This window comes from Kitasatospora sp. NPDC052868 (genome assembly GCF_044547105.1).
GTDB lineage: Bacteria > Actinomycetota > Actinomycetes > Streptomycetales > Streptomycetaceae > Kitasatospora.
Map to the genome: position 1 here is coordinate 169812 of NZ_JBITZW010000011.1, position 113465 is coordinate 283276.

103 protein-coding genes and 1 riboswitch (1 of these 104 only partly in view) are annotated in these 113465 nt (G+C 74.0%); of the genes, 56 read left to right on the plus strand and 47 right to left on the minus strand.

Annotated elements, in window-relative coordinates; genetic code table 11:
* On the minus strand, positions 1-331 hold the beginning of the coding sequence (locus tag ACIGZJ_RS20600) for a M56 family metallopeptidase (protein ID WP_396458545.1). It extends 767 nt beyond the left edge of the window; the window shows 331 of its 1098 coding nt (coding positions 1-331); its start codon is at positions 329-331; the stop codon falls past the left edge of the window.
* Entirely contained in the window at positions 328-801 is a 474-nt protein-coding gene (locus ACIGZJ_RS20605; protein ID WP_396458546.1) for a BlaI/MecI/CopY family transcriptional regulator, read from the minus strand. Before ACIGZJ_RS20605 ends, ACIGZJ_RS20600 begins: the two co-directional genes overlap by 4 nt.
* A gap of 150 nt (positions 802-951) precedes the next feature.
* Here ACIGZJ_RS20605 and ACIGZJ_RS20610 point away from each other — a divergent pair, with 150 nt between their 5' ends.
* The 5 genes from ACIGZJ_RS20610 to ACIGZJ_RS20630 all read left to right on the plus strand — a co-directional run bounded on the left by ACIGZJ_RS20610 (position 952) and on the right by ACIGZJ_RS20630 (position 4928).
* Complete coding sequence (locus tag ACIGZJ_RS20610; RefSeq protein WP_396458650.1) at positions 952-1617, plus strand: DedA family protein; 666 nt, start codon at positions 952-954, stop codon at positions 1615-1617.
* On the plus strand, positions 1617-2285 hold the full coding sequence (locus tag ACIGZJ_RS20615) for a phosphatase PAP2 family protein (protein ID WP_396458547.1): 669 nt from the start codon (positions 1617-1619) through the stop codon (positions 2283-2285). Before ACIGZJ_RS20610 ends, ACIGZJ_RS20615 begins: the two co-directional genes overlap by 1 nt.
* Before the next feature lie 185 nt (positions 2286-2470).
* Positions 2471-2983 carry a pyridoxamine 5'-phosphate oxidase family protein gene (locus ACIGZJ_RS20620; protein ID WP_396458548.1) on the plus strand — a complete coding sequence of 171 codons (513 nt, stop codon included), beginning with the start codon at positions 2471-2473 and terminating at the stop codon, positions 2981-2983.
* Between the two features lie 134 nt (positions 2984-3117).
* Complete coding sequence (locus ACIGZJ_RS20625; protein ID WP_396458549.1) at positions 3118-4239, plus strand: TIGR03364 family FAD-dependent oxidoreductase; 1122 nt, start codon at positions 3118-3120, stop codon at positions 4237-4239.
* A gap of 11 nt (positions 4240-4250) precedes the next feature.
* The gene (locus ACIGZJ_RS20630; protein WP_396458550.1) at positions 4251-4928 is read left to right on the plus strand and encodes a phosphonatase-like hydrolase; all 678 of its coding nucleotides are present in this window, start codon (positions 4251-4253) and stop codon (positions 4926-4928) included.
* Between the two features lie 55 nt (positions 4929-4983).
* Here the strand turns inward: ACIGZJ_RS20630 and ACIGZJ_RS20635 are convergent, their stop codons facing one another.
* From ACIGZJ_RS20635 to ACIGZJ_RS20670, 8 genes are all read right to left on the minus strand, one after another.
* Positions 4984-6930, minus strand: coding sequence for a phosphocholine-specific phospholipase C (locus ACIGZJ_RS20635; RefSeq protein WP_396458551.1), 1947 nt, complete (start codon positions 6928-6930; stop codon positions 4984-4986).
* 13 nt (positions 6931-6943) lie between these two features.
* On the minus strand, positions 6944-8362 hold the full coding sequence (locus ACIGZJ_RS20640) for a hypothetical protein (RefSeq protein ID WP_396458552.1): 1419 nt from the start codon (positions 8360-8362) through the stop codon (positions 6944-6946).
* A gap of 227 nt (positions 8363-8589) precedes the next feature.
* On the minus strand, positions 8590-8910 hold the full coding sequence (locus tag ACIGZJ_RS20645) for a DMT family transporter (RefSeq protein ID WP_396458553.1): 321 nt from the start codon (positions 8908-8910) through the stop codon (positions 8590-8592).
* A 6-nt stretch (positions 8911-8916) separates the two neighbouring features.
* Positions 8917-9606: an HAD family hydrolase gene (locus ACIGZJ_RS20650; protein ID WP_396458554.1), complete on the minus strand. Its 690-nt coding sequence runs from the start codon at positions 9604-9606 to the stop codon at positions 8917-8919.
* A 40-nt stretch (positions 9607-9646) separates the two neighbouring features.
* Entirely contained in the window at positions 9647-10732 is a 1086-nt protein-coding gene (locus ACIGZJ_RS20655) for an ABC transporter ATP-binding protein (protein ID WP_396458555.1), read from the minus strand.
* A 20-nt stretch (positions 10733-10752) separates the two neighbouring features.
* Positions 10753-11601, minus strand: a complete 849-nt coding sequence (locus ACIGZJ_RS20660; protein ID WP_396458556.1) for an ABC transporter permease — start codon at positions 11599-11601, stop codon at positions 10753-10755.
* Positions 11589-12548, minus strand: coding sequence for an ABC transporter permease (locus tag ACIGZJ_RS20665; RefSeq protein ID WP_392936011.1), 960 nt, complete (start codon positions 12546-12548; stop codon positions 11589-11591). Before ACIGZJ_RS20665 ends, ACIGZJ_RS20660 begins: the two co-directional genes overlap by 13 nt.
* 34 nt (positions 12549-12582) lie before the next feature.
* The gene (locus tag ACIGZJ_RS20670) at positions 12583-13749 is read right to left on the minus strand and encodes an ABC transporter substrate-binding protein (RefSeq protein WP_392936012.1); all 1167 of its coding nucleotides are present in this window, start codon (positions 13747-13749) and stop codon (positions 12583-12585) included.
* Positions 13750-14077: 328 nt separating this feature from the next.
* On the opposite strand from ACIGZJ_RS20670, the gene ACIGZJ_RS20675 reads away from it, so the two are divergent.
* Positions 14078-14887 carry a GntR family transcriptional regulator gene (locus ACIGZJ_RS20675; protein WP_392936349.1) on the plus strand — a complete coding sequence of 270 codons (810 nt, stop codon included), beginning with the start codon at positions 14078-14080 and terminating at the stop codon, positions 14885-14887.
* Between the two features lie 72 nt (positions 14888-14959).
* Here the strand turns inward: ACIGZJ_RS20675 and ACIGZJ_RS20680 are convergent, their stop codons facing one another.
* Positions 14960-16540: a phosphonate degradation HD-domain oxygenase gene (locus tag ACIGZJ_RS20680; protein ID WP_396458557.1), complete on the minus strand. Its 1581-nt coding sequence runs from the start codon at positions 16538-16540 to the stop codon at positions 14960-14962.
* Between the two features lie 200 nt (positions 16541-16740).
* A complete protein-coding gene (locus ACIGZJ_RS20685) occupies positions 16741-17835 on the minus strand; it encodes a pyridoxal-phosphate-dependent aminotransferase family protein (RefSeq protein ID WP_396458558.1) in 1095 nt (364 codons plus the stop codon).
* A 113-nt stretch (positions 17836-17948) separates the two neighbouring features.
* Here ACIGZJ_RS20685 and ACIGZJ_RS20690 point away from each other — a divergent pair, with 113 nt between their 5' ends.
* From ACIGZJ_RS20690 to ACIGZJ_RS20715, 6 genes are all read left to right on the plus strand, one after another.
* Positions 17949-19040 carry an amidohydrolase family protein gene (locus ACIGZJ_RS20690; protein ID WP_396458559.1) on the plus strand — a complete coding sequence of 364 codons (1092 nt, stop codon included), beginning with the start codon at positions 17949-17951 and terminating at the stop codon, positions 19038-19040.
* A 60-nt stretch (positions 19041-19100) separates the two neighbouring features.
* The gene (locus tag ACIGZJ_RS20695; RefSeq protein ID WP_396458560.1) at positions 19101-19778 is read left to right on the plus strand and encodes a uracil-DNA glycosylase; all 678 of its coding nucleotides are present in this window, start codon (positions 19101-19103) and stop codon (positions 19776-19778) included.
* Between the two features lie 230 nt (positions 19779-20008).
* The gene (locus tag ACIGZJ_RS20700) at positions 20009-21025 is read left to right on the plus strand and encodes an SCO1860 family LAETG-anchored protein (protein WP_396458561.1); all 1017 of its coding nucleotides are present in this window, start codon (positions 20009-20011) and stop codon (positions 21023-21025) included.
* Positions 21026-21211: 186 nt separating this feature from the next.
* Positions 21212-22234 (plus strand): glutamine synthetase, encoded by a 1023-nt coding sequence (glnII, locus tag ACIGZJ_RS20705; RefSeq protein ID WP_392936027.1) that lies wholly within the window; start codon positions 21212-21214, stop codon positions 22232-22234.
* 362 nt (positions 22235-22596) lie between these two features.
* Positions 22597-23694: an LLM class flavin-dependent oxidoreductase gene (locus tag ACIGZJ_RS20710; protein ID WP_396458562.1), complete on the plus strand. Its 1098-nt coding sequence runs from the start codon at positions 22597-22599 to the stop codon at positions 23692-23694.
* A complete protein-coding gene (locus ACIGZJ_RS20715) occupies positions 23679-24110 on the plus strand; it encodes a cupin domain-containing protein (RefSeq protein WP_396458651.1) in 432 nt (143 codons plus the stop codon). Before ACIGZJ_RS20710 ends, ACIGZJ_RS20715 begins: the two co-directional genes overlap by 16 nt.
* A 52-nt stretch (positions 24111-24162) precedes the next feature.
* Here ACIGZJ_RS20715 and ACIGZJ_RS20720 read toward each other — a convergent pair whose 3' ends face one another.
* The gene (locus ACIGZJ_RS20720; RefSeq protein ID WP_396458563.1) at positions 24163-24903 is read right to left on the minus strand and encodes a DUF4232 domain-containing protein; all 741 of its coding nucleotides are present in this window, start codon (positions 24901-24903) and stop codon (positions 24163-24165) included.
* A gap of 202 nt (positions 24904-25105) precedes the next feature.
* On the minus strand, positions 25106-25969 hold the full coding sequence (locus tag ACIGZJ_RS20725) for a helix-turn-helix domain-containing protein (protein ID WP_396458564.1): 864 nt from the start codon (positions 25967-25969) through the stop codon (positions 25106-25108).
* 174 nt (positions 25970-26143) lie between these two features.
* Between ACIGZJ_RS20725 and ACIGZJ_RS20730 the strand changes: the two genes are divergently transcribed.
* The 4 genes from ACIGZJ_RS20730 (at position 26144) to ACIGZJ_RS20745 (ending at position 28831) form a co-directional block, all read left to right on the plus strand.
* Positions 26144-26287 (plus strand): hypothetical protein, encoded by a 144-nt coding sequence (locus ACIGZJ_RS20730; protein ID WP_396458565.1) that lies wholly within the window; start codon positions 26144-26146, stop codon positions 26285-26287.
* 4 nt (positions 26288-26291) lie between these two features.
* Entirely contained in the window at positions 26292-26552 is a 261-nt protein-coding gene (locus ACIGZJ_RS20735; protein ID WP_396458566.1) for a hypothetical protein, read from the plus strand.
* Positions 26553-26614: 62 nt separating this feature from the next.
* Positions 26615-27853, plus strand: a complete 1239-nt coding sequence (locus ACIGZJ_RS20740; protein ID WP_396458567.1) for a serine hydrolase domain-containing protein — start codon at positions 26615-26617, stop codon at positions 27851-27853.
* A gap of 186 nt (positions 27854-28039) precedes the next feature.
* Positions 28040-28831 carry an MOSC domain-containing protein gene (locus ACIGZJ_RS20745; protein WP_396458568.1) on the plus strand — a complete coding sequence of 264 codons (792 nt, stop codon included), beginning with the start codon at positions 28040-28042 and terminating at the stop codon, positions 28829-28831.
* On the opposite strand, the gene ACIGZJ_RS20750 is transcribed toward ACIGZJ_RS20745, so the two are convergent.
* From ACIGZJ_RS20750 to ACIGZJ_RS20765, 4 genes are all read right to left on the minus strand, one after another.
* Positions 28832-29017, minus strand: coding sequence for a hypothetical protein (locus ACIGZJ_RS20750; RefSeq protein WP_396458569.1), 186 nt, complete (start codon positions 29015-29017; stop codon positions 28832-28834).
* A 94-nt stretch (positions 29018-29111) separates the two neighbouring features.
* A complete protein-coding gene (locus ACIGZJ_RS20755; protein WP_396458570.1) occupies positions 29112-29762 on the minus strand; it encodes a hypothetical protein in 651 nt (216 codons plus the stop codon).
* Positions 29763-29869: 107 nt separating this feature from the next.
* Positions 29870-30946, minus strand: a complete 1077-nt coding sequence (gene cobC / locus ACIGZJ_RS20760; protein ID WP_396458571.1) for an Rv2231c family pyridoxal phosphate-dependent protein CobC — start codon at positions 30944-30946, stop codon at positions 29870-29872.
* Positions 30943-32196 (minus strand): cobalamin biosynthesis protein, encoded by a 1254-nt coding sequence (locus ACIGZJ_RS20765; RefSeq protein WP_396458572.1) that lies wholly within the window; start codon positions 32194-32196, stop codon positions 30943-30945. Before ACIGZJ_RS20765 ends, cobC begins: the two co-directional genes overlap by 4 nt.
* A gap of 244 nt (positions 32197-32440) precedes the next feature.
* On the opposite strand from ACIGZJ_RS20765, the gene ACIGZJ_RS20770 reads away from it, so the two are divergent.
* The 5 genes from ACIGZJ_RS20770 to ACIGZJ_RS20790 all read left to right on the plus strand — a co-directional run bounded on the left by ACIGZJ_RS20770 (position 32441) and on the right by ACIGZJ_RS20790 (position 39534).
* A complete protein-coding gene (locus ACIGZJ_RS20770; protein WP_392936081.1) occupies positions 32441-33343 on the plus strand; it encodes an alkaline phosphatase family protein in 903 nt (300 codons plus the stop codon).
* A 5-nt stretch (positions 33344-33348) separates the two neighbouring features.
* Positions 33349-34647: an MFS transporter gene (locus tag ACIGZJ_RS20775; protein WP_396458573.1), complete on the plus strand. Its 1299-nt coding sequence runs from the start codon at positions 33349-33351 to the stop codon at positions 34645-34647.
* On the plus strand, positions 34644-35681 hold the full coding sequence (locus tag ACIGZJ_RS20780; RefSeq protein WP_396458574.1) for a TolB family protein: 1038 nt from the start codon (positions 34644-34646) through the stop codon (positions 35679-35681). Before ACIGZJ_RS20775 ends, ACIGZJ_RS20780 begins: the two co-directional genes overlap by 4 nt.
* A 151-nt stretch (positions 35682-35832) precedes the next feature.
* Positions 35833-36951, plus strand: a complete 1119-nt coding sequence (locus ACIGZJ_RS20785; protein WP_396458575.1) for a hypothetical protein — start codon at positions 35833-35835, stop codon at positions 36949-36951.
* A 252-nt stretch (positions 36952-37203) separates the two neighbouring features.
* A complete protein-coding gene (locus tag ACIGZJ_RS20790) occupies positions 37204-39534 on the plus strand; it encodes a collagenase (protein ID WP_396458576.1) in 2331 nt (776 codons plus the stop codon).
* A gap of 174 nt (positions 39535-39708) precedes the next feature.
* On the opposite strand, the gene ACIGZJ_RS20795 is transcribed toward ACIGZJ_RS20790, so the two are convergent.
* The 9 genes from ACIGZJ_RS20795 to ACIGZJ_RS20835 all read right to left on the minus strand — a co-directional run bounded on the left by ACIGZJ_RS20795 (position 39709) and on the right by ACIGZJ_RS20835 (position 51876).
* Positions 39709-40668 carry a hypothetical protein gene (locus ACIGZJ_RS20795; protein ID WP_396458577.1) on the minus strand — a complete coding sequence of 320 codons (960 nt, stop codon included), beginning with the start codon at positions 40666-40668 and terminating at the stop codon, positions 39709-39711.
* Between the two features lie 20 nt (positions 40669-40688).
* Complete coding sequence (locus tag ACIGZJ_RS20800) at positions 40689-41495, minus strand: serine hydrolase (protein ID WP_396458578.1); 807 nt, start codon at positions 41493-41495, stop codon at positions 40689-40691.
* A 240-nt stretch (positions 41496-41735) separates the two neighbouring features.
* Positions 41736-43331, minus strand: coding sequence for a D-alanyl-D-alanine carboxypeptidase/D-alanyl-D-alanine-endopeptidase (dacB, locus tag ACIGZJ_RS20805; protein WP_396458579.1), 1596 nt, complete (start codon positions 43329-43331; stop codon positions 41736-41738).
* A 202-nt stretch (positions 43332-43533) separates the two neighbouring features.
* Complete coding sequence (locus ACIGZJ_RS20810; protein WP_396458580.1) at positions 43534-45021, minus strand: M6 family metalloprotease domain-containing protein; 1488 nt, start codon at positions 45019-45021, stop codon at positions 43534-43536.
* A 198-nt stretch (positions 45022-45219) separates the two neighbouring features.
* Positions 45220-46593, minus strand: coding sequence for a cobyrinate a,c-diamide synthase (locus ACIGZJ_RS20815; protein ID WP_396458581.1), 1374 nt, complete (start codon positions 46591-46593; stop codon positions 45220-45222).
* Positions 46594-46603: 10 nt separating this feature from the next.
* Positions 46604-47209, minus strand: a complete 606-nt coding sequence (gene cobO, locus ACIGZJ_RS20820) for a cob(I)yrinic acid a,c-diamide adenosyltransferase (protein WP_387941478.1) — start codon at positions 47207-47209, stop codon at positions 46604-46606.
* 5 nt (positions 47210-47214) lie between these two features.
* Complete coding sequence (locus tag ACIGZJ_RS20825) at positions 47215-49326, minus strand: putative cobaltochelatase (RefSeq protein ID WP_396458582.1); 2112 nt, start codon at positions 49324-49326, stop codon at positions 47215-47217.
* The gene (locus ACIGZJ_RS20830) at positions 49319-50836 is read right to left on the minus strand and encodes a cobyric acid synthase (RefSeq protein WP_396458583.1); all 1518 of its coding nucleotides are present in this window, start codon (positions 50834-50836) and stop codon (positions 49319-49321) included. Before ACIGZJ_RS20830 ends, ACIGZJ_RS20825 begins: the two co-directional genes overlap by 8 nt.
* Positions 50833-51876, minus strand: a complete 1044-nt coding sequence (locus ACIGZJ_RS20835; RefSeq protein ID WP_396458584.1) for a cobalamin biosynthesis protein — start codon at positions 51874-51876, stop codon at positions 50833-50835. Before ACIGZJ_RS20835 ends, ACIGZJ_RS20830 begins: the two co-directional genes overlap by 4 nt.
* A gap of 98 nt (positions 51877-51974) precedes the next feature.
* Positions 51975-52140: riboswitch (cobalamin riboswitch) on the minus strand.
* 272 nt (positions 52141-52412) lie between these two features.
* On the opposite strand from ACIGZJ_RS20835, the gene ACIGZJ_RS20840 reads away from it, so the two are divergent.
* From ACIGZJ_RS20840 to ACIGZJ_RS20850, 3 genes are all read left to right on the plus strand, one after another.
* Positions 52413-53126 carry an XRE family transcriptional regulator gene (locus ACIGZJ_RS20840; RefSeq protein WP_396458585.1) on the plus strand — a complete coding sequence of 238 codons (714 nt, stop codon included), beginning with the start codon at positions 52413-52415 and terminating at the stop codon, positions 53124-53126.
* Between the two features lie 178 nt (positions 53127-53304).
* Positions 53305-54417 carry an alpha/beta hydrolase family protein gene (locus ACIGZJ_RS20845; protein ID WP_396458586.1) on the plus strand — a complete coding sequence of 371 codons (1113 nt, stop codon included), beginning with the start codon at positions 53305-53307 and terminating at the stop codon, positions 54415-54417.
* 214 nt (positions 54418-54631) lie between these two features.
* A complete protein-coding gene (locus ACIGZJ_RS20850) occupies positions 54632-56134 on the plus strand; it encodes a hypothetical protein (protein WP_392936125.1) in 1503 nt (500 codons plus the stop codon).
* A 91-nt stretch (positions 56135-56225) separates the two neighbouring features.
* On the opposite strand, the gene ACIGZJ_RS20855 is transcribed toward ACIGZJ_RS20850, so the two are convergent.
* The 9 genes from ACIGZJ_RS20855 to ACIGZJ_RS20895 form a co-directional block, all read right to left on the minus strand.
* On the minus strand, positions 56226-57104 hold the full coding sequence (locus ACIGZJ_RS20855; RefSeq protein ID WP_387941466.1) for a CDP-alcohol phosphatidyltransferase family protein: 879 nt from the start codon (positions 57102-57104) through the stop codon (positions 56226-56228).
* Complete coding sequence (locus tag ACIGZJ_RS20860; protein WP_387941464.1) at positions 57091-57783, minus strand: phosphatidylserine decarboxylase; 693 nt, start codon at positions 57781-57783, stop codon at positions 57091-57093. Before ACIGZJ_RS20860 ends, ACIGZJ_RS20855 begins: the two co-directional genes overlap by 14 nt.
* A gap of 455 nt (positions 57784-58238) precedes the next feature.
* On the minus strand, positions 58239-59441 hold the full coding sequence (locus tag ACIGZJ_RS20865; protein WP_392936130.1) for an acyl-CoA dehydrogenase family protein: 1203 nt from the start codon (positions 59439-59441) through the stop codon (positions 58239-58241).
* A gap of 168 nt (positions 59442-59609) precedes the next feature.
* Complete coding sequence (locus ACIGZJ_RS20870; protein WP_396458587.1) at positions 59610-60113, minus strand: MaoC family dehydratase; 504 nt, start codon at positions 60111-60113, stop codon at positions 59610-59612.
* A gap of 21 nt (positions 60114-60134) precedes the next feature.
* Complete coding sequence (locus ACIGZJ_RS20875) at positions 60135-61097, minus strand: HpcH/HpaI aldolase/citrate lyase family protein (protein WP_396458588.1); 963 nt, start codon at positions 61095-61097, stop codon at positions 60135-60137.
* Between the two features lie 24 nt (positions 61098-61121).
* Positions 61122-63170: a protein meaA gene (locus tag ACIGZJ_RS20880; RefSeq protein ID WP_396458589.1), complete on the minus strand. Its 2049-nt coding sequence runs from the start codon at positions 63168-63170 to the stop codon at positions 61122-61124.
* Positions 63171-63179: 9 nt separating this feature from the next.
* Positions 63180-64550: a crotonyl-CoA carboxylase/reductase gene (gene ccrA, locus ACIGZJ_RS20885; RefSeq protein WP_396458590.1), complete on the minus strand. Its 1371-nt coding sequence runs from the start codon at positions 64548-64550 to the stop codon at positions 63180-63182.
* 368 nt (positions 64551-64918) lie between these two features.
* Entirely contained in the window at positions 64919-65836 is a 918-nt protein-coding gene (locus tag ACIGZJ_RS20890) for a TetR family transcriptional regulator (protein WP_396458591.1), read from the minus strand.
* Positions 65837-66075: 239 nt separating this feature from the next.
* A complete protein-coding gene (locus ACIGZJ_RS20895) occupies positions 66076-67851 on the minus strand; it encodes a 3-hydroxyacyl-CoA dehydrogenase family protein (RefSeq protein WP_396458592.1) in 1776 nt (591 codons plus the stop codon).
* Positions 67852-68413: 562 nt separating this feature from the next.
* On the opposite strand from ACIGZJ_RS20895, the gene ACIGZJ_RS20900 reads away from it, so the two are divergent.
* The 5 genes from ACIGZJ_RS20900 to ACIGZJ_RS20920 all read left to right on the plus strand — a co-directional run bounded on the left by ACIGZJ_RS20900 (position 68414) and on the right by ACIGZJ_RS20920 (position 76175).
* On the plus strand, positions 68414-71092 hold the full coding sequence (locus ACIGZJ_RS20900) for an MXAN_6230/SCO0854 family RING domain-containing protein (protein WP_396458593.1): 2679 nt from the start codon (positions 68414-68416) through the stop codon (positions 71090-71092).
* A 76-nt stretch (positions 71093-71168) separates the two neighbouring features.
* Complete coding sequence (locus ACIGZJ_RS20905) at positions 71169-72641, plus strand: glutamine synthetase (protein ID WP_396458594.1); 1473 nt, start codon at positions 71169-71171, stop codon at positions 72639-72641.
* Between the two features lie 3 nt (positions 72642-72644).
* Complete coding sequence (locus ACIGZJ_RS20910) at positions 72645-73763, plus strand: amidohydrolase family protein (RefSeq protein WP_396458595.1); 1119 nt, start codon at positions 72645-72647, stop codon at positions 73761-73763.
* 350 nt (positions 73764-74113) lie between these two features.
* Positions 74114-75619, plus strand: a complete 1506-nt coding sequence (locus ACIGZJ_RS20915) for a S8 family peptidase (RefSeq protein ID WP_396458596.1) — start codon at positions 74114-74116, stop codon at positions 75617-75619.
* 190 nt (positions 75620-75809) lie between these two features.
* Positions 75810-76175, plus strand: coding sequence for a hypothetical protein (locus ACIGZJ_RS20920; protein WP_396458597.1), 366 nt, complete (start codon positions 75810-75812; stop codon positions 76173-76175).
* 43 nt (positions 76176-76218) lie between these two features.
* Here ACIGZJ_RS20920 and ACIGZJ_RS20925 read toward each other — a convergent pair whose 3' ends face one another.
* Positions 76219-77112, minus strand: coding sequence for a HipA family kinase (locus tag ACIGZJ_RS20925; protein WP_396458598.1), 894 nt, complete (start codon positions 77110-77112; stop codon positions 76219-76221).
* Between the two features lie 24 nt (positions 77113-77136).
* Entirely contained in the window at positions 77137-78024 is an 888-nt protein-coding gene (locus ACIGZJ_RS20930) for a winged helix-turn-helix transcriptional regulator (protein ID WP_396458599.1), read from the minus strand.
* 111 nt (positions 78025-78135) lie between these two features.
* On the opposite strand from ACIGZJ_RS20930, the gene ACIGZJ_RS20935 reads away from it, so the two are divergent.
* From ACIGZJ_RS20935 to ACIGZJ_RS20990, 12 genes are all read left to right on the plus strand, one after another.
* Positions 78136-78939 carry an ABC transporter permease gene (locus ACIGZJ_RS20935; protein ID WP_396458600.1) on the plus strand — a complete coding sequence of 268 codons (804 nt, stop codon included), beginning with the start codon at positions 78136-78138 and terminating at the stop codon, positions 78937-78939.
* Between the two features lie 37 nt (positions 78940-78976).
* Positions 78977-79963 (plus strand): ABC transporter ATP-binding protein, encoded by a 987-nt coding sequence (locus tag ACIGZJ_RS20940; protein WP_396458601.1) that lies wholly within the window; start codon positions 78977-78979, stop codon positions 79961-79963.
* On the plus strand, positions 79960-80922 hold the full coding sequence (locus ACIGZJ_RS20945) for an ABC transporter permease (protein WP_396458602.1): 963 nt from the start codon (positions 79960-79962) through the stop codon (positions 80920-80922). The genes ACIGZJ_RS20940 and ACIGZJ_RS20945 overlap by 4 nt, the downstream gene beginning before the upstream one ends.
* Before the next feature lie 59 nt (positions 80923-80981).
* Positions 80982-81422: an SRPBCC family protein gene (locus ACIGZJ_RS20950; protein WP_396458603.1), complete on the plus strand. Its 441-nt coding sequence runs from the start codon at positions 80982-80984 to the stop codon at positions 81420-81422.
* A gap of 152 nt (positions 81423-81574) precedes the next feature.
* Positions 81575-82729 (plus strand): glycosyltransferase, encoded by a 1155-nt coding sequence (locus ACIGZJ_RS20955; RefSeq protein WP_396458604.1) that lies wholly within the window; start codon positions 81575-81577, stop codon positions 82727-82729.
* A 332-nt stretch (positions 82730-83061) separates the two neighbouring features.
* Positions 83062-84585, plus strand: coding sequence for an exopolysaccharide biosynthesis polyprenyl glycosylphosphotransferase (locus ACIGZJ_RS20960; RefSeq protein WP_396458605.1), 1524 nt, complete (start codon positions 83062-83064; stop codon positions 84583-84585).
* Positions 84586-84592: 7 nt separating this feature from the next.
* Entirely contained in the window at positions 84593-85918 is a 1326-nt protein-coding gene (locus ACIGZJ_RS20965) for an O-antigen ligase family protein (RefSeq protein ID WP_396458606.1), read from the plus strand.
* Positions 85915-87675, plus strand: coding sequence for a lipid II flippase MurJ (locus tag ACIGZJ_RS20970; RefSeq protein ID WP_396458607.1), 1761 nt, complete (start codon positions 85915-85917; stop codon positions 87673-87675). Before ACIGZJ_RS20965 ends, ACIGZJ_RS20970 begins: the two co-directional genes overlap by 4 nt.
* 133 nt (positions 87676-87808) lie before the next feature.
* A complete protein-coding gene (locus ACIGZJ_RS20975) occupies positions 87809-88708 on the plus strand; it encodes a polysaccharide deacetylase family protein (protein WP_396458608.1) in 900 nt (299 codons plus the stop codon).
* Positions 88705-89820: a glycosyltransferase gene (locus ACIGZJ_RS20980; RefSeq protein WP_396458609.1), complete on the plus strand. Its 1116-nt coding sequence runs from the start codon at positions 88705-88707 to the stop codon at positions 89818-89820. Before ACIGZJ_RS20975 ends, ACIGZJ_RS20980 begins: the two co-directional genes overlap by 4 nt.
* Before the next feature lie 65 nt (positions 89821-89885).
* Positions 89886-90686 carry a YveK family protein gene (locus tag ACIGZJ_RS20985; protein ID WP_396458610.1) on the plus strand — a complete coding sequence of 267 codons (801 nt, stop codon included), beginning with the start codon at positions 89886-89888 and terminating at the stop codon, positions 90684-90686.
* Positions 90683-91855: a GNAT family N-acetyltransferase gene (locus ACIGZJ_RS20990; protein ID WP_396458611.1), complete on the plus strand. Its 1173-nt coding sequence runs from the start codon at positions 90683-90685 to the stop codon at positions 91853-91855. Before ACIGZJ_RS20985 ends, ACIGZJ_RS20990 begins: the two co-directional genes overlap by 4 nt.
* Here the strand turns inward: ACIGZJ_RS20990 and ACIGZJ_RS20995 are convergent.
* Positions 91832-93121, minus strand: coding sequence for a glycosyl hydrolase (locus tag ACIGZJ_RS20995; protein ID WP_396458612.1), 1290 nt, complete (start codon positions 93119-93121; stop codon positions 91832-91834). The two genes, ACIGZJ_RS20990 and ACIGZJ_RS20995, sit on opposite strands and share 24 nt — an antisense overlap.
* 360 nt (positions 93122-93481) lie before the next feature.
* Here ACIGZJ_RS20995 and ACIGZJ_RS21000 point away from each other — a divergent pair, with 360 nt between their 5' ends.
* The 9 genes from ACIGZJ_RS21000 to ACIGZJ_RS21040 all read left to right on the plus strand — a co-directional run bounded on the left by ACIGZJ_RS21000 (position 93482) and on the right by ACIGZJ_RS21040 (position 100649).
* Complete coding sequence (locus ACIGZJ_RS21000) at positions 93482-94411, plus strand: hypothetical protein (RefSeq protein ID WP_392936202.1); 930 nt, start codon at positions 93482-93484, stop codon at positions 94409-94411.
* A gap of 231 nt (positions 94412-94642) precedes the next feature.
* Positions 94643-96241, plus strand: a complete 1599-nt coding sequence (locus ACIGZJ_RS21005; RefSeq protein WP_396458613.1) for an ABC-F family ATP-binding cassette domain-containing protein — start codon at positions 94643-94645, stop codon at positions 96239-96241.
* Between the two features lie 352 nt (positions 96242-96593).
* The gene (locus ACIGZJ_RS21010) at positions 96594-96827 is read left to right on the plus strand and encodes a helix-turn-helix domain-containing protein (protein ID WP_387941908.1); all 234 of its coding nucleotides are present in this window, start codon (positions 96594-96596) and stop codon (positions 96825-96827) included.
* 242 nt (positions 96828-97069) lie between these two features.
* A complete protein-coding gene (locus ACIGZJ_RS21015) occupies positions 97070-97876 on the plus strand; it encodes an enoyl-CoA hydratase/isomerase family protein (protein WP_396458614.1) in 807 nt (268 codons plus the stop codon).
* Positions 97877-98055: 179 nt separating this feature from the next.
* A complete protein-coding gene (locus tag ACIGZJ_RS21020) occupies positions 98056-98571 on the plus strand; it encodes an Asp23/Gls24 family envelope stress response protein (protein ID WP_396458615.1) in 516 nt (171 codons plus the stop codon).
* Between the two features lie 66 nt (positions 98572-98637).
* Positions 98638-98829 (plus strand): hypothetical protein, encoded by a 192-nt coding sequence (locus ACIGZJ_RS21025; RefSeq protein ID WP_392936213.1) that lies wholly within the window; start codon positions 98638-98640, stop codon positions 98827-98829.
* Positions 98829-99173, plus strand: coding sequence for a hypothetical protein (locus ACIGZJ_RS21030; RefSeq protein ID WP_396458616.1), 345 nt, complete (start codon positions 98829-98831; stop codon positions 99171-99173). The genes ACIGZJ_RS21025 and ACIGZJ_RS21030 overlap by 1 nt, the downstream gene beginning before the upstream one ends.
* Entirely contained in the window at positions 99170-99940 is a 771-nt protein-coding gene (locus ACIGZJ_RS21035; RefSeq protein WP_396458617.1) for a DUF6286 domain-containing protein, read from the plus strand. The genes ACIGZJ_RS21030 and ACIGZJ_RS21035 overlap by 4 nt, the downstream gene beginning before the upstream one ends.
* A gap of 70 nt (positions 99941-100010) precedes the next feature.
* A complete protein-coding gene (locus ACIGZJ_RS21040; RefSeq protein WP_396458618.1) occupies positions 100011-100649 on the plus strand; it encodes an alkaline shock response membrane anchor protein AmaP in 639 nt (212 codons plus the stop codon).
* 47 nt (positions 100650-100696) lie between these two features.
* On the opposite strand, the gene ACIGZJ_RS21045 is transcribed toward ACIGZJ_RS21040, so the two are convergent.
* Positions 100697-101467, minus strand: coding sequence for an SDR family oxidoreductase (locus ACIGZJ_RS21045; protein WP_396458619.1), 771 nt, complete (start codon positions 101465-101467; stop codon positions 100697-100699).
* A 176-nt stretch (positions 101468-101643) separates the two neighbouring features.
* Between ACIGZJ_RS21045 and ACIGZJ_RS21050 the strand changes: the two genes are divergently transcribed.
* Positions 101644-102069 (plus strand): MerR family transcriptional regulator, encoded by a 426-nt coding sequence (locus ACIGZJ_RS21050; protein ID WP_392936227.1) that lies wholly within the window; start codon positions 101644-101646, stop codon positions 102067-102069.
* A 3-nt stretch (positions 102070-102072) separates the two neighbouring features.
* On the plus strand, positions 102073-102405 hold the full coding sequence (trxA, locus tag ACIGZJ_RS21055) for a thioredoxin (protein ID WP_392936230.1): 333 nt from the start codon (positions 102073-102075) through the stop codon (positions 102403-102405).
* Between the two features lie 37 nt (positions 102406-102442).
* On the opposite strand, the gene ACIGZJ_RS21060 is transcribed toward trxA, so the two are convergent.
* Positions 102443-103249 (minus strand): SURF1 family protein, encoded by an 807-nt coding sequence (locus tag ACIGZJ_RS21060; protein ID WP_396458620.1) that lies wholly within the window; start codon positions 103247-103249, stop codon positions 102443-102445.
* A 31-nt stretch (positions 103250-103280) separates the two neighbouring features.
* Positions 103281-104276 (minus strand): DEDDh family exonuclease, encoded by a 996-nt coding sequence (locus ACIGZJ_RS21065; protein WP_392936235.1) that lies wholly within the window; start codon positions 104274-104276, stop codon positions 103281-103283.
* Positions 104277-104433: 157 nt separating this feature from the next.
* On the opposite strand from ACIGZJ_RS21065, the gene ACIGZJ_RS21070 reads away from it, so the two are divergent.
* The 4 genes from ACIGZJ_RS21070 to moaA all read left to right on the plus strand — a co-directional run bounded on the left by ACIGZJ_RS21070 (position 104434) and on the right by moaA (position 108938).
* A complete protein-coding gene (locus tag ACIGZJ_RS21070; RefSeq protein WP_396458621.1) occupies positions 104434-105477 on the plus strand; it encodes a zinc-dependent alcohol dehydrogenase family protein in 1044 nt (347 codons plus the stop codon).
* A 465-nt stretch (positions 105478-105942) separates the two neighbouring features.
* Entirely contained in the window at positions 105943-106263 is a 321-nt protein-coding gene (locus ACIGZJ_RS21075) for a DUF485 domain-containing protein (protein WP_396458622.1), read from the plus strand.
* Positions 106260-107870 (plus strand): cation acetate symporter, encoded by a 1611-nt coding sequence (locus ACIGZJ_RS21080; RefSeq protein WP_396458623.1) that lies wholly within the window; start codon positions 106260-106262, stop codon positions 107868-107870. The genes ACIGZJ_RS21075 and ACIGZJ_RS21080 overlap by 4 nt, the downstream gene beginning before the upstream one ends.
* Before the next feature lie 78 nt (positions 107871-107948).
* Positions 107949-108938: a GTP 3',8-cyclase MoaA gene (moaA, locus tag ACIGZJ_RS21085; protein ID WP_392936243.1), complete on the plus strand. Its 990-nt coding sequence runs from the start codon at positions 107949-107951 to the stop codon at positions 108936-108938.
* 3 nt (positions 108939-108941) lie between these two features.
* On the opposite strand, the gene ACIGZJ_RS21090 is transcribed toward moaA, so the two are convergent.
* The 5 genes from ACIGZJ_RS21090 to ACIGZJ_RS21110 all read right to left on the minus strand — a co-directional run bounded on the left by ACIGZJ_RS21090 (position 108942) and on the right by ACIGZJ_RS21110 (position 113437).
* On the minus strand, positions 108942-109160 hold the full coding sequence (locus ACIGZJ_RS21090; RefSeq protein WP_396458652.1) for a hypothetical protein: 219 nt from the start codon (positions 109158-109160) through the stop codon (positions 108942-108944).
* A 264-nt stretch (positions 109161-109424) separates the two neighbouring features.
* The gene (locus tag ACIGZJ_RS21095; RefSeq protein WP_396458624.1) at positions 109425-109808 is read right to left on the minus strand and encodes a DUF3099 domain-containing protein; all 384 of its coding nucleotides are present in this window, start codon (positions 109806-109808) and stop codon (positions 109425-109427) included.
* A 103-nt stretch (positions 109809-109911) separates the two neighbouring features.
* The gene (locus ACIGZJ_RS21100; RefSeq protein WP_396458625.1) at positions 109912-110457 is read right to left on the minus strand and encodes an RNA 2'-phosphotransferase; all 546 of its coding nucleotides are present in this window, start codon (positions 110455-110457) and stop codon (positions 109912-109914) included.
* Positions 110458-110486: 29 nt separating this feature from the next.
* Positions 110487-111884 carry a metallopeptidase TldD-related protein gene (locus ACIGZJ_RS21105; RefSeq protein ID WP_396458626.1) on the minus strand — a complete coding sequence of 466 codons (1398 nt, stop codon included), beginning with the start codon at positions 111882-111884 and terminating at the stop codon, positions 110487-110489.
* Complete coding sequence (locus ACIGZJ_RS21110) at positions 111884-113437, minus strand: TldD/PmbA family protein (protein ID WP_396458653.1); 1554 nt, start codon at positions 113435-113437, stop codon at positions 111884-111886. Before ACIGZJ_RS21110 ends, ACIGZJ_RS21105 begins: the two co-directional genes overlap by 1 nt.
* Positions 113438-113465 lie beyond the last annotated feature (28 nt).

Here is a 113465-nt window from a genome sequence, read left to right on the forward strand (position 1 = left end):
GTTCGCGCCGGTGCCGGCGGGCGGTGCGCGCGGTGAGGGCGGCCAGGGCGGCGAGGACCGGGCCGGCCAGCGCCGCGGACAGTGCGGCCCGGGGTGCGGCGGCGGAGAGCCAGTGGGGCGGGAGGTGGCCGAGGGCGGCGACCGGGGGGAGCTGGAGGAGGCCGGCGGCCGTGAGCAGGCCGAGTGAGCAGAGGGTGCCGCAGGCCAGGGCCGCGGCGGAGACGGCCAGGCTCCAGGCGGCGGCCCGGGGGGTGAGCGCGTCGGCGAGGCGGCGGGCGAGCGGGGCGGCGAGGAAGGGCAGCAGCAGCGGCGCCCAGACGGCGATGATCACGAGGCGGCGGGGTGGTCGCGGCCGTCGCCGAGGAGGTCGCGCAGCAGCCGCTCGTCCTCGCTGGAGAGGTCCGAGACGAAGCGGGCCAGCACGGTGGGGCGGTCCGGCTCGCGGCCCAGCTCGGTGTGCATCCGGCGGGCGGCCAGGCCGGCCGGGTCCTGGACGGTCGGGGTGTAGGCGTAGGCGCGGCCCGCCCGGGTGCGTTCCACGGTGCCCTTGTCGTGCAGCCGGGCGAGGATCGTGGCCACGGTGGTCCGGGCGAGGCCGCCGCCGAGGGCCGCCTGGACGTCCTGCGGGGTCAGCGGGTGGCGTGCGGTCCAGAGGGCGGCCAGCACCTCCGTCTCCAGTTCGCCGGCGGGGCGGCGGGCGGAGGACGGGTCGGGCGCCGCCTCGGGCGCCGTATCGGGCGTCGGGTGCGGCCTCGGGGCGGGCGTCGGATCAGACGTCGGATCGGACGGCAGGTCGAGCATGGCGGCGATTCCTCCCGGTTTGGTCTACAGTCACGTAGACCGTCTACATCACTGTAGACGGTCGAGGGTGTGCTCCGCTGGTGCCGCCCTCCCACGTACGGAGGTCCGCCAGCCTTGCTCCAGTCGCCCGCCGCTCCAACCGTGCACGCCCTGGCCTCCGATGCCCTGGCCTCCGGTGTCCTGGCCGTGAACCCGTTGGACGCCTCCTCGCTGATCGCGGCCTTCGGCGCGATCGGCATCGGTGTCGTGCTGTTCGCCGAGACCGGCCTGCTGGTCGGGTTCTTCCTGCCCGGCGACTCGCTGCTGTTCACCGCCGGCCTGCTCTGCGTGCCCGGCGCCACCCGCGGCCCGCAGCTGGAGCTGTACCAGGTGCTGCCGTCGGCCCTCGCCGGGGCGCTGCTCGGCGCCCAGACCGGGTACGTGATCGGGCGGCGGGGAGGGCGGACGCTGCTGCGGCGCTCGAAGCGCAGGAGCCTCCAGGAGGGCGTGGAGCGGGCCGAGGTGCTGCTCGCCAGGTACGGCCACGGCAAGGCGATCGTCCTGGCGCGGTTCATCCCGATCGTCCGAACGGTGCTGAACCCGCTCTGCGGCGTCATGGACGTGCCGGTCCGCTCGTTCACCCTCTGGCAGGTGGTGGGCGGCACGGTCTGGGTGGTCGGCGTGGTGATGGCCGGGTACCTGCTCGGCTCGTCCGTGCCCAGTATCGACCGTTATCTGCTACCCATCATCGGTCTGGTAGTAGTTGTCTCCGTGATCCCGATTGTTCTTGAAGTGTTCCGGGCCCGGCGGGCCCGGCGTCGCGACGGTGACGCCTGATGGCGCCCCGGCGGCTCGCCGTGTACGACGGCAGCGGTATCGACGGCGGCCTCTACGCCCGGGTGACCGGGTGGGCCGACCGGGCGCCGCACTGGCTGGACCAGCTGGTCACGGTGTGGTCGGCGGTCGGCCTCGGCCTGTTCGCGGTGTTCATGCTCTACGCCTGGTGGCGGGCGCGCGGCGCCGGATCGGCGGTGATGGCGCGGGTGCTGGCCTCGCCGCTGATCGTGGTGGTGGCCTACGCCGTCAACTCCGGGTTCAAGGGGGTGGTGGAGGAGGTCCGGCCGTGTGCGCAGATCGCGGGCACCGTGACGCTGGAGGCCTGCCCCGGGGCGGGTGACTGGTCCTTCCCGAGCAACCACACGGTGATCGCGTTCGCGGCCGCGACCGCGCTCTGGTTCGTGGACCGGCGGCTCGGCGCGGTGGCGTACGTCGCCGCCGTGCTGATGGGCGCCTCGCGGGTCTGGGTCGGTGTGCACTACCCGCACGACGTGCTGGTCGGCGCGGTGGTCGGCGTCCTGGTCGCGGTCCCGCTCGCACTGGCCGCCGGGCGGGCCGCGCCGCTGGTGGACCGGGCGCGCAGCGGCCCGCTGCGGCCGCTGCTCGGTGCCGGCGCCGTCGCGGTGTCGGCGGCCGGCGGGCCGCCACTGGAGACGCAGCGCCGCTGAGTTCGGGCGGTCCTGGCCCGGCCCTTGTGTGGCCGCGGCGACGGGGAGAGCATGTGAGCCGGGCGTGGGGCCCCTGTCGATCGGGGCGCCCGCCCGGCTCAGTCGTGCCGGGCCCGGTCGTGCGGCTCAGCCGTGCCGACCCGGCCGTGTCAGCTCAGCCGTGCCAGCGGGAGGGATGCGCCGATATGTCGTACAGACTCGAGATCCAGCAGGGGGACTGGCCCGCCGAGGAGCTTCACAAGGGGGTGGAGGGCCTGCTGGCGGAGGCCATGGTGCTCACCCTCGCCACCGCCGGACACGAGCACGGACCGCACGCCAACCTGGCCTTCTTCGCGTACGACGACGACCTCGTCCTGTACTTCGTCAGCGAGCGCTCGACCCGGCACAGCCACCACCTGGCGGAGGAGGCGCGGGCCGCGGCGACGGTCTTCCTGCCGCCGCCGGTCTTCGGCGAGCAGCTGCGCGGCGTCCAGCTGACCGGCGGCGCGGGCGAGGCCTGGGGGCTGCAGGCGGAGGCGGCGCTGGCCGCGTACCAGGCGCGGTACCCGTCGTTCGCGCAGGACGAGGAGGTGCGGCGGCAGTTCCTGACGGGTGGCGGGGCGGCGGCGCTGTACCGGTTCCAGGTGGAGGAGCTGACGGCGGTGGACGAGCCGAACTTCGGGCGGCGCAACTACCTGCGGGCGGCCGTGCTGCGCTGACCCGGCGGGAGGGTGTCGGCCGGGCCCTCCTGAGGCGGGCTGCCTGAGGGTTGTCTGTACAACTTTTCGGTCGGTTCACCTGGGCGCTGCGATCCGGACGCCCCGCGGACACCTCGCGGCATCAGCCTGGCCGCATGAGAGTCATCGTCGTAGGAGCAGGCGTGCTCGGCACCATGCACGCCTGGCAGGCCGTCGAACGCGGCCACGAGGTCGTCCACCTGGAGCGCGAGGCCGAGGCGCGCGGCGCCTCCGTCCGGAACTTCGGCCTGGTCTGGGTCAGCGGCCGCGCGGGCGGCGAGGAGCTCGACACCGCGCTGCGCGCCCGCGAGCTGTGGGAGCGGATCGGGGCGCGGGTGCCCGACCTCGGGTTCCGGGCCAACGGCTCGCTCACCGCGATCCGCACCGAGGCCGAACTCGCGGTCGCCGAGCAGGCGCTGACCCTGCCCGACGCGGCCGAGCGCGGCTTCCGGCTGCTCGACGCGGACGAGGCCCGGGCGGCCAACCCGGCACTGCGGGGCAAGCTGCTCGGCGCCCTCGCCTGCGAGCGGGACGCCGCCGTCGAGCCGCGGACCGCCCAGCCCGCGCTGCGCGCCGCCCTCATGGCGAGCGGCCGGTACACCTTCCTGCCCGGACGCGAGGTCCGGGAGGTGATCGGCGAGCACGCGGTGCGGGACGACCACGGCCAGGTGCACAGCGGCGACCTGGTGATCCTCTGCACCGGCGCCTGGCTGGGCGGGCTGGTCCGCGAGCTGGCGCCCGAACTGCCCGTCCGCAAGGTGCGGCTGCAGATGATGCAGACCGACCCGCTGGGCGAGACGCTGACCACCTCGGTCGCCGACGGCGACAGCTTCCGCTACTACCCCGCCTTCGCCGGGGCCGCGCTGGAGCGCCTGAAGGAGGCGCAGCCGCAGCCGCCGGTGGCCGCCGAGCACAAGATGCAGCTGCTGATGGTCCAGCGCCTCGACGGCGGCCTCACCATCGGCGACACCCACGAGTACGACCAGCCGTTCGGCTTCGACGTGGTCGAGGACCCGTACGACCACCTGGTCGGGGTGGCCGAGGAGCTGCTCGGCCGCCCGCTGCCCCGGGTGCGCCGCCGCTGGGCCGGCGTCTACGCCCAGTGCGTCGACACCACCCGGGTGGTCCACCGCGAGCGGGTCCGCGACGGCGTCTGGCTGGTCACCGGCCCCGGCGGTCGCGGCATGACCTGCTCACCGGCCATCGCCGAAACCACCGCCGAACTCACCAACCTGTAGAGGTAGTTGACATGTCGATTGATATCCGCCTGGTCGTGCTCGACATGGCCGGCACCACCGTCGCCGACGACGGCCTGGTCGAGCAGGCCTTCCAGGCCGCGGCCGGCGCGCTCGGCGTCGAGGCCGGCAGCCCCGAGCACGCCCGGATGCTGGAGCACGTCCGGGCCACCATGGGCGAGTCCAAGATCTCCGTCTTCCGGCACCTGTTCGGCGAGGAGGAGAAGGCCCAGCGGGCGAACGCCGGATTCGAGGCCGCCTACCACGACCTGGTCGACGCCGGGCACTGTGCCGCGCTCCCCGGCGCGGCCGAGGCGATCGCCGAACTGCGCGGCCAGGGGCGGAAGGTCGTCCTCACCACCGGCTTCTCCCGGCCCACCCAGGACCGGATCCTGCGCGCCCTCGGCTGGGAGTCGGTCGCCGACCTCACGCTCTGCCCCGCCGAGGCCGGCCGCGGCCGCCCGTACCCCGACCTGGCCCTGAGCGCGCTGTTGCGCACCGGCGCGGACGACGTCCGGCAGATCGCCGTTGCCGGGGACACCGGGTACGACATGCTGACCGGCGCGCGGTCCGGCGCCTCCGTGGTGGCCGGGGTCCTCACCGGCGCCCACGGCGAGGAGCGGCTGCGGGCGGACGGGGCGACGCACGTGCTGAAGTCCGTCGCCGAGCTGCCGGGGCTGCTCGCGGGCTGAGCCGCCGGAGGGAGCGGGGGCCGGCCGGTCCCCCGCTCCCGCCGGGCGAAGGTGCTCAGTGCAGGGTGCCCGCGTAGCGCTGGGTGAAGCGGGTGCCGGTGGGGGCGGTGACGGTGACGTCGTAGCGGGACTGGTCGAGCGGGTAGCCGACCGAGACCGTGGAGGCGGGGGCGACCCGGACGGTCTGCGGCGTGCCCGCGTAGTCGTTCGGGGCGAGCGTGAACGAGATCGCCGTCTGCCCGGCGTTGGTCAGGTCGAAGGTCAGCTCGGTGCTGCCGGGGCGGGCGGTCACGACGGGAACGGCGATGTCGTCCTGGTCGGCGCGGACGACGGTGCCGGCGAAACGGCGGACGAAGCCGTCGGGGCCGTGGACGGTGAAGTCGTAGCGGCCGTCGGTGGCGGCGGCGTCCCAGGTGTGGGTACGGGTGGCGCCGGGGGCGACGGTGTAGGGCGTGCCCGCGAAGGCGTACACGATGTTCGGGTACACGGTGAACGGGAAGGCCGCCGTGCCGCTGTTGGCCAGCGTGCAGGTGATCAGGCCGGTGGACCGGTCGACGGCGACGTCCGCCCAGGGCCGGTACGGCAGCCGGCGGTGCGGGCGCGCACCCGACTCCTGGACGGGCATGGACTGCGCTCCGACGGCCGGGAGTTGGACACCGGGGAGCTTGCTGCCCGCGTCCGCCCTGGCCATCAGGGCCACGGTGTCGGGGAGCCCGGGGATCGAGTAGTCGGGGGAGGAGAAGTCGAAGCAGCTGGTGAGGTCGCCGCAGACCGCCCGGCGCCAGGCCGAGATGTTGGGCTCGGCGACGCCGGTGACCAGCTCCATGAAGCGCAGGACCGAAGTGTGGTCGAAGACCTGGGAGTTGACGTATCCGCCGCGCGACCAGGGTGAGGCGACCCAGAGCGGTACCCGGTTGCCGAGGCCGATGGCCCGGCCCTGGGTGAACTCCTCGGGGGTGCCCGGCTCGGGGGTGGGCGGGACCATGTGGTCGAAGTAGCCGTCGTTCTCGTCGTACATCACCAGGAAGACGGTGTGCTGCCAGACCGCCGGGTTGGACATCAGCGACTGCAGCGCGGTGTTGACCCAGTGCGCGCCGTAGTCCGGGCTGGCGGTGGGGTGTTCGGAGAACAGGTAGGGCGCGACCAGCCAGGAGATGGTGGGCAGGGTGCCGGCCTTGCAGTCCCGGTCGAACGCGGCCGGGTCGAACTTCGTCATCGCGTTGACGTAACGCGGGTCGGTGGCGGGGAAGTTGTGGAACTGCTTGAAGTAGGAGAGCGCGTTGTCGTCGTAGTCGCCGGTGCGGTCGTCCTTGCTGGGGTTGTGGTACACCCGCCAGGAGACGCCGGCCGCCTGGAGGCGCTCGGCGTACGTCGTCCAGTCCGCCACCGGGTTGTCGGTGACGGGGGTGTTGTCGATCCACGGGCCGGTGGTGCCGTCCCGGCCCGGACCGGACGTGCCGGTCCAGAGGTAGAGGCGGTTGGGGTCGGTCGGACCGGCCAGCGAACAGAAGTACGCGTCGCAGAGGGTGAAGGCGTCGGCCAGCGCGTACTGGTAGGGGATGTCGGCGCGGGTGAAGTAGCCCATGGTGCGCTCGCCCTTGGCGGCGATCCACTTGTTCATCGCGCCGTTGTTGATCGCCTGGTGGCCGGTCGCCCAGTCGTGCGCGAGGCCGCCGGCGTTCTGCGCGTTGTACTTCGCGGTGTCCATCCGGTACGGCAGCATCGCACCGCCGTCGCTGCGCCCGGTGTCCGGCTGGCGGAACACGTCGGTGCCGTCCGGGAACTGGAGCGCCTGCCGGTCGCCGAAGCCCCGGACGCCGTTCAGCGTGCCGAAGTAGTGGTCGAAGCTGCGGTTCTCCTGCATCAGGACGACGACGTGCTTGACGTCGGAGATGCCGCCACCGGTGGCGGCCTTCGCGGAGGCGGCGGGCAGGCCGGTCAGGGCGGTGGCGCCGGCGGCCGCGGTGGCGCCGACGAAGGTGCGGCGGGAAAGTGCGGTCATCGGGGGCGGCCTCTCAGAGCTGGAAGGTGGCGACGGCGGCGGCGCAGTCCGAGGGCCAGCCGTTTCCGGCGGCGTTCGGGTCCGGCTGCGGCCAGCCAGTGGTGAGGGTGTGGGCCTCGACGAGGGTGAGCGGCCCGGCGCTGTGCACGGCGGCGATGCGGTCCTGCGGCTCGGGCTTGGTACCGCGCTGCTTGCGGGTCGGCGACCAGGTGGCACCGGGGGCGGCCGCCGGGTCGGGGTGGGCGGCGCGGTAGGCGTCGGTGAGCCCGGCACCCTGAAGGGCCGTCGTGGCCGGCCAGGCGAGCGGGCCGACCCCGCCGTGCGCGGCGGCGGTGGCCGCCGTCCAGTCCAGGTGGGACGGCGAGGCCAGGTCGGCGCCGAGGACGACCGTCCGGCCGGCCGTGCGCTCGCCCTGGACGGCGGCCGCCAGGGCCTTGGCCTGCTGGAGGCGGACGGAGGCGTTCTCGGTGGCCAGCACCTGGGCGGCGCTCTGGCCGTCCTGGACGGCGTACGGCCCGTAGTTCGCCTCGTCAAGGTGGGCGGCCCAGAACCGGACGGTCCGGCCGCCGGGCAGCTGGACGGTGGCCCCGGCGGCGGGCAGCGCGGTGGTGACGGCCGTGACGGCGCTCAGCGGGTAGCGGCTGAGGATGCCCACGCTGCCCGCGCTCTGGTAGGCGTACCAGCCGAGCGCGGTGGCCAGCGTCTGGGCGGCGGTGCCGGCGGTCTCCAGCAGGGCGAGGACGTCCAGGCCCTGGGTGAGGACGGTGCGCAGCTGCTTCTCCGGGGCGTCGGTGAAGGCGGCGCCCGCGTTGGCGAGGTTCCAGGCGGCGGTCTTCAGCCGCAGCGGGGCGGCCGGGTCGGTGACCGGCACGGTGAGGGTGAGAGCGTCGGTGACGCCGACAGTGTCCTTGACGCCGACGAGCAGCTGCACGTCGCCGGTGGTCGAGGGTGCGGTGCCGGTGACCGTGCCGTCGGCGGCCACCGCGAGCCAGGACGGACCGCTGATCCTGCGGAAGGTGGGCGTGCCGGCGGCCCGGCACCAGAGGCCGCCGAGCTTGACGGAGACGGCGGCGCCCGGCGCGACGGCGGTCGCGGTGAGGGCGTCCACGGCCAGGTGCGGGCGGACGGGTGCGGGCTTGGGGCGGAAGGTGAACGGCGCGGTCTGCGCGAGGACGCCGTAGCCGTCCTTGGCCAGCAGGTACGCGGTGTACGGGCCGCCGGTGAGCGCGGAGGTGTCGAGCTGGATGTCGCCGGAGGCGCCCGGCGTGTACTTCCAGAGCAGGGAGGAGCCGGTGCCGGGCTGGCGGGTGCCGTCGTAGATGCCGACCCAGTTCTTGGTGTCGGGGGCGGTGGTGGTCCAGTGGAAGGTGAGCCTGTCACCTTCGACGGGGCCGGCCGGCGAGGCGAGGGTGAGGGTGCTGCCTGTGGCCACGAGGGTCCTTCGGGTCAGGGAGGGCGTCCAGTTGGCTGAACAACTAGACGCCTATTGACCCGAAGAGCGACATACTCCGTGTGAACGAGACATGACCGGACGCCGGGAGGATGGACAACTCGCCGTTGAGCGATGGTCGTTGACGAACGGCGTCGGAGGTCTTCGCCGACGGCCGGCGCGGAGGCCGGGCGGGGGCCTTCGCGCCCGCCCGGCCCTCCCGCGCCTTCTCAGTGACTGCTCTTCAGGTTGAGCACCACCACGCCGACGATGATCAGGGCCAGGCCCAGCCACTGGAGCCGGCCGAGTGACTCGCCGAAGGCGGCCACGCCTATCCCGGCCACCGCGGCGGTGCCGGCGCCGGACCACACCGCGTACGCGACCGAGACCGGGATGTGCTTCAGCGCCTTCCCGAGCAGGTAGAACGAGAGCACGTAGCCGATGCCCACCCCGACGCTCGGCCAGAGTCTGCTGAAGCCCTCCGTCAGCTTCAGGCAGCTGGTGGCGCAGACTTCGCTGAGGATCGCCAGGGCGAGGAGTACGTAGGGCATGGCCGGTCAAACCGCCGGTGCGGCGGTGAGCTTCCCGAGCAGCGCGAGGTCGGCGTGCTCCAGGCTGTCGAGCAGGGTGACCCGCGAGCCGCCCGGGATCGCCACGTCCGAGGAGGGCACCGCGAGGACGGCGCAGCCCGCGGCGCTGGCGGAGGCGACGCCGGTCGGGGTGTCCTCGACGGCCACGCAGGCCGCCGGGTCCAGGCCGAGGCGGGCGGCGGCGGCGAGGTACGGGTCCGGGGCGGGCTTGGTCCGCGCGGTGTCCTCGGCGGCGAGGGTCACCGCGAACCAGTCGCGGCCGATGGTGGAGAGCACCAGGTCGACCACCCGGCGCGGGGAGGCGGAGACCAGCGCGGTGGGCACGTGGGCGTCCCGCAGCTCGGCGAGCAGGGCGAGCGCGCCGGGGCGCGGGACGGTCTCGGCGGCGACCTTGCCGGCGAAGGAGTCGCCGAGCCGGTCCGCGAGTTCGGCCTCGCTGAGCGCGGTGCCGCTGACCCGGTGCAGATGGGCGGCGGTGTGCTCGATGGCCTGGCCGAGCACCTCGGGGACGTCGGAGTCGGTCAGCGCGTGGTGCAGCTCGTCGGCGAGTTCGGCGGCGGCCTGCCACCAGAGGTGCTCGGTGTCGACCAGGGTGCCGTCCATGTCGAACAGGACGGCGGCGGGTGCGGGGGCTTGGAGCGGGGGGTTTTCAGGCATGGCGGTACCTTCGGTGGTTCATCAGGAGAGTGCGGACGGATCAGACGGTACGGCGGTCCACGAGTACCGGGCGCTCCGGGAGGGTGATGTCGGCGGTGGAGCCGATCGGCAGCGCGGCGGCGGCCTCGGTCGGCAGGTCTGCCTTGACCTCGGTGCCGTCGGCGAGCCGGACGGTGAGGCGGGTGACGGCGCCCAGGAAGGAGGCGCCGACCACCAGGGCGGGGCCGTGCGCGGAGGGGGTCAGCGAGACGTTCTCGGGGCGGACCAGCACCTGCAGCGAGCCGTCGGCCGGCAGCGCGCCGTCCACCGCGTGCCGGCGGCCGAGCACCTCGACGCCGTCCGCGGTGCGGGTGCACGGGATGCGGCTCATGGTGCCGACGAACTCGGCGACGAAGGCGGTCGCCGGGCGGGCGTACAGCTCGGACGGCGTGGCGCACTGCTCCAGTCGGCCCGCGCGCAGCACCGCGACCCGGTCGGCCATCGAGAGCGCCTCCTCCTGGTCGTGCGTGACGAACAGGGTGGTGATCCCCAACTCCTGCTGGAGGCGGCGGATCTCCTCGCGCAGGGTCAGGCGCACCTTGGCGTCCAGCGCGGACAGCGGCTCGTCCAGCAGCAGGACGCGCGGCTGCAGGGCCAGGGCGCGGGCCAGGGCGATGCGCTGCTGCTGGCCGCCGGACATCTGGTGCGGGTAGCGGTCGGCGTGCTGCGGCAGGCCGACCAGCTCCAGCAACTCCTGGGCGCGCTTGCGGCGTTCGGCCTTGCCGGTGCCGCGCATCCGCATCCCGAAGGCGACGTTGTCGGCCGCCGTCAGGTGCGGGAAGAGGCTGTACGACTGGAACACCATGCCGGCATCGCGGCGGTGGGCGGGGATCTGGGTGATGTCCTTGCCGTCCACCAGCACCTGGCCGGAGTCGTGCTGTTCGAAGCCGGCCAGGATGCGCAGCGCGGTGGTCTTACCGCAGCCGGACGGGCCGAGCAGGGCGACCAGTTCGCCCGGGTGGACGGTCAGGTCGAGGCCGTCCAGGGCGGTGGTCGCGCCGAACGAGCGGCGCAGGGTGCGGAATTCGACGGTCGCGCCGCCGGGTGCGAGGGGGACGCCGGCGACGGGGGCGGTAACCGTGGTCATGGTGGGTAACTCCGGGGGCTTCAGGAGGTGGTGGTCTTGTGGCGGCGCTCGCGGCCGACGGTGGCCAGCAGGAGCAGCAGCAGCCAGGTGATCAGCAGGCTCAGGATGGAGACCGCGACCGACATGTGGGCCTGGCTGTTGCCGACCGAGTAGATCCACACCGGGAAGGGCTGGTAGCCGAGGATCGAGGCGGCGGTGAACTCGCCGAGCACCAGGGCCAGGGTGAGGAAGGAGGCGTTCAGCAGGGCGCCGCGCAGGTTGGGCAGCACGACGGTGAACACCGCGCGCGGCCAGCTCGCGCCGCAGTTGCGGGCGGCCTCGACCAGGGTGCGGACGTCCACCGCGCGCAGGCCCGCGTCCAGGGCCCGGTAGGCGAGCGGCAGGGACATCAGCACGTAGGCGATGACCAGCACGAGCGGGAAGTCCGGGTCCTGGATGAACACGAAGGTCTGGAAGAACGGCGTGTCCATCAGGTAGTCCGGGCCCCAGCGCAGCACGCCGATCAGGCCGGCGGTCAGCGCGACCGGCGGGACGACCAGCGGCAGGGTGCAGAGCACGTCGATCACCGGGCGCAGCCGCGGCGAGCCGAGCCGGACCGCGATCAGCGCGGGCACCAGCAGGAGCAGCAGTACCAGGACGGTGACGAGGGCGAGTTCCAGGGTGAGCCAGAGGCTGTCCAGGAAGCCGGGGGCGCCGAGCAGACCGGTGTACGCCTCGAAGGAGTAGCCCTTCGGGTCGTCGATGGAGAAGTAGCCGGCGGCGGCGAGCGGGACGATGAAGTACACGCCCGCGACCAGCAGGACGGCGCCGCGCCACCAGCGCGGCTTGGGCCGGGTGGACCGGGGGCGGGCGGAGGTCAGCTGAGCCATCGGGCACTCCGGCGCTGGAGGGGCAGGTAGACGGCCATCACCAGGACGGCGACCACGATCATGTTGAGGCTGAGGGCGAGGGCGAGGTTGCCCTGGCCGACCAGCACGTTGCCGGAGAGCGCGTCCGCGATCGAGCGGCTGACCAGGGGCACGGTGGCGCCGACCATGGCCGCGGCGGTGGCGTACGCGGCGAAGGCGCTGCCGAAGAGCAGGACGAATCCGCCGAGCAGTGAGGGCAGCAGGATCGGCAGTGCGACGTGCCGCCAGTACTGGAAGGTGGTGGCCCGGTTGTTGTGGGCCGCCTCGCGCCACTGCACCCGCAGGCCGTCCAGGGCCGGGGTGATGGTCAGCACCATCAGCGGGATGAGGAAGTACAGGTAGACGATGGTGAGGCCGGTGAAGGTGTAGAGCGACCAGCCGTGGTCGGTGAGGTGCAGCAGCTCGGTGACCTCGCCGGCGTTGCCGAGGGTGGCGACGAAGGCGAAGGCGAGCGGCAGTCCGCCGAAGTTGGCGAGCACACCGGAGGCGGTGAGCACCGCCTGGCGCAGCCAGGTGAACCGGGAGGTCACCACGGCCTGGGCGATCGGCAGGCCGATCACGGTGGAGAGCAGCGCGGTGAGCGCGGAGAGCTTGAGGCTGCTGACCATCGCGGTCCAGTAGGCGCCCTGGACGGAGGCGGTGACGTTGTCCAGGGTGAACTGGCCGCCGCCGCCCTCCGCGTCGGTGGAGGTGGTGAAGGCGCCGATCACGATGGCGACGGCCGGCAGGCCGAAGCCGATGGCGAAGAAGACGAACAGCGGGGCGGTGGCGAGCCAGGAGCCGCCCCGGATGCGCAGGCGCGGACGCCTGCGGGGGGTGGGGGTGGTGGTCGCGGTGGACGCCCCCGCGCCGCCACCGGTTTCGGTGGCGGCGGGGGTGGTCGGCACCGGGGTGGGAGCCGTGGTCATGAGGTGGGTTCTCAGCCTGTCCGGTTGTGCCGGGTCAGCCGGCGATGGCCTTGGTCCAGTTCTCGGTCACGACCTTCTTGGCGGCCGTGATCTGGTCCTGGGTGGGGAAGGTGGTGAAGGGCTTCTCGACGACGGGCAGCTTGGCGGCGGCCGCGGTGTCGAGGGTGCCGTCCTTCTTCAGCGCCTCGAAGGTCGCCGGGGTGGCGTAGCCGCCGAGGAAGAGGTTCTGGCCCTCGGTGCTGAAGAGGTACTCCTGCCACAGGCGGGCGGCCGCCGGGTGCGGGGCCCACTTGTTGACGCCCTGGTTGTAGAACTGGGCGTAGCTGCCGTCGACCGGGACGGCGACCTTCCAGTCGACGCCCTTCTCCTTGAACTCGTCGGTGTAGCCGGCGTTCAGGTAGGACCAGTCGATCGAGATCGGGGTCTCGCCCTTCTCGATGGTGGCCGGGGTGGACTCGACCGGGTTGAAGTTGCCGGCCTGCTTCAGCTTGCCGAAGAAGTCGATGCCGGGCTGGATGTTGTCCAGCGAGCCGCCGTTGGCGAGCGCGGCCGCGTAGACGCCGCCGAAGGCCGAGCCGGACTTGGTCGGGTTGCCGTTCAGGGCGACCTGGCCCTTGTACTCCGGCTTGAGCAGGTCGGCGAAGGTCTTCGGGCAGTTGGCGATCTTCTTGGCGTCGCAGCCGATGGAGACGTAGCCGCCGTAGTCGTTGACGGCGGCGCCGTTCGCGTCCTTCATGGTGTCCGGCACCTTGGCGAAGGTGGCGACCTTGTAGGGGGCGAGCAGGCCGTCCTTGACCGCCTGGAGCGCGAAGGCGCTGCCGAGGTCGACGACGTCGGGGGCGCGGTCCTGGCCCTTGCGGGAGGTGATCGCGTTGATCTCGTCCTGGCTGGAGCCGTCCGGGTTCTCGTCCTCGATCTCGATGCCGTACTTGGCCTTGAACGAGTCCATGATCTTGCCGTAGTTCGCCCAGTCCTTGGGCAGCGTGATGACGTGCAGCTTGCCCTCCTTCTTGGCGGCGGCGACCAGCGCGTCCATTCCGCCGAAGTCGGCGGCGGAGGTGGCCTCCTTGGCGTCCTTGGCGCCGGCCTTGGCGGCGTCGCCGGACTTGGTCGAACCGGCGGAGCCGCAGGCGGTGAGGGAGAGCGCGGCAGCGGTCAGTACGGCCGCGAAGGCGGCGGCGCGGGCACGGTGCACGGTCACGGGTCAGTCTCCTGATCGGGGCGTACTGCGGGGAGCGTTCGGGGGAGGGGCGGCGAGCCGGGGGCTGGTCCGCGGGGCGTCCGTTGTGAGTTCGGATGCCCCCGAGTTGACTAGCCAACTTCGCCGACGGGGGTAAGTACGCCGGAGTCCGGTGACGGGAAGGTGAACGGACGGCCCAGAACCGGGGTCGGCTGCGGGAACGGTCGAATCAGGCCCTCGGAGGGCGATCTCCCGGGTGCGATGCTTCGAGGGCGCAGCGGGATAAGGTCGGGCTGTCCGCGCCGGTACGGCTGTGCAGGACACCGCCCCAGGAGGGATCTTGACTGACGTGGCACTGGAGCCCGGCCGATCCGCCGCCGAGGAGCGCGGCCGACCCGCCGCCGAGGAGCGCGGCTCCGGCGCGCTGTACCGCAAGGTGGCCGCCGACCTTCGGGAGGCCATCACCACCGGTGCCTTCGGCGAGGCCGGCCGGCTGCCCGCCGAGGGCGCGCTCGCCGAGCAGTACGGGGTCTCGCGCGGCACCGTGCGCCAGGCGCTGGCCGTGCTGCGCTCGGACGGGCTGGTCACCTCGCGGCGCGGCACCCGCCGGGTGGTGCTGGGCACCGCCCGGGTGCAGAGCTTCTCCGAGCTGCTGAGCTTCACGCACTGGGCGTACTCGATGGGTGAGGAGCCCGGCGGCATCCTGGACTCGCTGGTCCGCCGCCCGGCCGACGCCGCCGAGCGCGAGCAGCTGCGGCTGGAGCCGGGCGCCGAGGTGTTCGTGACGGTGCGTCTGCGCACGCTCTCCGGGACGCCGGTGATGGTCGAGCGGACCGTCTACCCGTCCCGGGTCGGCGAGATCGTGGCGCAGCTGCCGGCCGACGTGGTCTCGCACACCGAGGTGCTGCGCGAGCACGGCATCCTGTTCACCGACGCCGACCACACCATCGACATCGTGGCCGCCAACGCGGAGGACGCCCGGCTGCTCGGCTGCCGGCGCGGTGGCCCGCTGCTGCGCGAGCGGCGGCGCACCACCGACCCGACCGGGACGCCGGTGGAGTGGTCCCAGGACCGCTACCTGCCGGGGACGGTGGCGTTCAGCATCCACAACTCGCTGGCCACCTCGGCGCTTTCGCGGCACGCCCGGGAGGGCGACTGAGTCCGCCGGCCGGTTCGGGGAGCCGGCCGCTCCGCCTCCCCGCCCGCCTTCCCGCCCGCCTTCCCGCCGGCCTCAGCCCATGAGGGCGGCGAGCAGCGGGCGGAAGTGCTCGAAGCCGGGCGTCGCGGCGCCCGCCTGCTTGGCCTGGTCGTCCCAGCGGCGGACGGCGACGGCGTCCGCGGCCCCCGGCAGGGCGGCGAAGGCGGCGGCCTGCCCGGCGCTCATCGGGCCGCCCTGCACCCGGAGGGTGTACTCGGAGGCCTCGGAGAGCCTCGCCCGGTACTCCGGCTCGACGGTGCACAGGTAGCGCTTGGCGGCCACGTGCAGCCGGATCGGCCCGGTGACCTCGGGGCCGAACCAGCGGGCCAGCCAGTCGGCGCCGGTGTCGCTGTGGTGGTTGTCCTGACCCTGCATCAGATCCCGTCCGTGCAGGGCGCCTTCGAAGTGGCCGACATCGTGCAGCAGGGCGGCCGCGACCAGGTGCGGGGGTGCCCCGGCGGCCTCGGCGAGCGCACCGGCCTGGAGCATGTGCTCGGCCATGGTGACCGCCTCGCCCAGGTACTCCCCGGCGCCCTCGCCGGCGAACAGGTCGGCGAGCGCGTCCAGTCCGGCGCCCCGGTGGTGCAGCACGGCCAGCGTGCTGGTCAGCGAGTCCAGGTCGGCGTAGCAGCCCTGGAGGTGGCGCGAGCCGTCCTGCTCGAACGCCGTCCGGGCGTGCAGCAGGCGGACGTTGTCGAAGATCAGGCAGTCGCCCGGGTCGAGCCGGAAGTCCAGCCGCAGCTCCGGGCGCAGGGTGATCGCGGCGAAGCGGCGGTACGCGGTGTAGAAGGCCTCCAGCTCCTCGGCCGGGCCGCGCAGGGTGCCGATCGACCGGTTGTTGAACCGCACCTCGCGGATCCGGCCGAGCGGGTCCACCTCGATCAGCGGCCGGTCGGCGCGCAGTTCGGTGCCCCGGTCGCGGAAGACGAACGGGACGACCGTACGGGTCAGCACGGCGAAGTCCGCCGGGGCCTCGGCGCGCAGCAGCGCCGCCGCCTGGAAGCCGTCCACCAGTCCGGAGTCGCCGCCGGGCGCGGAGTTGTCCAGGCAGTGCAGCAGTTGGAGGGTGGGCACCGGGTCCCGGTAGGGGTTGTCGGTGTGCGGGGCGATCGCGACGCTGGTGAAGGCGAGGTTGTTGGGGTCGGGCTCGACCCGGACGTCGAACAGCTCGCCGTAGTTGGTCACCCGGACGTAGCCGAAGGTCTCCGCCACCGCCAGCACCTGGCGCTCGGCCACCGGCACCCCGTGCAGCACGGCGAAGCCGCTGCGCCGGACGGCTCCGAGCACCGCGGCGCGCTCCGCCGGGTCCTCGAGGTACGCCGTCCACTGCGCCGACGGGAGCCCGCCCGTGAAGTCGGCGGCCGTCCAGAGCCGCTTGTCCGCCTCCGTCCGCCCGTCCCCCTCGGCGCCCTGCGCCAGCCACTCCAGCGGGTAGCGGGAGCGGTGCCCGTCCGACCAGAGCACCTCCAGCCGTCCGCCGGACCCGGTGTGCGCGGCGACGGCCAGGTCGTCCGGCAGGTCGGAGATCTGGAACAGCTTCTGCCCGCTCCGGGGATCCCGGCACTCGGCACACGGGCAGTTGTCGCGCAACCAGTACGGCGGCAGCTCGGACACGGGGCTCCTCCTCGATGGTCCGTGAAGTTGTATAGCCAACTTCACTTCGTGGGAGCCTGCCCGGCGACGGTGAGATCCGGGTGGCGCGGCGGTGAACCCCTCGGGAACAGGGCGCCTACGCGCGGGCGTCGGGCACCTGTGCGCGGGCACCGCACATCGGGCCGCCCGGGTGGAGCCCCGGGCGGCCCGACACCGTGGCATCAGTGCCGGACGGCGGCCTCCCAGGCCTGCTCCGCCGCCCGGCGGGCCGCGGCCGGGTCGGTGGTGAGGACGGTGGCCAGCGCGGTCAGGACGCCGAGCACCGTCTCCAGCGAGGCCGCCCGGCCGTAGTGGTTGACCCGGAGCATCCCGGCGGCCAGGGCGCCGCCGCCGGGCTGGACGGGGAGGGCCGGGTCCAGCCGGAGCAGCTCGGCGGCGAGCGCGGTGGCCGCAAGGCCGGGCGGGGTGCGCACCGTGGTGGCGACGGGCGCGGCGTGGGCGTCCTCGGGGACGAACGGGGTGAGGGTGCCCAGGGCGCGGACCCCGGCGCGGGTGGCGGCCGCGGCCGCGCGGTGGCGGGTGATCACGGCGGGCAGGCCGTCCGCGGCGATCCGGTCCAGGCAGGCGCCCAGCGCCAGCATCTCCAACTGGGCGGGCGCGTGCGGGAGTGCGGTTCGGCCGGCGTCCGTCCAGCGCTCCTTCCAGTCCAGCAGGGAGAGGTAGGAGCGGCGCGGGGCGGCGGGGTTGGCGGCGATCCGCTCCCAGGCGCGGTCGGAGACCGAGACGGCCGAGACGCCGGCCGGGCCGCCCATCGCCTTCTGGCCGCCGATGACGCACAGGTCGACGCCCCACTCGTCGGTGAGCAGCGGCTCGGCGGCCACCGAGGCGACGGCGTCCAGCATCAGCAGTGCGCCGTGCGCGCGGACCACCTCGGCGATCTCGGCCACCGGGTTGGTGTTGCCGGTGGCGGCCTCGGCGTGGACCAGCGAGACGAAGTCGATCGCCGGGTGCGCCTCCAGCGCCGCGGCGACCTGCTTGGCGCTCACCGCCCCGTCGAAGGGGACGGCCAGGTCCACCACCTCGGCGCCGCAGTCGCGCAGCCAGTTGCCGAAGGTCTGCCCGTACGGGCCGGTGACGATGTTCAGCGCGGTGGAGCCGGGGTGCGCGGCGCCGCGGATCGCGGCCTCCAGCGGCAGCAGCGCCTCGCCCTGGGTGATGATCACGTCGGCGGAGGTGTGCAGCAGCGCGGCGACCCGGTCCTCGATCGCCGCGAAGTCGGCGGCGCTGAGCGGGGGCAGGTCGAGGAAGGGGCTCACGGTGGCGGCCGGCCTTTCACAGGTGGGGCGGTTCGGTGGGTCGGTTCGGGCAGGGACGAGTCTGCCGCATTTCCGCCGCCCGCCGGGAACGGCCGCCTCGGTAGAGTGCGGCCATGAGCGATGGCGCGGTGCTGCACGTCCGGGGGCGGGTCCTGGTCGGTCCGGAGGACGTCCGGGACGAACTCTGGGTGGTGGACGGGCGGGTGAGCTTCTCGCGGCCGCCGGCCGCGGACGACGTGCGGACCGTCACCGGCTGGGTGCTGCCCGGCCTGGTGGACGCGCACTGCCACGTCGGCCTGGACGCGCACGGCGCCGTCGACGCCGAGACCAGCGAGAAGCAGGCGCTCACCGACCGCGACGCCGGCACCCTGCTGATCCGCGACGCGGGATCGCCCGCCGACACCCGCTGGATCGACGACCGCGAGGACCTGCCGCGGATCATCCGGGCCGGCCGGCACATCGCCCGCACCCGCCGCTACATCCGCAACTACGCGCACGAGATCGAGCCCGGCGACCTCGCCGCCTACGTCCGCGCCGAGGCCCGGCGCGGCGACGGCTGGGTCAAGCTGGTCGGCGACTGGATCGACCGGGACCGCGGCGACCTCGCCGCCTGCTGGCCCGGCGACGCGCTCGCCGAGGCGATCGCCGCGGCGCACGAGGAGGGGGCGCGGGTCACCGCGCACTGCTTCGCCGCCGAGTCGCTGCCGGACCTGCTGGCGGCCGGCATCGACTGCATCGAGCACGCCACCGGGCTCACCGAGGAGCTGATCCCGGCCTTCGCCGAGCGCGGGGTCGCGATCGTGCCGACGCTGGTCAACATCGCCACCTTCCCCGCGCTGGCGCTCGGCGGCGAGGCCCGGTTCCCGGCCTGGTCCGCGCACATGCGCCGGCTGCACGAGCGCCGCTACGACACGGTGGGCGCGGCGCACGACGCGGGCATCCCGGTCTTCGTCGGCACCGACGCGGGCGGCTCGCTCGCCCACGGCCTGGTCGCCGAGGAGGTGGCCGAGCTGGTGAAGGCCGGGCTCAGCCCCGCCGAGGCGCTCTCGGCGGCGAGCTGGGGCGCGCGCGCGTGGCTGGGCCGCCCGGGCCTGGAGGAGGGCGCCCCCGCGGACTTCGTGGTGTACGCGCAGGACCCGCGCGCCGACGTCCGGGTGCTCGCGGACCCGCGGTTGGTGGTGCTGCGCGGGCGCCCGGTCGGGTGACCGACCAGGGCGGGGCCTGGGGGCGCCGGGCTGTCGGGGTAGGCCGATAGGGTGGCGCCCATGGCACCGCGTCCCCTGAACGAGATCGTCGAACCCGGCTGGGCCACCGCCCTGGAGCCGGTGGCCGGGCGGGTCGCCGCCATGGGCGACTTCCTGCGCGCCGAGCTGGCCGCCGGCCGGACGTACCTGCCCTCCGGGCCGAACGTGCTGCGGGCCTTCCAGCAGCCCTTCGCCTCGGTGCGGGTGCTGATCGTCGGACAGGACCCGTACCCGACGCCCGGCCACGCCGTCGGGCTCAGCTTCTCGGTGGCGCCGGACGTCCGGCCGATCCCGGCCAGCCTGGTGAACATCTTCGACGAGTACGGGCGCGACCTCGGCCTGCCGCAGCCGACCACCGGGGACCTCACCCCGTGGACGGAGCAGGGCGTACTGCTGCTCAACCGGGCCCTGACCACCGCCCCGCGCAAGCCCGCCGCGCACCGCGGCAAGGGCTGGGAGGAGGTCACCGAGCAGGCGATACGGGCGCTGGTGGCGCGCGGGGGCCCGCTGGTGGCGATCCTCTGGGGGCGCGACGCCCGCAACCTGCGCCCGCTGCTGGGCGAGGTGCCGGCCGTCGAGTCCGCGCATCCGAGCCCGTACTCGGCGAGTTCGGGCTTCTTCGGCTCGCGGCCGTTCAGCCGGGCCAACGAGCTGCTGGCGCAGCAGGGCGCGCAGCCGGTGGACTGGCGGCTGCCGTAGGCCTGTCCGGCCGAGCCCTCGGCGGGGCTGCGGGCGGGCTTTCCCCGGCCGCCGGTCAGTGTTCGGCGTCAAGCTCACTCGAATGAGTGAAATGACGTTCTGTGTGACTCATGTGACGGATTGTTCGAGAAGACTGGCGGCTCATCGTTCGGAGCGCCGGCCCCTTACCCCGTCCCGCGGGTGATGTCGGAGGCGCGCTCCACCGCAGCACCACCCGTGGGGGTACCGCCATGTCTTCTGCTTCTTCGCGTTCCGTCTCCGTCGCCGCCGTGGTGGTGGCCTCGGCCCTGCTCGCCGTACCGCCCGCGTACGCCACCGGACCGGCCGCGTCGCCGCCCGCCGCGGCGAGCCCCGGCAAGGCGCGCGCCGTCACCGCCGAACTCGACCTGGACGTCAGCCTGTTGAACAAGACGGTGGACGTCCCGGTGAACGTCTCGCTCAACAAGGTCGAGACCCCGGCGCAGCGCGACGGTTCGATGCTCACGGCCACGGTCGACGGCGTCGACCAGAAGGGGCCGGTCACCCTGGTCAAGGCCGACGTGGGCACGTCCGTGACCAGGTCCGACGCCAAGGGCACCGCGGCCTCCGTCCGGCTGGTCAACGCCGACGTGCACGCCCCGGGCCTGCCGGCCACCACCCTGCTGGGCCTGGAGGCGCTCAGCTCGGAGGTCACCTGCCCGGTCGACGGGCCGCCGACGGCCGACGTCGTCGCGCCCGCCAGGCTGACCGTCCTCGGCAAGCCCGTCACCCTCGGCCTGTACGGGCCGACCAAGGTGGACGTGCCGCTGATCGGCAGCGTCTCGGTGGAGTTCTCGAAGAAGAGCACCACCTCGGCCACGGCCGCCGCCTCGGCCCTGGAGGTCCAGGTCGAGGTGAACCCGCTCAACCTCAACGTGGCCAAGGTGAGCGGGAGGATCACCGTGGCCTCGGTGAGCTGCGAGAAGCCGACCGCGCCCGCCACACCTACCGCCGCGCCTTCGTCGAGCGCCCCCGTCGCCCCCGCGCCCTCCGCCCCCGCGCCCGCCACCACCGCCGCCGTCCAGCCGGTCGCCGACGCGACGTCCCCGGCCGGCCGCCGGGCCGTCCCGCAGGCCGCCACCGCGAGCCCGACGGGCAGCCTCGCCGCCACCGGCAGCAGCGGCTCCACCGGTCCGCTCGCCGCCGGGGCGGTCGCCCTGCTCGCGGCCGGCGGCTGCGCCCTGCTGGCCACCCGGCGGCGCCGCGCCGCGCACGCCCGCCGGCACTGACCGGACGCGCCCGGCGGCGGCGCGCCACCCCGCGGTGCGGGAGTGCCACCCGCGGCACTCCCGCACCGTGACCGTGTCAACGCGGACGGTTGGTTCACCTGCGCGTTACATGAGGGGAACAACCGGGAAACGGCGGCTTGCGACGCTACGCGGGCACCCACCACCCAGTTTGCGAGGTTCACCGCCGTGGCAATCAAGGCCGAGTACATCTGGATCGACGGCACCAAGCCGACCGCCAAGCTCCGTTCCAAGACTCGGATCCTGGCCAACGCGGACAAGATCCCCACCTGGGGCTTCGACGGTTCCTCCACCAACCAGGCCGAGGGTCACGCCTCGGACCGCGTGCTCGCGCCGGTTGCCACCTTCCCGGACCCGATCCGCGGCGGCGACAACATCCTCGTCCTGTGCGAGGTCAACGAGATCGACGGCACCCCGCACGAGTCGAACACCCGCGCCCTGCTGCGCCCGATCGCCGAGCAGTTCGCCGCTCAGGAGTCGATCTTCGGCATCGAGCAGGAGTACACCTTCTTCAAGGGCTCCCGCCCGCTCGGCTTCCCCGAGGGCGGCTTCCCGGCCCCGCAGGGCGGCTACTACTGCGGCGTCGGCGCCGAGGAGGTCTTCGGTCGCGAGATCGTCGAGCTGCACATGGACCGCTGCCTCGCGGCCGGCCTGTCGCTCTGCGGCATCAACGCCGAGGTCATGCCCGGCCAGTGGGAGTTCCAGATCGGCCCGGTCGACGCGCTGACGGTCTCCGACCACATGTGGGTCGCCCGTTACCTGCTCTACCGCACCGCCGAGGAGTTCGGCATCGACGCCACCCTCGACGCCAAGCCCGCCCGCGGCGACTGGAACGGTGCCGGCGCGCACACCAACTTCTCCACCAAGGCGATGCGCGAGAACTACGACGCGATCATCACCGCCTGCGAGTCGCTCGGCGCCTCGCAGGAGATCGTCCTGGAGCACGTCACCCAGTACGGCGCCGACATCGAGTCGCGCCTGACCGGCAAGCACGAGACCGCCCCGTGGAACGTCTACAGCTACGGCGTCTCCAACCGCGGCGCCTCGGTCCGCATCCCGTGGCAGGTCGAGGTCGAGCAGAAGGGCTACATCGAGGACCGTCGCCCGAACGCGAACGTCGACCCGTACGTGGTGACCCGTCTGCTGGTCAACACCTGCTGCTCCGCCCTGGAGAAGGCCGGCCTGGTCTGAGCCTTCCGGCTCCCCGGCTCACCGCTTCCGTAGGCCCGCAGGCCCTTCCCGTACCGGGGAGGGCCTGCGGGCTTCGCCGTGCCTGCGATCCGGCCCGACCTGGTCCGGTCCGGCCTGGTCCGGTCCGACCTGGTCCGGTCCGGCCCTTGATCCGACCGCTCCGGTGGTCGGATAATCACCGTCATGAACGCCCCCGCCCGCCACCCCCTGGTCCGACGTCTGCACGTCGACCTGGTGCGCGTGTGCGCGGCCGCCTGTCGCCCCTGAGTCCCACCGAGTCCCACCGAGCCCCGCTGAGCCCGCACCGGGCTCCCGCTCGGTACCAGGCCCACAGGCGACCCCCGGCGCAGGAGCGTACGTCCATGTCCCTTGGCTTCCACTGGTTCCTCCCCACCAACGGCGACAGCCGGCAGATCGTCGGGGGCGGCCACGGCTCCACCCCCGGGACGGCCGGGTCGGACCGGCCGCCGAGCATCGGCTACCTCGGCCAGATCGCCCGCAGCGCCGAGCAGCTGGGCTTCGAGGGGGTGCTGACGCCGACCGGCGCGTGGTGCGAGGACGCCTGGCTGACCACGGCGATGCTGACGCAGGTGACGGAGCGGCTGAAGTACCTGGTCGCCTTCCGGCCGGGGCAGATCAGCCCGACGCTGGCCGCGCAGATGGCGGCGACCTACCAGCGGCAGTCCGGTGGACGGCTGCTGCTGAACGTGGTGACGGGCGGGGAGTCGGCGGAGCAGCGGGCGTACGGGGACTTCCTGGACAAGGACGCGCGCTACGCCCGGACCGGGGAGTTCCTCGACATCACCCGGCGGCTTTGGGCCGGGGAGACGGTCGACCGGGACGGCGGGCACCTGCGGGTCGAGCGGGCGCGGCTGAACCGGCTGCCCGATCCGGTGCCGCCCGTGTACTTCGGCGGCTCCTCCCCGGCGGCGGGCGAGGTCGCGGCGCGGTACGCCGACGTGTACCTGACCTGGGGGGAGCCGCCCGCGCTGGTCCGGGAGAAGATCGCCTGGATCCGCGGCCTGGCCGCCGCCCAGGGCCGGGTGGTCCGGTTCGGGATCCGGCTGCACGTGATCACCCGGGACACCTCCGCCCAGGCCTGGGCGGAGACCGAGCGGCTGCTCGCGGGGATGGACCCGCAGCGCGTCCGGGAGACCCAGCGGGCCCTCGCCGAGAGCGAGTCGGTGGGCCAGCGCAGGATGCTCGCCCTGCACGGGGGCTCCGCCGAGCGGCTGGAGGTCCACCCGGGGCTCTGGGCCGGCATCGGCCTGCTGCGCGGTGGAGCCGGAACGGCGCTGGTGGGCAGCCACCGGGAGGTCGCCGACCTGGTCTCCGAGTACCACGAGCTGGGCGTCGACGAGTTCGTGCTGTCGGGGATCCCCCACCTGGAAGAGGCATATTGGTTCGGCGAGGGAGTGCTTCCCCTGCTGGCCGCCCGCAACCTCTGGAGCCGACCGTGAGCGACGCCTTCCACCCCCGACTGCACCACGTCCCGGCCGGCTCGCTGGACGCGGACACCGCCCAGACCGGCGGCATGCACCGCTTCGCCGCGATCAGCGGCGGGCGGGTCGGCGCCGAACGGCTCTGGATGGGCCAGACCCACGTCGCGCCCGAGACGGCCTCGGCCGACCACCACCACGGCGACTCGGAGACGGCGATCTACGTGCTGAGCGGCCGCCCCGAGTTCGTGTTCCTGGGCGAGGACGGCACGGAGGAGCGGATCCGCACCGGTCCGGGGGACTACGTCTTCATCCCGCCCTTCGTCCCCCACCGCGAGGAGAACCCCGGGCCGGACGAGGAGGCCGTGGTGGTGATCGCCCGGTCGAGCCAGGAGGCGATCGTGGTCAACCTGCCCGGCGGCCTCGGGTCGGGGTAGGGGGGACTGGCGGAGTGGGAGGTCGGCGGGGCCGACTTCCCACTCCCGGGGCTTAGAACTCGTCGGCGCCGTTGCGCAGCTCGGGCGTCCAGTAGCCGGTGGCCCAGACGGCCGGGTCGACGGCGATGCCGCCCTCGCCGGGGGCCTTGACGGTGGCCAGGCCGGCGCTGCCGCTCAGCCCGACGGAGAACGCGGACACGGGCTCGTTGTTCTCGTGGACCCCGCCGTTGGACAGCCGGACCAGGGCGTAGGCGGGGGCGCCGGCGGCGAGGACGACCGGGCTGCCCGGCTTGCTCTTGGCGACGGCCGGCACGTTCTCCCGGTGGCTCTCCAGGAACCGGATCTGCGGGAACTCGCTGAGCCGGCAGCTGTGGCCGGAGGTGTTCCGCGCGGTCAGGACGATGTGGGTGTAGGGCGGCCCGTCCTGGCGGGCGGCGCTGACGGCGAGGTCCTTGACGGCGCACAGGGGCGCGGCCGCCGAAGCCGCCGAGGGCGCGGCGGCCGGCTCGACCGGCGGCTTCGAGGTGGCGGTGGCGGGCTGGGCGGCGCCGGAGCCCTTCCCGGCCGGCGCGGCGGGTGCAGCCGGTGCGGCCGGTGCATCGGGTGCGGAGGGTGCGGCCGACGGGGCCGCGGGTGCCACCGGCGCGGCGGGCGCCGCCGCACCGGCGGGCTTCGGGTCGCCGGCCTTGGGGCTCGCGGGCACCGGGTCCGGACCGCAGGCGGTCAGGGCCAGGGCGAGTACGGCGGTACCCGTCGCGGTCAGGACGGCGGTGCGGCTGTGGAACGTACGCATGGGAACTCCCCCGGGTCTGTGCTGCGGTGACGCATGCTCTGGTCGATCTGCAACGACCATGGCCCGGGAGCCGTCCCGTCCGCCAGACCCGGCGGCCAATCCGGGACGCCGGGACGTTCCATCCCCTCTGACCTGCGGAAACGCGCGAGCCTGGAACGCCGGAACGGGACGCTCACCGGAACGGGCCGGGGGGTGGGACGGCTCAGGCGCGTGGTTCGGCCCCGGCGGCGGTCCAGGCGAGGAGCATCCGGAGGGCGTCGTGGGAGGGGCTTCCGGGGGCCGCGTCGTAGGTGATCAGGGCCTGGTCGGGGTCGTCGGCGGCGCGGAGGGTGTCGTAGGTGAGGGAGAGGGTGCCGACGAGCGGGTGGTGGAAGCGCTTGGCGCCCGCGGTCTTGTCCTGGACGGGGTGCTCGGCCCACCAGCGGCGGAAGTCCTCGCTCTGCATGGACAGCTCGCCGATGAGGGAGGCGAGCCGGGGATCGTCGGGGCGGCGTCCGGCCTCCAGGTGGAGGTAGGCGACGTTCTCCCGGGCACAGGAGTCCCAGTCCGCGTACAGGTCGCGGGAGGCCGGGTCGAGGAAGGTGATCCGGGCGATGTTGCGCTCGGCGGGGGCCATGGCGCCGTAGTCGCCGAGCAGGGCACGGGCGGCCGGGTTCCAGGCCAGGACGTCCATCCGGCGGCCCATCACCAGGGCCGGGACGTCCCGCAGCTCGGCCAGCAGCCGCCGGAGCATCGGCCGCACCGGCTGCTCGGGCCGGGGCGCCTGGTCCAGCGGCGGGCGGCGCGGGGCCGGGCGGGCCAGGTCGTGCAGGTGGCGGGTCTCGTCGGCGGTCAGCCGCAGGGCGCGGGCGAGGGCGTCGAGCACCCCGCCGGAGGGGTTGGGGACGCGGTCCTGTTCCATCCGTGTGTAGTAGTCGACGCTGACGCCGGCGAGCAGGGCGAGTTCCTCGCGGCGCAGGCCGGCGACCCGGCGGGTGCCGCCGTAGTCCGGCAGGGCCACGTCCTGCGGCCGGAGGCCGGAGCGGCGCGAGCGGAGGAAGTCGCCGAGGCTGGTCGCGGTGGTCATGGAAGAAGTGTCGCCGGTGGCGCGCGGCGCTGCCTGGCCCTGGCGGGGCCAGGCAGCGGGGGGCTGCAGACGGGCGGTGGGACGGCGGCCGGAGGTCAGGCCCATTCCGCTGGTGCCACCGGTGATCGGGACGACGCGGTCGTGGAAGGTGCCAGGGGAGGAGGTGGGTTGCTCATGGACCCCAGCGTGGTCGGCGCCGCCGGACGCAACCAGGCCCGCCGCAACCCGGGTGCGCCAGGGCTGGGCAGCCGCGCCGCCGTCGGGCGCCGGGCCGGGCGCCGGGGCCGGGCCGGGGTGCTGACGCCGGGGCTATGCTGACGCGGTGTCGGATTCACGAGCGCTTCGGGAGTTCCTCGACCACTGCCTGGACAGTGCGGAGAAGGTGGGCTTCTCGCTCGCCGACGGGCGGGACTTCCTCGGCTGGGTGGCCGAGGTGGAGGACGGCCGGATCCTCGCCGCCTGGGCGCCGAGCCCCTTCGCGCCGGAGCCCGGGGAGGAGTGGCTGCCGATCACCGCGATCCTGCCCGGTACGGCCGCCCGGTACGACAGGGCCCTGAGACGCTGGGTGGAGCACTACGGGTGATCCCCGGGCGGGTCGGGGCGGCGTCGACCCGGCCCGGGACGCCGGGCCCGGACACTGCGGCCATGACACGTACCCGCCTCACCACCGCGCTCTGCGCCGCCCTGCTCACCGCGGCGAGCTTCCAGGTCACGGCCGGCGCCGGCCCCGCGACCGCCACCGGTCCGGAGGCGGCCGCCGCCCCCGAGGGCGCGCCGCACCGGCCCTGCGTCGCCTCGCCGCCACCCGGCGGCGGCCCGGCCGCCGAGGTGCTGAGGATCGCCGAGCAGGCCAAGCAGGAGCTGGATCTCAAGTCGGTGATCCTGCGCGTCACCCAGGACGGCCACGAGCTGGTCACCGCCGGACTCGGCGAGTCGATGACCGGCGTACCGGCCGAGCCGGCCATGCACTTCCGGGCCGGCTCGGTGGGCATCGCCTTCATGGGCACCGCCCTCCTCCAGCTCGTCGACGAGGGGGTGGTGAGCCTCGACGACCCGGTCGCCCGCTGGCTGCCCGACCTCCCGCACGGCGACGAGATCACCCTGCGGATGCTGGGCAGCTCCACCACCGGGATCGCCGACTACGTCACCGACCCGGACTTCCTCGCCGCGCTCTACGCGGCGCCCTTCCGGCAGTGGACGCCGCAGGAGGTGCTGGACATCGCGCTCGCCCGGCCGCGCTGGTACGACCCGGGCACCAACTGGAGCTACTCGCACGCCAACTTCGTGCTGCTCGGCCAGGCCCTGGAGAAGATCACCGGCACCCCGCTGGACCGCCTGCTCCACGAGCGGATCTACCGGCCGCTCGGCCTGCACGAGACCTTCGACGGCACCACCCCCGAGATCCCGGCGCCCGTCCTGCACGCCTTCACCTCCGATCGGGGCATCTACGAGGAGTCCACCTTCTGGAACCCGTCCTGGACCACCGTCCCCGGGGCCGTCATCACCACCGACATCTGCGACCTGGCCCGGTCGGCGGTGGGCATCGGTGCCGGTGAGCTGCTCTCACCGCACTCCTACCAGGAGCTGCTGAACCCCGGCACGGTGGGCCTGGGCGGTGCGACCAAGACCTGCCCGGCGGAGATCTGCCTGGTGAACACCGAGGAGAAGCACTTCGGGTACACCGCGATCGTGGTGAACGACTGGGTCCTCCAGAACCCCTCCTTCACCGGCTTCGCGGCCATCCAGGCCTATCTGCCCTGCGACCGGCTGGCCATCGCGGTCTCCGTGACCAAGGGCCCGGACTCGCCGGACGTCAACTCCGCCGACACCATCGCGAGCCGGATCTCCGAGGCGCTCGCCCCGGGCCACCCGCTGCAGTTCTGAGCGACCCCGGCCGAGCACGCGGGTGCCGCACCGCGGCACCCGCGCCGCCGCGCCCGGCGTCGGTCACGTCAGGTAGCTTGCACAGTCCCGTACTTCGGGTCGACGGGCGGGCACCGGCAGCGGGCCCCGCCGGACCGGCCCGGGTGGCGGGGGCGGGGGTTTCACAACTGCGGGGGAGTGGGCGGTATGAGGGTCGGGACGGTCGAGCGGCTGCGGCGCTACCCGGTGAAGTCGATGCTCGGGGAGGAGCTGCGGTCGGCCGGGGTGTCGGAGCGCGGGATCGACGGGGACCGCGGCCGGGCGCTGGTGGACGTGGCCGGCGGGCGGGTGGTGAGCGCCAAGAACCCGCGGCTGTGGGCCGGGATGCTCGGGTTCACCGCCGTGCTGACGGCGGACGGGGTCGCCGTCACCGGCCCCGACGGGCGGGCGGTCGGCGAGCGGGAGCTCTCCGAACTGCTGGGCCGGGCCGTCCGGTTGGTGGACGAGCCGCCACCCGGGGCGCTGCTGGAGCGGGCGGTTCCGGAGGAGGTGCTGGCCCGCGGCATTGAGGCGGAGGTCGCCGTCACCGTCAACGGGCTCGGCCGGGCGGCCCCTGCGGGGACGTTCTTCGACTTCGCGCCGCTGCACCTGCTCACCACCTCCACCCTGGACGCCGTGCCGGCCGAGGCCGAGCGCTACCGCCCCAATCTGGTGATCCGTACCGAGGCGGAGGGCTTCGTCGAGAACGCCTGGGTGGGGCGGGAGTTGGGCATCGGTCCGGAGGTTCGGGTGCGGGTGGTCGTGCCGACGCCGCGCTGCGCAGTGCCGACCCTGCGCCACGGGCCGCTGCCGCGCGACACCGCCGCCCTGCGCACCCTCGCCGAGTGGAACCGGCTGGTCCCGCTGGAGGGCATGCCGACGCTGCCCTGCGCGGGGGTGTACGCGCAGGTGGTGGAGCCGGGAGCGGTGAGGGTGGGGGACGTGGTCGAGCTGTGCTGATCACTGTGGCGGTGTCCGGCGCCGGTCGAGGGCGGTATCGGAGCAGCTGAGGCCCCGGCGGAACGAGGCTGCAAGGGTCGTCCACCAGGCGATGCCGGCGGTGCCGCGCCGGTCGGGGCCGACCAGCGCGGCCGCACCGCAGGCGAGCGCGATGCCTGCGGCGAGCGCGAGGACAGTGGCGGCCACTTCGCGGGGCGTCGGTCGGTTCACCGGTCCGCCCCTCGGCGGACGAGTGCGGCGAGCCGGACAATGCTTTTGACCGATCGTCAATCCTCAAGGATCAGACGCCGGGGACGGCATCCTTGGCGCTGGTGTGCCAGTTGGTGACGACCGGCTTGTCGACCTTGACGGTGCCGACGGGAATGCTCACCGGGTTCGGGTCCCCGTTGCCGATGCCGATGATGACGTCCTTGAACTCGATGGCCTGGTTGGTGTTGGTGCTCTTCGGGTTGATCCCCGCGTAGACGACGGTGGAGCCGCTGAGGGTGATCGGCGCGCCAACGGCCTGCTCGGCGTTGGCGGCCTCGATGCCGCCCGAGCCGAAGGCGATGACGGGGTGCTCGCCGGACAGGACGCAGGTGATGCCGGGCTTGGCCTTGGCGGAGATCTGGATGTAGCCGCCGGCCTGGGTCTCCAGCTTGGCGCTGAAGGTGAGGTCGTTGGCGCCGCAGGCCTGGCCGTGGCCGGTCTTGTCGCCCGCGCCCGGGGCGGGGGTCGACGGCTTCGCCGGCTTGGAAGGTGCGGTGGAGGTCGGCGCGGCAGCCGGGGGAGCGGTGGTCGGCGCGGCGGTGCTCGGCGCGGCAGCCGGGGCAGCGGTCGTCGGGGCGCCGCCCACGGCCGTCGGCGCGTCGCCGTTGTCGGGCCCGCAGGCGGTCGCGGTGGCCGCGAGAGCGGTGACGGCAAGAGCGGCGAGGGCGATTCGCGAGCGCATGGAGGTCCCAACTTCCGTCTGTCCGGGGTGGATCGCTGTCTGCTCCACGGTAGGTCGAGCTTGATCACCGGCTGGTGCTTGAAATGTCCCGGTCCTGTCCCAGGGGTTCAGGCGTCGGCTCGGGAGGTGCGCGGACTCGCGCCCAGCACCGCGTCGAGCGCCGCCAGGAAGCGGTCCGTCGTCGCGGGATCCCGGACGGCGATGCGCAGCCAGTCGGGCCCCAGCCCGGGGAAGGTGTCCCCCCGCCGGACGGCGAAGCCGCGCTCGCGCAGGTGCTCGCGGACGGTCGCTGCTCCGGGCAGCTCGATCAGGACGAAGGAGGAGGCCGGCTCGCCGTGCACCCGGACGGAGGGGACGCCGGCGAGACCCTTCAGCAGGTGCGCGCGGTGGCGGGCCAGGACGGCGGCGGCCTCCTCGGCCTCGGCCAGGGCGGCCGGGGTGCTGCAGGCCCCGGCCGCGGCGAGCGCCGGGGTGGAGACGGGCCAGAGCGGCTGGGCGGCGGCGAGTTCGGAGATCAGCGGCGCCGGGCCGAGGACGTAGCCGATCCGCAGGCCCGCCAGGCCCCAGGTCTTGGTCAGGCTGCGCAGGACGACCACCCGCCCCGGCAGGTCCCGGACGGCGGCCAGCGACTCGCTCTCGCCGGGCACGGTGTCCATGAACGCCTCGTCCACCACCAGGGTCCGGCCGGGCCGGGCGAGGGCGGCGACGGCGGCGGCCGGGTGCAGGACGGAGGTCGGGTTGGTGGGGTTGCCGAGGACCACCAGGTCGGCCGCCTCCGGAACGGCCGCCAGGCGGAAGCCGTCCTCGGGGGAGAGCAGCACCCGGTGGACGGTGTGCCCGGCGTCCCGCAGGGCCGCCTCCGGCTCGGTGAACTGCGGGTGGACCACCACGATGTGACGAGGCCTCAGGACGCGGGCGAGCAGTACGAAGGCCTCGGCCGCGCCCGCCGTGAGCAGGACCTCCGCCACCGGCCGCCGGTGCCGGTCCGCGACGGCCGCGCGGGCGGCGGTCGGGTCGGGGTAGGCCGCGAGCTCGCCCAGGGTGGCCGCGAGGTGCTCGCGCAGCCACGCCGGGGGCGTGCCGGTACGGACGTTGACGGCCAGGTCGACCAGGCCGGGGGAGCGCACCTCCGCGTCGCCGTGGTGGCGCAGGTCGGGCTCGGTCCGGGGGGTGGCGCTGGTCACGAGGGAGCTCCTGGTGGGGGGAGGGGCGGGCCGGGGACGTGGAGGAGGTCGTAGGGGCCGGGCTCCACCGGCTGGGCGCAGCCGTCCCCGGGGACGGCGAGGACGACGGCCTGTCCCCGGGTGGCGAGTGCGACGGCGGTGTGGAGGTGGTCCGCCACGGCGATCCGGCGGGCGGCCGGCCGCAGCACGGGCACGATCCGCTCGAGTACGCCGGGTGCACCGACCACCAGCGACGCGCGCCGCAGCTCCGCCGTACCGCGCCCGGTGAACGGGTCGGGCCCGTCGAGGCGCAGGCCGACCACGGCCAGCCGTCCGCGGGCCGCCGAGCGGGCGATCGCGGCCGTCGCCGCCCCCGACTTGCGCTTGGGCGCGACGAGCCGGCCGCCGGGCGCGCCGAGCAGCGCCGCCGCCTCGGCGACGCTCGCGGTGCCGACGGCGGCCCGGACCCCGGCCGAGGGGTTGGGCACCCGCACCGCCGCCAGGGAGGCGGCCGGGAGGCCGACCACCGGCACGTCCAGCACGGCGGCGGCCCGGCGCACCGCCGGGTGGTCGGCCTTGCCGTCCACGGTGGCCAGCCGTGCGACGGACGCGGTGGCCAGGCCGGCGGCGGCCAGCGACGCCAGGACCAGGTCGAGCACCTCGTCGGGCCCGGCCGCGCTCGCGGCGCCGACCCCCACGGTCAGGGTGCGCGGGTGCACCACCGGCGCGTCCCCGGCGGCGACGGCCCGGTCGGTGAGCCGTGGCAGCCACCCGCGCGCCGGCTCCCCGGTGTCGACGGGCCGGGTGCCCAGGGCCGCCGACACCTCCGCGGCCAGCGCCCGGGCCTCCTCGGCGTCCCCGGCCAGGGCGACGGCCCGGCGCCGCTCCGGGGCCACGCAGACGAGGGCGGGCCGCCCGTACAGGCCGTCGGGCCGCCTTTCGAGCCGCCCGTGCAGGCCGTCGGGCCGCTCCGGAAGGTCGGGCGGGACCGCACAGAGCAGCCCCACGACGGCCGGGACGGGCCCGAGGCAGACCACCCGGCGGTACCGGCCCAGGGCCGAGCCCAGGGCCTCCAGCGGGCTCCCGCCGCCGGGACCGTCCAGGGCCGTGGGCAGGGCCGGCGGCTGGGCCGTGGACAGGTCCGTGGACAGGTCCGTGGGCTGGGCCGTCGGCAGAGCCCCCGGCCACGCCGCCCGCAGTTCCGCGGCGAGCGTGCGGCCCGCCGCGTCGACGGCGACCAGACCGATCACGTTCCGCTCCCTCGCCAGCACGGCCGCCTTCCTCCGAAAGCCGCACGGTCAGGAGGCGGCGGCCGGGAAATCCCACCATGGTGGTGACGGACGGGTCAATCGGGACGGCTGTGACATCCGCCGCCGCCCGGCGACCCCGGCACCGACGGCGGGAGGGCCGCTGTTCGCCTGTTCTTCACTTGCCTGGCGCGGTCCACGCCACCGCCGCCCTCCTACTGTTTGCGGCGCTCCGAATCCGCAGCTTCACGACGCACGGAGGACACCCATGGCCTTCGCACGACTCCGCCCCGCCGCCGCGCCCGGCTCCCGCCGCCCGCTGACCGCGCTCGCCGCCGGCCTCGGCCTGATGGCCGGCTCGCTCGGCCTCTGGGCCGCCACCGGCAGCACCGCACAGGCCGCCGCCCTGCCGGCGCCCGACCACGTGGTCGTGGTGGTCCTGGAGAACCACGCCTACTCGCAGGTCATCGGCAGCTCCAGCGCGCCGTACATCAACGGCACGCTCAAGGCCGGCGGCGCCACCCTCACCCAGTCGTACGGGCTGACCCACCCGAGCGAGCCCAACTACTACATGCTGTTCTCCGGCGCCACCCAGGGCCGCACCGACGACAGCTGCGTGCCGGTCGGCTCGATCAACAAGCCCAACCTGGCCTCCGAGCTGATCGCCGCGGGCAAGACCTGGGCCAGCTACAACGAGGGCCTGCCGAGCCAGGGTTCGACCACCTGCAGCAGCGGCAAGTACGCGCAGAAGCACAACCCCTGGTTCGGCTTCAGCAACGTGCCGACCAGCAGCGCGTTCACCTTCACCCAGTTCCCCACCGACTACACCACGCTGCCGAAGGTCTCCTTCGTGGTGCCGGACCTCTGCAACGACATGCACGACTGCTCGGTCGGCACCGGCGACACCTGGGTGAAGAACAAGCTCGGCGCCTACGCGACCTGGGCCAAGACCCACAACAGCATCCTGGTCGTCACCTTCGACGAGGACAACAAGCTCTCCGGCAACCGCATCCCGACGGTGCTGTACGGCGAGCACGTCACGCCCGGCAGCACCACCGCCACCACCTACAACCACTACAACGTGCTGCGCACCGTGGAGGACCTGGCGGGTCTCACCAGCCACGCGGGCAACGCCGCCACCGCCGCCACCATCACCGGCATCTGGAACTGACGCCCGTGTACCTCGCGGACTCCCGCAGCTCCAAGGCCCCCGCCGCCCCGGCTGAGAAGTCGGGGCGGCGGGTGGCCGCCGTCCCCGCCACCGTGCTGGTGCTGGGCACCGTCAGCCTGATCACCGACGTGTCCTCCGAGATGGTCAGCGCCGTCCTGCCGCTCTACCTGCTCACCGGGCTCGGCCTGTCCCCGCTCGGCTTCGGGCTGCTGGACGGCATCCAGAACGGCTTCAGCGCACTGGTCCGGCTCACCGGCGGCCACCTCGCCGACCGGCGCGGCGCGGACGGCGCGCCGCGGCACAAGGCGGTCGCGGCGGTCGGCTACGGGCTGTCGGCGCTCTGCAAACCGCTGCTGCTGCTCGTCCACACCGTGCCGCTGATCGGCGCCGTGATCGCGGCCGACCGCACCGGCAAGGGACTGCGCACCGCGCCCAGGGACGCGATGATCTCGCTGGCGACCGAACCCGAGCACCGCGGGCGGGCGTTCGGCGTGCACCGGGCGATGGACACGGCCGGCGCGCTGCTCGGACCGCTCACCGCCTTCCTGGTGCTGCGCCTCGCGGGCGGGCCGATGCTCGCCGACAACGGTGAACGGCACGGCTACAACGCGGTGTTCACGGTCAGCGCATGCGTCGCGGTGCTCGGCGTCCTGGTGCTGCTGCTGTTCGTGCCGAGCCGGCTGCGGGCCGACGGGCCGCCGCGGTCGGCCCCGTCGCTGCGGGACGGGCTCGCCCTGCTGCGGCGCCCGGCGCTGCGCCGGCTCGCGCTCTGCGCGGTGCTGCTCGGTCTGACCACCGTCAGCGACTCCTTCCTCTACCTGCTGGTCCAGCGCCGGTTCGGCCTGGCCACCCACCTCTTCCCGCTGCTGCCGCTCGGCACCGCCGCCGCCTTCCTGCTGCTCGCCGTCCCGCTCGGCGCGCTCGCCGACCGGATCGGCCGCCGCCGGCTCTTCCTGGCCGGGCACGGGCTGCTGCTGCTGGCCTACGGGCTGCTGCTCTCTCCGCTGGGCGGTCTGCCGGCGGTGGTCTGCGTGCTGGTGCTGCACGGCGCGTTCTACGCGGCGACGGACGGCGTGCTCGCCGCCGCCGCGGCCGACGCGGTGCCCGACGAGCAGCGCGGCGCCGGGCTCGCCCTGGTCGGGACGGGCCAGGCGCTCGCCCGGTTCGCCTGCTCGCTGGCCTTCGGCGCGCTGTGGAGCGCCGTCGGCGGCACCACCGCCCTGGCCTGGTCGGCCGCCGCCCTGGCCGGCTGCGTCGTCGGCGCGTCCTTCGTTCTTCGCCCGTCCCGGGAGGGTCCGCAGTGAACCAGTCGCTCCAGACGCGCGGCCGGGTGGTGATCCTGCTGGTCGCCGTCCTGCTGCTGGGCTCGGTCGGCACCGGCGCCGTGCTGTACGCGTCCGGCCAGTCGGCCCGCAAGGACCAGGTGCAGCCGGGCGGCCCGGTGGTCACCAAGGGCCCGGTCTCGCTGGACTCCTCCGCCGACGGGCGCCGGCTGGTGTTCCGCAACATGGCCTGGGGCCCGCACCGGGACGAGCTGGCCACCGTGCCCGCCGACCACCCGGACGGCCCGCGGACCGCCTCGGGCGTGCAGTGCCTGCGCTTCCACACGGCCGGCGGCACGGGCGTCTGCCTCCAGGCGGAGCGCGGTGCGCTGCAGGACACCTACCGGGCCGTCGTCCTCGACGACCGGCTGCACGAGCTGCGGTCCTTCCCGGCGGCCGGCATCCCGACCCGCTCCCGGGTCTCGCCGTCCGGCCACCTCGCGGCGTGGACGGTCTTCGTCAGCGGGGACTCCTACGCGGGCACCGACTTCTCCACCCGGACGTCCATCGTGGACGTCCGGGACTGGAACCTCCGGGACAACCTGGAGGCCTTCGACCTGACCGTGGACGGCAAGCCGTACCGGGCGCCCGACGTCAACGTCTGGGGCGTGACCTTCGCCGACGACAACGCCTTCTACGCCACCGTCGCGACCGGCGGCAAGACGTACCTGGTCCGCGGCGACCTCGCCGCCCGTACGCTCACCACCCTGCACGAGAACGTCGAGTGCCCCTCGCTCTCCCCGGACGGGACGCGGATCGCCTACAAGAAGCGGGTGGCCGGGGCCTCGCCGGACGCCCCCTGGCGGCTCTACGTGCTCGACCTCGCCACCATGGCGGAGACCCCCACCGCCGAGCAGCGCAACATCGACGACCAGGCGGTCTGGGCCGACTCCTCGACCCTGCTCTACGCGCTGCCGGGCGACTTCGGGGCGGACCTCTGGACCGTCCCGGCGGACGGCACCGGGGAGCCGCGGCGGCTGCTGGAGGCGGCCGTGGCACCGGCATTCCCGGGCTGACCGGTCCGCGCCGGGTCGGGTGTGGGAGGCTGCGGGGGTGGCGCCGACCGTGGACGGACGGCGCACGGTGGGCTCCGGAAGGTCGGGGGAGAGGCCCACGTCGAGCAGAGCGAGGGCACGGGGGCGTGCCGACTGACGGGGGAGCGGGACGGTGAAGGTGAGGGAGCCGGGCGGAGCACGCGGGGGCGGCGGGCCGGCGGGGGAGCGGACACCGGGTGACTCCTGGCCGGCCCTGCAGGGCCGGCCGGTGCTGCGGCGCTCGATCGCGGTGGGCCTGGTGCTCTGTGTGGCGTTCATGGGCGTGCTGCTGGTCCGGGGCGTCAACGCGCTGACGCTCGGGCGCCCGGTGCCGGAGACCGACCGGGACCGCGCCGAGCTGCTGGCGGGTCTGCACCCGTCCCAGCACCCGGGGGCGGGGCGGTACTACGTGCCGGTCGGCGCGGTGTACACGCACACCCCGGACGGCGTGCCGGTGGCCTATCTGCACTACCGGCTGGGCAGCGGGCGGCCGGTCGACGTCGCCGACTTCCTGCGCACCTACGACCTGCCCGCGCCCGGTCCGCTGGCCCCGCTGCCGACCGACCTGACGGCGGCCCTCGGCGGGGACGAGCCGGCCGAGGCCTCGGAGCTGCCGGAGGTGGGGACGGCCTGGACGCCGTCGCCGTCTCCGTCGCCCTCCCTGGCGTCCTCGCCCGCGGAGTCGCGCTGGGCGTCGACCGCGCCGTCGGCCTCGCCGTCGCAGTCGCAGTCGCCGTCGCTCGTGGAGCCGCCCGCACCGACGCCGGGCCCGATGGCCAGCCCGGCCGCGACGGTGCCGTCGGACCCGCAGCCGTCGCCCTCGTCACCCTCGTCACCCTCGTCGCCCGAGGCCTCGCCCTCGCCGTCCGACCCGTGTACCGCCTCCGCGCGGCCGACCGGGGGGTCCGGGGAGTCCGGGGAGTCCGCGGAGGGGGACGACGAAGGGGACGAGGAGGGGGGCGGCGAGGAGGCGGCGCAGGCGCCGAGCCCGATCCCCACCGCGTCCGCGCCCCAGGACCAGGACCAGGGCCAGGCCCAGGCCCAGGCCCCGGTACTCGTACCGGCCGCGGCGGTGGCCGAGCCCGAGCCCGCACCGACGGCCGCGCCGAGCCCCACCGTCACGCCGAGCCCGACGGCCACCCCGAGCCCGACGGTCATCCGCACTCCGACCGCCGGCCGCCGGATCTACGTCGCGACCACCTCCAGCGGCCTGACCGGCGCCACCGACATCTACGTGCGCGCCTCCGGCTGACCGCCGCTCCGCTGCCGCTCTGCAGCTGGTCCGCCGTCGCTCCACAGCCGGTCCGGCGTCAACTGCGCGCTGCCCCAAGGGGTCACGGCGCAAGCCCGTCGGCACCCACAGGATGACAACGTTTCAGTTTCGGTGCGGTGCCGATCCAGCTGAGGCCTTCCAGTCGTGATGCGACATGTGAAATTTTACATGTCACACATCGAACGGTTACGTCCCCAACACGTGACCACGACGGCCCGGAGGCCCCCACAGATGCGCCCCTCCCGGATATCGAAGGCCAACGCGCGCAGAATCCCTGCGCTCGGCGCGGCCTTCTTCATCGCGCTCGGCCTGTTCACCCCGCAGAGCCAGGCCGCCCCCGTCGGCGCCGCGACCGCACCGGCCGGCGTGAACACCGCCGGTGCCGCGGCCCCCGCGCCGCGGTCCATCCCGGTCCCCAAGTCGCCCGAGGCCGAGAACAGCAGCACGTTCAAGCTCTCCTCACAGGACTACGGCAAGGAGTCCACCACCCCGGCCGCGCCGGTCACCGCGCCCGTCAAGGCGGCCAAGCAGTTCTCGGCCGCCGCCGGGGAGCCCTGTCCGGACCTGTCCGGGCTGGTCAACGCCACCGGCAGCGCGCTGGTCCAGCAGCTCAAGGCACTGCCGAACGTCCCCTGCGCCTACCCGCTGTTCAACCTCACCGGCACCGACGCCGCGAACGCCTTCGGCGAAGCCAAGATGGTGACCGTCGCCAACGCGCTGCGCGACACCTCGGCCACCTACCCGGGCGACAACAGCACGTCCGTCGGGCAGCTGGTGATGTTCCTGCGCGCCGGCTACTACCTGCACGAGGTCAACCCGGGCGTCATCGGCACCTACGGTCCGGCGCTGGAGACCGCGGCCCACGGCGCGCTGGACGCCTTCTTCGCCGCCCCGCACAGCAAGGACATCACCGACGCCAACGGCGACCTCCTCAACGAGGTCGTCACGGTGATCGGCCAGACCAAGACGCTCGGCCGGTACGACGGCGTCCTCCAGCGGATGCTGGCCGGCTACGACGGCACCTGGCCCGAGCGGATGAACCTGTCCCTGAAGCACTTCGACTGGATCATCGAGGAGGCCTTCGACCCCAAGGCCGACAGCCAGGGCCTGAAGGCCGCCCTCAAGGCCGACAGCAGCCTGCTCACCGCCTGGGCCGACTTCATCACCCGCAACGAAGACCTGCTGAACCGCGACGACATGGTCAGCAACATGGGCCGCTACCTCGGCTACGCCCTCGTGGTGCCCGAGCTCAAGACCCAGCTCCGGCCGATGCTCAAGGACCTGATCAACCGGTACCCGAACGTCGGCCCCACCGCCCCGATCACCATGAACCTGGCCTGGGCGACCCGCAAGTTCGACAAGGGCAACTGCGCGGCCTACGGCATCTGCGACATGAACACCCGCCTGATGCCGGTGATCCTCCCGATCCAGCACACCTGCAACCCGGGGCTGAAGATCCGCGCCCAGGACATGTCCCCCGCGCAGCTGGCCACCACCTGCACCAGCCTGGTCAACCAGGACGCCTACTTCCACAAGGTGATCGGTGACAAGGGCGCCATCCCCGGTGACGTGAACACCAACCTCGAGGTCGTCGCCTTCGACGACTACTACAACTACTCGCTGTACGCCTGGTCCTTCTACGACATCGACGTCGACAACGGCGGCATGTACGAGGAGGGCAACCCGGCCCTGTCCGGCAACCAGGCCCGCTTCATCGCCCACGAGGCCAGCTGGCTGCGCCCGAGCTTCCAGATCTGGAACCTCAACCACGAGTACACCCACTACCTCGACGGCCGCTACAACATGTACGGCGACTTCGAGGCCGGCATCGTCACCCCGACCATCTGGTGGGTCGAGGGCATCGCTGAGAACATCTCCTTCGGCTACCGCAACGTCCGCAACAGCGACGCGATCGCCGAGGCCGGCAAGAAGACGTACAAGCTCAGCGAGCTCTTCGACACCGTCTACGACCAGACCGCCGACCCGGACGTCAACTCGAACCGGGTCTACCGCTGGGGCTGGCTGGCGGTCCGCTACATGCTGCAGGAGCACCCCGCGGACATCCAGGCGGTGCTCGCCAAGTACCGCACCGGCGACTGGAACGGCGCCCGCACCCTGCTGAAGCAGACCATCGGCACCCGCTACGACGCGGGCTTCGACACCTGGCTGACGACCACCTGCGCGACCAACGACTGCGGCCCCCTGCCGGACGCCCCGGTCGTCCCGGCCACCCCGCTCTGCACCATCGCCGACCCGCGCCAGTTCGACAAGAACTGCCGCCGGGACAACCTCGCGGCCACCACCGGCAACTACAGCTACCACTTCCTGTACCTGCCGGCCGGCGTCAAGCAGCTGACCATCACCAGCAGCGGCGGCACCGGCAACGCCGACCTGTACTACGGCACCAACTGGGCCACCACCGCCAGCTACCAGGCGAAGTCCACCAACGCCGGCAACGGCGAGACCCTGACGATCGACAACCCGCCGTCCGGCTGGGTCTACTTCAGCCTCGCCGCCGCCCAGGACTTCACCGGCGCCAGCGTCACCACCCAGTACAACTGACCCACCCCACCGGGCCCCCTGAGCCCCGGTGAACGCTGCGACCAGGCGGCGGTCCCTGCCCTCCCCCGCGGACGGCAGGGACCGCCGTCCGCGTTCGCACCCCGCGGGCGCACCGGTGACGACCGGCCGCACGCCCGCCCCGGCCACTTCGCCCGATGTCACGCGGAGCCTCGCTCAGGACACCTCGCGATCGATGGTGAAGGCCATGACGCTGCCCGGTTGGAGGGGGAACGGGAGCTGGACGAGGCCGGCCAGGTTGTTGAACGGGGCCGGGAAGGTGGCCCGGACGCTGGCGCCGTGGGCGGCACCGAGCGAGCTGATCTCCGAGGCGTTGACGCCCAGGCGGGTCGGCCTGATCGCGGGATCGATGGTGAGCCGGTACTCGGCGTCGGTGACGTGGCGGAAGATCTGGGCCTGGATGCGCACGCGTCTGTCGTTGCCGACGTACTTCCGTGCCGTGACACTCAGCTCGACCAGGTGGCCGGCCGTGACCTGGGCGTCGTGGGGCACCGAGAAGTGGTCGATCCTTGCCCTGCCTCCGGTGACGGCCTCGTGGGTCGGGGGCCTGCGTTCCAGGTCCACGTTGTCCACGCGGACCGATCCGATCGCGAAGATCGCCGGGTCGTCGGGGTCGAGGTTGTCGTCGATCATCCAGCGCAGCAGGACCTCCTGGCCGGTGAAGCGGTCCAGGCAGCCGTCGTCGTTGGAGGAGAGGCAGGCGATGCTCACCGTCCTGGGCAGCGTCTCGATCCGGTAGGAGATGCGGAAGCTCTGGTAAAGGTAGTCGGGGTGGGCGTCCCCGGGCGGGGCCGGCGCGAGCAGGCAGTCGTAGCGGTAGGCCGACAGCGCGCCGGCGAACAGCGGGTCGCGCACCGGGCCGAGGACGTCCTGCATGCCGCGCAGCACTGCACTGTCCACCTGCTCGGTGGTCTCGCGCACGGTGAGCGACCCGATGGCCAGGGTCACCACCGCGGCCGACACGAAGGCGCCGCCGATGAGGCTCAGCACGGTCGCGACCACCTGCTGGTGGGTCAGCAGCGACGCGGTCACGACGCATGCCAGGCCCATGGACAGGGCGAGGGCGTTGACCAGCACCAGAATCTTGCGCAGTTGTTGTTCCCGTGACGCTGACACGCGCACCCCCGCGGGCGGCGTCAGTGCGCCGCCGCTTCTGCGATGATCCGGACGATCCGCTCGGAGACCTCCCCGATCTCCTGCGCCGTGCGAACGTTATCCGACTGACCGTCCGTCAGGAAGACCAGGGCGACCGGGGCGGTCGGGTGGAGCACGATGCCGGCGTCGTTCACCACGCCGCGAAGGCTGCCGGTCTTGTGCCGCACCGGGAGGTCGTCGTCCAGGCGGGACGGGATCCGGTCGTTGCGCAGGTAGTTGACCAGGTACCGCCGAAGCGGCTCCAGGTGCGGACTCCGCTCGATGTGCTCGATCAGCCGGAGCACGTCCTCCGCCGTCGTGGTGTTCGCCCGCCCCAGGGGCCCGAGCTCGTGTTCGGAGAATCCGGCCGGGAAGGCCGTCGAGGCCAGCCGGAGATCCTTGATCGTCGTGTCGATCCGGTCCTGCCCCAGTACGCCGCGGACGTACTCGGCCGCCGGGTTGTCGCTGGTCACCAACGAGAACCCGCACAACTCCCGTACGGTGAGCGTCGATCCCGGATCCAGCGCCTGCAGGACGCTCGGATACATGGTGCCCGGCAGGTCGCCGACCCGCACCCGGGCCTCCGTGTCGACCTCGCCCCGCTGTCCGGCCTCGAACAGTGCGACGCCCAGGATCATCTTGGCCAGGCTCGCGGCGGGCAGTACCCGGTCGGCGCCGTGGGCGACGTTGAGCGCCGGTCCGCCGAGGGTCTTCACCAGGACGCTGCGGACTCCCACACCATCGCCGCCGCCCGCGAACTGCTCGACCTGCGCCTCCACGGCGGCGCGCACTGCACCGGAATCGATCATCGGGGCCATCCATTCCTACGGCGACGGGTGATGGTCAGTCGTCTACCCGGCTGCCGGGCTCTCACGCGGTGTGCCGAGGGTGGTTTGGGACGGATCCGCTTTCGGTGCTCCCGTGGACCCGTTCTGCGGGTGCGCGGTCGGCGCCGGGCCGCTGCCGGCGGCCGGGCTGCACGCGCCCGGCACGGGCGAGGGCCCCGGCCGTTTGGCGGTCGGGGCCCTCGGGGGGTGTGGGAGGAGGGGTCAGGGTCGGGCCTCGGCCTGTTGCTGGAGGAGGCCGGCGATCCGGTTCAGGTCGTTGAGGACGTCGAAGAAGGTGTCGATGTTCGGGGTGGAGGCGCCGTTCACGGCCAGGTAGAAGGTGTGCAGGCGGCCGTGGCCCGCCGCGAGGTAGCCGCCGAGGGTCTCGCCGCCGACGGCGAGCCGGTCGTTGACGGCGTCGTATCCGATCACGGAGCCGGGCTTCGCCCAGACCTTGCCCTTGCCCGGGCAGGTCGGGCAGCCGTCGCAGGCGGAGGCGAGCGAGCCGTCCACGCCGAGGATCGGCAGCGCCTCCCGGAACCGGTCGGCGTCCGGGGTGCCCTGCCAGTAGTGCAGGATCTCGTTCTCCACGTCGGGCGTGACCCGGTCCACCGGGTTGCCGCCGCGCCCGTCCAGCAGCTGCACCTTGGTCGGGTCGATCCCGGCGCCGCTCAGGAAGTCCCGCAGCACGGGGAAGCCGTCCGCGCACTGGTGGCTGCCGGTGGCCACGGCCATCAGGCAGATGGCGAGGTTGGCCCCGAGGTTGTGGCTGACCTTGAGGATCAGCCGCGCGTACTGCTCGTAGACCGGGGAGACGTACGCGGCGACGCGCTGGGTGCCGTCGTAGGAGTCCGGAAGCAGGCCGACCGGGTTGGGCCCGGTCGGCGGGGCGGTGACGGTGACGCCGGCCCGGGCGAGCGCCTCGATCAGGGCGGTGCGCCCGAAGGCGTTCGGGTCCTGGACGTGGGAGACGCGCAGGGTCGGCGGTGCGTCGGCCGCGATCGTGCCGGAGAGGGTGATGTGGGTACCGTCCGGTGAGGCTGACACCGCGATGGCGGTGGCGCCGCCGGCCTCGACCGTCCGCACGGTCGACTCCACCTGGTACGGCGCGACCTGCGGCCGCCAGCTGAGCTGCGCCGGCTGCCCGGGGGTGGTGGCGGTGGACAGCAGGTCGATCAGGTTGTCGTTGACGATCAGCGGCGTCGGGGTCGGGTCCAGCTCGGTGTCGGGGGCGAAGAGCCGGGGGTCGATCGCCACGTCGCCCCGTACCTCGGTGATGCCGGTGTCGCGCACCTGGCCGGCGATCAGGTCCAGCCCGGCGAGCGGGTTCTCGGGGGTGAGCGTCGCGCCGGGTACGTCGTTGGCGTAGGTGTGGTCGATCGGGGTGAAGGCGACGGTGCCGTCCGGCTTGGTGCGGCCGCCCATCGTGAGGTCGCCCTGGGCGATCAGGGCCAGCGAGCCGTCCAGCACGGAGCCGCTGCGGGTGCCGAGGGCCTGTACGGGCGTGGTGAACCGGTGGTCGGTGCCGAGGGTGTGCCAGGCGCCGGAGACGCTGACCAGCTTGGCCGTCGACCCGGGGATGAAGAACTGGTCGGGGTACTGGGAGTGGATCACCTCGCCGGTCGTGTCGTCGATCTCCAGCAGGCCCCACTGCGCGTGCTCGTAGGCGGGCTTGTGCATGATCGCCAGAATGTCCGGGCTGAGCCCGTCGGTTCCGGTGGGCGCCGCGCTCGCGGTGCCCGCGGTCATGGCGGTGGCCGCCGCCGCGGTGACGGCGGCCACGGCGCGCAGGCCCCGGGCGATCGCTCTCGATCTCATCAATCCACCTCTTCCGGGCGCACGCGGTCGCCCTGACGGGTATTCGACCCAGGCAGGGATACCGCCGCGGGCCCGTCCGCCGAACGTCCGGCCGGGTCCGTTCACCCGCATGTCCCGAACGCGGGCGCGTCCGGGGCACTGCGGGCCGCGGAGGAAGAGCAGCGGAGGAAGAGGTGCGGGGGAAGGGGTGGCGGGGGCGGGGTCACTCGACCTTGACGTCCACCTTCATCTCGTCCGCGCCCGCCGTGCCGGCCACCGTGACGGTGACGCCGGTCCAGTGCCCGTCGGGCAGGTTGAGCGCGGGGTTGCTCGTCTGGCCGACGAGCCGGTTGGAGCCGGAGGGGTAGAGGTCGTCGGCGTCGCCGCGGTTGCCCTGGCGGAAGATCGCCGCGAGGTCGCGCCGACCGTCGGCCTGGAGGAGCTCGATGGCGAGGTTCTCCTCGTCCTCGACGTCGAGGATGTCCTCGTCCACCACGTAGACGGCGATGCCCTCGTCCGGCAGGAAGGCGTCCTGGCCCTTCTTGCGCCGGTACTCGACGACGATGTACTGCTTCTCCTTCATCGTCCGGGCGTTCTGGACGAACAGCATGCCGCCGCCCTCGGCGGCGGGCCGCAGGGTGATGTCGGGGGTGGTCCGGGTGATGCGCTGGGGGCTGGTCCAGCCGTGGAACATCCGGAGCATGCCGTTGGCGAAGACCGGGGTCTGGCCGTTGTCGCCCCAGTTGCCGGAGGCCATCAGGCAGTAGTCCCCGAGCCCGGCGGACTTGGTGAGTGCGAAGTCGCCGATGTCGTAGTAGTCGTCCCAGCGGGCGGCGAGGTGGCCCCACTCATGGGCGCAGAGGCCGACACTGCAGTCCTCGGGCACGGTGAGGAAGGTACCCACCCGCAGGCCGGGGGCGACCTCCACGCCCTCCGGACCAGGGGGGTCCAGGAACGGCGGGGGTGGCGGGACGTTCCACTTGAGGCTCCAGAAGTTGTTCACGTTGCCCTTGGTGGACTCGGCGCCCCGACCCGCGTGGACGATGAACAGCGCGGTGACGAACCCCTCGTTGAGCGCGTCGAAGGGCGTGAAGTCGATGCCCTGGGCGCGCGCGGCCGCGACGGCGTCCCGGGCCATGCCCTGGGAGTTGCGGGGGAACGTGCCCTGGCCGGTCCGGCCGTCGACGTAGAAGGAGATCGGCTGCGGCAGCCGCAGCCAGCCGTGCACCTCGCCCACGACGTCGATGCCGTGGGGGCCGTGGTCGCCGTCCGGGTCGAAGCCGCTCAACTGCCGGTAGTAGTCGCGCAGGCTGCCGCTGGGGAAGGTGTGGTTCCTGCTGAACAGCAGCTGCTCGTAGTGGCCCGGGGTGAACTCGCTCTGGTGCGGCTTGTCGGGGAAGTCCACCAGCAGGACGAGGGTGTGGACCTCGCCCTTCAGCGGGGTGTCGGGACGGGAGATCAGCTGCGCGCCCGCGGCCGGGGCGGGGCTGGTGGCGCCGTCGTCGAGGCCGACCATGCCGCCGCCGCGCCGTTCGGCCCGCCAGACCACGTAGAACTGGTCGAAGGTGATGTCGGGCGGCAGCCGCCGGGACTGTTTGAGATTCAGGTACTCGGCATAGAGCTGCCCCAGCGACTTCGGGGAGAGAGGCGCGAGGCAGGGTTGGTCGGCGGGGTGATGGTGGTGATGCAGCGGGGTTAACGTGTGACGCATGGTGACGGCTCCCTAGGGCCGGCTCACTGGCGAGGCGTGTCCGCACGCTCCGTCGGATCCGCGGGGCCGTCGGCGGTCGGTCGGCGCGCCGGAAGGCGGTCGGGTCACCGGCACCGAGTGCGGGTGGAGCGATTTGCGGCTATCTGCCCCTATTTTGACGCCCCGGACGGTGATAACACCAGACCCTTCGCCTGCCCACTATGCGGGGATCGCGGCGGCCGCCGCGACGAACGAGGCCGCCAGCTGCGGTGATCCTGCCCAGTGAAGGTGCAGATACGAAGCGTGAACACCGCCGGCGGTGAAACCCTCCGTCCGTGACCCGGTCGGCAGCCGCCAGCCCCAGGCGGGCCGTTCGCCCGCGCCGGGCTCGCAGACCGTCCGGTGGAACTCGTGGCCGCGGACCCGGGTGCCGGCCGGGCCGAGCGGCGAGTCGTGCAGCGCGACGGCCTCCCGGTACCCGAGGGTCAGCCGTTCGGTCATCCGGGCCGCGGTGTCCAGCACGCCGCACATCGGCAGGCCGTCCAACTCCCTCCCGAGGTAGAGCAGTCCGGCGCACTCGGCGGCGATCGGGGCGCCCCGGCCGGCGAGTGCGGCGATCGCGCTGCGCAACCCGGCGTTCGCACTGAGCTCCCGGACGTACAGCTCGGGGAAGCCCCCGCCGATCACCAGGCCCGCGGTGCCCTCGGGCAGGGCGTCGTCGTGCAGCGGGTCGAACGGCACCACCTCGGCGCCGGCCGCCGCCAGCAGTTCGGCGTTCTCGGCGTACGAGAACGAGAACGCGGCGCCGCCGGCCATCGCGATCCGGGGCGCGCCGACCGCCGTGCCAGCCACCGCGGCCACCTCGGCGGCCGCGTCCCAGGGCACACCGTCCAGCGGCGGAGCGGTCCGGGCCAGCGCCAGCAGCGCGTCCAGGTCCACCGAGGAGGCGACCAGTTCGCCCATGTCCCGGACGGCCTGCAGCGCCTGCGCGGAGCGCTCCACGGCGGGGATCAGGCCCAGGTGGCGGGAGGGCGTGGCGACCGCAGCCGAGCGCCGCACGGCGCCCAGCACCGGCACGCCGGAGCCCTCCTCCAGGGCCTCGCGCAGCAGCTGCTCGTGCCGGTCGGAGGCGACCCGGTTGAGGATCACCCCGGCGAGCCGCACCTGCGGGTCCCAGGAGGCGAAGCCGTGCACCAGCGCGGCCACCGAGCGGGACTGCGAGGAGGCGTCCACCACGAGGACCACCGGCGCCTTCAGCAGCTTGGCGACGTGCGCCGTGGAGGCCAGCTCACCCCGCCCCGACGCCCCGTCGAACAGCCCCATCACGCCCTCGACCACCGCCACGTCGGCCCCGGCCGCGCCGTGCAGGAACAGCGGCGCGATCCGCTCCGGCCCGCACATGAAGGCGTCCAGGTTGCGGCCCGGGCGCCCGGCGGCCAGCGCGTGGTAGCCCGGGTCGATGTAGTCCGGGCCCACCTTGTGCGGCGACACCGCCAGACCGCGGGCGGCGAGCGCCGCGATCAGGCCGGTGGCGACGGTGGTCTTGCCGGAGCCGGAGGACGGCGCGGCGATGACGAGACGGGGGATGTTCACGTGTTCCGACTTACCACTCGATACCGCGCTGGCCCTTGCGGCCGGCGTCCATGGGGTGCTTCACCTTGGTCATCTCGGTGACCAGGTCGGCGAGTTCGGTGAGCGGCTCCTTGGCGTAGCGGCCGGTGATCACCACGTGCTGGCTGCCCGGGCGGTCCCTGAGCACGGCCACCACCTCGTCCACGTCCACCCAGCCCCAGTGCATCGGGTAGGTGAACTCGTCCAGCACGTAGAAGCGGTAGGTCTCGGCGGCCAGGTCGCGCTTGACCTGCTCCCAGCCCTCCTTGGCCGCCTCCTCGCTGGACTGCTCCATCTCGGTGGACCGCTGGACCCAGGACCAGCCCTCGCCCATCTTGTGCCAGTCCACCGTGCCGCCCTCGCCGGAGGCGCCGAGCACGCGCAGCGCGTTCTCCTCGCCCACCTTCCACTTGGCGGACTTGACGAACTGGAACACCCCGATCGGCCAGCCCTGGTTCCAGGCCCGCAGCGCCATGCCGAAGGCGGCCGTGGACTTGCCCTTGCCCGGGCCGGTGTGCACGGCGGTGATCGGCAGCGTACGGCGCTGGCGGGTGGTCAGGCCGTCGTCGGGAACGTTCTCGGCTACGCCCTTGGGCATGGGGATCAGGCCGCCTTTCGGTGGAGGTCGGTGGTGCGGTGGGCCTGGACGAGTGCCGCCACGCCCTCGGCGCGCAGCTCGGCCAGGGAGACGGCGGAGGCGCCCAGGCGGGCCGCCAGCTTGTGGGCGAGGCCGAGCCGCACCGGCCCGGACTCGCAGTCGAGCACCACGCTCGCGATGCCCTGGGCGGCCAGCAGCCCGGCCGCCCGGTCGGCGGCGGGCAGCGCGTCGCGGCCGCCGGTGGCCCGGCCGTCGGTGACCACGACCAGCAGCGGGCGGCGGTGCGGATCGCGCATCCGCTCCACCCGCAGCACCTCGTGGGCGCGCAGCAGACCGGCCGCCAGCGGGGTCCGGCCGCCGGTCGGCAGGGACTCCAGCCGGGCCGCGCCGACCTCCACCGAGGAGGTCGGCGGCAGTGCCAGTTCGGCGCCGCTGCCGCGGAAGGTGACCAGGCCGACCTTGTCGCGCCGCTGGTAGGCGTCCATCAGCAGGGACAGCACGGCTCCCTTGACGGCGCCCATCCGCTGCCGGGCGGCCATCGAGCCGGAGGCGTCCACCACGAACAGCACCAGGTTGGACTCCCGGCCCTGGCGCACCTGCTCGCGGAAGTCGTCCGGGCGCAGCTCCAGCGCCCGGCCGCTGCGCCCGCGCGCCGCCTGGTACGGGGCGGCGGCCTGCAGGGTGGCGCTCAGGTGCAGCCGGGCGAGCCGGCCCTGCGGGCGGCGGGCGCGGATGGTGTGCCCGCCGTCGGTCTCCGCGGGGGAGCGACGGCCCTGGGCGCCGCGGCCGGTGCCGGGCACCTTGAACAGCCTGGTCCGGTACGGCTCGCCGGCCGCGACCGGGGCCGACTCGCGGGCGCCGCCCTGGCCCTGCTGGGGGATCGGCTCCCCGTCGGCCGGCTGCTCCTGCTCCGGTTCGGCGGCGGCGGAGCCGTCGGGGGCGCCGGGGGTGTCCGCGGGGTCGGGTGCGCCGCCGCCCCCGCCGTTGTCGGGGCCGCCGTCCGGGCCGGGCCCCTCGTCCTCGGGGCCGCCGCCGTCGGGGCCCTCGCCCTCGGGGCCGCTGCCTTCCGGGCCGTTGTCGGGCTGCTCGGGCTCGGGCTGCTCGGGCTCCGCGTGCTCCTCCAGCGTGCGGTCCAGCTGCTCCTCGTCCAGACCGGGCGCGTCGAAGGGGTTGCGCCGGCGGCGGTGCGGCAGGGCCAGCTGGGCGGCCTTGCGGACGTCCTCCTCCAGGACCTCGGTGCGGCCCGCCCAGGCGGCCAGCGCGACGGCGGTGCGGGCCATCACGATGTCCGCGCGCAGCCCGTCCACCTCGAAGGCCGCGCAGACGGCGGTCAGCTGGCGCAGCGCCGCGTCGGTCAGCTCGACCTCGGGCAGCAACTCCCGTGCGGTGGTGATCCGTTCGGCGAGCCGCCGCTCGTCCTCGGCGAACCGGGCGGCGAAGCCGGCCGGGTCGGCGTCGTACGCCAGCCGGCGGCGGACCACCTCGGCGCGCTCCGCCGGGTCCCGGGTGGCGGCGATCTCCACGGTCAGGCCGAACCGGTCGAGCAGCTGCGGACGCAGCTCGCCCTCCTCCGGGTTCATCGTGCCGACCAGCAGGAACCGTGCCGCGTGCCGCACCGAGACGCCCTCGCGCTCGACGTAGGAGCGGCCCATCGCGGCGGCGTCCAGCAGCAGGTCCACCACGTGGTCCTGGAGCAGGTTGACCTCGTCGATGTAGAGCACGCCGCGGTGGGCGCGGGCCAGCAGCCCCGGCTCGTACGCCTTGACGCCCTCGGACAGCGCCCGCTCCAGGTCCAGCGAGCCGACGATCCGGTCCTCGGTGACGCCGACCGGCAGCTCGACCAGCAGGGCGGGGCGCTCGGAGGCGTCGGCGGTGTGCGCGCCGTCCGGGCACTGCGGGTCCGGCGCGGCCGGGTCGCAGGCGAAGCGGCAGCCGTCCACGGTGGCGATGGACGGCAGCAGGCCGGCCAGCGCGCGCACCATGGTGGACTTGGCGGTGCCCTTCTCGCCCCGGACCAGCACCCCGCCCACGGCCGGCGAGACGGCGTTGAGCAGCAGCCCGAGCCGCAGGTCGGCCATGCCGACGATGGCCGTGAAGGGATAGCGGACGTCACTCATGATTCTCCAAGAGGGCTCCGGGCGGGAGGAACGGCAGCGACCCGGCCGCCGGTACCCCGCCCTCGATCAGCTTCCACAGCGCGTCGGTGTCCGCGTGCTCCTCGATCAGGTCGCCCAGCCGGTCCAGCCGGGCCTCGCGCGCCTCGGCGAACGAGGTGTCCGGCGCGGGCACGAACGCCCGGCCCGCCGCCTGCGCCACCTCGCGCAGCAGCTCGCGCCGGAAGCCGTCGTTCTCCAGCGCGCCGTGCCAGGTCGTACCCCACACCGCCCCCACCCGGCAGCCGTCCAGGAAGGCTTCCCCGCCCTCGACGGCCACCACACCGTGGTGGATCTCGTACCCCTCGACCCGCTGCCCGTACGCCTCGCCGACCGGGCGGCCGAGCACCTTCGCGGCGCCGAAGCGGACCCGGGTGGGCAGCAGGCTGAGACCGTCGACGGCGCCGGCCTTCGACTCCACCTCGTCCACGATCGTGCGGGCCAGCATCTGGTAGCCGCCGCAGACGCCGAGGACCGGCCGCCCGGCCGCGGCCCGCGCCCTGAGGGCGGGCTCCAGGCCGCGCTCGCGCAGCCAGGCCAGGTCGGCGACGGTGGCCCGGGTGCCGGGCAGGATCACCAGGTCGGCGTCGGCCAGCTCCTCGGGCCGGGTGGCCCAGCGGACCAGGACGCCCGGCTCCTGGGCCAGCGCGTCCATGTCGGTGAAGTTGGACAGCCGGGGGAAGCGCACCACGGCCACCCGCAGCACGTCCGCGCCGAGCGGCCCGCGCCCCTCGGTGCGGTCCACCACGGTGGTCAGGTCGAGTGAGTCCTCGGCGTCCAGCCAGAGCCCGGACAGCATCGGCAGGGTGCCGAGCACCGGCCGGCCGGTGAGCCGGTCCAGCATGTCGAGGCCGGGGGCGAGCAGCCGCGCGTCGCCCCGGAACTTGTTGACGAACCAGCCCGCGACGTGCCGCTGGTCCTCGGCCGACAGCAGCGCCAGCGTCCCGTACATCGCGGCGAACACCCCGCCGCGGTCGATGTCCCCGACCACCACCACCGGCAGCCCGGCGGCGGTGGCCAGGCCCATGTTGGCGATGTCCCGGTCCCGCAGGTTGATCTCGGCGGGCGAGCCGGCGCCCTCGCAGACCACCACGTCGTAGCGGCCGCGCAGGTCCGCCAGGCACTCCAGGGCCCGCTCCAGCAGGAGGGGCTTGCGGTCGCGGTAGTCCATCGCACCGACCTCGGCGACGGCCCGGCCCAGCAGCACCACCTGGCTGCGGCCGTCCGCGCCCGGCTTGAGCAGCACCGGGTTCATCGCCGCCTCGGGCTCCACCCGGGCCGCCTGCGCCTGCATCGCCTGCGCGCGGCCGATCTCGGCGCCGTCGGCGGTGACGAAGGAGTTCAGCGACATGTTCTGGGCCTTGAACGGCGCCACGGCGACGCCCTGGCGGGCCAGCCAGCGGCAGATGCCCGCGGTGACCACGCTCTTGCCCGCGTCCGAGGTCGTCCCGGCGACCAGCAGCGCGTTGCTCATGCGCTCCCCCTCCGCTTCCGTGCCGTGAGCCCCGGCAGAAGTCCTGCCGGGGGTGCTGCCGTCCGGGCCGGCGTGCGTCGCGCCGTCAGCCCCGTCCGGAGGGCCTGCCCGAGGGCGTGCCCGGCGACCGCCGCCCCGAGGGCCAGCAGCCCCACCCGGCGGGAGAGCCGGCAGGCCCGCTCGATGTCGTCCACCGTCACCGGCCGCAGCTCGCCGCCGAGGACGGGCCGGTGCTCCACCCGGCTCCCGTAGGCCAGCGTGCCGCCCAGCCGCACGCCGATCGCCCCCGCGAAGGCCGACTCGGCCTGGCCCGCGTTGGGGCTGGGGTGCGCGGAGCCGTCCCGGCGCCAGACCCGCCAGGCGGTCCGGGGTTCGGGCGAGGCGGCGACGGTCAGCAGCGCGGTCAGCCGGGCGCCCGGCCAGCCCGCCACGTCGTCCAGCCGGGCCGAGGCCCAGCCGAACCGGGCGTAGCGCGGCGAGCGGTGGCCGACCATCGCGTCCAGGGTGTTGACGGCGCGGAACGCCAGCAGTCCGGGCGTTCCCGCGAGCGCGCCCCAGACCAGGGCGTTCACCACGGCGTCGGCGGTGTTCTCGGCGACCGACTCGACCACCGCGCGGGCGATCTGCTGCTCGTCCAGCGCGCTCGGGTCGCGGCCGCACAGGTGCGGCAGCCGGCTGCGGGCCGCCGCGAGGTCGCCCGCCGACAGCGAGCGGCCGATGGTGCGGGCCTCCCGGGTCAGCGAGGTGCCGCCGAGGACCGTCCAGGTCGCGGCCGCGGTGAGCGCGGCCCGCCCGAGCGGCCGGCGGCCGAGCGTCCGGTCGGCGGCCACCGCGCCGGCCGCGACGGTGCCCACGCAGAGCGCGGTGTAGGCGGCGCCGGCGCCGCGGTGGTCGCGCCAGAGGGGGCGTTCCAGCCGGCCCGCCGCGCTGCCGAAGGCGGCCACCGGGTGGCCGCGCCGCGGATCGGCGAAGCGGGCGTCGGCGAGATGGCCCGCGACGGCGCCCAGCGCGAAGGCGGCGGCGCGGGTCAGCGGGCGCACGGCGGCGGGCAGCCGGGGGCTCGGTCGGTCGGGGCAGCCTGCATCGCGTGCGTGTCCTCACTCAGGGTCCGCGCCCTGGATCGACGTACCGGCGGCGAGAGTCTCCTGGCTTCCGGGTCCGAACGCACCTTCGGGCCTTCCAGCGGCTTCTGACGGCCTGCCGACGGGCACCCCCCGCCCCGCTGACGGGTGAGGAGGTGACTCTCCGAACGTGCTCCCCGGTGACAGTGGCGGGACCGCGCCGGACTCGCACCGGCTTCCTCTGCATGCCTCCGTATTGGCTGAAGGATCCCATCACGGGGCCGAACCGGGAGTCAACCAAGGTCACGGAGGGTTTGGTCACACCCCCCGGAGGTTTCCCGCCGCCTTCCAGCCCCAGTCCCGCCCCCGTCCCGCCCCGTCGCTACCTCCGAGTCACGCCCCCGCAGGGGCATGACAGCCTGTGGGATCGTCCAGCGCCCTGTAGACGCCTACAGCCGCGCTTCGTGTGTTCGGCGGCTGGGGCGCCGATGCACCAAGGCCTACCGTCTGGTCCCATGCGACGCAGACAGCCTCCGGCCGTGCCCCCGGTGCCCTTCTCGCCCACGGCCGCCCGCGCGCACCGCGCCGGACTCGGGCTGACCCCGGCCCAGGTCGCCGAGGGCATGGCGGCGCACGGCGTCCGGCTGCTGCCCTCCCACGTGCTCGGCTGGGAGAGCGGCGAGCTGCGCCCCGCCGAGGAGGAGTTCATCGCCCTGGCCCGGGCGCTCTGGTGCCCGCCCGCCCAGTTGATGGGCACCCGCCCGGCCCGGCTGCGGGACTTCCGGGTCGCCCGGGAGCTCAGCCAGGAGGCCGCCGCCCGCCGGATCGGCATCCCGCTGCGGCACTACCAGGCCGCCGAGGCCACCGGCCGCTGGGACGGCGACGACGAGCAGACGTACGCGCTCGCGCAGGTGCTCGGCCTGACGCTGCGCGAGCTGGTCGCGGTGACGGACCGCCGGGAGGAGCTGGACCAGCGGCTGCGCCAGTGCGTGGACGGCCGCTGGCAGGCGCAGACCCGGGCGATCGGCCGGATCGTGCCGGTGCACGAGAGCGACCTCGCCACGGTGCTGACGGCGCTGCAGGGCGAGTACCAGGTCGCCTCGCACTGGGGCGCCGGCAGCTGGGGCTCCCCGGCCCCGGCGGCCCGCCCGGCGCAGCCGCAGGACCGCCCGGTCGGCGAGCGGTTCTGGGAGCTGCTCGGGCGGCGGCAGACCGACATCCCGGTCTGAGGCCGGTCGGTCCGGCCCCGGGTGACCCGGACGGCCCTGTCCGGTGGCCGTCGCCCGCCCCCGCGAGTGGACTGGGGCTGTCTGTCCGAGCAACTCCCGCCGGGCGTGCACGGCCGGGGAGGCGCCCGGCCCAGTCCGCGATCAGGCCAGTCCGCGATCAACAGAGCGGGGAGCGAGTATGCGTTGGGGAACCGCAGCCGTCGTGGCGGCAGCCGTCGTCGGGACCGGGGCGGCCGTCCTGGTGATCGGCCGGAAGGCGTCCGAGCGGATGGTCCACCCGGCGGCCGCGCGGCGGCCGGCGGGCCCCGTGCTGGTGCAGAGCCTGGCCGCCGGGCGGGCCACCTTCACCCGCAGCCAGGCCAGCGCCCGCCCCGGCCGCTGGGCCGTCGAGTGGGGCGAGGACGGCCACGCGGTGGTCGGCGAGATCCTGCACCAGGACGGGCAGGGCGTCACCCGGCGGCTGGAGCGCGCCGACCGGGGCACCCTGAAGGCCGGTACCGCCGTCCGCTTCACCCCCGACGTCTACCGCGGCGACCCGATGAGCGCGCTCGGGCTGGACTTCACCGAGACCGCCGCGGAGGGCGAGCTGGGCGCCCTGCCCGCCTGGTGGCTGGACGGCAAGCGCGGCACCTGGGTGCTGCTGGTGCACGGCCCGGACACCGACCGCCGGCAGACCCTCCCGGTGCTGCCCGTCCTGCAGCGGTTCGGCCTGCCCGCCCTCGCCGTCACCTACCGCGGCGACCAGGGCGCGCCGGCCTCCCCCGACGGGCTCGGCCACTTCGGCGAGACCGAGTGGCGGGACGTCGAGGCGGCGCTGCGCCTGGCCCTGGACGCCGGTGCGGGCCGGGTGATCCTCTACGGCTGGTCGCTGGGCGCCACGATGGTCCTGCAGACCGCCGCCCGCTCGGCCTGGGCCTCCGCGATCAGCGGCCTGATCCTGGACTCGCCGGTCCTCGACCTGCCGGCCACCGCGCGCCGCGGCGCCACCCGGGCCGGGTTCAGCCCCCCGGCGGCCGAACTGGGCGCGCTGGCCGCCGAGGGCCGCACCGGCGTGGATCTGGCCGACTTCGCCCGGATCGCGGACGGCACCGATCTGCGGGTGCCCACCCTCCTGCTGCACAGCCCGGACGACCCGGTGGCGCCCTGGCGGGCCGCCGCCCGGCTCGCCGACCGCCGCGGCGACGTGGTCGGCCTCCAGGCCTTCCCCGGGGCCGACCACGCGGCCCTCTGGAACGCCGACCCCGACCACTACACCGAGCTCCTGCGCCGCTGGCTCACCCCGCTCCTCTAGGGCCGACCGGACCCGGCCCCGGGACCCCGTCCGGCCGGGTCCGGTCCGCCCCGGGCGGGCCCGGCGCGCTGACCTGGCGTGTTCGTGTCACAAAGATCCGGCCAGGCGGTTTGGCCTCTGTTGCCCGATCTTGTGGACCCGCCGCGGCCCCCGCCCCAAGCCGGTGGCCAAGCGGATGTGACAGAAGGCCGGTACAAGGGGAAGACTGCTCGACGTGACGTCTCGGAACCCGCGCGACCGTGATGCCCCGCTCCCGCCGACGATCGGTACCGGTGCGACGGTGACCCGTCTCCCCGGTACAGCCCACCGACCCGCAGGCGCCAGGCCGGGCGGGTCCGGCGTACCCCGCCGACGAGGCCCCGCACCCGCCCCCGGCCGTGGCCGGGTCCCGGTGCCCGAGGGCTTCCCCGCCCCTGCCGAACTCGCCCCGCTGGCCCGCCGCATGCTGGTCGACGCCGTCCGGATCGCCCGCTGGGCCGGCGAGCTCGGCGAGGTCGACAAGCGCGGCGAACTGCTCCCCGAGGACGCCCGCGCGGCCGGCCGCGCACTCGCCATGACGGTGGGCGCCGCCGCCCGGGCCTGGGGCCAGGCCCTGCTGGTCGGCCTGGTCGAGGCCCGGGACGGCGGCGCCGCCCCCGGCTGGCGCCTGCACGCCTGGGAGCACGACGACGAGGCCGTGGTCCGCGGCTGGTCCGCCCTGTTCGACGCCTGGACGCTGCTCGCCCCCGTGCCGCCCGCCGCACTGCGGGGGGTCTTCGCGGTCCTCGCCGGGCAGGCCGTCGACCAGGCGCCGCAGCTGCTCTCCTTCCTGCACCTGGTGGCCGGCCCGGTCCCCGACAGCGAGCTGCTGGAGCTGCTCCGCCGCGGCCTGGACGAGCGCCGGGTCGGCGGCGGCACCGGTGCGCTGGGCCTGTCGCCCGTCCCGCACGCCGCCTCCGCGGTGTCGGCCGTCCGCGGCACCTGCCGCGAGCCGCAGATCGACACCCCGGCCGCGTCCGCCGACGTCGCCGCCGTCCTCGACTGGATGCTGGACGGCCTCGCCGCCGTCGGCGCGGTGGTCCGCAAGGACGACGCCGCCGAGCTGTCCCCGCTCGGGCACTGGGCGGTGCGGGCCAAGCTGGAGGAGATCTGCACCGTCGCCCAGACCGCGGCCGGGCACATCGAGCAGAGCGCCCTGGAACTGCTCAACGCCTGCGCCGACTACTCCCCGGGCCCGGCCCGCGCCGAGTACCGCGCCTGGGTGGCCGCCCGCCCGGCCGACCGGGCCGTCGCCGAGCTGCTGGACGCCGCACAGGGCGACGACGCGCTGGTGCGCGGCCTGGCCTTCGAGGCGCTGCGGGTGGCCGGCGGCACCGCCGAGCAGGCCGTCCGGGCCGCCGTGGACGAGCCGGTGCTGCGCCCGTACGCGCTGCTCTGGCTGGCCGAGCAGTCGGACGAGGGGGTCTCCCCGGCCGACGTGCTGGGCGCGGAGGACGCCGCCTGGCTCTGGGTGGACACCGCCGCCGCCGTCCTGGACCACGGTGAGACGGAGCTGCTGGTCGGCCACGTCGAGGGCGCCTCGGCCGGCGACCCGGTGCGGCTGTTCGCCCGCGCCCGGCAGTCCGGGCACCCCCGGGCCGCCTCGGTGCTGACCGCCGTCTCCGGCGTCCACCCCGACCCGGCCGTGGCCCGCGCGGCCCGCCGCTCGGCCTTCAGCGTCCACCGCGGCGGGGCCTGACCGACCGCACGACGAAGGGCCCGGATCCTTGACCGGATCCGGGCCCTTCGTGATGCCAGGGCGTGGCGCCCGGGCGGTGTGCTTCGGCGGGTCAGCCGACCCGCGACTCCGCGCGGCGCGCCCGCACGTCGCCGACCTTCTGGCCGACCTTGCGGCGGATGACCAGCAGCGGGGCCATCGCGGCCAGCGCGATCTGGGCGAAGGCGCCGACGTGCAGCAGCATGTCGCCGCCCGGCAGACCGGTGGCCCAGGCCGCCAGGCAGCCGATGGAGACCACGATCCAGCAGAGCGTGGCGGTGGCCAGCAGCCCCTGCGGCTTCGGGTACTCGATCCGGCTCATCATCAGGTACGCGGTGCCGGCGATGGCGAGCAGACCGGGCAGGAACGGCGGGTCGAGCAGCACGATGGCGATCACCGTCATCGCGCCCATCGGGCAGGGCATGCCCTGGAACACCCCGGGCCGCATCTTCACGGCCGAGAAGCGGGCCAGCCGCAGCACCACGGACAGCAGCACCGTCAGCGCGATCAGCGCCGAGAGCCGGCTGTCGGAACCCGGCGAGACCATGCCCCAGACCGCGACGAAGTAGGCCGGCGCGATACCGAAGCTGATCAGGTCGGCCAGGTTGTCGAGCTCGGCCCCGAGGGCGGAGGAGCGCAGCTTGCGCGCCACCAGCCCGTCGAAGAGGTCGCACATCGAGCCGATCAGCAGCAGCGTGACCGCGGTGGCGGCGCTGTGCCGGTCCGGCGCGACGTCCGGGTTGGTGATGTGCGGGACGAGCACCCCGGTGGTGATCGAGTAGATCGCCAGGAAGCCGCAGACGGCGTTCCCCAGGGTCAGGAAGTCGGCGGTGGACAGGTGCTGGGGAGAGCGCGGAGCACGCAGCTCGCGGTCGCGCGCCCAGCGGCGCCGGCGCAGGGCCGTCTCCTCGTCGTCCAGTCCGACGATCGTCTCAGGTTCAGTCACGGTCAAGGCGCGTCACCCCGGCTGTGGTCTTCTGGCCGACCTCGACGCCGACCTCGACGCCGGCCGGCAGGTAGGTGTCGACCCGGGACCCGAAGCGGATCAGACCGATCCGTTCGCCCTGCTCGACCTTGGTTCCGGCGTCCACGTACGGCACGATGCGACGGGCCACGGCCCCCGCGATCTGCACCATCTCGATGTCGCCGAGCTCGGTGTCGAAATGCCAGACGACCCGCTCGTTCTGGTCGCTGTCCTTGTTGAACGCGGGCACGAAACCGCCCGCGACGTGCTCGACGGACGTCACCGTGCCGGACAGCGGCGCCCGGTTGACGTGCACGTTGAGCGGGCTCATGAAGACCGCCACCCGGGTGCGGCCGTCCGGCCAGGCGTCGATGCTCTGCACCACGCCGTCAGCGGGGCAGATCACCGAGCCGGTGCCGATCTCACGCTCGGGGTCGCGGAAGAACCACAGCATGCCCGCGCTGAGCGCGCAGGCGGGTACCGCCGCCAGGGCCCACTTGCCGCTGCGCCGGGTGAGGGCGGTGGTCACGGCGGCCGTGGCGAGGGTGGGGACGAACCAGGGGGTGGCTCCGCGCGCGATGGTCACGCGGGGTCGCCGACCGGCCGTCGTGGCTGCGAGGGCATCGCGGTCCGTGACGGAGGTGTGAGGGGACGGGCTGATGGGCATCGAAGACCTTTGTCGCGGGGGATCATGGCCGCTGGACGGGGGCCACCGCGGGGATCGAGTAATAAAGGGACGGCTGCTGTCCCGGTGGATGCTATCGGGAGCACACGGTGGGTGGGCAACCCGCCTGCTCGGTCAGGTGTCCTGTGCAAGGCGCCGATGCGCCTCCTGTGTATACGACCGTAGCTCGGCCCCGTCCGGTTCCCAAGGGTCCGGACAGACCTGGTGACACTTGTCTCAACGGGCGTGTCGGATGAACCGTGCCCGGGGCAGGGCGCGTCGGGGCGGCGCGCAGGCATGTGGGAGCGGCCGCAGAGCGCGTCTCAGCAGCTACGCGCCCTGCGGCCGCTCCTCGGTGGCCGTGCCGGGCCCAGGCGGACCAGGCCGGGCCCCGGCGGCACGGCACCGCGCCGGGACGGGCCCGCACGCCCGTCGACCGGCCGTTCTTCGGGGAGCGCCTACTCGGCGATCCGGTACTCCTCCAGCAGACGACGACCGACGATCATCTTCTGGATCTCCGCAGTACCTTCACCGATGAGCAGCATCGGGGCCTCCCGGTAGAGGCGCTCGATCTCGTACTCCTTGGAGAAGCCGTAGCCGCCGTGGATCCGGAAGGAGTCCTCGACGACCTCCTTGCAGTACTCCGAGGCGAGGTACTTGGCCATGCCGGCCTCGAGGTCGTTGCGCTCGCCGCCGTCCTTCTTGCGGGCGGCCATCACCATCATCTGGTGGGCGGCCTCGACCTTGGTGGCCATCTCGGCGAGCTTGAACTGGATGGCCTGGTGCTCGGCGATCTTCTTGCCGAAGGTGGAGCGCTGCTGGGCGTAGGAGATGCCCAGCTCGAAGGCGCGCCGGGCGACACCGCAGCCGCGGGCGGCCACGTTGACCCGGCCGACCTCGACGCCGTCCATCATCTGGTAGAAGCCCTTGCCGGGGACGCCGCCGAGGACGCGGTCGGCCGGGATGCGGACGTCCTGGAGCACCAGCTCGGTGGTGTCGACGCCCTTGTAGCCCATCTTCTCGATCTTCCCCGGCACGGTGAGGCCGGGGACGGTCGGGTTCGGGCCGAACCCGGCCGTCTTCTCGATCAGGAAGGTGGTCATGTTCTTGTACGGGCTGCCGCCGCCCTCGTCGGTCTTGCAGAGCACCGCGACGAGGGTGGAGGTGCCGCCGTTGGTGAGCCACATCTTCTGGCCGTTGAGGACGTAGTGGTCGCCGTCCCGCACACCCTTGGTGGAGATCGCCGAGACGTCGGAGCCGAGGCCCGGCTCGGACATCGAGAAGGCGCCGCGGATCTCGCCGGCCGCCATCTTCGGCAGGAAGTAGTCCTTCTGCTCCTGGGTGCCGTGCGCGTTGATCATGTGCGCCACGATGAAGTGGGTGTTGACGATGCCGGAGACGGACATCCAGCCGCGGGCGATCTCCTCCACCACCAGGGCGTAGGTGAGCAGCGACTCGCCGAGGCCGCCGTACTCCTCGGGGATGGTCAGGCCGAAGAGGCCCAGCTGCTTCATCCCCTCGACGATGGCGGTCGGGTACTCGTCCTTGTGCTCCAGCTCCGTGGCGACCGGAATGATCTCCTTGTCGACGAAATCCCGCACGGTGGCGAGGATGTCCCGCTGGATCTCGGTGAGGCCGTCGGTCTGTGCGAGGCGTCCCATCGTGCGGCTCCTGTGGAGAGAGGGAAGAGGGTGGGGGAGAGGAAGTCAGAGCGGGGGGGGGGATTGCCGGGGGCCCTGCCGGCGTGGCTGCGGCAGCAGGGCCCCCGTTCCGGAGTGGGGATCGGCCGATGACGGCGGCCTACCCGTCCGGGGTCTGGGAGAGAGGTGTCAGGACAGCGGGGTGGGACGGCCGGGCTGCTCCCCGCCGCGCTCCTTGATGTACGTCGCGGTCGGCACCATCACCTTGCGGCGGAAGATGCAGACGACCGTGCCGTCCTGCTTGTACCCCTTGGTCTCGACGTAGACGATGCCCCGGTCGTCCTTGGACTTGGAGGGCCACTTGTCGAGCACGGTCGTCTCGCCGTAGAGGGTGTCGCCGTGGAAGGTCGGCGCGATGTGGCGCAGCGACTCGATCTCCAGGTTGGCGATCGCCTTGCCGGAGACGTCCGGGACGGACATGCCGAGCAGCAGCGAGTAGATGTAGTTGCCCACCACGACGTTCTTGCCGAAGTCCGTCGTCTTCTCCGCATAGTTGGTGTCCATGTGGAGCGGGTGGTGGTTCATGGTGAGCAGGCAGAAGAGGTGGTCGTCGTACTCGGTGACCGTCTTGCCGGGCCAGTGCTTGTAGACCGCGCCGACCTCGAACTCTTCGTAGGTGCGTCCGAACTGCATCTCAGTGGTCCTTAGGGGGGGTCAGGCCTGCGGGGGCTCGAACTTGGAGGTGCGCTGGAACCCGGCGGCCCGGCCCTTGCCGGCGATGACCAGGGCCATCTTGCGGCTGGCCTCGTCGATCATCTCGTCGCCGAGCATCGCGGAGCCCTTGGCGCCGCCCTCCGCGGAGGTGCACCAGTCGTAGGCGTCGAGGATCAGCTCGGCGTGGTCGTAGTCCTCCTGCGAGGGCGAGAAGATCTCGTTCGCGGCGCCGACCTGGTCCGGGTGGAGCACCCACTTGCCGTCGAAGCCGAGCGCGGCGGCGCGGCCGGCCACCTCGCGGTAGCCCTCCTGGTTGCGGATCTGCAGGTAGGGGCCGTCGATCGCCTGGAGGTCGTTGGCGCGGGCGGCCATCAGGATGCGCATCAGGATGTAGTGGTACGCGTCGGCCGGGTAGCCGGCCGGCTGCTCGCCGACCACCAGGGACTTCATGTTGATCGAGGCCATGAAGTCGGCCGGGCCGAAGATGATCGTCTCCAGGCGCGGGGAGGCCTCGGCGATCGCGTCGACGTTGATCAGGCCCTTGGCGTTCTCGATCTGCGCCTCGATGCCGATCTTGCCGACCTCGAAGCCCATGGTCTTCTCGATCTGGGTGAGCAGCAGGTCGAGTGCCTTGACCTGCTCGGCGTCCTGGACCTTGGGCAGCATGATGCAGTCGAGGTTCGGGCCGGCGCCCTCGACGACGGTGATCACGTCGCGGTAGGTCCAGTGGGTCGTCCAGTCGTTGACGCGGACGACCTTGGTCTTCTTGCCCCAGTCGCCGTTGTTCAGCGCGTCGACGATGTGGTGCCGGGCGCTCTCCTTGACCAGGGGGGCGCAGGCGTCCTCCAGGTCGAGGAAGACCTGGTCGGCGGGCAGGCCCTGGGCCTTCTCCAGGAAGCGCGGGTTGGAGCCCGGCACGGCGAGGCAGGAGCGGCGGGGGCGGAGCCTGTTGACGTTGGCCATGAGGGTGGGTCAGTCCTTCCGGGGTCAGCTGGTGGTCGTCGCGGCGGGGGCGGGCGTCCACGGCTGGAGCCTGTTGGCCAGCCGGATCTCGTCCACGATCCGGCCGATGATGGTGGTGATGCCGAAGTCCTTCGGGGTGAACACGGCAGCGACGCCGGCGGCCTTGAGGGCCTCGCCGTCCGCTGCCGGGATGATGCCACCCACGATCACTGGCACATCCTCCACCCCGGCCCGGCGCAGCCGGTGCAGGACGTCGGGCACCAGCTCGGGGTGGGCCCCGGAGAGGATCGACAGGCCCACGCAGTGCACGTCCTCCGCGACGGCCGCGGAGACGATCTGCTCGGGCGTCAGCCGGATGCCCTGGTAGACCACCTCGAACCCGGCGTCGCGGGCCCGGACGGCGATCTGCTCGGCGCCGTTGGAGTGCCCGTCCAGGCCGGGCTTGCCGACCAGCAGGCGCAGCTTGCCGGCGCCCAGCTCGGCGGCGGTCGCGGTGACCGCCTCGCGGACGGCCGCCAGCTCGCCGCCGGGCTCGGCCGCCACCGCGACCGGGGCGCCGCCGACGCCGGTGGGCGCGCGGTACTCGCCGAAGACCTCGCGCAGGGCGAAGGACCACTCGCCGGTGGTGACCCCGGCGCGGGCGCAGGCGAGCGTGGCGGGCATCAGGTTGGCCTCGGTGCCCGCGACGGTCTTGAGCTCCTCGAGGGCCAGCTGGGCGGCGGCCTCGTCGCGGCTGCCGCGCCACTGCTCCAGGGCGGCGAGCACGGACTGCTCGGAGGCCGGGTCGACCACCATGATCGCGGTGTCGAGGTCGGCCGTGAGCGGGCTCTCCTCGGTGGTGTCGAAGCAGTTCACCCCGATGATCTTGTCCTCGCCGGACTCGATCCGGGCCCGGCGGGCGGCGTGCGAGGCGACCAGGTTGGACTTGAGGTAGCCGGACTCGACGGCCGGGATGATGCCCCGGTTGCCCGCCTTGGCGCCCATCTCCAGCACCTTGGCGATCTCGGCCTCCGCGCCGGCCAGCAGCTCGGCGGTCTTGGTCTCGATCACCTCGGAGCCGTTGAAGATGTCCCCGTACTCCAGCAGGTCGGACTCGTAGGCGAGCACCTGCTGGATGCGCAGCGACCACTGCTGGTCCCACGGGCGGGGCAGGCCGAGCGCCTCGTTCCAGGCGGGCAGCTGGACGGCCCGGGCGCGGGCGTCCTTGGAGAGCGTGACGGCGAGCATCTCCAGCACGATCCGCTGGACGTTGTTCTCCGGCTGCGCCTCGGTCAGGCCCAGCGAGTTGACCTGGACGCCGTAGCGGAAGCGGCGCTGCTTCGGGTCCTGGATGCCGTAGCGCTCCAGGGTGACCTTCTCCCAGAGGCGGGCGAAGGCGCGCATCTTGCACATCTCCTCGACGAAGCGCACGCCGGCGTTGACGAAGAAGGAGATCCGGGCGACCACCTCGCCCATCCGCTCGGCCGACACCTGGCCGGAGTCGCGGACCGCGTCCAGCACCGAGATCGCGGTGCACATCGCGTAGGCGATCTCCTGGACCGGGGTGGCCCCGGCCTCCTGGAGGTGGTAGCTGCAGATGTTGATCGGGTTCCACTTGGGGATGTTCCCGACCGTGTAGGCGATCATGTCGGTGATCAGGCGGACCGAGGGCCCGGGCGGGAAGACGTGCGTCCCGCGCGAGAGGTACTCCTTGACGATGTCGTTCTGGGTGGTGCCGGTGAGCTTGGCGATGTCGGCGCCCTGCTCCTCGGCGACCACCTGGTAGAGCGCCAGCAGCCACATCGCGGTGGCGTTGATCGTCATGGAGGTGTTGGTCTGCTCGAGCGGGATGCCGTCGAACAGGGCGCGCATGTCCCCGACGTGTCCCACCGGCACGCCGACCCGGCCGACCTCGCCGCGGGCGAGGATGTGGTCGGAGTCGTAGCCCGTCTGGGTCGGCAGGTCGAAGGCCACCGAGAGGCCGGTCTGGCCCTTGGCGAGGTTCCTGCGGTACAGCGCGTTGGAGTCGCTCGCGGTCGAGTGCCCCGCGTAGGTCCGCATCAGCCAGGGCCGATCACGCTTCTGATCAGTCATCGGATCGCCTTAGATGTCGCGGCTGGACCGGTCGGCCCGCTCGGAGGCCTCGCGGAACAGGTTGATCGCGGGCAGGTGCTTCTCGCGCAGCTCGGCGTTGCGCACGCCCAGGCCCTCGGTCGGCGCGAGGCAGAGCACGCCGACCTTGCCCTGGTGCTTGTTCTGGTGGACGTCGAGCGCGGCCTGGCCGGCCTGGTCGAGGCTGTAGACCTTGGAGACGGTCGGGTGGATCTTGCCCTTGGCCACCAGGCGGTTGGCCTCCCAGGCCTCGCGGTAGTTGGCGAAGTGCGAGCCGACGATCTTCTTCAGCGACATCCACAGGTAGCGGTTGTCGTACTGGTGCATGAAGCCGGAGGTGGAGGCGCAGGTGACGATGGTGCCGCCCTTGCGGGTGACGTAGACCGAGGCGCCGAAGGTCTCGCGGCCCGGGTGCTCGAAGACGATGTCCACGTCCTCGCCGCCGGTCAGCTCGCGGATCCGGCTGCCCAGGCGCTTCCACTCGCGCGGGTCCTGGGTGTTCTCGTCCTTCCAGAACCGGTAGCCCTCGGCGGAGCGGTCGATGATCGCCTCGGCGCCCATCGCCCGGCAGATCCCGGCCTTCTGCTCGTTGGAGACCACGCAGATCGGGGTGGCGCCGCCGGCCAGCGCGTACTGGGTGGCGTAGGAGCCGAGGCCGCCGCTGGCGCCCCAGATCAGCACGTTGTCGCCCTGCTTCATGCCCGCGCCGTTCTGCGAGACCAGCTGGCGGTAGGCGGTGGAGTTGACCAGGCCGGGGGAGGCGGCCTCCTCCCAGGTCAGGTGGGCGGGCTTGGGCATCAGCTGGTTGGTCTTCACCAGGGCCAGCTGGGCGAGACCGCCGAAGTTGGTCTCGAAGCCCCAGATCCGCTGCTCCGGGTCCATCATCGTGTCGTTGTGGCCGTCCGAGGACTCCAGCTCGACCGAGAGGCAGTGGGCGACGACCTCGTCGCCCGGCTTCCAGGCGTTGACCCCGGCACCGGTGCGCAGCACCACGCCCGCGAGGTCCGAACCGAGCACGTGGTACGGCAGGTCGTGGCGCTTGGTGAGCGGGGAGAGCCGGCCGTAGCGCTCCAGGAAGCCGAAGGTGGAGACCGGCTCGAAGATCGAGCTCCACACGGTGTTGTAGTTCACCGCGCTGGCCATCACGGCGACCAGGGCCTCGCCCGGGCCCAGCTCGGGCAGGGCGACCTCGTCGAGGTGGAGGGACTTGCGGGGGTCCTTGTCGCGGCTGTCGAGGCCCGCGAACATCTGCTCCTCGTCCTTGTGGAGCGTGACGGCCCGGTAGGACTCCGGCAGCTTGAGCGCGGCGAAGTCCGCGGAGCTGCTGTCGGAGCTGAGGATCGCGTCGAGGATTTCCTTCATGGCTGCCTCCGAAGGCGTACCTGTGTGAGGGGCACAGGGCGTCTGGGGGAGCCGGGAGCGGACACCGGCTTCGCTGAGATGGGTGGTGGGTGGGTTCGGCTGGTGGGCCGGGCTGCTGCTCGCCCCCGGGGTGTGGGAGCGCCGGACGACGGCGCGCCGAGGTGGGGAGCCGCGGCGCCGCGACTGGTGGGTAACAAGGTAGTGGCACCCTGTGCCACTCGTAAAGACACCGGGTGTCATCAATTCAGGTGAATCAAATCCCCGTTCGACCGCCCGGTCGCGGGCCTCGCGCGGGCATGCGAAGGGCCCGTACCGGCAATCCGGTACGGGCCCTGGAAAACTGCTCCGACCTGCGGAAACGCTCCCGCTCAGGCCTCCCGTGCGCCGCTCAGCGCGGCTCTGATGCTGTCCACCACCACGTCCAGCGGAGCGTCGGTGCGGGCCACTGTGATGAGCACCTCACCTCCGGGGCTGGCACTCAGTGCGCTCATGGCGGCGGCCTCCAGCGGCGTCACACTGGCACCGGGTGCCACAAGAGATCCACGCCGACGGGCGCCCGGTGCCGCGGACGCCCAGAAGGTGCCCCGGATCACCTCGAAGGAGTGGTCCAGCTGCGCCTCCACGTCGCCCCGGCCGCCGGCCCGCAGCCAGCGCCGCAGCACGTGGTTGTGCGCCGCCACGACCGCCGCCGCCGACACCTCGGCCAGCATCGAGTCGTCCTCGCCGCCGCGCTGCCAGCCCGGCGGGATCTCCTCGGCGGTGTCGAAGCGCCCGAGCAGGTAGCGGGTGAACAGCCGCTCGTAGCGGGCCACCACCGCGATCTCCCGCTCGCGCAGCGCCGGGACCTGACGGATCAACTGGTACCGCGCCACCGACACCGCCGGGGTGGAGGCGTACATCCGCAGCACCTCCTTGATGCCCCGGCAGACCACGTCCAGCGGGTGCTCCTCGGACTCGGCGCTGGCCAGCAGGTCGGCGACCCGGACCAGGGTGTCGTCGTGGTCCGGGAAGATCGCCTCCTCCTTGGACCGGAAGTACCGGAAGAAGGTCCGCCGGGCCACTCCGGCGGCGGCCGCGATCTGGTCGACCGTGGTCTCCTCGTAGCCCTGCGAGGCGAACAGCTCCATCGCGGCCGTGGCCAGGTCCTGGCGCATCTGCTGGCGCTGGGCGGCCGCCCGGCGGCTGCCCGGCCCCGGCTCGGCGGCGGCCGGCCCGGCACCGGACGGCCGGTCGGCGCCGCGCGGTACGGCGGAGTGCTGCGGGGAGGCTGACTGAACCCGATCCATGGCCGGAACGCTACACGCCCCCGACCCCGGCCCCGCGGGCCTTCCCCGGCGGACCGGCGCGACCGGGCCGGTCACGGCCGGTCTCGGCCACCGGGCGGACACCGTACCGGGGATCCAGCCGGTCCGCGGCTGCCCGCTCGGCACCGCACCGGCCGGCACCGCACCGGTCGGCGGCGCGCCCCCGGCCGGCGCGCCGCCGCCCACCGGGCCCGCACCGGGCCCGCCCGCCGACGCCGTGCTCACCGGCGTGCGTGGTCGCGGAAGCCGCGGCCGGTCTTGCGGCCCAGGCAGCCCGCCGCCACCAGGTGCTCCAGCAGCGGTGCCGCCGCCAGCCCCGGCTCGCGGAACTCCTGGTGCAGCACCTGCTCGATGGTCAGCGAGACGTCCAGGCCGACCACGTCCAGCAGCTCGAACGGGCCCATCGGGTAGCCGCAGCCGAGCTTCATCGCGGTGTCGATGTCGTCCACCGTCGCGTAGTGCTCCTGCAGCATCCGCACCGCGTCGTTCAGGTACGGGAAGAGCAGCGCGTTGACGATGAACCCGGCCCGGTCGCCGCACTCCACCGGGTGCTTGCGCACCTTCGCGCACAGTTCCAGCGCGGTCGCGGTGACGTCCGGGGCGGTCAGCACGGTGGAGACCACCTCGACCAGCTTCATGGCCGGCGCCGGGTTGAAGAAGTGCATGCCGACCACGTCCTGCGGCCGCGAGGTGGCCGTGGCGCAGCTGATCACCGGCAGCGAGGAGGTGGTGGTGGCGAGCACCGCGCCCGGCTTGACGATCTTGTCCAGGGTGGCGAACAGCTCCTGCTTGACCGCGAGGTCCTCGGCGACCGCCTCGACCACCAGGTCCACCTGGGCCAGCTCGGCGTACTGCCCGACCGGCGTCACCAGGGCCAGCGCCGCGTCGCGCTGCTCCTCGGTCAGCCGGCCCTTGGCCACCGAGCGGTCCAGCGACTTCGCCAGCTGCGCCTTGGCCCGGTCCGCCTTCTCCTGGCTGCGGGCGGCCAGCAGCACCGGGTGGCCGGCCTTGGCGAACACCTCGACGATGCCGGTCGCCATGGTGCCCGAGCCGCAGACGCCGATGGTGCGCACCTCGCGGCCCGGCACCCGGGCGGTGGCGCCGCCGGCGGCCGCGTCGACCGCCTTGGAGGAGCCCGGCGCCTCGTAGGTGTAGAAGCCCCGGCCCGACTTGCGGCCCAGCAGCCCGGCCGCCACCAGCTGGCCGAGGATCGGCGCGGGCGCGTGCAGGCGGTCCCGGGACTGCTCGTACATCGCCTCCAGCACCGTGCGGGCGGTGTCCACGCCGATCAGGTCGAGCAGCGCCAGCGGGCCCATCGGCAGGCCGCAGCCGAGCCGCATCGCGGCGTCGATGTCCTCGCGGCTGGCGTACCGGGACTCGAACATCGCGGCGGCCTGGTTCAGGTACGCGAAGAGCAGGCCGTTCACCACGAAGCCGGCCCGGTCGCCGGCCGCGACCGGCTCCTTGCCGAGGTCCCGGGCGAAGGCCGAGGCGTCCACGGCCACCTGCGGGGCGGTCAGCACGGTGCGGACCACCTCGACCAGCTTCATGGTGTGCACCGGGTTGAAGAAGTGCAGGCCCAGCACCCGCTCGGGGCGGGCGGTGGCGGCGGCGATCCGGGTCACCGACAGCGCGGTGGTCCCGGTCGCCAGCACCGTCTGCGGCGGGCAGATCCGGTCCAGCTCGGCGAACAGCTCCCGCTTCAGCTCCAGCTGCTCGGGGACCTCCTCGATCACCAGGTCCGCCTCGGCGGCGGCCTCCAGCGAGGTGCCCACCGTGATCAGCGCGAGCGCCGCGGCCCGGTCCTCGGCGGTGATCCGCTCACGTGCCACCGCGTGCGCGGTCGCCTCCTCGATCCGGGCGAGCGCCCGGGCGGCGGCGTCCTCGTTGGCCTCGATGCCGATCACCCGGCGGCCGCTCTGCGCGACTGCCACGGCGACGCCGGCACCCATCGTGCCGAGGCCGACCACGGCGACCGTGGGGAAGGGACGCTTCATTGTCCTGACTCCTTGTCATGGGAGGCCCGCGCGCGCTCCGGCGGGCGCGCCGCCGCGCCCGTACGCCGGGGGCGGCCGCCGCCGGAGGAGGGTTCGCGCGCGGGGGCTTGGGAGATGACGGTTGCGGCGCACGCGTGCAGCCGCCGGTCCGCTCCGGCCGTGCTGCGGGTGTGCCGTGGTACTCAGGCGCTCAAGGTGAAGGAAGCGGCTCTGATACGAGGAGGGAATCCGGCCCGCCGCGATCCGCGGCACCGACCGGTGAAAGACGCACCGCCAACCGCCGCCCGCCACACGCGAATCCCGCGTGCCGACGAACGACCCCGCCGGTGCGGCTCCCGAAGCCCGGCGGTGGTGCGTGCGGTCACTGTAGCGAAGCTACCGCCGAGTAGGAAGAGGGCGGAGGCGCCCTTCCGCGGAAATTCGTTCGGTGCGCCGAGCGGGCTTCGCTAGGGTGGGCGGCGCGGGGGCGGCTCCGCGGCGTGCTTCCTTCTCTCATCTCCAAAATGACCCGAGTGCGCCCACTCTCCGCCCCCGCTTCGTCGTATCTCCGGGGGATCCACCAGTGAAGAAGCAGAGCACCACCGCGCCCGACACCCGCCTCGACGACTACCTGCTGCGACGGCTCGGCGCCGTCGCCGTCCCGGGCACCGGGGCCGGGGAGTCCGACCCGTGGAGCGCGCGCGGGCTGCTCGCCCTGGAGGCGGACCTCGCCCAGCGCGGACACCTGCTGACCGCTCCGCTGCGCGCCGCGCTCGGGCGGCTGCGGCCGGCCGCGCTGGCCGACACCGGGCAGGCGCTGCTGCGCCGGCTCGACGCGGCGACCGGCGCCGACCGCAAGCACCAGGCGCTGTTCCGGCGCTTCCCCGACGGCGTGCCCGACCACGCGCACAGCTACTACTCCGCGCACGTGCGCGCCTTCCTGCTTAACCAGCCGAACCAGATCTGCGCCTGCTGCGAGTGCGTCGGCGCCGAGTCCGGCATCGGCGCCCTCGCACCCTGCGCCCACCTGCTCTGCGGCGACTGCTACGACGAGCTGGCCGACCACGCCTGCCCGCTCTGCGGCACCCCGATCGCCGAGCAGCGCCACCTGTCACTGGACGCCAAGGCCGTGCGCAACGCCGCCCGCGAGCACGGCCAGGACACCCTGCTGCGCCCGCTGCGGCTGGCCGAGGGCACCGACCCGGCCGCCGCCGCGGCCGCCGAGCTGGGCCGGCTGCTGGGCCGCCGCACCCCGCTGAACCCGCAGGACCGCGAGGACCTCGCCCTGCTGCTCGACCACGCCCCCGCCGACCCGGCCGACTGGCTGCCCGCCGACATCCCCGTCCGGGAGAGCCGGGCCACCGTCCTCGCCGCCCTGCTCCGCCGCGACCAGGCCACCGCCCGGCCGCTGCTCGCCGCCCACCTCACCACCGCCACCGACGTGCTGCGGCTGATCTGGGCCTGGTCCGGGGCCGAGCCCGACCTGCTGCCCGCCACCGCCAAGGGCCTGCGGCTGCGCAACCTGCCCCGCCCGCTGCGCCGCGACCTGCTCGCCGTCCTGGACGCGCTCCCGCTCGGCACCCTCGCCGAGGACCTCGGCCGGCACCGCGCCGCCTGGCTGCGCGCCGGCGAGCTGCTGCACCCGTACGAGCACCGGGCCCGGTTCCCGTACGCCACCGCCGCGTTCGCCGTGCTCCGGCAGAGCGACCTCGACCTGCACGGCCTCGGCCCCGAGCTGCGCGAGGCCCCCGCCCCGCTGCGGGTCGCCGAGACCCCGGGCGGCCACACCCGGCTGGTCGTCGCCACCTTCGCCGCCCGGGTCGAGCGGGCCCTCGCGGGCGGCGACGTGCCCGCCGCCGTCGCCCTGCTGGCCCGCCGCCCCGGCGAGTTCGTCCGCCGACTGCACCACCTGCTGCGGGTGCACGCCTCCTGGAGTCCCGGCGAGCCGCTGCCCGCCGCACTCGCCGACGCCCTGCCCGCGGCCCTACGCAAGGTCGCGCCCGGTCCGCTGCTCGGCGCCTACGGCCGGCTGCGCGGCCCGCGCGAGGTCGGCGAGCGCCGGCTCTACTTCCCGCGCGGACGGGTCTCGCTGGCGCACGCCCGCGACGACTGGGGCACCGAGGTCCCGGTCGCGCTCAGCGCCCCCGTCTGCACGCTGATCGAGGCCGAACTGCTGCGCCGGGCCGGCGAGCACGAGCGGTTCGACCTCGCCGTCCTCGACGAGGGGCTGGCCGACCTGGTGGTCCCGTTCGCCGAGCGGGCCAGTGCCAGGACGCTGGTCGCCCTGCCGCGCGGCAGCGTCCAGCGGCTGCCCGACGGCGGCCGGGTCCGGCTCTTCCTGCACTGGATGCAGACCCCGCGCCAGCGGGTGGACCTCGACCTCTCGGTGGCGCTGTACGACGAGCGGTGGGAGTTCGTCGGCCTGTGCGACTACACCCGCCTGGTGTACGGCAAGCGCGCCGCCGTGCACTCCGGCGACTTCACCTCGGCCCCGCCCCCGCACGGGGCCACCGAGTACGTGGACCTCGACCTGCCGGCGCTGGCCGAGGGGGGCGCCCGGTACGCGGTCGTCATCGTCTTCAGCTACAACGACGTCCCGTTCGAGGAGCTCGCCGACGCCTTCGCCGGGTTCATGGAGCTGGACGCCCCGGAGGCGGCCCGCCACCGCGGCGGCCACTTCCAGGCGGAGGCCGTCCGCCAGCGGCTCGACCTGAGCGGGGACGCCAAGATCTGCGTCCCGATGATCGTCGACCTCGGCCGGCGCACGTACACCTGGACGGACCTCAACACCGGCACCTCCGGCGCCTTCCACAACGTCTGGCGCTACCGGGACCGGATCGGCACCCTGGCCTCGGACGTGCTGGCGCACTTCGCCGAGGGCTCCCGCGCCACGCTCTGGGACCTCGCCTGCGCCACGGCCGCCGCCCGCACCGACGAGGTGCTGGTCCGGGACCGCTCCGGCGGCGTGCTCAGCAGCTACCGCCGGGCCGCCGGCGAGCCGGTGGCGGACTTCGCCGAGCGGTTGCGCGAGGGGTACGGGGCCGACGGCAGGGTGACGGGCCCGGGCCTCGACCGGGTGCTGGCCGAGCAGCTGGTCCTGCGCCGGGTGTTCACCGCACTGGTGCACGCCGACGTCCCGGCTCCCGTCCCCGTCTCGGGCGCGCTCTACCGGCTCTACCCGGGCCCGCTGGACGCCGCGCCCGGCACCCTGGAGCGGCTCACCGCGGGGGATCTGGTGGCCCTGTTCGACCCGGAGGGGTGAACGGGCGGACGAGCGTCCGCCCGAACCACCCGATAGGGGAATTCCCCCTGGTCAGCGGGCGCGGCAGCATGGAGGAATGAGCACCGGAACCGTCGCGTCCGCAGGCCTCGCCGACTCCTCCGAGCCACCCGTCGGCCCCACCGGCCCTGCCGGCCCTGCCGGCCCCGCCGGTCCGGCCGCCGTCGCGCTGCCGCCGCGCGCCGAGCGGGCCGAGCGGGCCCGGCAGGCCGCCGAGCGGCTGCGCGCGGGCGGGGTGGAGGCGGTGGCCGTCACCTGGGTGGACAACGCCGGGATCGCCCGGGCCAAGGCGGTACCGCTGGACGGGCTGGTGCACGCGGCCCAGTGGGGCGTCGGTGCCGCGCCCTGCTTCGACGTCTTCCTGGCCGACGACTCCATCACCACCAGCCGGCTGATCGGCGGCCCGACGGGCGATCTGCGGCTCTACCCGGATCTCGACCGGATCGTCCCGCTGGCCGCCCAGCCCGGCTGGGCCTGGGCGCCGGGGGAGCGGTACACCCAGGCGGGCGGCCCGCACCCGGGCTGCCAGCGGCTGTTCGCCCGCCGGATGGAGGCCGCCGCCGCCACCCGCGCGCTCGGCGTCAAGGCCGGCATCGAGGTCGAGTGGACGGTCGCCCTGGCCGGCCCGCCGCAGCAGGAGCCGCAGTACCCGACGTACGGCCCGGCCTACGGCATGCAGCGGCTGACCGACCTCTCCGACTACCTGCGGGACGTCCTGCGCGCGCTCGGCGAGCAGGGGCTGACGGTGCTCCAGATCCACCCCGAGTACGCCCCGGGCCAGTTCGAGGTGTCGCTCGCCCCCGAGGGGGCGGTCGGCGCCGCCGACACCTCCGTCCTGGTCCGGCACACCATCCGGGCGGTCGGCGCCCGGCACGGGCTGCGGGCCTCCTTCGCGCCCGTGGTCGAGGCCGGCGCGGTCGGCAACGGCGGCCACCTCCATCTGAGCCTGTGGCGCGACGGGCGGAACCTCGGCCGCGGCGGCCCCGGCCCGCACGGACTGACGGCCGAGGCCGAGGGCTTCCTCGCCGGGGTGCTCGGCGCGCTGCCCGAGCTGCTGGTGCTCGGCTGCTCCAGCCCCGCCGGGTACCTGCGACTGGTGCCCTCGCACTGGGCCGGCGCCTACCAGTGCTGGGGCCTGGAGAACCGGGAGGCCGCGCTGCGGCTGGTCACCGGCTCCTCGGGGGAGCGCTCCACCGCCGCCAACGCCGAGGTCAAGTGCTTCGACGCCACCGCCAACCCGTACCTCGCGGTCGGCGCGGTGCTCGCGGCCGGCCTCGCCGGACTGGACCAACGGCTCGCGCTGCCACCGGAGTTCACCGGCGATCCGGCCCAGGCCGCACCCGGGACGGTCCCCCGGTTGCCGTCCGGCCCGGCCGAGGCGGTCGCGGCCTACCAGAAGTCCGCGGTGCTCCGCGAGGCACTCGGCGACCCCCTGTTCGAGGCGGTGCTGGCCGTCCGGCAGGCGGAGATCGAGCAGTACGCCTCGGCCACCCCCGAGCAGCTGGTGGCGGCCACCCGCTGGCGGTACTGACCGGTGGCCCCGCTGGACGTCCCCGCGCTGGTCGACCACCACTGCCACAGCGTGGTGGCGGCCGAGCTCGCCGACGACGTGCTGGCCGGGCTGCTCACCGAGTCCGACCGGCCGCCCGCGCCCGGCTGCTCGCCGTTCGACAGCGCGCTCGGCCTCGCCGTCCGCCGCTGGTGCCCGCCCGCGCTCGGGCTCCCGGCGCACGCCCCGGCCGCCGACTACCTGGCCCGCCGGCGCGAGCTCGGCGCCGCCGAGGCCACCCGGCGGCTGCTCGCGGCCGCCGCCCTGGACACCTGCCTGGTGGACACCGGGCTGACCGCGGCGGGCGGTCACCCGCTGCTGCCGCTGGGCGAGCTCGCCGAGGTGTCGGGCGCCCGGGTGCGCGAGGTGGTCCGGCTGGAGGCCGTCGTCGAGTCGCTCGCCCCGGCGGCCGCCGACTGGCCGGCCGCCGTGCGCGCGGCGCTGGAGTCGGCGGCGGCCGGCGCGGTGGCGGTCAAGTCGGTGCTGGCCTACCGCGGCGGCCTGGCGGTGCCCCCCGAGCGGCCCGCCACCCGGGAGGTGGTCGCCGCCGCCGGGGCGCGGCTGCGGGCCGGCCACGGGCGGCTGACCGACCCGGTCCTGCTGCACCACCTGCTCTGGACGGCCCTGGACGTCTGCGCCGGGCTCGGCCTGCCGCTCCAGCTGCACACCGGGTTCGGGGATCCGGATCTGACCCTGCACCGGGCCGACCCGTCGCTGCTGACCGGGTTCGTCCGGGCGGCCGAGCCGAGCGGCGTGCCGCTGGTGCTCCTGCACTGCTACCCGTACCACCGGCAGGCCGGCTGGCTGGCCCAGGCCTTCCCGCAGGTGTACACCGACCTCGGACTGACGGCCTCCTACGTCGGCCCCCGGGCGGCCGCCGTGCTCGGCGAGATGCTGGAGCTGGTGCCGTTCGGCAAGCTCCTGTTCTCCACCGACGCCTACGGCCTGCCGGAGCTGTACCTGGTCGGCGCGGCCCAGTTCCGGCACGGCCTGGGCAGCCTGCTGGACGGCTGGCGGGCCGACGGCGCCTGTACGGCGGCCGACGCGCAGCGCCTCGCCCGGCAGGTGGCCGCCGGCAACGCCCGCCGCCTGTACCGGCTCTGACCGCCGCCCCGGCCCCCTCCGACCGCCGCCTGGCCCGACGCCGAACGCCGCCCCGCCCCGGCCCGGTACCGGGGAATCGGCCGAGGTGAGCCGCCGTCACCCGTCTGGCGGGTTGTTCGCGGTGGATCGTCTGCGCTCGGCCGAATTGACGGCGCGGGGAAGCCAGTTTATTCACCGTATGGATTGACATCCCGTCCGTGGCCTGGAGTCATCGACCTCGCAAGTGTTCGAACTGTGTCGATTAGATGACTACCTCTTGCGGATTGCAACGCATGTTCACTAGCGTCCCGATCATTCCAGTGCACCTGCCAACCGCAGTTGTGCATGACGACTCGGGAGGGCCAACCCCTATGAGTGTTCCTCGGATCAGCCGGACCCGGTACGCCGCGGTGGGCCTCGTCCTCGCCACGGCCGGCGCCATGGTGCTGCCGGCCGGTACCGCCGTCGCGGCCACCGGGGCCGAGCCGACCACCGGACCGCTGCTCAGCTACGTCGTGAACACCCAGGCCAACCACGGCCAGGTGCAGAAGGTCGAGAAGGCCATCACGACCCTCGGCGGCTCCGTGGTGTACTCGTACGAGCAGATCGGCGTGGTGATCGCCCGCTCGACCGACACCCAGTTCGCCGCCAAGCTGCGGCACGCGAAGGGCGTCCAGTCGGTCGGCGCCAGCCGCACCAAGGGCATCACGGCCGCCGAATCCCGGAAGGCCGAGGTCGCCGCCGACCCGACCCCCGAGGCCGTCGCCGCCGCCACGGCCGCCGGCGAGGAGCCCAACTGGGCCAACCAGTGGGACATGCGCCAGATCGGCGTGGACAAGGCGCACAAGCTGTCGCTCGGCAGCAACAAGGTCACCGTCGGCGTGCTGGACTCCGGCATCGACGCCAACCACGAGGACCTCAAGGCCAACGTGGACGCCTCGCAGTCGGTCTCCTGCATCGACGGCGGCAAGCCGAACACCGCCTTCGAGGCCTGGCAGCCCGGCGTCGACGGCGACCACGGCACCCACGTGGCCGGCACCATCGCCGCCGCCAAGAACGGCAAGGGCATCGAGGGCATCGCCCCGAACGTCAAGCTGGCCGCCGTCAAGGTGGTCGACGACGGCGGGTTCATCTACCCGGAGTACGCGGTCTGCGGCTTCGTCTGGGCCGGTGAGCACCACTTCAAGGTGACGAACAACAGCTACTTCGTCGACCCGTGGATGTTCAACTGCCAGAACGACGCGGACCAGGCGGCGATCACCACCGCCGTCCGCCGCGCCGTCGAGTTCTCGCAGCGCAAGGGCGTCCTCAACGTGGCCGCCGCGGGCAACGAGAACATCGACCTCGCCCACAAGACCAAGGACGTCGCCAGCCCGGACGACACCACCCCGGGCGAGCGCCCGATCACCCAGGACTGCCTGAACCTGCCGACCGAGCTGGACGGCGTCGTGTCGGTCTCCTCGGTGGGTGTCAACGGCGACAAGTCGTACTACTCCAGCTACGGCAAGAACAAGGTCACCGTGGCCGCCCCCGGTGGCGACCGCCGGTACCAGATCCCGAACACCCCGGACCAGAACGGCCGCACCCTGTCCACCATCCCGGGTGGCAAGTACGGCTACATGCAGGGCACCTCGATGGCCTCGCCGCACGCCGCCGGCGTGCTCGCGCTGCTCGCCAGCACCTTCCCGTGGGCCAGCCCCGAGGAGCTGACCGAGATGCTGACCAGCCAGGCCGAGTCGCACGCCTGCCCGACGGCCCCGTTCAACCCGGGCGGTGCCGGTGAGTGGACCGCCAACTGCGAGGGCGGCGCGGACGACAACGGCTTCTACGGCGCGGGCATCATCAACGCCGAGAAGGCGGTCCAGTGGTGGCGCTGAGGCGCCGGCACCCCGCCGGACCGGGCCTGACGGCCTGACCCGGCACTGAACCACCGAAGGGTGGGGAGTGGGACTCATCGTCCCGCTCCCCACCCTTTTTTGAGTACCGGTACTCAGGTGGCGGCCCCGGCCGGATCACCAGAATGGACCCGTCAGCGCGACCGGGAACGTCTTCGAGGAGCAGAGCGGCATGGCACAGACCTTCGGCGGATGGCAGCCCCCGGCCCGTCAGGGCGGCGGGCGGAGCTGGCCGTGGCTGCTGGTGGGCATCGCCCAGCTGCTCGCCGCCGGCCCGATGCTGGGCCTGGTGGTCGGCGGCGGCCTGGTGGTCGCCGTGATGGGGTTCGCCTCCGGCGCGGGCGTCGGCGATGTGCTGCCGGTGCTGCTGGGGCTGGTCGCGGGCCCCCTGGTGGGTCTGGCGGTACCGGCGCTGGCGCTGCTCTCGCCCTCGGTGCGCCGGGTGAACCGGGCCGCGCTCTTCGCGCTGCACTGCCTCGGCCTGCTGGTCGGGACGGCGGTCGCCTACTTCGGCTGGGTCCGCCCCGCGATGGGCTGACCGCAGGCCCGGGGCGCGCCTTCGAACCCCGCCTGCGAGCCGGTCACTCCACGTGCCGGCCCCACTCCGTCCCGACGGACGGCTTGCCGTGCAGGTCCGGGACCTCCTGGAGCCAGGCGGGCCGGCCCGCCCGGGAGCGGGCGGCCCGGCGGGCCTCGGCCTCGCGCAGCTGCTCGGTGGTGGCGAAGCCCTCCGGCAGCCACTCGGGCGAGCGGGCCGCCCGGGCGGCCAGATGGGCGACGTACGCGCGGCGCAGCGCCTCCACCGAGTCGAAGCCGGGCTCGTCGGCCAGCCACTGCTCGGGGACGAGCGCGAGCACCTCCTCCAGCAGCCCGGTGGTGACCAGCGGGCCGAGCTCCTCGTCGGCCAGCCGGACGTCCGGCCGGTAGCCGCCGAGGGCGTGGGCGCTGAGGTCGTAGCGCTTGCCGACGGCCGCCTCGGCGCCGGCCCAGCGGTGGTGGAAGATCAGCGCGGCGCCGTTGTCGATCAGCCAGAGCCGGCGGTGCCAGACCATCAGGTTCGGGTTGTGCACGGTGCGGTCGACATTGCCGGTGAGCGCGTCCAGCCAGACCACCCGCCCTGCCTCGGCCGGGTCGACGGGGATCATGCCGGGCTTGAAGTCGACCGCACCGGGCAGCAGGTCCATCCCGAGGTTGATCCCGCCGCTGGCCCGCAGGACGCCCTGGATCTCGGCGTCGGGCTCGCCGTCGGCGACCGCCGGGTCGAAGTCGACCAGCCGCAGCTCCGGGACGCGCAGTCCGAGCCGGCGGGCGAGCTCGCCGACGATCACCTCGGCCACCAGCGCCTTGCGGCCCTGCGCGGCGCCGGTGAACTTCACCACGTAGGTGCCCAGGTCGTCGGTCTCCACGACGCCGGGTACCGAGCCGCCGGCCCGCAGCGGGTCGACATAGCGCACTGCTGTCACCTGATCGAGCACACCGGCCACCCTAGCGCGGCGCTCCTACCGGCCGTGTCCCGCCACCTCGCGGGCGTCCGCCAGCGCCTGCCGGACGGCGCCCGGGATGTCGGTGACGGGGAAGACGGCCCGGCGCACCACCCGCTCGCGGTCCAGCACCAGGATCGCCCGCTTGAGCCGCAGGCCCTGGCCGACGTGGAAGGTGGGCAGCCGCAGGGCGGCCGCCAGCCGGACGTCGAGGTCGGACAGCAGCGGGAAGGGGATCTCCTCGGCCTCGGCGAACTCCCGCTGCTCGTCCGGTCGCTGGGTGGAGATCCCGCGCAGCGCCAGCCCGGCCGCGCGGAACTCCGGGTAGGCCTCGCGGAACAGCCGGTTCTCCAGGGTGCAGCCGACGGCGCCGGGGATGGCACTCCAGGAGGCGGGCAGCGGTGCGGGCCGGCCGGTGGCGGGGTAGCAGAACAGCACGGTGGCGCCGGCCGCCGGGTCGACCGGGTCGAGCTCGCCGCCGGTGTGGGCGGGCAGCGTGAGGGCGGGCAGTCGGGTGCCCGGGAGCGCGGCCATCCGGGCGGCCTCGGCGCTGTCGGGCGCGGCGGAGCCGGAGAGCGAGCCGTCGCCGAGCAGCCAGCGGTCGGCCCAGTCCTGCATGGCGACCAGGACCGGCAGCAGCCCCCGCCCGGCCTCGGTCAGCCGGTACTCGTAGCGCACCGGACCCTGCTGGTACGGCACCCGCTCCAGGACGCCGGACTCGGTGAGGTGGCCGAGCCGCTCGGTGAGCACCTTGCGGGAGATGCCCAGCTCGTGCTGGAGCTCGTCGAAGCGCAGCCGCCCGCGGGCCGACTCGCGGACGATCAGGATGCTCCACCAGTCGCCGATCACCGCCGCCGACTGGGCGATCGCGCAGTGCGCATCGTGTGCGGGCACGTCTCTGAGCACCGTTGATCCTCCTCGCCGATCGGGCGGTCCATCCTTGCACCCCCTTGCGGGTTCCGAAAGGGAACTTGTAAGTTCCTTATCGGAACTCATTGAGAGATCGGGGGAACACGGATGCCCGTCGCCTGGGCGACCCTGCACCGGACCTGGACCATGACCAGCCGGGCCTACCCGTGGTCGTACGCCGTCGGCTGCCTGCTGATCGGCGTGTTCACCATCGGACTGTCCTACCTGGGCCTGCACGCCATCGGCGGCGGCTCGGTGGCCGAGGACTTCACGGCCCGCACCGGCGGCGCCGACTACCTCGGCTACATCGCGATCGGCGCGGGCGGCTACATGTTCACCGTGCGGATGCTGCTCTGGAGCAGCAAGGCGCTGATCACCGAACAGCGCCAGGGCACCCTCGGGGCGCTGCTGATCGCCCCGGCCACCCGGCTGCCGTACCTGCTCGGCTTCACCGGCTTCGCGCTGCTCAACACCGCCGTCGAGGTCGGACTGCTCGGCGGCTTCGCCGCGGCGCTCGGCATCACCCTGCCGGCCTGGCACCCGCTGGCCGCCCTCGCCGGGGTGCTCGCACTCGGTGCGGCCGTGTTCGGCGCCGCCGTGCTGCTCGGCGCGCTGATGATCGTCGCCGGCGAGGCGCACATCTCGCAGAACACCGTCTTCCTCGCGGTCTCGCTGCTCTGTGGCATCACCTTCCCCAACAGCTACCTGCCCGCGCCCGCCCAGTGGCTGGCCGAACTGCTGCCGATGACCTCCGCGATGGACGTGCTGCGCGGCGCCCTCGGCGAGGGGCGGCCGCTCGCCGACCTGCTCCCGAGGCTGGTCACCTGCCTCGCGCTCAGCATCGGCTACCTGCTGCTCGGCCTGCGCCTGCTGCCCGCCGCCGAGCGCCGCGCCATCGAACGGAGCTTCTGACCGTGAACCGGACCACCCCGCACCCGGAGCCGCTGACATGATCCGCACCCGCGCCCTGCGCAAGACCTTCCAGACCCGGGAGAAGGGCCTGTTCGGCCCGCGCACCGTGAAGACCGCCGTCGACGGCCTCGACCTGGAGATCCCGCGCGGCCGGGTCACCGGCCTGCTCGGCCTCAACGGCGCCGGCAAGACCTCCACCATCAAGATCCTCGCCACCCTGCTCCGCCCCAGCTCCGGCAGCGTCACCCTGGACGGCCTGGACGTGGTCGAGCACGCCCGGGAGGCCCGCCGCCGGATCAACCTGATCGCGGGCGGCGAGCGGATGGTCTACGGCCGGCTCACCGGCGCCGAGAACCTGCGCTACTTCGGCCGCCTCTACGACGTCCCCACCGCCGTGCTGCGGGTGCGGATCGGCGAGCTGCTGGAGCTGGTCGGCCTCACCGACGCCGCCGACACCCCGGTCGAGCGGTACTCGCGCGGCATGACCCAGCGGCTCTCCATCGCCCGCGGCCTGATCAACGACCCGGCCTACCTGCTGCTGGACGAGCCCACCCTCGGACTGGACGCGCCGATCGCCCGCGACCTGCGCCGGGTGGTCGCCGAACTCGCCGCCGAGGGCCGGGGCGTGCTGCTCACCTCGCACTACCTGGCCGAGGTCGAGGAGCTGTGCGAGCACGTGTACGTGATCTCCGGCGGCCGCCACCTGGCCGCGGGCAGCCCGGCCGCGCTCAAGACGGCGACCGGCAGCCACCGCAGCGTCCGGGTCACCGTCACCAACCCCTCGCCGGAGCTGTCGGACCGGATCGCCGCCTTCACCCGCGGACTCGGCGGCCGCACGGAGCTCGACACCACCGCGGAGGGCGCCCTGCTGGTCACCGTCCGGCACCCGGAGGACATCGCCGGACCGCTGGCCGGCGCGATCGTCGCCGCCGGCGGGTCGATCGGCGGCCTGGAGGTCACCGAGGCCAGCCTGGAGGACGCCGTCCTCGCGCTGACCGACGCGCCCCTGGCGGTGGCCGGATGACCGGCCCGACGCCCGTCGACGCGCCGCTGTTCGCCCTGGCCGACCGGGCCCTTCCGCCGCCGCTCCCGGTGGCCCCGCCCGAGCCGCCACCGCACGCCGCGCACTCCGGTCGGCGGGCCGGACGCCCCGGCCGGGCGCTGCGGCACGCCGCCAAGGTGTTCGCCGCCGAGGCGCTCAAGCAGCACCGCACCCTGTTCGGCCAGCCGCTGGTGCTCGCCTCGATGCTGCTCTGGCCGCTGCTCCAACTCGCCGCCACCTACTACACGCTGCACCCGATCGCGGCCGGCTCGGCCGCCGCCGCCCGCTGGCCGCTCGCCGCCGACCCGGCCCGGCTGCTCGGCTTCCTCGCCACCGGCGCGCTGGCCTGGGCGTTCTTCTTCTCGCTCGTCCAGTCCGCGTGGAACCTCACCTACGAGCGCACCACCGGCACCCTCGAGCTGCTCTTCCTCTCGCCCGCCGACCGGCTCGTCCTGATGATCGCCAACGGCGCCGGCGCACTGCTGCAGAACGCCTGGCTGCTCACCTGCTTCCTGGGGGCCGCCGGGTTCGGCTTCGGCGCCCTGGACGTGGCCGGGCCGTGGATGTACCCGGTGGTACTGCTCGCCCTGCTGCTGCCCGCGGTGGCCTGGGGCGCCCTGCTCAACAGCCTGATGGTGTTCTCCCGGGACTCCGCCTTCGTCTACACCGTGCTGGACGACCCGATGTGGTTCGTCGCCGGGGTCCGCCTGCCGACCTTCGCGCTGCCGGGCGTCCTGCGGGTGCTCGGTGCGGCGCTGCCGCTCACCGGCAGTCTGACGGTGGTGCGCGGAGCGCTGCTGGAGCGGCGGGGCCTCGCCGAGCTGGCCCCGGACCTCGGTTGGCTGGTGCTCCTGTGCGGGCTGCTGCTGGCCGGCGCGGCGCTGGCGCTGCGCCTCGGCGAGGCCCGGGCGCAGCGCACCGGAGGCCTCCGGCTGGCGTGACCGCCGCGCTGTGGTTGGCTTGCCGGTGAAACCGGACGTCTTCACGAGGAGAGCAGGACATGGGACAGGTGCTGGCCACCACCGAGCGGGAGTACGACGCCGCTCCGGAGCAGGTCTACGAGGCGCTCGCCGACTACCAGGTGACCCGTCCGAAGCTGCTGCCCGCCCAGTACAGCGAGTACGAGGTGCGGGCCGGCGGCACCGGCGCGGGGACGCAGGTGCACTGGCGGCTGCAGGCCACCGAGAAGCGGGTGCGGGACTGCCTGTTCACCGTCTCGGCGCCTGCGCCCGACCAGCTGGTGGAGAAGGACGCCAACTCCAGCATGGTGATCACCTGGACGGTCTCGGCGGCCGGCGAGGGCCGGTCCAAGGTGACCGTCTCGGCGACCTGGCAGGGCGCGGGCGGCATCGGCGGCTTCTTCGAGCGGACCTTCGCGCCGAAGGGCCTCAACCGAATCCACGACCAGGTACTGGCCAACCTGGCCGCCGAGGTCCGCTGACCCCCTGCGCGGCGCGTCGCCCGACTCGTAAGAGAATTCGATGAGTTCGGACACCCGTACGAGCCGAACGCCGTACGGGTGGACGGCCGCCACCTGAGGGTGACGGTAGCGGCCCGGCCCGGTGGTGCCACCCTAGGCTCGCCGCCGTGCATATGACGATCCTTCACATTTCCCAGCCGGTGGACGGCGGAGTCGCCCGCGTGGTCACCGACCTGGTCCGCGGCCAACGCGAGGCCGGCCACCGGGTGCTGGTCGCCTGCCCGCAGGGCGGGCGGCTGGCCGAGGAGGCCGCCGCCGTCGGCGCGCTGGTCCAGGACTGGCCCGCCCGCCGCTCACCCGGTCCGGCCACCGCCGCCGAGGCCTGGCGGCTGCGCCGGATCGTCCGGGCCGCCGCGCCCGACATGGTCCATCTGCACAGCGCCAAGGCCGGGTTGGCGGGCCGGCTGGCCATCCGGGGTGCGGTGCCGACCGTCTTCCAGCCGCACGCCTGGTCGTTCGCCGCGGTCGACGGCGCCCTGGCCGCCGCCACCCTGCGCTGGGAGCGGTATGCGACGCGCTGGGCGCACCGGCTGCTCTGTGTCAGCGTCCAGGAGCGGGCCGACGGCGTGGCGGCCGGCCTGCACGCCGACTGGGCGGTGGTGCCCAACGGCGTCGACGTCCGGCACTACGCGCCCGCCGAGCGCCGGGCCGCCCGGATCGCACTCGGCCTGGACCTGGACGCCCCGCTGGCCGTCTGCGTGGGGCGGCTGTGCCGGCAGAAGGGCCAGGACGTGCTGCTCGCCGCCTGGCCGGAGGTGCTCCGCCGGGTGCCGCAGGCCCGGCTGGTGCTGGTCGGCGGGGGCCCGGACGAGACCCGGCTGGCCGACACCGTCCGGGAGTCGGCCGAGCCCTCCCGGGTGCGCCTCGCCGGGGACGTGCCGGATCCGCGGCCCTGGCTGGCGGCGGCCGACCTGGTGGTGCTGCCCTCCCGCTGGGAGGGGATGGCACTGGCACCGCTGGAGGCGATGGCGGCCGGCCGGCCGGTGCTGCTGACCGATGTGCCCGGGGCCCGGGAATGCCTGCCGCCGACCGAGCGGGAAAGCGCCGTGGTGCCGCCCGAGGACGTGTCCGCGCTGATCACCCGAATGGCCGAAGCGCTGTCCGATCCGATCGAATGCGAGCGACGCGGCGCGAGGCTGCGTGAGCATGCCGTCGCACGCCATGACGTGCGTTCGGTAGTCGAACAGGTTGACGCTCTCTATCGCGACCTGCTGGGCGCCGGTCCGGGGGCCGGACGCCGCCGAGCCCGTGTCCCAGAGCGGATCTGATCGTTTCACATGCCGTGAATGCCCGCCGCTCTGGCGCTGTCGTATTCGCACCTCAACCGGATGTGGGCGAGGCGTCAAGTCGGAAATACCTATTAATGGGCGGCTGGAATGAAATGGCAAGTCGACTTCCAGCATTCCGTCCGGCGCTCGGTATTGTCTGATTTTGCCTGCTTCGTTTCGATTTCACTCCGGAAATTCGAGAGAAAACCGAATGCCGCCAGCGGCAGCAGGTGCTGTCAGGACCGCGCCCACCGGGCCGGGACGGCCGCCCCGGGCCAACCGGTGCCGGTGCGCCGCCACCCCGGGCACACAGCAGGGGAGTTCGTGCGCTGATGACCATTGACCACGACAGCGTGCCACGGCCGGGACGGCCCCTGGCAGGCCCCCGGCGGCCCGCCACCGGCGTGCTGGACCGTCCGGCCAGGACCGCCCAGGCCCGCAGCGCGCCGCCGGCCCGCCGGCGCCGCCGGCCGGTCCGCTCGCGGCTCGCCCTGCCCGCCGCCCTGATCGCGGTCGACGCCGTCGCCCTGTGCACCGCCACCGGCCTCGCCAACCGGGCCCTGGACCCGGCCCTGCGGGTCGACCCGCTGCTCGGCGTCGCCGCCCTGCTGCCGCTGCTGCTCGTGCTCAACCTCGCCGGCGGCCTCTACCGCACCCGGCTCACCCTCTCCGTCCTCGACGAGCTCCCCGCACTGAGCGTCCGGGCCGTGGTCGCCACCGCCTTCGCCGTCACCCTGGCCGGCTGCCTCGACGGCCGCTGGCCCGACTGCGGCCCGGCCACCCCGGCCCGGCTGACCGCCCTGCTCGGCGCCCAGCTGCTGCTCGCCGTCTGCGGCCGGGCCCTCGCCTACCACCTCGTCCGCCGGATCCGGCGCAGCCGACCCAGCCCCGTCCTGGTCCTCGGCGCCGGCCGGCTCGGGCGCCGGGTCGCCGCCGCCCTCGGCGAGCGCGGCGAGTACGGGATGCGCCCGGTCGGCTTCCTCGACCCCGACCCGCCGCTGCTGGCCGGCGACACCGACCTGCCCGTGCTCGGCGGCCGCGAGGTGCTGGAGCGCGAGGTCCGCCGCCACCGGGTCCAGCACGTGGTCGCCACCGCCGGCGCCGCCGACGAGGCCGAGACCGCCGCCGCCCTGCGGGACGCCGCCCGGCTCGGCTGCCAGGTCTGGCTGGTGCCCGCGCTGCGCGAGTACGGCTCGCTGGAGACCGGCCGGACGGTCGGCGGCGACCACCTCTGGGGCTTCCCCTGTCTGCGGGTGGGCCGCACCGCGATGCGACGCCCCGGCTGGGCCGCCAAGCGCACCCTGGACGTCACCGCCGCCGCCCTCGGCCTGCTCGCCCTCGCCCCGGTGCTCGCCCTGTGCGCGCTCGCCGTCCGCTTCGACACCGGCCCCGGCGTGCTCTTCCGCCAGCAGCGCACCGGGCTCGACGGCCGGGTCTTCACCGTCCTCAAGTTCCGCACCCTGCGGCCCAGCAACGAGCACGAGTCGGCGACCCGCTGGAACATCTCCCAGGACCACCGGATGGGCGCCGTCGGCAGGCTGATGCGCCGCAGCTCCCTGGACGAGCTGCCGCAGCTGTGGAACGTGCTGCGCGGCGACATGAGCCTGGTCGGCCCGCGCCCCGAGCGCCCCTACTTCGTCATGCGGTTCAGCCAGACCTACCCCGAGTACGCCGACCGCCACCGGGTCCCGGTCGGCCTCACCGGCCTCGCCCAGGTCAACGGCCTGCGCGGCGACACCTCGATCGAGGACCGGGCCCGGTTCGACAACCGCTACATCGAGAGCTGGAGCCTCTGGCAGGACGTCAAGATCCTGCTCCGCACCGCGGCCCTGATGCTCCACCCGGACGGGAGCTGACACCAGCGTGGCCCTCACCCTCGACCTCGGCCCCCACCCCGCCCGGGCGTTACACCGGGCGGGCGCCGCCCTGGCCGCCCGGCCCAGCCTGCTCGCCGCCGCCACCGTGCTGCTGGTCTGCGTCCCCACCGGCGAGAAGGACGTGAGCGCCGCCGTCCACATCACCGCCGCCGACCTCGCCTCGCTCGCCCTGGTCGCGCTCACCGCCGTGGACCTGCTGCGCGGCCGGCTGCCCGCGATCGACCGCGGCACCGGCGCGCTGTTCGGCCTGATCGTGTTCTCCGCCGCCGTCGCCACCATCGGCTCGATCGACCCGGCCACCAGCCTCACCGGCTTCGTCCGGCTCACCCAGGTGTTCGTCCTGGTGCCCGCCGGCGTGCTCTGCGCCCTGCGCGACCGCACCGACCAGCGGCTGATCCTCGGCTCCTTCGTCGCCGCCGCGCTGATCCAGGGCGTGGTCGGCGCCCACCAGTACCTCACCCGCACCGGCGCCTCCTACACCGGCCAGCCGATCCGGGCCGTCGGCACCTTCGGCGCGCTCGACATCATGGCGATGTCCACCGTGGTCAGCTACGGACTGCTGGCCGCGCTCGCGCTCGCCCTCGGCGAACGCGGCCCCGGCGGCGACCGGCGGCTGCGCCGGGCGATGTACGCCTCCGCGGCCTTCCTCGCCTTCCCGCTCGCGGTCTCCTTCAGCCGGGGCAGCTGGATCGCCACCGGAGCCGCCGCCGCCGTCCTGCTGCTGCGCGCCGACGCCCGGCTCGCCGTCCGCAGCGCCGTCCTGGGCCTCGCCGCCGCCGTCGTGCTGATCGGCGGCCTCGGCCTCGGCGCCTCCGGTGTCACCGCCCGGATCGGCAGCATCGGTTCCGTCTCCGCCGCCCCCGACCAGTCCGTCTCCGACCGCTACGACCTGTGGGGCACCGCCGAGCGGATCTGGCAGGACCACCCCGTGAGCGGCGCCGGCCCCAAGGCCTTCCAGCAACTGCGCGACAGCCACGCCCCGTTGCGGCTGTCCTCCGGCAGCGACGCCGCCGACGCCACCATCGGCTTCCAGCGTGAACCGCTGCTCTCCCCGCACAACATGTACTTCCTGGTGCTCAGCGAACAGGGGCTGATCGGCATCGTCGCCTACGCCGCGCTCTTCCTCGGCCTCCTCCTCGGGTGCCTGCGGCACGCCCCCGCCGGGCAGGGGCTGGCCGCCCTGGCCCTGCTGACCTGGGTCCTGGTCGACTTCCTGTACGCGGACATCGGCGGCACCACCACCGTGCTGACCTCCGTCGTCCTCGGCCTCGCCGCCCGCACCGCCCGGCCCGCGAGGGGACACGCCCGGTGACCACCGACCAGCCCGCGCTCGTCCCCGTTCCGGCACCCGTCGCCGCCCCCGCCCCCGCCCCCGCCGCCGTTCCCGCACCGGGTCGACGGGGCGCGCCCGGTCCGGGCACGCCGGAGGCGGCCGGCCGGGGGGCGGGCGGCTTCCTCGTCAAGGCCTTCGGCGTCACCGCCGTGCTCAGCGCCGCCGGCTCCGCCCTCGGGCTCCTGCGCGACCTCCTGCTGGCCCGCTACTTCGGCGCCAACCAGGGCACCGACGCCTTCCTGGTCGCCTGGACCGTCCCCGAGACCGCCGCGCCGCTGCTGATCGAGGACGCCATGTCCTTCCTCATGGTGCCCGCCTTCGCCCTAGCCCTCGTCCTGCGCGAGGACCACCCCGACGGCCCCGACCCGGTCCGCCAGCTGGTCCGCGCCACCCTGCCCTGGCTGCTGCTCGCCCTCGGCGCCCTCTCGCTCGGCGCGGCCCTCGGCGCCCCCCAGCTGGTCGACCTGCTCGCCCCGGGCCTCGCCGACCCCCGGCTCGCCGTCACCTGCACGCGGATCACCGCGCTCACCGTGCTGCCGTTCGGCGTGGCCGGCTACCTGGCCGCCGCCCTGCGCGCCCACCACCGCTTCACCGCCCCCGCCGGGATCTACGTCGCGTACAACGTCGGCATCCTCGGCATCCTGCTCAGCGCCCACGCCCTGTGGGGCGTGCGCTCCGCCGCGATCGGGGTCGCCGTCGGCAGCGTGCTGATGGCCTGCCTGCTGGTCGTCCCCTTCCTGCGCCGGCTGCGCACCGGCCGCCCCGCCCGGGGCCGCCGCTCCCGCAACTCCCTGGTGCTGATCCCGCTCGCCCTGCTGCCGGTCGCCGCGTTCACGCTGACCCGGCAGGCCCAGGTCTTCATCGAGCGCTTCCTCGGCTCCGCCCTGCCGGCCGGCACCATCTCGCACCTCAACTACGCCGCCAAGGTCTCCCAACTCGCCATGACGGCCGCGATCCTGATCTGCACCGTCACCTTCCCGCTGGTCGCCCGGGCGCTCGCCGCCGGGGACCTCACCGCCGCCCGCGACCGGGTCGAGAAGGACCTCGGCCAGGCCGCCGCGGTCGTCCTGCTCGGCACCGCCTTCCTGCTGGCCTGCGCCCCCTCCGTAGTCGCCCTGCTCTTCGAGCGCGGCGCCTTCGGCCCGCGGGACACCGCCGCCACCGCCGCCGTCATCCGGGTCTACAGCTTCGGCCTGCCCGCCCAGGCGCTGATCGGCGTGATGATCCGCCCCTACTTCTCGCTGCGCCCGGTGGTCCGCCGGGCCGGCGACCCGCGCCCCGAGGACGGCGGACGCCGACTGCTCGACTGGTACCCCGCCGCCGCGATGGTCCTCGGCCTGGTCGTCACCGTCACCGTCGGCCTGCTCGCCACCCCCCGCTTCGGCGCCCTCGGCCTGGCCGCCGGCAACGCGGCCGGCATCACCACCACCGCCGTCCTGCTGCTGCGCGGACTGGTCCTGCGCGGCATCGCGCTGCGCCTGCGCCGGGTGCTCGGCGGCCACGCCCGACTGCTCGCCGCCGCCGCCGGCGCCGCGGCCCTCGGCACCCCCGCCGCCGGGCTGCCCGCCGACCCCCTGCTCTCGACCCTGCTCGGCGGCGCCACCGTGGCGCTGGCCTTCGCGGCCCTCGGTACCGGCCTCGGTGCCCGCGAGGTGCGCGGCCCGGTCCTCGCCGCCGTCCGGGCCCTGTGCCCGCCACCTGTAGCCGATGAAGGGAAGGTTCCCCATGGACGCTGAACGGGGATCGGTCCGTTCGGTCCTGTCGGGCGTACGACGCTCCGTGGTGCCGACGGCGACCGGACCGCGCGTCGATGCGCCGCGCACCGAGGTCCGCCGCCCGCAGGCACGGCTGCCGAGAAGCCGTCGGCCGGTGCCCGCCGCCCCGCTCCCGGGCACGGGCCCCGCCTCGCCGTGGATCCTGATGTACCACTCGGTGGCCGTCGAGCAGGAGGACCCGTACCTGCTGACCGTCAGCCCCGAGCGGTTCGCCGACCAGATGGCCTGGCTGCACCGCTGCGGCCGGCGCGGCGTCTCGGTCCGCGACCTGATGCGCGCCCGGGCCGCCGGACGGGACGCCAAGCTGGTCGGCCTGACCTTCGACGACGGCTACGCGGACTTCGCCCGGCACGCGGTACCGGTCCTCCAGGAGTACGGCTTCACCGCCACCGCCTACGTGGTCGCCGATCTGCTCGGCCGGGCCAACGACTGGGACACCGAGGGCCCGCGCAAGAAGCTGCTCACCGTCGACCAGGTCACCGAACTCGCCGCCGCCGGCTGGGAGATCGGCTCGCACGGCCTCGGCCACCAAGCCCTGCCCGGCCTGCCCGCCGACGTCCTCGCCACCCAGACCAGGGAGAGCCGCCGGGCCCTGGAGGAGGTCGTCGGCGGACCCGTCACCGGCTTCTGCTACCCGTACGGCGCCGTCGACCTGCCCGCCACCCTGGCCGTGCGCGACGCCGGCTACGACTACGCCTGCGCCATCGCCCACTCCCCGCTCACCGGCCGGTACGCGATGCCCCGCTGCTACGTCGGCGACCGCGACGGCGCCTGGCGGCTGCGCGCCAAGCGCGGCCGCCACCGGCTGCGCGACACCGTCACCGAACTGCGCCAGAGCCGCCTGGCCGGCCGCCCCCGCCCCGAGCCGAAGGGCCGCGCCGGAGCCGACGGCGAGGAACGGCAGGGCGGTGCGGCAACGGCCGGCGAGCGCGGCGCCGGCAGCGGGCCGGAGCGCTCCGGACGCAAGCGGACCGGCAGGAAGGCGCTTCGATGAGGGTGCTGCACATCGTCACGGGCCTCGCCTCCGGCGGTGCCGAGCGCCAGCTCCACCTGCTGCTGCGCCACCTGCCCGCGCACCAGCAGTGCGAGGTGGTGGCGCTGACCAACCCCGGTACGGTCGCCGCCGCGCTGCGCGCCGACGGGGTGACCGTCCACCACCTCGCGATGCGCGGCAACCGGGACTTCGGCGCGCTGCCCAGGCTGGTCCGGCTGATCCGCGCGGGCGGCTACGACCTGGTGCACACCCACCTCTACCGCGCGGGCCTGTACGGCCGGCTGGCCGCCCGGCTGGCCGGGGTCCGGGCGGTGGTCGCCACCGAGCACTCGCTGCACCCCGGGGTGATCGAGGGCCGCCCGGTCACCCGCGGCGTCAAGGGCCTCTACCTGGCCGCCGAACGCCTCGGCAGCACCACCGTCGCGGTCTCCCGGCAGGTGGCCCAGACCCTGCACTCCTGGGGCGTGCCCCCGGGCCGGGTGGAGCTCATCCCCAACGGCATCGACGCCGCCCGCTACACCTGGGCGGACGCGGACCGGGCCGCCCTGCGCCACCGGCTGCGCGCCGAGCTGGGCCTGCCGCCGGAGAGCTGGGTGGTCGGCGCGGTCGGCCGCCTGGTACCGGGCAAGCGCTTCGACATCCTGCTGGAGGCGCTGGCCGCGCTGGACCCGGGCGCCCGGCTGGTGCTGATCGGCGAGGGCCCCGAACGCGCCGCCCTGGAGCGCCGGGCCGAGGCCCTCGGCGTCCGGGACCGCCTGGTGCTCACCGGCGAACGCGACGACGTCCCCGAACTCCTCGCCGCGGTGGACGTGCTGGCCGCGCCCTCCACCGCGGAGACCTTCGGCCTGGGCGTGCTGGAGGGCCTGGCGGCCGGCCTACCGGTGCGGCACAGCGCCTGCCCGGCCCTGGACGAACTGCCGCCCGCCGCGGCCCCGCAGGCCCGCCGGATCCCCTCCGAGGCGGACGCCTACACCGCGGCCCTGCGCGAACTGCGCCATCTCAACGACCACAGCACCGACCCGCTGCCCCGACCCCCGGCGGTCGGCCACTACGACATCGTCCGGGTGGCCGCCGACCTGGGAGCCCTCTACGACCGCCTGGCACCCGCTTGAGCGGCCGGCAGCCCGCGCCCGGCCGGGCCGCCCACCGGTCGGCCCTCATATCCAAGGAGCACCGCATGTCCGAACCGCGCCGAAGCGCCCGAACCCTGGCCCGTCGCTGGTGGCCGGTGGCCCTGGCGGTGCCGCTGGGCGCCGTGGCCGGCGCCGGGTACGCCGTCGTCGCGCACCCGTCGTACGCCGCCAACTCCTATGTGATCGTGGTGCCGCAGACCACGGGGGAGAGCGCCACCGCGATCAACTTCGCGCAGGCCTACGGCCGGCTGGCCGGGCAGCCGCAGGTGCTCGCGGCGGCCGCCGCCGAGACCGGCCACACCCGGACGGAGCTGGAGGCCCTGGTGCACGGGACCACCTCCCCGGACGCCCCGATGATCGAGATCACCGGCACCGGGGCCCGGCCGCAGGAGGCCGTCCGGGCCGCCGACGCGGTGGCCGGCTCGCTGGTGGCCTTCGCCAACGCGAGCAGCAAGGAGACCGGGGTCCGGCTGGTCCCGCTGGCCCCGGCCGCCGAGCCGGACAAGCCGACCACGCCGTCGGCCCGGCTGGACGTCGCGGTCGGCGGCGCGGCCGGACTGCTGGTCGGTGCGCTGGTGATGATGACCCGGCGCCGGGGCACCGCCGCCGGCCCGCAGACCGCTGCCGCGCCGGCTCCCGGGGCCCCGCAGGCCCCGGCGACCCCCACCACCCCGCGCCCGAGGTCCGAGGAGGCCCCCGCCGACCGGGAGCCGACGGAGGCCGGGGAGCCGAATGATCCCAAGGAGTCCAAGCAGTCCAAGGACCTCAAGGAGACCAAGGAGTCCAGGGAGCCCGCCAAGGCCGCCGGCCAGGAGAAGAGCGCCACCGCCGGGAGCGGCCGATGAGCACCGAGGCCGACACCGGGACGGGCGCCATCGCCCTCCCCGCCCAGGCGGGCCGTCCGCGCTGGACCACCGAGCTGCGCCGCGAGGACGACGCCCTGGACGTCCTCGCCGAGGAGTGGGACGACCTGGTCACCCGCTGCCGCACGGCCACCTTCTTCCAGGCCGCCGCCTGGCAGCGCTCCTGGTGGCGCCAGTACGGCCGGCCCGGCGAGCTGGTGGTGGTACTGGTGCGCCGCTCCGGCCTGCTGGTCGGCGCGGGCGCCTTCCAGCGCCGCGGCGGCCCGCTCGGCGGCCTCAGCGGCCTCGGCGACGGGCTGATCGACTTCACCGACATCCTGCTCGACGACGGCTGCGCCGACCGGGCCGCCGCCGAGTTCGCCGCCGCCCTCCCGCTCACCCGCCCCTGGCACAGCCTGGACCTGCGCGAGGTGCGCCCCGAGGCGGCGGTGCAGCGGGTGTTCGAGCACTGGCGGGGCCGGCGCCGCCGCTTCACCGACTCGCTCTGCCAGTACCTGCCCGCGGTCCCGATGGATGAGCTGCTCAAGCGGGTGCCCGGCAAGACCGCGCAGCGCAGCCGGGTGAAGCTCCGCAAGATCGCCGAGTCCGGGGTGGAGGTCCGCTCGACCGCCCCCGAGGAGGTGCCGGAGGCGCTGGAGGGTCTGCTGCGGCTGCACTTCCTGCAGTGGCAGGACCGCGGGGTCACCCCGGAGCACCGCACCGAGCGGTTCGCCCGCCACCTCGCCGAGTCCACCACCGGCCTGGTCGCCACCGGCCGCGCCGCCGTCCACCAGTACTGGCTGAACGGCGAGCTGGTCGCGGTGAACCTGCTGCTGCTCTGCCCGTCCTTCGGCGGCCTCTACCTGTACGGGGCGCACCCGGAGCTGCGCGAGCGGCTGGACATCGCCGGGCTGCTGTTCGGCGCCGCGCTGGACGAGACGGTCGGCGCGGGCATCCCGGTGCTCAGCCTGCTGCGCGGCCAGGAGCCCTACAAGCAGCGCTGGCGGCCGGACCGGCTGCCGAACCAGCGGCTGCTGTTCGGCCCGCGCGGTCCGGCCCCGGCGGCGGCCTGCCGGGGCGGTACGGTCCGGGCCCGGCAGGCGGCGGTGCACGTGCTGCGGACCAGGCTGCCGAGGCTCAGGGAGGCGCTAGCGGCTCGCCGCCGGAGCTGACCGGGTCGCCGTCGGGCCGGCCGGGGCGGGGTCGGCCGCGGTCGGCGTACCGCCCGCGGCCGCCGTGCCGGGCGACGGCGCCGCCTCCGCACCCGCCGAGGGGGAGCCGACCGGGGAGGCGGTGGGGGAGGCCGTGGGGGAGGCGGCCGGGTCCGCGGTGGCCTTCGGGGACGGCGTGGCGGCGGGCTTCGGCGAGGGCTGGGGCGGGGGCGTCGACGTGGCGGTCGGCGCCCCCTTGGAGCCGGACATCAGCTGCTTGAAGCGGGCGCCGGACTTCGGGTTCCGGTCGCACTGCCAGAAGCCGTGCGGGCAGTAGTCGGTGACGGTCTGGTAGCTGGTGTCGTGGGTGCGGATCCACTCGACCATCCGCTGGACGAAGTCCGGGTTGTCCCCGTTGCGGAACAGCCCCCACTCCGGGTACGAGACGGGCTTGCCGCGCTTGGCGGCGAACTCGACCTGGTCCTGGAGCCCGTACGGCTCCCGGACGTAGTCGTCGAAGGTGGCCCCGGCCGGCTGGTCGTAGCTGTCCATGCCGATGATGTCGACCACGTCGTCCCCGGGGTAGCACTTGGTCCAGGGGATGGCGTCCACGCCCCGGTTCGGGGCGAAGTCGAAGCGGAACCGCTGGCCGGGCACCGAGCGCATCACCCCGACGATCCGGCGCCAGTAGGCCTTCCAGGCGGTCGGGTCGGGCTTGCAGCGGTGGGTGTAGGTGACCCCGTTCATCTCCCAGCCGAGGGTGAGCACGGTGTCCGCCCCGCCGAGCGCCACCAGCCGGCGGGCGAGCTTGAGGAAGTGGCGGTCGAAGTCCCCGCGGACGCCCTGGCCGAGCAGCTTGGCGACCTCGCCGTCCGACACGCCCGCCTCGTTGGGCACCAGCATCGGCACGCCGAGGACCAGCATCCGGTTCGGGTCGGCGAGCCGCCACTGCGACCACATGCCGAGCACCACCGGCTCGCCCTCGATGTCGGCCCAGCCGTTTCCGGCCAGATAGGTGTGGCCGACCTGCATGTTGGCGTTGTTCAGCCACTGGGCGTAGCGGCCGATCTGGGGGATGTAGTTGTCCCAGGAGCCGACGAAGGCGCCGAAGGGCGGCTCGTGCCGGGGGCGCTGGACGGTCGGGCGGGGCGCGGCGCCGCGCGGCTCGAAGGCGTCCGAGGAGAGGGCGTGCCGTTCGGTCTGGCTGAGCGGGGTCCCCGCGGGGACCCCGGCGGTGGTCAGCAGCAGAAGCGCGGCGGCGGCCAGCGTCAGGCGGCCGTATCGCATGGGTCTCTCTCCTCCGGGCGGTCGCTGAGCGGGAGGCAGGGCGGACGGACCGTGGTGCCCCGCTCGCCGACAGTAGGCCCAGCGGGCGTCGGAAAAGCCGAATGTCACCCTAAAGTGGGCGATATTCGAACGCCGTCTGCCGCAATGCGCCGTGTATCACCTCTGTAACAGTCCGGGCGGGCCCGGAGGCCCTACCCGGCGGGCCCGCGGCGGCGGCCGTCCGGGCGGTGCGGCCGTGACGGCGCAGGTCGGCGGGCAGGTGCGGGCGAAGGGCGCAAACCGGCCGTCGGCAGGTCCACCGTTCGGACGCGCGGCCAAGTCCGGCTGACTCGCGCGGGTGGTGAAAGGTACGCTCCGCCCGTGTCCTGGAAGCCGCTGCGTGTTCTCACCCCCCGATCGATCCTCCCTGCCCTGGCCGTGCTGCTGGTCCTTGTGGCGGGCGCGGCCGCGCATGCCAACAAGCCGGTGCCGTTCGGGGACCGGGTGGCCGAGCCGGGCGGCGCGGACGCCAGCCCGATCAACGCGCAGTCGCTGGACACGGGCGGTCTGGAGCTGAAAGTGGGCCCGGGCCTGGAGGCCTACAACCGCGCGAGCGGGGAGCACGCCTGGTCCTACCGCCGGGAGGGCGCCACCGCGCTGTACCTGTCGATGGCGGGCGAGAACGCCGTGGTGCTCTGGGACGACGGCCTGGTCACCTCGGTGCGGCCGAGCGACCACGAGGTGCGCTGGCACCGGGCCGTGCCCGGCCTGGCGGACTGGCTGAAGGGCGAGGACGAGCCGAACGCCGACAAGCGCACCGAGGCGCAGCGCAAGCAGACCGCGCTGGAGCGCGCCGCCTCGGCGCTGCACACCGTCCAGGACTCCTCGCCGTGGGTGGCGGTCGTCACACCCGGTCTGACGATGGGCTTCCGGGACGCCGACGGTGATCTTCGCTACAACTCCAAGCCGGCCGGCAACTGCGTCTACGACCCGACCCGCACGGTCGGGACGGACTACGCGGTGCTGGTGCCGCGCAGCTGCACCAGCAGCAGCGGCCAGGCGATGTCCGGCGGCATCAGCGGGTACCGGCTGGACAGCACCGGCTGGCAGTTGAACGCCGGCCCCGCGGTGGCGCTGAAGGCGCTGGACGGCCAGCGGGTGCTGATCTCGGACGGCCCGATCGTCGGCACCAAGGTCTTCGACACCAAGGCGGCCGCCCCCGAGGCGGCCTGCGGCAGCCCGGCCGAGCCCTTCGCGGCGGTCCGCCCGCAGGGCTCCTGCCCGGTTCCGGAGGGCGACCCGCAGCCGTAGGGGCGTGTTTCCGGGCCTTCGGCGGGCCCCGGCCGGTACCCCACCGCGGTAATTGCCCCGGGCGTTCCCGCGGGGCCCGGTAGACTTGCCGTCATGGCTGTTCTCTCCGGGCATTAGCGGGCGAGCGGTGCCGCCCTGCGCGGCGCACCGGTCGACGTACGACGCCCTTCCCGCTGCCCCGGCCCTGTGCCATGTCCAGGCGCCCGCCCACGTCCCAGGAGTACCCCAGCCGTGATTTCCGCCAACGCCCTTGAACTGCGCGCCGGCGCCCGTGTCCTGATCGAGTCCGCGAGCTTCCGGATCGCCCCCGGCGACCGGATCGGCCTGGTCGGGCGCAACGGCGCCGGCAAGACCACACTCACCAAGGTGCTGGCCGGGGAGGGCATCCCGGCCGGCGGCACGGTCACCAACTCCGGCCAGGTCGGCTACCTCCCGCAGGACCCGCGCACCGGCGACCTCGACGTGCTGGCCCGCGACCGGATCCTCTCCGCGCGCGGCCTCGACACCGTGCTGAAGAAGATGCGCGAGAACGAGGAGCGGATGGCCAACGGCAAGGGCGCCACCCGCGACAAGGCGATGAAGAAGTACGCCAACCTGGAGACCGAGTTCCTCACCAAGGGTGGGTACGCCGCCGAGGCCGAGGCCGCGACCATCGCCGCCGCCCTCGGGCTGCCCGACCGCATCCTCGCCCAGGAGCTGCACACCCTCTCCGGTGGTCAGCGCCGCCGCGTGGAGCTGGCCCGGATCCTGTTCTCGGACGCCGACATCCTGCTGCTCGACGAGCCCACCAACCACCTCGACGCCGACTCCATCGCCTGGCTGCGGGACTTCCTGAAGACGTACAAGGGCGGCTTCATCGTGATCTCGCACGATGTCGAGCTGGTCGAGACGGTCGTCAACAAGGTGTTCTACCTGGACGCCAACCGCTCCGCGATCGACATCTACAACATGGGCTGGAAGCAGTACCAGCAGCAGCGCGAGGACGACGAGAAGCGCCGCCGGCGCGAGCGCGCCAACGCGGAGAAGAAGGCCGCGACCCTCAACTCGCAGGCCGACAAGATGCGGGCCAAGGCGACCAAGACGGTGGCCGCGCAGAACATGGCCCGCCGCGCGGAGAAGCTGCTGGCCGGCCTGGAGCAGGTGCGGGTCTCGGACAAGGTCGCCAAGCTGCGCTTCCCGGACCCGGCCCCCTGCGGCAAGACCCCGCTGACGGCCGAGGGCCTGTCCAAGTCCTACGGCTCGCTGGAGATCTTCACCGACGTGGGCCTGGCGATCGACCGGGGCTCGCGGGTGGTCATCCTCGGGCTCAACGGCGCCGGCAAGACCACCCTGCTGCGGATGCTCGCGGGTGTCGAGCAGCCGGACACCGGCGCGGTCACCCCGGGCCACGGCCTGAAGATCGGCTACTACGCCCAGGAACACGAGACCCTGGACCCGGACCGCTCGGTGCTGGAGAACATGCGCTCCTCGGCCCCGGACACCGACCTGGTGCAGATCCGCAAGATCCTCGGCTCGTTCCTGTTCTCCGGCGACGACGTCGACAAGCCGGCCGGGGTGCTCTCCGGCGGGGAGAAGACCCGGCTCGCGCTGGCCTCGCTGGTGGTCTCCAGCGCCAACGTGCTGCTGCTCGACGAGCCCACCAACAACCTCGACCCGGCCAGCCGCGAGGAGATCCTCGGCGCGCTGCGCGAGTTCTCCGGCGCGGTCGTACTGGTCACCCACGACGAGGGCGCGGTCGACGCGCTCCAGCCGGAGCGGATCATCCTGCTGCCGGACGGGATCGAGGACCTGTGGAGCCCGGCGTACGCCGATCTGGTCTCGCTCGCCTGATCCGGCCCCGGCCTTCCGTCTGCCCCGGGGGTAGACACCTCGTCCGTTTTTTGCACCAGAAAAACTAGTCCTTACGGCGTGTCCGGGAATGAAGAGGTCCGGGATTCCGTTTGAGGAGCTTCCGTCGGCCCGCCATTCGATCGTGGTCGGGCCGACGCTGCTGATCAGCCCTTTCGCCCCGGATGGCGGTATCACCCCCGGGGGCGTGCACTCAGCGTGAGCGCCCTTGTGCGCTCGGATCACCACCGGCGGACCGCGCATTCCCGACATCGACCTTGCCGAATGGGTGGCCAGGACGCGGTGGATGGGTGATCATGGGAATCTGACCGAGCAACGCTACGAGGAGGCACGGGTGGCCGAGACTCTGAAAAAGGGCAGCCGGGTGACCGGTGCCGCGCGTGAGAAGCTCGCGGCCGATCTCAAGAAAAAGTACGACTCCGGGGCGAGCATTCGCGCTCTCGCGGAGGAGACCGGTCGCTCGTACGGCTTCGTGCACCGGATGCTGAGCGAGTCCGGAGTGATCCTCCGGGGTCGCGGTGGTGCCACGCGGGGCAAGAACAAAGCTACTGCTGGGACTGGTTCCTGACGGTCCGTCAGTTCCTTCGACGGATGACTCGGCGGCAGGGCGCCGGCTGGGAGACGACGGTTGGTCGTTCGCTCCCGGTCCGGACGAACCGGCCGCCGATCGTCATGTCGACCCCCTGCCGACCGGGTGCCGTCCGGGCGCGATCCGGATGTCGGCCCGTTTCCGGCGGCAGCCCCTGCCGCCGCGTCCACAACTTTGTTACTCTCCGGTAATCAAGCACCCTCGCCACCGGAGGTCCCCGCATGACCGCCCCCGCCACCGATCCGCAGGCCCCGAGCTGGGAGCAGGACGGCGTCCGCCTGGAGGTCGACGGCGAACTCGCCGTCGTCACCCTCTGTCAGCCCAAACGGCGTAACGCCCAGTCGCCCGCGATGTGGCGTGCGCTGACCGCCGCCGGCCGCGAACTGCCGGGCGCCGTCCGGGTGGTGCTGCTGCGCGCCGAGGGCGTCTCGTTCTCCGCCGGGCTCGACCGCGCGATGTTCACGCCCGAGGGGATCCCCGGCGAGCGCAACTTCCTCCAGCTGGCCGCCGCCGAGGACAAGGACCTCGACGACACCATCGCCTCCTACCAGGAGGCCTTCACCTGGTGGCGCCGCCCGGACCTGGTCTCGATCGCCGCCGTCCAGGGCCACGCCGTCGGCGCGGGCTTCCAGCTCGCCCTCGGCTGCGACCTCCGGGTGGTCGCCGACGACGTCCAGTTCGCGATGAAGGAGACCTCGCTCGGTCTCGTCCCCGACCTGGCCGGCACCAAGCCGCTGACCGAACTCGTCGGCTTCGCCCGGGCGCTGGAGATCTGCGCCACCGGCCGCTGGGTCGGCGCCGAGGAGGCGGCCGCGACCGGTCTGGCCAACCTGGCCGTCCCCGCCGCCGAGCTGGACGCCGCCGCCCGGGACCTCGCCGCCGCGCTGCTGGCCGCCCCGCGCAACGCCGTGATCGAGACCAAGGCCCTGCTCCAGGGTGCGGGCGGGCGCTCGTTCGACGAGCAGCGCTCGGCCGAACGGGTGGCGCAGGCGCGCCGGCTGCGCGATCTGGCCGGCCTCGGCGACTGACGCCGGTCCGTGACCGCTGGGCCCGACTCCCCCGAGGGGGTCGGGCCCTCGGCGTCTGCGCAGCCCGGCGGAGCGGCCCCGCCCGGCCGGACACCGCTCCAGGGGCGGGAATCGTGGCGAAATGACAGAGTTAGAGCGATTTGCGATATAGCTGGAGCCGTACGACGGGAGAAGCGCCCATGCCTGACACTCCGACGCCCGCCACCATGCACAAGAACCCCTCCGCAGGTGCCACGGCCGTTGCCGCGACGCCGGCGAGCAGCGACAGCACCAAGCCGCTGGCCGACCGGGGCCGCACCGCGCTGGCCGTCGGCGTGGTCGAGAAGATCGCCGGGATGGCCGCCCGCGAGGTCGTCGGCATCCACGCCCTCGGCTCGGGGCTCTCGCGCACCTTCGGCGCGATGCGCGACCGGGTGCCCGGGGGGAAGTCCAGCATCGGGCGCGGGATCAAGGCCGAGGTCGGGGAGAAGCAGACCGCCATCGACATCGCCCTGGTCGTCGAGTACGGCGTGGTGATCCCCGAACTGGCCCGCCAGGTACGGGAGAACATCATCGACGCGGTCGAGCGGATGACCGGTCTGGAGGTCGTCGAGGTCAACATCGCCGTCAACGACGTCCACCTGCCCGACGAGCCGGACGTCGAGGAGGAGGAAGAGGAAGTCCCCACCGCGGGGCAGCGGCCCAAGCTGAAGTAACGCGACCCGGCTGGAACAGCCGGACCGACCGCCCGGCGCCGGGCCGGTACAGACGAGGAGGAGCGGATGAACCTGGCCATCGTCGGCCTGGTGGTGGGGATGGCGCTGGGCTTCGCCGGCTATTTCGGCGGGTTCGCCGCGTTTCTGCTGGTGGCCGCGCTCGGAGTGGTCGGCTTCGTGGTCGGACGGCTGCTGGAGGGCGACATCGAACTCGGGGACCTCGGCGACCTGCTGCGCGGCCGCGACCGGCGCCGTTGATGGCGGCCGTCGCGGCCGGTCGTCGTGAGCCGGGGGCCCGGGGCCGGCTGCGGGTCGCGGACCGGGTCTACGCCCGGATCGCGGCCCGGGCCGCCCGCGAGGCCCTCGACCACGCGTGGAGCGGCCGGGCGGAGCGCGGCCGTCCGCCCAGGGTGTCGGTCGCCTCGCCGGGCAGCACCGTCACCGTGCGGGTCGCCGTCGAGCTGCCCTTCCCGGCCGATCTCGCGCGGCTCGCGGGTGCCGTGCGCGACCGGATCGCCGAGCAGGTCGGCGGACTGACCGGGACGAGGGTCGCCGAGGTGGTGGTGGTCGTCGAGCGGCTGGTGACCGGGGGAGCGGCATGAGCGGGCAGCCGCCGCCGGGGCCGTCGGCGCAGGAGCCGGAGCCGCTGGGACAGGAGCCGTTGGGTCCGGAGCTGCCGGTGGAGCCGCTGGAGTCGGGGCCGTCTGAGGCCGGGCCGCCGGGGCTGCCGCCGGAGCCGGAGCAGGTCGCCGTGAAGGTGCCGCGGTTGCGGGCCCCCCGCACCGTGGCCGCCGCGGTGGTCGCCACCGTCGCCCTGGTGATCGCCACCGCGCTGCTCTACGACGTGATCGCGGTCCGGACCGGCCATCCCGCCCGCCGCTGGCGTGCCGACGTCGCCGACGAGCTGGCCACCCGGCACCTCGACGACCTCGGCGTACTGCTCGGCGCCGGGGCGGCCACCCTGCTCGGCGGCTGGCTGCTCTGGCTCGCGCTCGCCCCCGGCCTGCACCGCTGGCTCCCGCTGCGCCCGCACGGCGACACCGCCGCCGCGATCGACCGCGGCGGGGTCGCCACCCTCCTGGTCGACCGTGCCGCGAGCCTGCCCGGCGTGGACCGCACCGCCGTCCGGATCAACCGCCGCAGGGTCAAGGTCACCCTGACCGGCCCGGCCGACCCGGCCTCCGTCCAGCGCCGGCTGCGCGAGGAGCTGGCCCGGGTGACCCTGGCCCGTCCGCTGACCCTGGAGGTCCGGACGGCCCGCCGCCGGGCCGGCCGCCGGGCCGCGGCGGCGAGCGGTCCTGAGTCGGGCGGTCCTGAGTCGGGCGGGACGGCGGGTGGCCCGGCGGGCGGCGCCGGGGCGGACGGGTGAGCCGGGCCCGGTGCGGGCGGCGGGCATCGCGGGACGAGCGGGGCAGACGAGCGGAGCGAGGGAGGACGCGGTGAGTCGAACCACCGTCAACCGGCTGCTGCTGGGGGTGGCCGGCCTGGTGCTGCTGGCCGCCGGGGTGCTGGTGCTCGCGGGCGGCCTCGACCTGTACGGGCGGCTGGGGGTGGAGCCGCCGAGCCGGTGGCCGCTCACCTCACCTGACCAGCCGGTGTTCGGCGCCGGCTCCCGCACGCGCTGGGTGGACCGGTCCTGGTGGTGGCCCGCCGTCATCGGCGGGCTGGTGCTGGTGATGGCCGGCACGCTCTGGTGGCTTTTCGCCCAGCTGCGCCGCAACGGCCCGGCGACCATCGGCGTCCCGACGCCGGGCGCGCCCGGCCTCCGGCTGCGTCTGCGCACCCGGGCCCTGGAGGACGCGCTGGAGACGGGCACCGTGGAGCTCCCCGAGGTCGAACGGGTGGGCATCCGGCTGGTGCGCGGGCCGAAGCACCCGCGTCTGCGCGGCACCGTCCGGCTGGCCCCGGGCGGCGACCCGGCGGCGCTGGTCGAGCACTTCGAGACCGGCCCGCGCGCCGACGCCCGGAGCAGCCTCGGCCTGGCCGGGCTGCCGGCCGACCTCCGGATGCGGGTGGTGGCCGCGAAGCCGGCCGCGCCGAGCCGGCGGAACCGGCGCAAGCACCCGCGGGTGCAGTAGGCCGAGGCGTCCGACCGGCGTCCGCCGGGCCCGCGTTCGTCGGGTGGTCAGAGGCCGCGCAGGGCGCCGCCGTCGACCGGGACCATGACGCCGGTCAGGTAGGAGGCGGCGGGGGAGAGCAGGAAGGCGGCGACCTTGCCGAACTCCTCGGGGGTGCCGTAGCGGCCGAGCGGGATCGCGGCGCTGTGCTGGGCACGGGCGGCGTCCGGGTCGCCGCCGAGGGAGTCGAGCTCGCGGACCCGGTCGGTGTCGATCCGGGCCGGGAGCAGGCCGACCACCCGGATCCCGCGCGGGCCCAGCTCGTCGGCGAGCGACTTGGCGGCCATCGCCAGGCCCGGCCGCAGGCCGTTGGAGATGCCGAGGCCGGGGATGGGCTGGCGGACCGATCCGGAGAGCACGAACCCGATCACCCCGCCCCGGTCCAGCGCCTCGGCCGCCGCACGGGCGATCCGCAGGGCGCCGAGGAAGACCGCCTCGAAGGCGTCGCGCCAGGCCTCCTCCGGGGCGGTGGAGACCGGGCCGGCCGAGGGGCCGCCGACGCTGATCAGCACGCCGTCCAGTCGGCCGAAGTGCTCGACGGCCGCGGCCGTCAGGCGCCCGGCGGTGCCCGGATCGGCGTTGTCGGCCACCAGCCCGTGCGCCGCCCCGCCGCCGTCGAGGGCGGAGAGCTCGGCGACGGCCGCGTCCACCGACTCCTTGGTGCGCCCGCTGACCAGCACCCGGGCGCCGTCGGCGACCAGTTCGCGGGCGGCCGCGAAGCCGAGGCCCCGGGTGGCGCCGGTGACCACGTACACCTTGTCCTGCAGTCCAAGATCCATGGCCCCATCCTGCCGGGTGGCGGGAGCGTCCGGGTAGTGGCGGGGGAGGTGCGGGGTGGCGTGCGCCGCCCGGACCGTGCTGGCCTTGACGTCGGCGTCAAGGTCTACCGTCGTTCCCGGCGGCGTTCGACGGCGCCGGGAGGCGGCCGGAAGGGGCCGGAAGGAGCTGAGCGGGCATGCGGATCGGTGAGCTGGCGGAGCGGGCGGGCACGACCACCCGGACGCTGCGGTACTACGAGCAGCTCGGGCTGCTGCCCGCCCGGAGGTCCGGCAACGGCTACCGCGCGTACGGCGAGGAGGACCTGCGGCTGCTCCGGCAGATCCGGATGCTGCAGGACTTCGGCTTCGGCCTGGAGGAGACCCGGCCGTTCGTGGAGTGCCTTCAGGCCGGGCACCCCGAGGGCGACTCCTGCCCCGCCTCGCTGGAGGTCTACCGGCGCAAGCTGGCGGAGCTCGACGAGTGCATCACCCGGCTCCAGGAGGTCCGGGTACAGGTGGGCGCCCAGTTCGCCCGGGCGCAGGCCGCCCGGGACGAGCTCGCCTCCGGGGGAGCCGGCGAACAGCCGCAGTGCGAGTTGGCGATCGAGTGGGAGGAGACGTAGGCGATGGTGCAGATCACAGGGGTGCCGGCGGTCACGGACGAGACCTTCGCCGCCGAGGTGCTGGCGGCCGAGGGACCGGTCCTGGTGGACTTCACGGCGGACTGGTGCCCGCCGTGCCGGATGATGGCGCCGGTGCTGGCGGACATCGCGCGGGAGGAGGCGCACCGGCTGACCGTCGTCCAGCTGGACGTGGACACCAACCCGGAGACCCAGGCGGCGTACGGGGTGCTGTCGATGCCGACCCTGATGGTGTTCCGGGGCGGCGAGCCGGTCCGGTCGGTGGTCGGCGCCCGGGCCAAGGCGCGGCTGCTGCGCGAGCTGGCGGACGTGCTGTAGCGGTCCGTCCGGTTCGGTCGGGTCGGGGCCGGTTCGGTCAGACCGGGAGGGGCTCCGGCTCGGTCGAGGCCTCGGCCTCGGCGGCCTCCTTGGCCCGGTCCCTGGCCTCGCGTCGGACCAGCACCCACAGGCCCACCGGGACCATCGCGGTGAACAGCCACCACTGGATCGCGTACGCCATGTGCGGCCCGATGTCGGAGTGGTTGGGCTCGGGCAGCAGCTCCGGCTGGTCGGCGGGGGCCGGGGAGGTGGCGGTGAGCTCCAGGTAGCCGCCGAGCAGGGCGGCGCCGGTCTCCCTGGCCTGCTGCGCGGTGCTGATCAGGTTGAACTGGCGGTCCGGCAGCCCGGCCCGGTCACGGATGCCGCTGCCGGCCGAGGTCTCGTCGGCCCGCAGCCTGCCGGTGAGGACGACCTCGCCGGCGGGCACGGCCGGGACGGCCGGGTAGGCGGTGGCGGAGTCGCCGGAGGCCACCCAGCCACGGTTGACCAGGACGGTGCCCCGTCCGTCGGACAGCTTCAGCGGGGTCACCACGAAGTAGCCGATCTTGTCCCCGCTGGAGTCGGTCCGCTTGCGGACCACGAACTCGTGCTCCGGGTCGTACTGCCCGGTGGCCGTCACCGCGCGCCAGGTGAGGTCCTTGGGCACCGTGAACCCGGGGGCCGCCGACAGGGTGTCGTACGGCACGGGCTGGGCGGTCAGGGACCGGGCGATCAGCTCGTTGCGGGCCACCCGCGCCTCGTGGCGGTGCAGCTGCCAGAACCCCAGCTCGATCGTGGTGGGGATCAGCAGCAGGGCGACCAGGACGGTGATCAACCAGCGCCAGGAGAGCAGAAAACGGTACACATGGGCACGGTACGCCCACCTCACAACGGGATCACGCACCGGGGTGCGGGGCGACCTCGCGCAGCAGCTGGAGGAAGGCGTCCTCGCCGACCACGGGGGTGCCGACCTCGCGGGCCCGGCGGGCCTTGCCGCTCCAGCTGCCCGGTTCGTTGGTCACCAGCAGGCTGGTGAGCCGGCTCACCGACCCGGCGATGTGCAGTCCGGCCTCCACCGTGCGGTCCTCCAGCACCTCGCGGTCGGTCGCGGTGTCGCCGGTGAACGCCACCCGCATGCCCTGGACCAGCGGCTTGCCGTCCTCCCAGCGCCCGGGGTTCGGGTACGGGCACGGCGGGCGCTTCTTCGCCTGGCGGTAGGAGGAGCCGGTCCAGGAGCTGCGGGCGGGCGAGGCGGGCTCGTCCTCGCCGAGGTCGGTGACGGCGACACAGGTCTGCAGCGGCAGCGGGACGCCCCCCTGGCGGGCCAGGTGCAGGCTGGGACGGAACGCCTCGGCGAGCACCCGGGCGTCGTCCAGCGCGTTGTGCGCCCGGCGCTGCTGGACCCCGAAGTAGGCGGCGAGCGTGGACAGCTTGCCGTTGGGCAGCGGAAGCCGCAGGTCGCGGGAGAGCACCATGGTGCACAGCCGCTGGTCCACCGGGGCGCGCAGCCCGGCCCGGGAGAACTCGCGGGAGATCATGTTCCAGTCGAAGAGCGCGTTGTGCGCGACCATCACCCGGCCCTGCAGCCGCTCGGCGAGGTCCTCGGCGATCTGCGGGAAGGTCGGCGCGCCGGACAGCACCTCGTCGGTCAGGCCGTGGATCCAGACCGGGCCCGGGTCCCGCTCGGGGTTGACCAGGGTGTACCAGTGGTCGGTGACCTCGCCGTCGGCGTCCAGCTGGTAGACACCCGCCGAGATGACACGGTCCGAGCGGCCGAGGCCGGTGGTCTCGACGTCCACCACGGCGAACCCCTCGGCGGGGGAGGTGGAGCGCTGGGCCGGGACGGGGACGGTCCGCGGTGCGCCGTACGTCTCGGGCTGGATCGCATGCATGGTCAAACAGAATAAGCGCCGCGGGGACCTCTCCCGGTCGAAATGTTCGACTGGGCGGGCCGGAATAGAGTGGTCGACGTATTCGTCGTACATCCAGTCGAATATCCCCCGGCCGCCCCCACCCCCGGGCGGCCGTCTCCCCGAAGGACGAACCCCCATGCGCGCCACCGTGATCCACGGCCCCAGCGACATCCGGATCGAGGACGTACCGGACCCGGTGATCCAGCATCCGACGGACGTCGTGGTCCGGGTGGTGAACGCCTGCATCTGCGGCAGCGACCTGTGGGCGTACCGGGGTGTGGCGGCCCGCGAGGCCGGCCAGCGGATCGGCCACGAGTTCCTCGGCGTGGTCGAGGAGGCCGGCTCCGAGGTCCGCGACTTCAAGCCGGGCGACCTGGTGGTCGCGCCGTTCGTCTGGTCGGACGGCACCTGTGACTTCTGTCTCGAAGGCCTGCAGACCTCCTGCCCGCACGGCGGTTTCTGGGGCCAGGTCGGCTCGGACGGCGGCCAGGGCGAGGCGGTCCGCGTCCCGTTCGCCGACGGCACGCTCGTCCGGCTGCCCAAGGAGGCGGCCGGGGACGAGAAGCTGCTGACCAACCTGCTCGCGCTCTCCGACGTGATGGCCACCGGCCACCACGCGGCCGTCACCGCGGGCGTCCGCCCGGGCGCCACCGTCGCGGTGGTCGGCGACGGCGCGGTGGGCCTGTGCGGCGTGCTGGCCGCGCACCGCCTCGGCGCGGGCCGGATCATCGCGCTCGGCCGGCACACCGCCCGCACCGACCTGGCCCGCCGCTTCGGCGCCACCGACGTGGTCGCGGAGCGCGGCGAGGCCGCGATCGAGGCGGTCAAGGAGCTGACCGGCGGCCAGGGCGCGCACGCCGTGCTGGAGGCCGTCGGCACCGAGGAGTCGATGCGCACCGCCGTCTCGATCGCCCGCGACGGCGGCGCGGTCGGCTACGTCGGCGTCCCGCACGGCGGCAGCGCGGGCGTGGACATCGGCCAGATGTTCGGCCGGAACGTTTCCCTCCGGGGCGGCGTCGCCCCGGCCCGTGCCTACATCCCCGAGCTGCTCCCCGACGTCCTGTCCGGTGCCATCGAGCCCGGCCTGGTGTTCGACCGCACGGTCGGCCTGGACGGCGTGCCCGACGGCTACCGCGCGATGGACGACCGGTCGGCCCTGAAGGTCCGCATCGCGTTCTGACCCGCCCACAACGGCAGCGGCCCGTGCCCCCTCCCGGGGTGGCACGGGCCGCTGCCGTTGTGGGCGCAGCTCCCGGGGTGACGATTTCGGCCCGGTCTCGTTGTCCGGAAACCGGCGGGCCGGCGAAGTGTGAACCGGACACCCGATCGAAAGTCCGACCTCATGACGATCGCATGAGTGGCAGGAGGTGGTCGCCGGGAACCGAGGCCCCGCAGGGGGTCGTTCGGATGCCCCGCAGCTCGCCGGAATGGTCTGATTTCAGCCAATTGACTACTGCGAGGGGGTGAACGGCTGGCTGGTCGCGGTCAACCCCTTCCAGGGCGGGCGCAGCACTCCTAGCATTGCGCGGCGCGCATCCGGACTGTGACGCCGCTCACGTCCGGTCGTTCCCCTGGTGCGACCGCTACGCCGAAGGAGTGAGGAGACAGAGTGGAATCGCCGTCGATCACCACTGGCCCTACGGAAGTGCAACTCATCGAGGAGGGCGAGGAGTTCCGAACGCTGCGGAACTCGTTCCGCAACTTCGCCTTCCCCGTCACCATCGGCTTCGTGCTCTGGTACCTGCTCTACATCCTGCTCTCCAGCTACGCCCCGAGCCTGATGGGGACCAAGGTGGTCGGGCATATCAACGTCGCCCTGGTGCTGGGCCTGCTGCAGTTCGCCACCACCTTCGCCATCGCGGCCTGGTACGCGCGCTACGCGGACCGGCGGCTCGATCCGCCCGCCGCCGTGATCCGCGAACGCCAGGGCGCCGTGGTCCACGCCCCCCGGGAGGCCGCCGAATGACCCTGCTCGCCAGCTCCGCCACCGAGCACCGCGGCCTGACGATGAGCCTGTTCGGGTTCTTCGTCCTCGCCACCCTGGCCATCACCGTCTGGGCCGGGCGGCAGACCAAGGACGCCGCCGACTTCTACGCCGGCGGGCGCAGTTTCACCGGCTTCCAGAACGGCCTGGCCATCTCCGGCGACTACATGTCCGCCGCGTCCTTCCTCGGCATCGCGGGGGCCATCGCGCTCTCCGGCTACGACGGCTTCCTGTACTCGATCGGCTTCCTGGTCGCCTGGCTGGTCGCGCTGCTGCTGGTCGCCGAGCCGCTGCGCAACTCCGGCCGGTACACGATGGCCGACGTGCTCGCCTTCCGGATGCGCCAGCGTCCGGTGCGCACCGCCGCCGGTGTCTCCACCATCGTGGTGTCGATCTTCTACCTGCTCGCCCAGATGGTCGGCGCCGGGACGCTGGTGGCCCTCCTGCTCGGCGTCAGCGGTGACGGTGCCAAGCGGCTGACCATCGTCGCGGTCGGCGCGCTGATGGTGGTCTACGTGGTGATAGGGGGAATGAAGGGCACCACCTGGGTGCAGATCGTCAAGGCCGTGCTGCTGATCGCGGGCACCGCGCTGATGACCGTGCTGGTCCTCGCCAAGTACCACTTCAACCCCTCCGCGCTGCTGGGCGCCGCAGCCGACGCCAGCGGGAAGGGCGCCGCGTTCCTCGAACCGGGGCTGAAGTACGGCGGCAGCGGCACCAGCAAACTCGACTTCATCAGCCTCGGGATCGCGCTGGTCCTCGGCACCGCCGGACTGCCGCACATCCTGGTCCGCTTCTACACCGTGCCCACCGCCAAGGCGGCCCGGAAGTCGGTGCTCTGGGCGATCGGCATCATCGGCGGCTTCTACCTGATGACCCTGGCGCTCGGCTTCGGCGCCGCCGCCATCGTCGGCCACAAGGCGATCGAGGACACCAAGTCCTCCGGCAACACCGCGGCCCCGCTGCTCGCCGAACAGCTCGGCGGCGGCGCGGGCACCACCGGGGGCGCGATCCTGCTGGCGGTGATCTCCGCCGTGGCCTTCGCCACCATCCTCGCCGTGGTGGCCGGGCTGACCCTGGCCTCCTCGGCCTCCTTCGCCCATGACCTGTACGCCAACGTGATCCGGCGCGGCCGGGCCAGCGAGAAGGAGGAGGTGCGCTCGGCGAAGTGGGCCGCCGTCGCGATCGGTGCGGTCGCGATCGTGCTCAGCCTGTTCGCGGGCAAGCTCAACACCGCCGCGCTGGTCGCCCTGGCCTTCGCGGTGGCCGCCTCCGCCAACCTGCCGACCCTGCTCTTCTCGCTGTTCTGGAAGCGGTTCACCACCGTCGGCGCGGTCAGCGCGGTCTACGCCGGACTGATCAGCTCGGTGGTGCTGGTGGCCTTCTCGCCGGTCGTCTCGGGCGGCAAGAACTCGCTCTTCCCGCATACGGACTTCCACTGGTTCCCGCTGGAGAACCCCGGCCTGGTCTCGATCCCGGTGGGCTTCCTGGCGGGCTGGATCGCCACCCTGCTGTCCAAGGATCCGGCCGACCCGGCGAAGTACGCTGAACTGGAGGTCCGCTCGCTGACCGGACTGGGCGCCCACTGACCTCAGGGCAGTAGCTAAGCTGGCCCGGCCCCGCCGTGACGGTGGCCGGGCCGGCCGCTTTTTCGGGAAGGAACCGCCGTGCTCCTCGACACCTTCGGCCGGCAGGCGGTGGACCTGCGGGTCTCCCTCACCGACCGGTGCAACCTGCGCTGCACCTACTGCATGCCCGAGGAGGGCCTGCAGTGGCTGGCCAGACCGGATCTGCTGACCGACGAGGAGATCGTCCGGCTGGTCTCGATCGCCGTCCGCGACCTGGGCGTGCGCGAGGTCCGCTTCACCGGCGGGGAGCCGCTGCTGCGGCCCGGGCTGGTCGCCGTGGTCGCGGCCTGCTCCGAACTCGAACCGCGCCCGGAGCTCTCGCTCACCACCAACGGGATCGGCCTCACCCGCACCGCCGAGGCACTGCGCACCGCGGGGCTGGACCGGGTCAACGTCTCGCTGGACACCCTCGACCCGGACACCTTCCACACCCTCACCCGCCGCCGGCGCCACCAGGACGTGCTCGACGGGCTGGCCGCGGCCGAGGCCGCCGGACTGGCGCCGGTCAAGCTGAACGCCGTCCTGATGCGCGGGGTCAACGACCACGAGGCGCCCGACCTGCTCGCCTGGTGCCTGGAGCACGGGTACGAGCTGCGGTTCATCGAGCAGATGCCGCTGGACGCCCAGCACGGCTGGGACCGCTCCTCGATGATCACCGCCGAGGAGATCCTGGAGCGGCTCGCCACCCGGTTCGCGCTCACCCCCGAGCCCTCGGCCCGCCGGGGTGCGGCGCCCGCCGAGCGCTGGCTGGTGGACGGCGGGCCGGCGGTGGTCGGCGTGATCGCCTCCGTCACCCGCCCGTTCTGCCGCGCCTGCGACCGCACCCGGCTGACCGCCGACGGCCAGGTCCGCAACTGCCTGTTCGCCACCGGTGAGACGGACCTGCGGACGGCGCTGCGCTCGGGCGGCAGCGACGCCGAGATCGCCGGGCTGTGGCGGGCGGCGATGTGGGGCAAGAAGGCCGGGGCCGGGATCGACGACCCGGAGTTCCTCCAGCCCGAGCGGCCGATGTCGGCGATCGGCGGCTAGGGCCTAGGAGGCTTCGGGGGTCCAGTCGGCGAGGGCGACGACCTCCTTGAGGAAGCCGCGCACCCCGAGGAACTGCGACAGGTGCTCCCGGTGCTCCTCACAGGCCGCCCAGGTCTTGCGGCGGTCGGGGGCGTGCAGCTTGGGGTTGTTCCAGACCAGCACCCAGCGGGCGTCCGCCCGGCAGCCCTTGGCGGAGCACATCGGGGTCTGCGGGGAGTCCATCGGGCCGTCCTCGAAGCGTTGGCGGGTGGTCTGCACCGCCAGTCTTGCACGCGCCCGGGCCTCGCCCGGATCCGGGCATGGCGACGCCGGGCAGCCACGGGGGGAGCCGCCCGGCGTCGGTCCGTCGCTCCGACGGGGGATGCGGAGCGCGTACGCAGTATGTCACGGTCGGACCCGCGTTTGGGGAGGTCTTGCATGATTAATCTGAGCTTCTTTTGAGCTTTCTGCTAGCCAGATCGCATGAAACCACTGCAAAACAGACAGTCAGTTTGAGCTCTGTGAAGAATCGGTGGCCGCGGCCTTCGCCTCACCGGCACCGCGCGCCGCGCCCGCCCCGCCCGTACCGCCGGGGCCGAGCATCAGCGGAACGTCCGGCGGCATGTCGAAGGTGCTCGGCAGTCCGGGCGCCCGCTCCCGCCCCGCGTTGGCGATCAGCACCGCGAAGTACGGCAGCAGCACCGCGCCCCCGAGGGCGGCGAAGGCCAGCACCCGCTGGACGTCCCACAGCACCACCGCGAGCAGGACGCAGACGGTGCGGGCCAGCATCGAGACCACATAGCGGCGCTGTCGCCCCCGGACATCCTCGGAGAGACTGCTGCGTGCCCCCGTGATCCGGTGGACCTGTCCACCGCCGGCGCTCTTGCCCATGTCCTACCGCCCTCGTCCCAGCACCCGCGCCTCGCCGCGCGGCCTCCTCACGGTACGCCGCGCGGCGGCCGCCGACGAGACCGGGTCGGGCGGGACACGGCACTCAGGGCTGAGCGAGGTACTCCGGCGGGACGGCGTCGGTGAGCCAGACGCCGTTGGCGCTGATCCGGAACTCGTGGCCGGCCGCGGCCATCGCGGCGGCGTCCACCGTCAGGACCACCGGGCGGCCGTGCCGGGAGCCCACCCGCTCGGCCGTCCCGGTGTCCGCGGAGAGGTGGACGTCCTGCCGGGCCATCGGCCGCAGGCCCTCGCGGAATATCGCGTCCAGGTTCCGGGTGGCGGTGCCGTGGAACAGCACCGCCGGGGGCTCGGCGGCGGCCAGACCGAGGTCGACCGCCACCGTGTGCCCCTGGCTGGCGCGGATCGAGAGACCGTCCTCGGAGTAGGCGAACCGGCGCTTGTTGTTGGTCGCCACCACGTGGTCCAGCTCGGCCCTGGTCAGCCGGCCGCCCTGCGCCGACAGCGCGGCGAGCAGGACGTCCACCCGGACCCAGCCCGCCGCGTCCAGGGTGATCCCGACCCGGCCGGGGTCGTGCCGCAGGATGCGGGAGAGCATCTTGCTGGTCTTGACCGTGCGCTTCTCGTCCACGCTCTCTCGATTCCCCCTGGCAGGCCCCGCTACGAGGCCTGGCTGACCGAACTCATGTTGAAGTCCGCGACCCGCACCGGCGGCATCGCCGTCCGGGTGAACCAGTCGCTCCACTCGCGCGGCAGGCAGCGCTCGGTGCGGCCCACCTCGGTGATCCGGCCGAGCAGGTCGACCGGGGACTCGTTGAACCGGAAGTTGTTCACCGCGCCGACCACCTCGCCGTTCTCCACCAGGTACACGCCGTCCCGGGTGAGGCCGGTGAGCAGCAGCGTGGCCGGGTCCACCTCGCGGATGTACCAGAGACAGGTGAGCAGCAGGCCGCGCTCGGTGCGGGCGATCATCTCGTCCAGGGTCGGCGCGGCGGCCTGGTCGGCCGCCTCCAGGACGAGGTTGTCGACGGCCGGGCGCAGCGACAGGCCGGTGAGGCCGGCGGAGTGCCGGGTGGTGATCAGCTCGGTCAGCACGCCGTCCCGGATCCACTCGGTGGCGGACAGCTCCAGGCCGTTGTCGAAGACCGAGCTGTCCCCGCCGGTGGAGTGCGCCAGGACGAACGGCGCCGCCTCCAGGCCGGGCTCGGCCGGGTCGGAGCGCAGCGTCAGCGGCAGCGCCGTGAGCTTGTCGCCGATCCGGGTGCCCCCGCCGGGCTTGGAGAACACCGTCCGACCCTCGGCCGCGTCCCGGCCGCCGCTGGACCAGCTCAGGTAGACCATGAGGTCGGCGACGGCCGCGGGCGGCAGCAGCGTCTCGTAGCGGCCGGCCGGCAGGTCGATCCTGCGGGCTCCCCAGCCGAGGCGCCGGGTGACGTCGGTGTGCAGCGCGCTGACGTCCACATCGGTGAAGTCCCGGGTGCTCGCCCCGACCCAGGCCGAGCCGGACAGGTCGGCCGTCTTGGCGTTGAGGTCGAGCGTGCCGGTCGGCTGGTCGTGGCGCAGCCGCAGGCCGGTGGACGTCCCCAGGTAGCTGGAGACCATCTCGTGCCGGGCGAAGCCGTACAGCAGCTCGCCCTGCGCGGCGGCCCGGGCGAAGGCCTCGCCGAGGGCGGGCGCGAAGGCGGCGAACACCTCGACGGAGGTCTCGGCGGGCGGCTCGGTGAAGGCGGGGGAGGACGGCCGGTCGGCGATCAGCGGCTGGGCGTCCTCGGCCGGTCCGGCCGCCCGGGCGGCGTCCTCGGCGGCCCGGACCAGGCCCTCCACCTCGTCGGCGGTGACGGCCTCGCGGGAGACCACGCCGGAGGCGGTGCCCTCGCCGCCGGCGACCGTGGCGATCACGGTCAGCCGGCGGCCGCGGGTGACGCCGTTGGTGGTCAGGGAGTTGCCCGCCCAGCGCAGGTTGGCGGTCGACTCCTCGTCGGCGATCACCACGCAGCCGTCCGCGCGGGAGAGGCCGAGCGCCAGCTCGACGAGTTCGTGGGGCTGCATCGAGGCCATCAGTGACCCGCCTCCTGCTGGGTGTTGAGCACGTTGACGTTGCGGAACAGCGCCGAGGGGCAGCCGTGGCTGACCGCCGCGACCTGGCCGGGCTGCGCCTTGCCGCAGTTGAAGGCGCCGCCGAGGACGTAGGTCTGCGGGCCGCCGACGGCCGCCATCGAGCCCCAGAAGTCGGTGGTGGTGGCCTGGTAGGCGAAGTCCTTGACCTGTCCGGCGAGTTCGCCGTTCCTGATGGCGTAGGCGCGCTGGCCGGTGAACTGGAAGTTGTAGCGCTGCATGTCGATCGACCAGGAGCGGTCGCCGACGATGTACAGGCCCTTCTCGACGCCCGCGAACAGGCCCGCGGTGTCGGGGCCGTCGGCGGCGGGCTGGAGCGAGACGTTGGCCATCCGCTGCACCGGTACGTGGTCCGGGGAGTCGGCGAAGGCGCAGCCGTTGGAGCGGTCGAAGCCCTTCAGTGCGGCCATCCCGCGGTCCAGCTGGTAGCCGACCAGGACGCCGTCCCTGACGAGGTCCCAGGACTGGGTGGCGACGCCCTCGTCGTCGTAGCCGATGGTGGACAGGCCGTGCTCGGCGGTGCGGTCGCCGGTGACGTGCATCAGCTCGGAGCCGTACTTCAGCGAGCCCAGCCTGTCGAAGGTGGCGAAGGAGGTGCCGGCGTAGGCGGCCTCGTAGCCGAGCGCGCGGTCCAGCTCGGTGGCGTGGCCGATCGACTCGTGGATGGTCAGCCAGAGGTTGGACGGGTCGACGACGAGGTCGTAGCGGCCGGCCTCGACGCTCGGCGCCTTCATCTTCTCGGCCAGCAGGACGGGCAGTTCGGCCAGCTCGGCGTCCCAGTCCCAGCCGCTGCCGGTCAGGTACTCGTAGCCGCGGCCGACCGGTGGGGCCAGGGTGCGCATCGAGTCGAAGGCGCCGGTGCGCTCGTCGACCGAGGTGGCCTCCAGGACGGGGTGCAGCCGGATCCGCTGCTGGGTGGTGACGGTGCCGGAGGTGTCCGCGTAGAACTTGTTCTCCTGGACCGTCAGCAGGGTGGCCTGGACGTGCGAGACACCCTCGGCGCCCAGCAGCCGGTTGCTCCAGTCGGCGAGCAGGGCCGTCTTCTCGGCGTCCGGCACCTCGAAGGGGTTGACCTCGTACGCGGAGACCCAGGTGGCGTCCGGGTACACCGGCTCGGCGGCCAGCTCGACGTGCTCCCTCGACCCGGCCGCCCGGCTGATCCCGCCGGACATCCGGGCCACCGCGACGGCCTGCTCGGCGACCCGCGCCGCCGCGTCCGCGGTGAGGTCCACGCCGGCCGCGAATCCCCAGGCGCCGTCGAGCAGCACCCGGACGGCGAAGCCGAGCTGAAGGCTGTCGGAGGTGCCGGCGGGCCGGGCGTCGCGCAGCCGCCACGAGGCGCTGCGGACCCGCTCCAGACGGAAGTCGGCGTGCGAGGCGCCGAGTTCCCGGGCCCGGGTGAGCGCCGCGTCGGCCAGCGAGCGCAGCGGGTAGGCGAGGAACAGCGGGTCGACGGCGCGCCCGCGCGGGGCGCGGGCGGTGGTCGCCGGGGGCATCGGAGGCAAGCGGGCTCCCTGGTCGCGG

Excerpts from the sequence above, each read along its gene's own strand:
- ACIGZJ_RS20890 (WP_396458591.1), bottom strand. The coding sequence starts at position 65,836 with ATGGATCGGGTTCAGTCAGCCTCCCCGCAGCACTCCGCCGTACCGCGC.
- ACIGZJ_RS20710 (WP_396458562.1), top strand. The coding sequence starts at position 22,597 with ATGTCCCTTGGCTTCCACTGGTTCCTCCCCACCAACGGCGACAGCCGG.
- ACIGZJ_RS20655 (WP_396458555.1), bottom strand. The coding sequence starts at position 10,732 with ATGACCACGGTTACCGCCCCCGTCGCCGGCGTCCCCCTCGCACCCGGC.
- trxA (WP_392936230.1), top strand. The coding sequence starts at position 102,073 with ATGGTGCAGATCACAGGGGTGCCGGCGGTCACGGACGAGACCTTCGCC.
- ACIGZJ_RS21045 (WP_396458619.1), bottom strand. The coding sequence starts at position 101,467 with ATGGATCTTGGACTGCAGGACAAGGTGTACGTGGTCACCGGCGCCACC.
- ACIGZJ_RS21015 (WP_396458614.1), top strand. The coding sequence starts at position 97,070 with ATGACCGCCCCCGCCACCGATCCGCAGGCCCCGAGCTGGGAGCAGGAC.
- ACIGZJ_RS21025 (WP_392936213.1), top strand. The coding sequence starts at position 98,638 with ATGAACCTGGCCATCGTCGGCCTGGTGGTGGGGATGGCGCTGGGCTTC.
- ACIGZJ_RS20825 (WP_396458582.1), bottom strand. The coding sequence starts at position 49,326 with ATGAGTGACGTCCGCTATCCCTTCACGGCCATCGTCGGCATGGCCGAC.
- ACIGZJ_RS20995 (WP_396458612.1), bottom strand. The coding sequence starts at position 93,121 with ATGCGATACGGCCGCCTGACGCTGGCCGCCGCCGCGCTTCTGCTGCTG.
- ACIGZJ_RS20935 (WP_396458600.1), top strand. The coding sequence starts at position 78,136 with ATGCCCGTCGCCTGGGCGACCCTGCACCGGACCTGGACCATGACCAGC.
- ACIGZJ_RS20660 (WP_396458556.1), bottom strand. The coding sequence starts at position 11,601 with ATGGCTCAGCTGACCTCCGCCCGCCCCCGGTCCACCCGGCCCAAGCCG.
- dacB (WP_396458579.1), bottom strand. The coding sequence starts at position 43,331 with ATGAGATCGAGAGCGATCGCCCGGGGCCTGCGCGCCGTGGCCGCCGTC.
- ACIGZJ_RS20620 (WP_396458548.1), top strand. The coding sequence starts at position 2,471 with ATGTCGTACAGACTCGAGATCCAGCAGGGGGACTGGCCCGCCGAGGAG.
- ACIGZJ_RS21065 (WP_392936235.1), bottom strand. The coding sequence starts at position 104,276 with ATGCATGCGATCCAGCCCGAGACGTACGGCGCACCGCGGACCGTCCCC.
- ACIGZJ_RS20615 (WP_396458547.1), top strand. The coding sequence starts at position 1,617 with ATGGCGCCCCGGCGGCTCGCCGTGTACGACGGCAGCGGTATCGACGGC.
- ACIGZJ_RS21110 (WP_396458653.1), bottom strand. The coding sequence starts at position 113,437 with ATGCCCCCGGCGACCACCGCCCGCGCCCCGCGCGGGCGCGCCGTCGAC.
- ACIGZJ_RS20625 (WP_396458549.1), top strand. The coding sequence starts at position 3,118 with ATGAGAGTCATCGTCGTAGGAGCAGGCGTGCTCGGCACCATGCACGCC.
- ACIGZJ_RS20845 (WP_396458586.1), top strand. The coding sequence starts at position 53,305 with ATGCGTTGGGGAACCGCAGCCGTCGTGGCGGCAGCCGTCGTCGGGACC.
- ACIGZJ_RS20720 (WP_396458563.1), bottom strand. The coding sequence starts at position 24,903 with ATGCGTACGTTCCACAGCCGCACCGCCGTCCTGACCGCGACGGGTACC.
- ACIGZJ_RS20770 (WP_392936081.1), top strand. The coding sequence starts at position 32,441 with ATGGCCTTCGCACGACTCCGCCCCGCCGCCGCGCCCGGCTCCCGCCGC.
- ACIGZJ_RS21020 (WP_396458615.1), top strand. The coding sequence starts at position 98,056 with ATGCCTGACACTCCGACGCCCGCCACCATGCACAAGAACCCCTCCGCA.
- ACIGZJ_RS20635 (WP_396458551.1), bottom strand. The coding sequence starts at position 6,930 with ATGACCGCACTTTCCCGCCGCACCTTCGTCGGCGCCACCGCGGCCGCC.
- ACIGZJ_RS20645 (WP_396458553.1), bottom strand. The coding sequence starts at position 8,910 with ATGCCCTACGTACTCCTCGCCCTGGCGATCCTCAGCGAAGTCTGCGCC.
- ACIGZJ_RS20740 (WP_396458567.1), top strand. The coding sequence starts at position 26,615 with ATGACACGTACCCGCCTCACCACCGCGCTCTGCGCCGCCCTGCTCACC.
- ACIGZJ_RS20830 (WP_396458583.1), bottom strand. The coding sequence starts at position 50,836 with ATGAGCAACGCGCTGCTGGTCGCCGGGACGACCTCGGACGCGGGCAAG.
- ACIGZJ_RS20920 (WP_396458597.1), top strand. The coding sequence starts at position 75,810 with ATGGCACAGACCTTCGGCGGATGGCAGCCCCCGGCCCGTCAGGGCGGC.
- ACIGZJ_RS20800 (WP_396458578.1), bottom strand. The coding sequence starts at position 41,495 with ATGATCGATTCCGGTGCAGTGCGCGCCGCCGTGGAGGCGCAGGTCGAG.
- ACIGZJ_RS20630 (WP_396458550.1), top strand. The coding sequence starts at position 4,251 with ATGTCGATTGATATCCGCCTGGTCGTGCTCGACATGGCCGGCACCACC.
- ACIGZJ_RS20695 (WP_396458560.1), top strand. The coding sequence starts at position 19,101 with ATGGCACCGCGTCCCCTGAACGAGATCGTCGAACCCGGCTGGGCCACC.
- ACIGZJ_RS20870 (WP_396458587.1), bottom strand. The coding sequence starts at position 60,113 with ATGCAGTTCGGACGCACCTACGAAGAGTTCGAGGTCGGCGCGGTCTAC.
- ACIGZJ_RS20990 (WP_396458611.1), top strand. The coding sequence starts at position 90,683 with ATGAGCACCGAGGCCGACACCGGGACGGGCGCCATCGCCCTCCCCGCC.
- ACIGZJ_RS20980 (WP_396458609.1), top strand. The coding sequence starts at position 88,705 with ATGAGGGTGCTGCACATCGTCACGGGCCTCGCCTCCGGCGGTGCCGAG.
- ACIGZJ_RS20700 (WP_396458561.1), top strand. The coding sequence starts at position 20,009 with ATGTCTTCTGCTTCTTCGCGTTCCGTCTCCGTCGCCGCCGTGGTGGTG.
- ACIGZJ_RS21035 (WP_396458617.1), top strand. The coding sequence starts at position 99,170 with ATGAGCGGGCAGCCGCCGCCGGGGCCGTCGGCGCAGGAGCCGGAGCCG.
- ACIGZJ_RS20950 (WP_396458603.1), top strand. The coding sequence starts at position 80,982 with ATGGGACAGGTGCTGGCCACCACCGAGCGGGAGTACGACGCCGCTCCG.
- ACIGZJ_RS20725 (WP_396458564.1), bottom strand. The coding sequence starts at position 25,969 with ATGACCACCGCGACCAGCCTCGGCGACTTCCTCCGCTCGCGCCGCTCC.
- ACIGZJ_RS20945 (WP_396458602.1), top strand. The coding sequence starts at position 79,960 with ATGACCGGCCCGACGCCCGTCGACGCGCCGCTGTTCGCCCTGGCCGAC.
- ACIGZJ_RS20810 (WP_396458580.1), bottom strand. The coding sequence starts at position 45,021 with ATGCGTCACACGTTAACCCCGCTGCATCACCACCATCACCCCGCCGAC.
- ACIGZJ_RS20955 (WP_396458604.1), top strand. The coding sequence starts at position 81,575 with ATGACGATCCTTCACATTTCCCAGCCGGTGGACGGCGGAGTCGCCCGC.
- ACIGZJ_RS20745 (WP_396458568.1), top strand. The coding sequence starts at position 28,040 with ATGAGGGTCGGGACGGTCGAGCGGCTGCGGCGCTACCCGGTGAAGTCG.
- ACIGZJ_RS20690 (WP_396458559.1), top strand. The coding sequence starts at position 17,949 with ATGAGCGATGGCGCGGTGCTGCACGTCCGGGGGCGGGTCCTGGTCGGT.
- ACIGZJ_RS20865 (WP_392936130.1), bottom strand. The coding sequence starts at position 59,441 with ATGGGACGCCTCGCACAGACCGACGGCCTCACCGAGATCCAGCGGGAC.
- ACIGZJ_RS20650 (WP_396458554.1), bottom strand. The coding sequence starts at position 9,606 with ATGCCTGAAAACCCCCCGCTCCAAGCCCCCGCACCCGCCGCCGTCCTG.
- ACIGZJ_RS20940 (WP_396458601.1), top strand. The coding sequence starts at position 78,977 with ATGATCCGCACCCGCGCCCTGCGCAAGACCTTCCAGACCCGGGAGAAG.
- ACIGZJ_RS21070 (WP_396458621.1), top strand. The coding sequence starts at position 104,434 with ATGCGCGCCACCGTGATCCACGGCCCCAGCGACATCCGGATCGAGGAC.
- ACIGZJ_RS20860 (WP_387941464.1), bottom strand. The coding sequence starts at position 57,783 with ATGCCCATCAGCCCGTCCCCTCACACCTCCGTCACGGACCGCGATGCC.
- cobO (WP_387941478.1), bottom strand. The coding sequence starts at position 47,209 with ATGCCCAAGGGCGTAGCCGAGAACGTTCCCGACGACGGCCTGACCACC.
- ACIGZJ_RS20790 (WP_396458576.1), top strand. The coding sequence starts at position 37,204 with ATGCGCCCCTCCCGGATATCGAAGGCCAACGCGCGCAGAATCCCTGCG.
- ACIGZJ_RS20895 (WP_396458592.1), bottom strand. The coding sequence starts at position 67,851 with ATGAAGCGTCCCTTCCCCACGGTCGCCGTGGTCGGCCTCGGCACGATG.
- ACIGZJ_RS21050 (WP_392936227.1), top strand. The coding sequence starts at position 101,644 with ATGCGGATCGGTGAGCTGGCGGAGCGGGCGGGCACGACCACCCGGACG.
- ccrA (WP_396458590.1), bottom strand. The coding sequence starts at position 64,550 with ATGAAGGAAATCCTCGACGCGATCCTCAGCTCCGACAGCAGCTCCGCG.
- ACIGZJ_RS20880 (WP_396458589.1), bottom strand. The coding sequence starts at position 63,170 with ATGACTGATCAGAAGCGTGATCGGCCCTGGCTGATGCGGACCTACGCG.
- ACIGZJ_RS21030 (WP_396458616.1), top strand. The coding sequence starts at position 98,829 with ATGGCGGCCGTCGCGGCCGGTCGTCGTGAGCCGGGGGCCCGGGGCCGG.
- ACIGZJ_RS21105 (WP_396458626.1), bottom strand. The coding sequence starts at position 111,884 with ATGGCCTCGATGCAGCCCCACGAACTCGTCGAGCTGGCGCTCGGCCTC.
- ACIGZJ_RS21090 (WP_396458652.1), bottom strand. The coding sequence starts at position 109,160 with ATGGACTCCCCGCAGACCCCGATGTGCTCCGCCAAGGGCTGCCGGGCG.
- ACIGZJ_RS20875 (WP_396458588.1), bottom strand. The coding sequence starts at position 61,097 with ATGGCCAACGTCAACAGGCTCCGCCCCCGCCGCTCCTGCCTCGCCGTG.
- ACIGZJ_RS20730 (WP_396458565.1), top strand. The coding sequence starts at position 26,144 with ATGGACCCCAGCGTGGTCGGCGCCGCCGGACGCAACCAGGCCCGCCGC.
- ACIGZJ_RS20960 (WP_396458605.1), top strand. The coding sequence starts at position 83,062 with ATGACCATTGACCACGACAGCGTGCCACGGCCGGGACGGCCCCTGGCA.
- ACIGZJ_RS21095 (WP_396458624.1), bottom strand. The coding sequence starts at position 109,808 with ATGGGCAAGAGCGCCGGCGGTGGACAGGTCCACCGGATCACGGGGGCA.
- ACIGZJ_RS20985 (WP_396458610.1), top strand. The coding sequence starts at position 89,886 with ATGTCCGAACCGCGCCGAAGCGCCCGAACCCTGGCCCGTCGCTGGTGG.
- ACIGZJ_RS20755 (WP_396458570.1), bottom strand. The coding sequence starts at position 29,762 with ATGCGCTCGCGAATCGCCCTCGCCGCTCTTGCCGTCACCGCTCTCGCG.
- ACIGZJ_RS20905 (WP_396458594.1), top strand. The coding sequence starts at position 71,169 with ATGAGCACCGGAACCGTCGCGTCCGCAGGCCTCGCCGACTCCTCCGAG.
- ACIGZJ_RS20605 (WP_396458546.1), bottom strand. The coding sequence starts at position 801 with ATGCTCGACCTGCCGTCCGATCCGACGTCTGATCCGACGCCCGCCCCG.
- ACIGZJ_RS20840 (WP_396458585.1), top strand. The coding sequence starts at position 52,413 with ATGCGACGCAGACAGCCTCCGGCCGTGCCCCCGGTGCCCTTCTCGCCC.
- ACIGZJ_RS20915 (WP_396458596.1), top strand. The coding sequence starts at position 74,114 with ATGAGTGTTCCTCGGATCAGCCGGACCCGGTACGCCGCGGTGGGCCTC.
- ACIGZJ_RS21080 (WP_396458623.1), top strand. The coding sequence starts at position 106,260 with ATGACCCTGCTCGCCAGCTCCGCCACCGAGCACCGCGGCCTGACGATG.
- ACIGZJ_RS20665 (WP_392936011.1), bottom strand. The coding sequence starts at position 12,548 with ATGACCACGGCTCCCACCCCGGTGCCGACCACCCCCGCCGCCACCGAA.